The 115,343-nt window shown below is 53.1% G+C and carries 91 protein-coding genes, 1 tRNA gene and 2 pseudogenes (1 of these 94 running past the window's edge); 51 read left to right on the forward strand and 43 right to left on the reverse strand.

The genetic code is table 11. The features are described 5' to 3' along the window. From DXU84_RS11950 to DXU84_RS11970, 5 genes are all read left to right on the forward strand, one after another. A partial coding sequence (locus DXU84_RS11950; RefSeq protein ID WP_194286516.1) for a YadA C-terminal domain-containing protein occupies nt 1–594 on the forward strand: 594 nt, incomplete at its 5' end. Between the two features lie 49 nt (nt 595–643). After that, a complete protein-coding gene (locus DXU84_RS11955; protein WP_013575299.1) occupies nt 644–1,060 on the forward strand; it encodes a hypothetical protein in 417 nt (138 codons plus the stop codon). Next, complete coding sequence (locus tag DXU84_RS11960; protein WP_013575298.1) at nt 1,057–1,281, forward strand: hypothetical protein; 225 nt, start codon at nt 1,057–1,059, stop codon at nt 1,279–1,281. The genes DXU84_RS11955 and DXU84_RS11960 overlap by 4 nt, the downstream gene beginning before the upstream one ends. Before the next feature lie 216 nt (nt 1,282–1,497). Continuing rightward, nucleotides 1,498–1,650: a hypothetical protein gene (locus tag DXU84_RS11965; protein WP_223509326.1), complete on the forward strand. Its 153-nt coding sequence runs from the start codon at nt 1,498–1,500 to the stop codon at nt 1,648–1,650. 301 nt (nt 1,651–1,951) lie between these two features. Continuing rightward, nucleotides 1,952–2,434: an Hcp family type VI secretion system effector gene (locus tag DXU84_RS11970; RefSeq protein WP_013575296.1), complete on the forward strand. Its 483-nt coding sequence runs from the start codon at nt 1,952–1,954 to the stop codon at nt 2,432–2,434. Between the two features lie 25 nt (nt 2,435–2,459). Here the strand turns inward: DXU84_RS11970 and DXU84_RS11975 are convergent, their stop codons facing one another. The 3 genes from DXU84_RS11975 to DXU84_RS25325 form a co-directional block, all read right to left on the reverse strand. Then, a complete protein-coding gene (locus DXU84_RS11975) occupies nt 2,460–2,774 on the reverse strand; it encodes a DUF1493 family protein (protein WP_013575295.1) in 315 nt (104 codons plus the stop codon). Further along, a complete protein-coding gene (locus tag DXU84_RS11980; RefSeq protein ID WP_013575294.1) occupies nt 2,774–3,223 on the reverse strand; it encodes an STM2901 family protein in 450 nt (149 codons plus the stop codon). Before DXU84_RS11980 ends, DXU84_RS11975 begins: the two co-directional genes overlap by 1 nt. Nucleotides 3,224–3,408: 185 nt before the next feature. Then, the gene (locus DXU84_RS25325) at nt 3,409–3,534 is read right to left on the reverse strand and encodes a hypothetical protein (protein WP_255425860.1); all 126 of its coding nucleotides are present in this window, start codon (nt 3,532–3,534) and stop codon (nt 3,409–3,411) included. Between the two features lie 23 nt (nt 3,535–3,557). On the opposite strand from DXU84_RS25325, the pseudogene DXU84_RS25130 reads away from it, so the two are divergent. The 3 genes and pseudogenes from DXU84_RS25130 to wrbA all read left to right on the forward strand — a co-directional run. Then, nucleotides 3,558–3,617: pseudogene (locus DXU84_RS25130) on the forward strand (hypothetical protein); the annotation flags it as partial. A gap of 19 nt (nt 3,618–3,636) precedes the next feature. Further along, a pseudogene (locus DXU84_RS11990) lies at nt 3,637–4,065 on the forward strand (integrase); the annotation flags it as partial. A gap of 216 nt (nt 4,066–4,281) precedes the next feature. Next, nucleotides 4,282–4,881, forward strand: coding sequence for an NAD(P)H:quinone oxidoreductase (wrbA, locus tag DXU84_RS11995; RefSeq protein ID WP_015689874.1), 600 nt, complete (start codon nt 4,282–4,284; stop codon nt 4,879–4,881). 55 nt (nt 4,882–4,936) lie between these two features. Here wrbA and DXU84_RS12000 read toward each other — a convergent pair whose 3' ends face one another. Beyond that, complete coding sequence (locus DXU84_RS12000) at nt 4,937–5,125, reverse strand: plasmid maintenance protein CcdB (RefSeq protein WP_013575291.1); 189 nt, start codon at nt 5,123–5,125, stop codon at nt 4,937–4,939. 98 nt (nt 5,126–5,223) lie between these two features. Then, entirely contained in the window at nt 5,224–7,329 is a 2,106-nt protein-coding gene (gene fusA, locus DXU84_RS12005; RefSeq protein WP_013575289.1) for an elongation factor G, read from the reverse strand. Nucleotides 7,330–7,566: 237 nt separating this feature from the next. On the opposite strand from fusA, the gene DXU84_RS12010 reads away from it, so the two are divergent. Then, on the forward strand, nt 7,567–7,920 hold the full coding sequence (locus tag DXU84_RS12010) for a helix-turn-helix transcriptional regulator (RefSeq protein ID WP_013575288.1): 354 nt from the start codon (nt 7,567–7,569) through the stop codon (nt 7,918–7,920). On the opposite strand, the gene DXU84_RS12015 is transcribed toward DXU84_RS12010, so the two are convergent. Beyond that, the gene (locus DXU84_RS12015) at nt 7,917–8,834 is read right to left on the reverse strand and encodes a LysR family transcriptional regulator (RefSeq protein WP_194286517.1); all 918 of its coding nucleotides are present in this window, start codon (nt 8,832–8,834) and stop codon (nt 7,917–7,919) included. The genes DXU84_RS12010 and DXU84_RS12015 overlap by 4 nt on opposite strands. A gap of 150 nt (nt 8,835–8,984) precedes the next feature. Between DXU84_RS12015 and DXU84_RS12020 the strand changes: the two genes are divergently transcribed. From DXU84_RS12020 to DXU84_RS12030, 3 genes are all read left to right on the forward strand, one after another. Beyond that, nucleotides 8,985–9,542 (forward strand): chromate transporter, encoded by a 558-nt coding sequence (locus DXU84_RS12020; RefSeq protein ID WP_173362069.1) that lies wholly within the window; start codon nt 8,985–8,987, stop codon nt 9,540–9,542. After that, the gene (locus DXU84_RS12025) at nt 9,542–10,060 is read left to right on the forward strand and encodes a chromate transporter (RefSeq protein WP_126124835.1); all 519 of its coding nucleotides are present in this window, start codon (nt 9,542–9,544) and stop codon (nt 10,058–10,060) included. Before DXU84_RS12020 ends, DXU84_RS12025 begins: the two co-directional genes overlap by 1 nt. 94 nt (nt 10,061–10,154) lie before the next feature. Beyond that, nucleotides 10,155–12,116, forward strand: coding sequence for a glycoside hydrolase family 3 protein (locus tag DXU84_RS12030; RefSeq protein ID WP_121019394.1), 1,962 nt, complete (start codon nt 10,155–10,157; stop codon nt 12,114–12,116). Between the two features lie 6 nt (nt 12,117–12,122). Here DXU84_RS12030 and DXU84_RS12035 read toward each other — a convergent pair whose 3' ends face one another. Then, nucleotides 12,123–12,806 carry an O-methyltransferase gene (locus tag DXU84_RS12035; protein WP_112151889.1) on the reverse strand — a complete coding sequence of 228 codons (684 nt, stop codon included), beginning with the start codon at nt 12,804–12,806 and terminating at the stop codon, nt 12,123–12,125. Between the two features lie 351 nt (nt 12,807–13,157). Here DXU84_RS12035 and DXU84_RS12040 point away from each other — a divergent pair, with 351 nt between their 5' ends. After that, complete coding sequence (locus DXU84_RS12040) at nt 13,158–15,269, forward strand: TonB-dependent siderophore receptor (RefSeq protein ID WP_119262236.1); 2,112 nt, start codon at nt 13,158–13,160, stop codon at nt 15,267–15,269. A gap of 61 nt (nt 15,270–15,330) precedes the next feature. Here the strand turns inward: DXU84_RS12040 and DXU84_RS12045 are convergent, their stop codons facing one another. Further along, the gene (locus tag DXU84_RS12045) at nt 15,331–15,918 is read right to left on the reverse strand and encodes a TetR/AcrR family transcriptional regulator (RefSeq protein WP_112151888.1); all 588 of its coding nucleotides are present in this window, start codon (nt 15,916–15,918) and stop codon (nt 15,331–15,333) included. A 37-nt stretch (nt 15,919–15,955) separates the two neighbouring features. Beyond that, nucleotides 15,956–17,080 carry an HlyD family secretion protein gene (locus DXU84_RS12050; protein ID WP_153375834.1) on the reverse strand — a complete coding sequence of 375 codons (1,125 nt, stop codon included), beginning with the start codon at nt 17,078–17,080 and terminating at the stop codon, nt 15,956–15,958. A gap of 81 nt (nt 17,081–17,161) precedes the next feature. Here DXU84_RS12050 and DXU84_RS12055 point away from each other — a divergent pair, with 81 nt between their 5' ends. From DXU84_RS12055 to phoA, 3 genes are all read left to right on the forward strand, one after another. Beyond that, a complete protein-coding gene (locus DXU84_RS12055) occupies nt 17,162–18,715 on the forward strand; it encodes a DHA2 family efflux MFS transporter permease subunit (RefSeq protein ID WP_153375836.1) in 1,554 nt (517 codons plus the stop codon). Nucleotides 18,716–18,976: 261 nt separating this feature from the next. Then, nucleotides 18,977–19,897: a L,D-transpeptidase family protein gene (locus DXU84_RS12060; protein ID WP_015689872.1), complete on the forward strand. Its 921-nt coding sequence runs from the start codon at nt 18,977–18,979 to the stop codon at nt 19,895–19,897. A 791-nt stretch (nt 19,898–20,688) separates the two neighbouring features. After that, a complete protein-coding gene (gene phoA, locus DXU84_RS12065; protein ID WP_153375838.1) occupies nt 20,689–22,119 on the forward strand; it encodes an alkaline phosphatase in 1,431 nt (476 codons plus the stop codon). Between the two features lie 170 nt (nt 22,120–22,289). Here the strand turns inward: phoA and DXU84_RS12070 are convergent, their stop codons facing one another. Next, complete coding sequence (locus DXU84_RS12070; RefSeq protein WP_112151885.1) at nt 22,290–23,201, reverse strand: cation diffusion facilitator family transporter; 912 nt, start codon at nt 23,199–23,201, stop codon at nt 22,290–22,292. A gap of 279 nt (nt 23,202–23,480) precedes the next feature. On the opposite strand from DXU84_RS12070, the gene DXU84_RS12075 reads away from it, so the two are divergent. The 3 genes from DXU84_RS12075 to DXU84_RS12085 are packed head-to-tail and all read left to right on the forward strand — an operon-like array spanning nt 23,481 to nt 27,902. Continuing rightward, the gene (locus DXU84_RS12075; protein WP_153375840.1) at nt 23,481–24,671 is read left to right on the forward strand and encodes an HlyD family secretion protein; all 1,191 of its coding nucleotides are present in this window, start codon (nt 23,481–23,483) and stop codon (nt 24,669–24,671) included. Then, the gene (locus tag DXU84_RS12080; protein WP_153375842.1) at nt 24,668–26,236 is read left to right on the forward strand and encodes a DHA2 family efflux MFS transporter permease subunit; all 1,569 of its coding nucleotides are present in this window, start codon (nt 24,668–24,670) and stop codon (nt 26,234–26,236) included. The genes DXU84_RS12075 and DXU84_RS12080 overlap by 4 nt, the downstream gene beginning before the upstream one ends. Continuing rightward, entirely contained in the window at nt 26,220–27,902 is a 1,683-nt protein-coding gene (locus DXU84_RS12085; RefSeq protein ID WP_121019397.1) for an efflux transporter outer membrane subunit, read from the forward strand. Before DXU84_RS12080 ends, DXU84_RS12085 begins: the two co-directional genes overlap by 17 nt. A 7-nt stretch (nt 27,903–27,909) precedes the next feature. Here the strand turns inward: DXU84_RS12085 and DXU84_RS12090 are convergent, their stop codons facing one another. Next, nucleotides 27,910–28,851: an AraC family transcriptional regulator gene (locus DXU84_RS12090; RefSeq protein ID WP_153375844.1), complete on the reverse strand. Its 942-nt coding sequence runs from the start codon at nt 28,849–28,851 to the stop codon at nt 27,910–27,912. 163 nt (nt 28,852–29,014) lie between these two features. Between DXU84_RS12090 and DXU84_RS12095 the strand changes: the two genes are divergently transcribed. The 7 genes from DXU84_RS12095 (at nt 29,015) to DXU84_RS12125 (ending at nt 37,649) form a co-directional block, all read left to right on the forward strand. Further along, complete coding sequence (locus DXU84_RS12095) at nt 29,015–29,848, forward strand: oxidoreductase (RefSeq protein WP_013575271.1); 834 nt, start codon at nt 29,015–29,017, stop codon at nt 29,846–29,848. 118 nt (nt 29,849–29,966) lie between these two features. Beyond that, nucleotides 29,967–30,974, forward strand: a complete 1,008-nt coding sequence (corA, locus tag DXU84_RS12100) for a magnesium/cobalt transporter CorA (protein ID WP_013575270.1) — start codon at nt 29,967–29,969, stop codon at nt 30,972–30,974. A 177-nt stretch (nt 30,975–31,151) separates the two neighbouring features. Next, a complete protein-coding gene (locus DXU84_RS12105) occupies nt 31,152–31,571 on the forward strand; it encodes a hypothetical protein (RefSeq protein ID WP_015689866.1) in 420 nt (139 codons plus the stop codon). A gap of 102 nt (nt 31,572–31,673) precedes the next feature. Next, nucleotides 31,674–32,009 carry a copper-binding protein gene (locus DXU84_RS12110; RefSeq protein WP_112151882.1) on the forward strand — a complete coding sequence of 112 codons (336 nt, stop codon included), beginning with the start codon at nt 31,674–31,676 and terminating at the stop codon, nt 32,007–32,009. 14 nt (nt 32,010–32,023) lie between these two features. Further along, the gene (locus DXU84_RS12115; protein WP_112151881.1) at nt 32,024–33,277 is read left to right on the forward strand and encodes a TolC family protein; all 1,254 of its coding nucleotides are present in this window, start codon (nt 32,024–32,026) and stop codon (nt 33,275–33,277) included. Next, nucleotides 33,277–34,521 (forward strand): efflux RND transporter periplasmic adaptor subunit, encoded by a 1,245-nt coding sequence (locus tag DXU84_RS12120; RefSeq protein WP_153375846.1) that lies wholly within the window; start codon nt 33,277–33,279, stop codon nt 34,519–34,521. The genes DXU84_RS12115 and DXU84_RS12120 overlap by 1 nt, the downstream gene beginning before the upstream one ends. Beyond that, the gene (locus tag DXU84_RS12125; RefSeq protein WP_126124828.1) at nt 34,518–37,649 is read left to right on the forward strand and encodes an efflux RND transporter permease subunit; all 3,132 of its coding nucleotides are present in this window, start codon (nt 34,518–34,520) and stop codon (nt 37,647–37,649) included. The genes DXU84_RS12120 and DXU84_RS12125 overlap by 4 nt, the downstream gene beginning before the upstream one ends. Nucleotides 37,650–37,861: 212 nt before the next feature. Here DXU84_RS12125 and DXU84_RS12130 read toward each other — a convergent pair whose 3' ends face one another. From DXU84_RS12130 to DXU84_RS12145, 4 genes are all read right to left on the reverse strand, one after another. Continuing rightward, nucleotides 37,862–40,288 (reverse strand): DUF3772 domain-containing protein, encoded by a 2,427-nt coding sequence (locus DXU84_RS12130; RefSeq protein WP_013575264.1) that lies wholly within the window; start codon nt 40,286–40,288, stop codon nt 37,862–37,864. Between the two features lie 232 nt (nt 40,289–40,520). Continuing rightward, nucleotides 40,521–41,336, reverse strand: coding sequence for a hypothetical protein (locus tag DXU84_RS12135; RefSeq protein ID WP_037034743.1), 816 nt, complete (start codon nt 41,334–41,336; stop codon nt 40,521–40,523). Between the two features lie 24 nt (nt 41,337–41,360). Beyond that, nucleotides 41,361–43,022 (reverse strand): multidrug ABC transporter permease/ATP-binding protein, encoded by a 1,662-nt coding sequence (locus tag DXU84_RS12140; protein ID WP_037034745.1) that lies wholly within the window; start codon nt 43,020–43,022, stop codon nt 41,361–41,363. Nucleotides 43,023–43,101: 79 nt separating this feature from the next. Beyond that, entirely contained in the window at nt 43,102–44,490 is a 1,389-nt protein-coding gene (locus DXU84_RS12145; protein WP_153375848.1) for an MFS transporter, read from the reverse strand. A gap of 171 nt (nt 44,491–44,661) precedes the next feature. Between DXU84_RS12145 and DXU84_RS12150 the strand changes: the two genes are divergently transcribed. Beyond that, complete coding sequence (locus tag DXU84_RS12150) at nt 44,662–45,606, forward strand: LysR substrate-binding domain-containing protein (RefSeq protein WP_153375850.1); 945 nt, start codon at nt 44,662–44,664, stop codon at nt 45,604–45,606. After that, complete coding sequence (locus DXU84_RS12155) at nt 45,606–46,892, forward strand: DUF445 domain-containing protein (RefSeq protein ID WP_112197693.1); 1,287 nt, start codon at nt 45,606–45,608, stop codon at nt 46,890–46,892. Before DXU84_RS12150 ends, DXU84_RS12155 begins: the two co-directional genes overlap by 1 nt. A gap of 225 nt (nt 46,893–47,117) precedes the next feature. Here the strand turns inward: DXU84_RS12155 and DXU84_RS12160 are convergent, their stop codons facing one another. Further along, the gene (locus DXU84_RS12160) at nt 47,118–48,215 is read right to left on the reverse strand and encodes a glycerol dehydrogenase (RefSeq protein WP_013575258.1); all 1,098 of its coding nucleotides are present in this window, start codon (nt 48,213–48,215) and stop codon (nt 47,118–47,120) included. Nucleotides 48,216–48,605: 390 nt separating this feature from the next. Here DXU84_RS12160 and DXU84_RS12165 point away from each other — a divergent pair, with 390 nt between their 5' ends. Further along, nucleotides 48,606–48,788 carry a hypothetical protein gene (locus DXU84_RS12165; protein ID WP_013575257.1) on the forward strand — a complete coding sequence of 61 codons (183 nt, stop codon included), beginning with the start codon at nt 48,606–48,608 and terminating at the stop codon, nt 48,786–48,788. A gap of 283 nt (nt 48,789–49,071) precedes the next feature. On the opposite strand, the gene DXU84_RS12170 is transcribed toward DXU84_RS12165, so the two are convergent. Next, nucleotides 49,072–50,730, reverse strand: coding sequence for a glucan biosynthesis protein D (locus tag DXU84_RS12170; protein WP_013575256.1), 1,659 nt, complete (start codon nt 50,728–50,730; stop codon nt 49,072–49,074). Between the two features lie 418 nt (nt 50,731–51,148). Here DXU84_RS12170 and DXU84_RS12175 point away from each other — a divergent pair, with 418 nt between their 5' ends. After that, nucleotides 51,149–52,531 (forward strand): CoA transferase, encoded by a 1,383-nt coding sequence (locus DXU84_RS12175; protein WP_153375852.1) that lies wholly within the window; start codon nt 51,149–51,151, stop codon nt 52,529–52,531. Here the strand turns inward: DXU84_RS12175 and DXU84_RS12180 are convergent. Continuing rightward, complete coding sequence (locus DXU84_RS12180; RefSeq protein ID WP_153375854.1) at nt 52,528–53,379, reverse strand: AraC family transcriptional regulator; 852 nt, start codon at nt 53,377–53,379, stop codon at nt 52,528–52,530. The two genes, DXU84_RS12175 and DXU84_RS12180, sit on opposite strands and share 4 nt — an antisense overlap. A 260-nt stretch (nt 53,380–53,639) precedes the next feature. Here DXU84_RS12180 and DXU84_RS12185 point away from each other — a divergent pair, with 260 nt between their 5' ends. The 5 genes from DXU84_RS12185 to DXU84_RS12205 all read left to right on the forward strand — a co-directional run bounded on the left by DXU84_RS12185 (nt 53,640) and on the right by DXU84_RS12205 (nt 60,937). After that, nucleotides 53,640–55,478: a DUF2264 domain-containing protein gene (locus DXU84_RS12185; RefSeq protein WP_015689858.1), complete on the forward strand. Its 1,839-nt coding sequence runs from the start codon at nt 53,640–53,642 to the stop codon at nt 55,476–55,478. Nucleotides 55,479–55,505: 27 nt separating this feature from the next. Next, the gene (locus tag DXU84_RS12190) at nt 55,506–56,795 is read left to right on the forward strand and encodes an oligosaccharide MFS transporter (protein WP_013575252.1); all 1,290 of its coding nucleotides are present in this window, start codon (nt 55,506–55,508) and stop codon (nt 56,793–56,795) included. Beyond that, nucleotides 56,792–57,982 (forward strand): glycoside hydrolase family 88 protein, encoded by a 1,191-nt coding sequence (locus tag DXU84_RS12195; protein WP_015689857.1) that lies wholly within the window; start codon nt 56,792–56,794, stop codon nt 57,980–57,982. The genes DXU84_RS12190 and DXU84_RS12195 overlap by 4 nt, the downstream gene beginning before the upstream one ends. Nucleotides 57,983–58,371: 389 nt before the next feature. Further along, entirely contained in the window at nt 58,372–58,986 is a 615-nt protein-coding gene (rcsA, locus tag DXU84_RS12200; RefSeq protein ID WP_015689856.1) for a transcriptional regulator RcsA, read from the forward strand. A 250-nt stretch (nt 58,987–59,236) separates the two neighbouring features. Beyond that, nucleotides 59,237–60,937, forward strand: coding sequence for a methyl-accepting chemotaxis protein (locus tag DXU84_RS12205; RefSeq protein WP_112151872.1), 1,701 nt, complete (start codon nt 59,237–59,239; stop codon nt 60,935–60,937). A gap of 103 nt (nt 60,938–61,040) precedes the next feature. On the opposite strand, the gene dsrB is transcribed toward DXU84_RS12205, so the two are convergent. The 6 genes from dsrB to DXU84_RS12235 all read right to left on the reverse strand — a co-directional run bounded on the left by dsrB (nt 61,041) and on the right by DXU84_RS12235 (nt 66,009). Next, on the reverse strand, nt 61,041–61,238 hold the full coding sequence (gene dsrB / locus DXU84_RS12210) for a protein DsrB (protein WP_013575248.1): 198 nt from the start codon (nt 61,236–61,238) through the stop codon (nt 61,041–61,043). 425 nt (nt 61,239–61,663) lie between these two features. Then, nucleotides 61,664–61,873 (reverse strand): transcription antiterminator/RNA stability regulator CspE, encoded by a 210-nt coding sequence (gene cspE, locus DXU84_RS12215; RefSeq protein ID WP_013575246.1) that lies wholly within the window; start codon nt 61,871–61,873, stop codon nt 61,664–61,666. Between the two features lie 298 nt (nt 61,874–62,171). Continuing rightward, entirely contained in the window at nt 62,172–63,095 is a 924-nt protein-coding gene (locus DXU84_RS12220; protein WP_013575245.1) for a potassium channel family protein, read from the reverse strand. 99 nt (nt 63,096–63,194) lie between these two features. Beyond that, on the reverse strand, nt 63,195–63,533 hold the full coding sequence (locus DXU84_RS12225; protein WP_013575244.1) for a hypothetical protein: 339 nt from the start codon (nt 63,531–63,533) through the stop codon (nt 63,195–63,197). A 200-nt stretch (nt 63,534–63,733) separates the two neighbouring features. Further along, on the reverse strand, nt 63,734–64,792 hold the full coding sequence (locus DXU84_RS12230) for an NAD(P)-dependent alcohol dehydrogenase (RefSeq protein ID WP_015689853.1): 1,059 nt from the start codon (nt 64,790–64,792) through the stop codon (nt 63,734–63,736). A gap of 206 nt (nt 64,793–64,998) precedes the next feature. After that, nucleotides 64,999–66,009: an AI-2E family transporter gene (locus DXU84_RS12235; RefSeq protein WP_013575242.1), complete on the reverse strand. Its 1,011-nt coding sequence runs from the start codon at nt 66,007–66,009 to the stop codon at nt 64,999–65,001. 183 nt (nt 66,010–66,192) lie between these two features. Here DXU84_RS12235 and DXU84_RS12240 point away from each other — a divergent pair, with 183 nt between their 5' ends. From DXU84_RS12240 to DXU84_RS12255, 4 genes are all read left to right on the forward strand, one after another. After that, on the forward strand, nt 66,193–66,852 hold the full coding sequence (locus DXU84_RS12240; protein ID WP_112197698.1) for an epoxyqueuosine reductase QueH: 660 nt from the start codon (nt 66,193–66,195) through the stop codon (nt 66,850–66,852). Nucleotides 66,853–67,187: 335 nt separating this feature from the next. Then, nucleotides 67,188–67,877: a DUF969 domain-containing protein gene (locus DXU84_RS12245; protein WP_013575240.1), complete on the forward strand. Its 690-nt coding sequence runs from the start codon at nt 67,188–67,190 to the stop codon at nt 67,875–67,877. Beyond that, on the forward strand, nt 67,877–68,824 hold the full coding sequence (locus tag DXU84_RS12250; protein WP_370461771.1) for a DUF979 domain-containing protein: 948 nt from the start codon (nt 67,877–67,879) through the stop codon (nt 68,822–68,824). The genes DXU84_RS12245 and DXU84_RS12250 overlap by 1 nt, the downstream gene beginning before the upstream one ends. Nucleotides 68,825–68,836: 12 nt before the next feature. Beyond that, entirely contained in the window at nt 68,837–69,859 is a 1,023-nt protein-coding gene (locus DXU84_RS12255) for a DUF2891 domain-containing protein (RefSeq protein ID WP_153375858.1), read from the forward strand. Nucleotides 69,860–69,902: 43 nt separating this feature from the next. On the opposite strand, the gene lpxA is transcribed toward DXU84_RS12255, so the two are convergent. After that, a complete protein-coding gene (gene lpxA / locus DXU84_RS12260) occupies nt 69,903–70,691 on the reverse strand; it encodes an acyl-ACP--UDP-N-acetylglucosamine O-acyltransferase (RefSeq protein WP_041673215.1) in 789 nt (262 codons plus the stop codon). A 361-nt stretch (nt 70,692–71,052) separates the two neighbouring features. On the opposite strand from lpxA, the gene DXU84_RS12265 reads away from it, so the two are divergent. After that, the gene (locus DXU84_RS12265) at nt 71,053–72,687 is read left to right on the forward strand and encodes a phosphoethanolamine transferase (protein WP_121019404.1); all 1,635 of its coding nucleotides are present in this window, start codon (nt 71,053–71,055) and stop codon (nt 72,685–72,687) included. Nucleotides 72,688–72,722: 35 nt separating this feature from the next. Here DXU84_RS12265 and DXU84_RS12270 read toward each other — a convergent pair whose 3' ends face one another. Then, nucleotides 72,723–73,619 (reverse strand): LysR family transcriptional regulator, encoded by an 897-nt coding sequence (locus tag DXU84_RS12270; RefSeq protein WP_112197703.1) that lies wholly within the window; start codon nt 73,617–73,619, stop codon nt 72,723–72,725. A gap of 145 nt (nt 73,620–73,764) precedes the next feature. Here DXU84_RS12270 and DXU84_RS12275 point away from each other — a divergent pair, with 145 nt between their 5' ends. Then, nucleotides 73,765–74,271: a phenolic acid decarboxylase gene (locus DXU84_RS12275; RefSeq protein ID WP_013575234.1), complete on the forward strand. Its 507-nt coding sequence runs from the start codon at nt 73,765–73,767 to the stop codon at nt 74,269–74,271. 84 nt (nt 74,272–74,355) lie between these two features. On the opposite strand, the gene DXU84_RS12280 is transcribed toward DXU84_RS12275, so the two are convergent. The 6 genes from DXU84_RS12280 to DXU84_RS12305 form a co-directional block, all read right to left on the reverse strand. Continuing rightward, a complete protein-coding gene (locus DXU84_RS12280; protein WP_153375860.1) occupies nt 74,356–75,369 on the reverse strand; it encodes an alpha/beta fold hydrolase in 1,014 nt (337 codons plus the stop codon). 93 nt (nt 75,370–75,462) lie between these two features. Beyond that, nucleotides 75,463–76,158, reverse strand: coding sequence for an aquaporin Z (gene aqpZ, locus DXU84_RS12285; RefSeq protein WP_015689848.1), 696 nt, complete (start codon nt 76,156–76,158; stop codon nt 75,463–75,465). Between the two features lie 183 nt (nt 76,159–76,341). Then, nucleotides 76,342–79,347 carry an RHS repeat-associated core domain-containing protein gene (locus DXU84_RS12290; protein ID WP_153375862.1) on the reverse strand — a complete coding sequence of 1,002 codons (3,006 nt, stop codon included), beginning with the start codon at nt 79,345–79,347 and terminating at the stop codon, nt 76,342–76,344. A 419-nt stretch (nt 79,348–79,766) separates the two neighbouring features. Then, nucleotides 79,767–84,161: a SpvB/TcaC N-terminal domain-containing protein gene (locus DXU84_RS12295; RefSeq protein ID WP_153375864.1), complete on the reverse strand. Its 4,395-nt coding sequence runs from the start codon at nt 84,159–84,161 to the stop codon at nt 79,767–79,769. Nucleotides 84,162–84,210: 49 nt separating this feature from the next. Beyond that, nucleotides 84,211–88,668, reverse strand: coding sequence for a neuraminidase-like domain-containing protein (locus DXU84_RS12300; RefSeq protein ID WP_153375866.1), 4,458 nt, complete (start codon nt 88,666–88,668; stop codon nt 84,211–84,213). Between the two features lie 41 nt (nt 88,669–88,709). Beyond that, nucleotides 88,710–92,951, reverse strand: a complete 4,242-nt coding sequence (locus DXU84_RS12305; protein ID WP_153375868.1) for a Tc toxin subunit A — start codon at nt 92,949–92,951, stop codon at nt 88,710–88,712. 404 nt (nt 92,952–93,355) lie between these two features. Here DXU84_RS12305 and DXU84_RS12310 point away from each other — a divergent pair, with 404 nt between their 5' ends. The 3 genes from DXU84_RS12310 to DXU84_RS12320 all read left to right on the forward strand — a co-directional run bounded on the left by DXU84_RS12310 (nt 93,356) and on the right by DXU84_RS12320 (nt 96,122). Next, on the forward strand, nt 93,356–94,879 hold the full coding sequence (locus DXU84_RS12310; protein ID WP_013575232.1) for an EAL domain-containing protein: 1,524 nt from the start codon (nt 93,356–93,358) through the stop codon (nt 94,877–94,879). 247 nt (nt 94,880–95,126) lie between these two features. Then, nucleotides 95,127–95,903 carry a DgsA anti-repressor MtfA gene (gene mtfA, locus DXU84_RS12315; RefSeq protein ID WP_013575231.1) on the forward strand — a complete coding sequence of 259 codons (777 nt, stop codon included), beginning with the start codon at nt 95,127–95,129 and terminating at the stop codon, nt 95,901–95,903. Between the two features lie 143 nt (nt 95,904–96,046). Beyond that, nucleotides 96,047–96,122: transfer RNA gene (locus DXU84_RS12320), tRNA-Asn, on the forward strand. A 329-nt stretch (nt 96,123–96,451) separates the two neighbouring features. On the opposite strand, the gene DXU84_RS12325 is transcribed toward DXU84_RS12320, so the two are convergent. The 4 genes from DXU84_RS12325 to DXU84_RS12340 all read right to left on the reverse strand — a co-directional run bounded on the left by DXU84_RS12325 (nt 96,452) and on the right by DXU84_RS12340 (nt 102,532). Then, nucleotides 96,452–97,192: an SDR family oxidoreductase gene (locus DXU84_RS12325; protein WP_013575230.1), complete on the reverse strand. Its 741-nt coding sequence runs from the start codon at nt 97,190–97,192 to the stop codon at nt 96,452–96,454. A gap of 454 nt (nt 97,193–97,646) precedes the next feature. Next, nucleotides 97,647–100,736 carry an efflux RND transporter permease subunit gene (locus DXU84_RS12330; protein WP_013575229.1) on the reverse strand — a complete coding sequence of 1,030 codons (3,090 nt, stop codon included), beginning with the start codon at nt 100,734–100,736 and terminating at the stop codon, nt 97,647–97,649. After that, complete coding sequence (locus tag DXU84_RS12335) at nt 100,733–101,842, reverse strand: efflux RND transporter periplasmic adaptor subunit (protein WP_013575228.1); 1,110 nt, start codon at nt 101,840–101,842, stop codon at nt 100,733–100,735. The genes DXU84_RS12330 and DXU84_RS12335 overlap by 4 nt, the downstream gene beginning before the upstream one ends. Nucleotides 101,843–101,917: 75 nt before the next feature. Then, nucleotides 101,918–102,532 (reverse strand): TetR/AcrR family transcriptional regulator, encoded by a 615-nt coding sequence (locus DXU84_RS12340; protein ID WP_013575227.1) that lies wholly within the window; start codon nt 102,530–102,532, stop codon nt 101,918–101,920. A gap of 89 nt (nt 102,533–102,621) precedes the next feature. Between DXU84_RS12340 and DXU84_RS12345 the strand changes: the two genes are divergently transcribed. Both DXU84_RS12345 and DXU84_RS12350 read left to right on the forward strand, forming a co-directional pair. After that, a complete protein-coding gene (locus DXU84_RS12345) occupies nt 102,622–104,073 on the forward strand; it encodes an efflux transporter outer membrane subunit (RefSeq protein WP_126124794.1) in 1,452 nt (483 codons plus the stop codon). 93 nt (nt 104,074–104,166) lie between these two features. Beyond that, nucleotides 104,167–104,952, forward strand: coding sequence for an NAD(P)-binding domain-containing protein (locus DXU84_RS12350; RefSeq protein ID WP_013575225.1), 786 nt, complete (start codon nt 104,167–104,169; stop codon nt 104,950–104,952). Nucleotides 104,953–105,150: 198 nt separating this feature from the next. On the opposite strand, the gene DXU84_RS12355 is transcribed toward DXU84_RS12350, so the two are convergent. The 3 genes from DXU84_RS12355 to DXU84_RS12365 form a co-directional block, all read right to left on the reverse strand. Next, nucleotides 105,151–105,969 (reverse strand): oxidoreductase, encoded by an 819-nt coding sequence (locus tag DXU84_RS12355; protein ID WP_153375870.1) that lies wholly within the window; start codon nt 105,967–105,969, stop codon nt 105,151–105,153. A 132-nt stretch (nt 105,970–106,101) separates the two neighbouring features. Continuing rightward, the gene (locus DXU84_RS12360; protein WP_153375872.1) at nt 106,102–106,884 is read right to left on the reverse strand and encodes an SDR family oxidoreductase; all 783 of its coding nucleotides are present in this window, start codon (nt 106,882–106,884) and stop codon (nt 106,102–106,104) included. A 60-nt stretch (nt 106,885–106,944) separates the two neighbouring features. Further along, a complete protein-coding gene (locus DXU84_RS12365) occupies nt 106,945–108,036 on the reverse strand; it encodes an alkene reductase (RefSeq protein ID WP_119261497.1) in 1,092 nt (363 codons plus the stop codon). Nucleotides 108,037–108,169: 133 nt separating this feature from the next. Here DXU84_RS12365 and DXU84_RS12370 point away from each other — a divergent pair, with 133 nt between their 5' ends. Then, nucleotides 108,170–108,733 (forward strand): TetR/AcrR family transcriptional regulator, encoded by a 564-nt coding sequence (locus DXU84_RS12370; RefSeq protein WP_015689776.1) that lies wholly within the window; start codon nt 108,170–108,172, stop codon nt 108,731–108,733. Nucleotides 108,734–108,747: 14 nt separating this feature from the next. On the opposite strand, the gene DXU84_RS12375 is transcribed toward DXU84_RS12370, so the two are convergent. Further along, nucleotides 108,748–109,491, reverse strand: a complete 744-nt coding sequence (locus DXU84_RS12375) for a GntR family transcriptional regulator (RefSeq protein WP_013575220.1) — start codon at nt 109,489–109,491, stop codon at nt 108,748–108,750. A gap of 234 nt (nt 109,492–109,725) precedes the next feature. On the opposite strand from DXU84_RS12375, the gene DXU84_RS12380 reads away from it, so the two are divergent. The 3 genes from DXU84_RS12380 to DXU84_RS12390 are packed head-to-tail and all read left to right on the forward strand — an operon-like array spanning nt 109,726 to nt 112,310. After that, nucleotides 109,726–110,505 (forward strand): ABC transporter substrate-binding protein, encoded by a 780-nt coding sequence (locus DXU84_RS12380; protein ID WP_112151855.1) that lies wholly within the window; start codon nt 109,726–109,728, stop codon nt 110,503–110,505. A 3-nt stretch (nt 110,506–110,508) separates the two neighbouring features. Beyond that, nucleotides 110,509–111,486 (forward strand): SIS domain-containing protein, encoded by a 978-nt coding sequence (locus DXU84_RS12385; protein WP_153375874.1) that lies wholly within the window; start codon nt 110,509–110,511, stop codon nt 111,484–111,486. 11 nt (nt 111,487–111,497) lie between these two features. Beyond that, nucleotides 111,498–112,310, forward strand: coding sequence for a PfkB family carbohydrate kinase (locus DXU84_RS12390; protein WP_013575217.1), 813 nt, complete (start codon nt 111,498–111,500; stop codon nt 112,308–112,310). A gap of 119 nt (nt 112,311–112,429) precedes the next feature. Here the strand turns inward: DXU84_RS12390 and DXU84_RS12395 are convergent, their stop codons facing one another. Then, complete coding sequence (locus DXU84_RS12395; protein ID WP_013575216.1) at nt 112,430–112,969, reverse strand: DUF2058 domain-containing protein; 540 nt, start codon at nt 112,967–112,969, stop codon at nt 112,430–112,432. A 223-nt stretch (nt 112,970–113,192) separates the two neighbouring features. Here DXU84_RS12395 and DXU84_RS12400 point away from each other — a divergent pair, with 223 nt between their 5' ends. Next, nucleotides 113,193–113,381, forward strand: coding sequence for a YjfB family protein (locus tag DXU84_RS12400; RefSeq protein WP_013575215.1), 189 nt, complete (start codon nt 113,193–113,195; stop codon nt 113,379–113,381). Between the two features lie 58 nt (nt 113,382–113,439). Here DXU84_RS12400 and DXU84_RS12405 read toward each other — a convergent pair whose 3' ends face one another. Both DXU84_RS12405 and DXU84_RS12410 read right to left on the reverse strand, forming a co-directional pair. Continuing rightward, entirely contained in the window at nt 113,440–114,444 is a 1,005-nt protein-coding gene (locus DXU84_RS12405; protein ID WP_112198360.1) for an isopenicillin N synthase family oxygenase, read from the reverse strand. Between the two features lie 17 nt (nt 114,445–114,461). Then, nucleotides 114,462–115,343: the 3' portion of an amidohydrolase family protein gene (locus DXU84_RS12410; RefSeq protein WP_131638836.1), read on the reverse strand. It continues 555 nt past the right edge of the window; only the last 882 of its 1,437 coding nucleotides appear in the window; its start codon lies off the right edge, out of view; its stop codon occupies nt 114,462–114,464.

Below are 115,343 nucleotides of genomic sequence, written 5' to 3' on the forward strand. Positions count from 1 at the left end.
CTGATCACTCCGGCCAAAAATGACCCTACCGGGAACCCTGTGCTGATCACTCCGGCCAAAAATGACCCTACCGGGAATCCCGTTAGTGTTAACACGACAGAGCAGCAGAATCCTGTTATTCCCAAAAAACAGGGGATTACATCGCAGCCCGGCTCCTCCCCCTATTCACAAGATATAAGGGTTCGTTCAAGCTATTACGACCAACAGATCACTGCCCTGAATGCCGAAGCTGAACAAAATCACGCCGAAATTCTCTCTGAATCTCACAGCCGTGCTGCCGCAGATGCTCAGGTGTTGCAGAAGTCTCAGGACTACACCAACTCAAAATTCTCCGCGTTAAAATCTGAGGTTGATGACAACAAAAAAGAAGCCGCTGCCGGATCGGCTTCCGCTATGGCGCAGGCCAATATCCCTCAGGTGCAGGAATCCCAACAGTTCGCGGTGGGTGCCGGTGTCGGCGGTTATGATGCGCAAAACGCCCTGTCCGTTGGCGCTTCATTCCATGCCAGCAGATCCACCATTGTCAAAATGTCAGTCTCCGACGACACGCAAAGTAACTTTGGTTATGGCGCTGGCGTGAGCGTTGGCTGGTAAATCGTTCCGGGGGCTCCGTCCCCCGTTCTTCCCTTTCAGGTAAATCTCAATGAAAAAATTTATCGTTTTTGCAGCCATTATCCTGCTTTCCGGTTGCTCTACTCAGGCTTCAAGAATGGCTGACTGCCAGTCACAGGGCGTCTCCAAAGATACCTGTTATATGGCTGAACAAAATCGTCAGACCGCCATTCAGAGTGTTGCCCTTAAGCAGGCAATGGAAAATGCCTCCACGCAATATGCCCAGGCCGCTAAAAAGATCGTGCATGCGCGTATTAAAGGTATCGACGTCAAAATCTTTCCTGCGGATAAACAGGGATATATCGAAGGGACCGCCGCATATCTTGATGAAGATAACGCAGATGCTCAGGTCTATCGCAAAGGCGTTTTCACAGCGATTTATTACAAGCGCACGCACAAGCTGGTTCTGATGCGTGACGGGCAAATTTATGGAAGGACGCCGATATGAAAAAGCACCACACCGATCAGTTCAGACATCTGCCACCGGGGCAGCAATATACCTGCCTGAAAATGTTACAGCGCGTTGAGGAAACCCCGCTGACCGACGGGGTGACCGGCGTCGCTGTATCGGTCATGATGAAAGACGGTCATACCGCCACACTCAGTAAATTCATCGCGCAACCTGATGAAATCTCAATTCTGGTCAGTTGGGAAAAAGAAAGAGAATAATGCACTCTGACTACGTTTTTATATCTCCTGCCCTCCTCTCCCGCCAGTCCCGCACTTCTGTTCTAATATATAGAGGTGCGAAACCCACCTTCTCTGCACCTTTGCCCTAATTAATTGATGAGTCTGTTCAAAAATTTGCGTTTGTAACTCACGCCTTATGCGCGGACGATGGACTCTCTTGCTCATGACTAACGCCTTACAGGCGCAGGAGTAAACGTGGGATTTTTAAGCGGGTTTTTCGCCCGTATTGCAGGTCAGAAACCCGCGCAAGATACGGAAAAAACATCACCTCATGAGGAGTTAAAGATGGCAAAAGTACTGGTTCTCTATCATTCCATGTATGGTCATATTGAAACTGTGATTGGATGATAATAAAAATCGGTAAAGTTCGCCCAAAAGCGCATTAAATAACAGTTGGTTAGAATCAGCCAAAATCGCCAACGACAAACTTATGCGATATTTGACTATTTTTTTTGCCCCACAGGTGCCCCATTGCTCGCCCCCTGCTCATACAGAATCAGAATACCTTTTAAACTACACAGCAGCAGCTCCCAGTTTTTTCTTCATATCACTGCGCTCACATCAGGGCGAACTTAAGTCAAATTAACCGTGCAAATACCGTTCAGGTTGTTTTAACATTGCCCACCCTTTTTATATGGATATTTGAATAATGGCTATACCAGCATATTTATGGTTGAAGGATGACGGCGGCGCGCTGATCAAAGGCGGTGTGGATGTTAACGGTCGGGAATACAGCATCGAGGTTAAGGGATTCCATCACAACCTGATGATCCCTACGGATAACGCGACGGGTAAAGTAACGGGGACCCGCATGCACTCCCCTTTACTGATCGTGAAGGACTTCGACTGTTCAAGCCCCTATATTTATAAAGCGGTGGCAACAGGCCAGAGTCTCGAATCTGCCGAGATTAAATGGTACCGGATTAACGACGCAGGCCAGGAAGTTGAGTATTTCAACATGTTGCTCGAAAAAGTTCGGATAGTGTCCATCTCTCCAGCTATGGCAACTGGTGATAATACTCAGGACAACCATCTTGAAACAGTAGAGTTACGCTACGAGAAAATTACGTGGAAGCATAACGACGGCAACATTATTTTTGCCGACTCCTGGAACGACCGCCAGACGGCTTAATGTGAAAAAAGGGGCGCTATGCCCCTTAATCGTAAAGCCACTTACCAGCCTTTGCAGACTCAATAATCATTTCAACAGTAAGAGTCTTGTACGACTTTTCTTTGTACTCCCGCCGCAGCCTAAACCACCACCACGGTAATTCGGGTTGAAAATAATCATCAATGTTGAAGTTGTCGTGTTTGATGTTATACCGAGTGAATAAATCTAAAAGCATTTCTTCCAGTTCTTCCGGTACAAAGTAAAAATGTTCTCTAAAAGTCCAGTCTTTGCTGACCGGTTTCTTCCGTTCACTGTAATTTTCAGTGATGTATTGAAGAATCTCACTTTCATCAATTGCCATCAGAAGTACGTCCACGCCACACGGTCTTGAGGATACGCAATGAGGTTGTATTTTTTACGAGTATCCCTTGCCACAAGAGCAACCATTACTACTGCCTGAGCGTAACCAAGATAAGGAACTGCGCGGCCGACGACAGCACCGACTTTGTTCGTATGGCGTACCTCGCCCAGTACCAATGATTCAATACGCATTCCGTCAGGGAATCTTGCATTATTAAAAATGCGTCTTGCCATCTTCGACGCTATGCTGGTTTTGTTGCCTTTAGCCCCCAGTACCTTGCGCTTAGGTAAAATTGGCTGACCTGCAATAATGGTTGCGGCAGTTTCAACAGCCATTCCACTATGGTCTGCGAAAGATTCGATGAAGATAAGCCAGAACAGCTCTTCTTTCGTTACGTTGGCATGACCGTGATAGAAGTATGTTCCGTTTAGCGTTTCAGTTGTATCCATTCTCAATATCCTTTTGATTTGAAGGGTTTTAGAATAAACCCTGCGTCTTCAGCAGGCAATTAAATCAAATACACGGAATATCATCAAACTCATCGGTCGTCGCATCATTGATGATATGCGTAACGACGCCGAAAATTATCGTCGCCTCTCCTTCAAGATCCCCCCCCACAATAAGCGTTTCTATTTCAGGCTGATCGAGGGATGCCGGATAGAACCCATTGCTCTTTGATGTATTTCGGAGCGGCAAGCATTTCTTCGCCCGCTTCCGTTTTTTTACCTTCAGCCCTATTCTGCTGGCCGGTCATCTTCATAAAGATCATTGGAGCTGTTTGAAATGAGCACACACAACATCATTCAGTTAGAGCCTAATGACTGGGTAACAGAAGATTTATTGATCGCGCTAACCAGGTTGAAGTCAGGCACGATTAACCAGGGGGACAAAGCAGCATCGAATAGATGTTCAATTGCGGGAATATGGCCGTTCAGTATCCCATGCCTGTACTTTCGTTTTCAGCCCAAGAGTAATGCGCCACAATGAAAACTCCGGCTATCATTATGCAGTGGGTTCCCTCAGCGCAATCTGGGAAACGGCACTGAAACGCGCAGGTTTAAAATATCGCAAGGCCTATCAGTCTCGTTACACCTATGCGTGCTGGTCGCTTTCTGCGGGTGCAAATCCGTCATTCATCGCATCACAGATGGGACATTCGAGCGCCCAGATGGTGTTTAACGTTTATGGCAGTTGGATGCCGGAAAGCAGCGCTGATCAGGTGACGATGCTAAACCAGAAGCTAAGCAGTTATGTCCCATGCATGCCCCATGGAGTAAAAGGGGCTGTATAAAATAAGCTTAATTGCCCTAATTAATTGATGAGTCTGTTCACAAATTTGCGTTTGTAACTCACGCCTTATGCGCGGACGATGGACTCTCATGCTCATGACTAACGCCTTACAGGCGCAGGAGTAAACGTGGGATTTTTAAGCGAATTTTTCGCCCGTATTACCGGCTCCAAAACCCGGCAGGATACGGTAAAAACATCACCTCAACAGGAGTTAAAGATGGCAAAAGTACTGGTTCTCTATCATTCCATGTATGGTCATATTGAAACGATGGCGCAGAGTGTTGCAGAAGGCGCACGCAGCGTTCCAGGTGTTGAAGTCACAATAAAACGCGTCCCTGAAACCATGCCGGAAGAAGCCTTTAAGGCTGCCGGTGGTAAAACCGGTCAGACGGCAGAAGTCGCTTCCCCCGCAGAACTCGGCGATTACGATGCCATCATCTTCGGCACACCGACCCGATTCGGTAACATGACTGGCCAGATGCGCACTTTCCTTGATCAGACCGGCGGCCTGTGGGCCAAAGGCGCACTGGCAGGCAAAGTCGCCAGTGTATTCAGCTCAACCGGCACCGGCGGCGGTCAGGAAATGACCATTACGTCAACCTGGACCACCCTCGCCCACCACGGCATGATTATCGTTCCAATCGGTTACACCACACCTGAACTGTTCGATATTTCTCAGGTTCGCGGCGGTACACCTTATGGTGCCACCACCATCGCCGGTGGCGACGGCTCGCGCCAGCCGAGCGCAGAAGAACTACGGATTGCCGTACATCAGGGCAAACATGTGGCGACCATCGTCAGTAAACTGGTCAGCTAAATAACCGCGTAAAATAAGGCGCAGAATTCTGCGCCTTAAATTCCTTACAGGCCTGTTAAAGCACGCCACGCCCCTCTGAAAACAGCCCTGCTCTACTTGTAAATTCATTACATGTATCAATAGCTTCTGCGTTTTCTGATTGTTCCCAGGAATCAGTTTGGAGACTTTGGTTTGTTTCTAAACTGTTAGCGTCTTTTACAAAAATCGCCGGGTTTTCTTTAATTCCTTTTACTAAGCACGTCATCACAAGTTCCTTTAGTAATTTCAGCTGTCTTTTCTACGACCAAAAAAAACGGCCCTTGCGGACCGTTTTGTCTCTGACGGAGATTACGCCGGTTTTGCTTATTTACCACGCGACGCAATAATGTTTTCGGCCACATTGCGCGGTGCCTCGGCATAGTGATTGAACTCCATGCTGTAGGTTGCACGACCTTGCGACATCGACCGCAAAACGGTGGAATAACCGAACATTTCAGACAGCGGCACTTCGGCTTTGATAATTTTACCGCCACCGCCCGCGATTTCTTCCATGCCCTGCACCGTACCGCGACGCGACGATAAATCGCCCATCACGCCACCGGCATACTCTTCCGGCGTTTCCACTTCCACTTTCATCATCGGTTCCAGAATCACCGGATCGGCACGTTTCGCCGCTTCTTTGAAACCAAAGATCGCCGCCATTTTGAACGCCATTTCCGAGGAATCGACCTCGTGATAGGAACCAAAGGTCAGCGTCACTTTCACATCGACCACCGGATAACCGGCCAGAATGCCGTTGTTCAGCGCTTCCGTGACCCCTTTTTCAACCGCAGGGATATAGTCGCGCGGCACCACGCCACCTTTGGTCGCATCCACAAACTCAAAACCTGTGCCTGCCGGCAATGGTTCGAGCGTGAAGACCACGTGGCCGTACTGACCTTTACCACCGGACTGACGCACAAATTTCCCTTCGACATCAGTCACCGTTTTGCGCACCGTTTCACGGTACGTTACCTGCGGTTTACCGATGTTGGCTTCCACGCCGAACTCCCGTTTCATACGGTCGACGATGATTTCCAGATGCAATTCGCCCATACCGGAAATGATCGTCTGGCCGGATTCCTCATCGGTGCGGATACGGAACGACGGGTCTTCTGACGCCAGCCGTGACAGCGCGATGCCCATTTTCTCCTGATCGGCTTTAGTCTTCGGCTCGATGGCCTGCGAAATCACCGGATCCGGGAACTCCATGCGCACCAGCGTAATGATGTCCGAAGGATCACACAGTGTTTCACCGGTCGTCACATCTTTCAGCCCCACACAGGCGGCGATATCACCAGCACGAATTTCGTCAATCTCGATACGGTCATTGGCATGCATCTGCACGATACGGCCAATACGTTCCTTCTTGCCGCGCACCGGGTTATACACGCTGTCGCCTTTTTTCAGCACGCCGGAATAAACACGGACAAACGTCAGCTGGCCGACATACGGGTCAGTCATCAGTTTGAATGCCAGCGCCGAAAACTTCTCGTTGTCATCAGAGTGACGGAAAACGTCGTTACCGTCTTCGTCTGTGCCCGCCACCGGTGGAATATCCAGCGGAGAAGGCATCAGTTCGATCACGGCATCGAGCATACGCTGCACGCCTTTATTCTTGAACGCACTGCCGCACAGCATCGGCTGGATTTCACCGGCGATAGTGCGCAGACGCAAACCTTCGGTAATTTCATCCTCAGTCAGCGTGCCTTCTTCGAGATATTTATCCATCAGCGCGTCATTAGCTTCGGCGGCTGCCGACACCATTTTCTCGCGCCATTCTTCTGCCAGAGCCTGCAATTCTGCCGGGATCGCTTCATAGGTAAAGGTCATACCTTGTGTCGCGTCATCCCATAAAATGGCGCGCATTTTGCGCAAATCCACCACGCCGGTGAAATGCTCTTCTTTACCGATCGGAATGACAATCGGCACCGGATTGGCTTTCAGCCGGTCCACCATCATCTGGCGGACACGGAAGAAATCTGCGCCCTGACGGTCCATTTTGTTGACGAACGCCAGACGCGGCACTTTGTATTTATTGGCCTGACGCCAGACGGTTTCAGACTGTGGCTGCACGCCGCCCACGGCGTCGTACACCATCACCGCACCGTCGAGAACGCGCATGGAACGCTCCACCTCAATGGTGAAATCCACGTGCCCCGGGGTGTCGATAATGTTAATGCGGTGCTCATCGAAGGAGTGATCCATCCCGCGCCAGAAACAGGTCACGGCGGCTGACGTAATGGTAATGCCGCGTTCCTGTTCCTGAGCCATCCAGTCTGTGGTCGCACCGCCGTCATGCACTTCTCCCAGCTTATGATTCATGCCGGTATAGAAAAGAATACGCTCGGTGGTGGTGGTTTTACCTGCGTCGATGTGTGCTGAGATACCGATATTGCGGTAGCGCTCGATTGGCGTTTTGCGAGCCATATAACGTCCTTACTGGTTGATGGCTAAGTTGGCGGAGAGTGGTTTTCACATCCCGTCACAAAGTAATGAGTACTAAACTTCTTAATGCGGAGAGCATACTACAATTGTACGTGTATATTCGTACAATAAGTTTATTCTATCGATGAAATTGGTCAGAGGCCGTCGCGTTGTACAGCAGCAGAGGGATAGGCTATATTGCGCGGCCGCCGATGAGCGTCGTTAAAGTAAAGGAACAATATGATAGCCAACCATCCTGAGCGCGAGCAGATCCGCCTCGAAAATGTTCTGACTGCGCTGGGTAATCCGTTACGTCTGGCCGTGGTGCGCACCCTGGCAAAAGGTGGCGAGCATCCTTGCGGAACCTTATTACAGGGCCTGTCAAAATCGACGCTGACGCACCACTGGCGCGTATTGCGTGACAGCGGCGTTATCTGGCAGCGCCCTGACGGTCGTGCCAATTTGCTTTCGCTGCGCCGCGAAGATCTGGATGCCCGCTTCCCCGGCCTGCTCGATTCCCTGCTCAGCGCCATCGAATCCGACGGCATTACACTGGAATCCACCCAGAAACACATTTCCGAGCAGCACCTTTAATGAGCCGTCAGTTGCGATTTTACAAGATCGCAAAACGTATTGATTATAGCCGATGAATGGCTGTCTTCGCGCCGCGCGAGATATAACGGTGCGCTGAGTTGTGTCGCGGCGTCCAGCGGCAAAAATATCACCCCGTCCCCGCCCAGCCGGGTCATGGATTCCGGCACAATAGAAATCCCCAGTCCGGCGCCGACCAGGCTCAGACAAGAGGTTAAACGTGGCGCTTCCTGCACGATATGCGGACTGAAACCGGCACGCACATACGCCGCCAGTATGGCATCGTACAATCCCTGACCGGCGCGACGGCGGTATAATACAAAAGGCTCGTTATTCAGATCTTCGAGTCTGAGTGGCTGACTGGCTGGTTGCGACGCCAGTTTGTGTCCGGCCGGAACCGCCACCCACATCGGTTCCTCCAGCACCTTTTCCATCTCTAATTCCGGCATATCTTTGACCCGCATGCGCACAAAGGCGACATCCAGCTCGCCCGCCACCACGGCGGCCAGCAATTCGCCACTGCCACTTTCCTCAAGCTGAGTGCTGACGGCCGGATAAATTTCCCGATAACGGCGCAACAGCGCGGGCACAAAAGTATGCAGCGCGGCCGAGCTGGTGAAACCGATGCGGATCCGACCCTGTTCGCCCTGCGCGGCACGGTGCATGGCAGCGCTGAGCTGAGCGGCACGTGCCAGCACGGCACGGGCTTCCTGCACTAACACTTCACCCGCTTCGGTCGGGATCACCCCGCGCGGCAAGCGTTGTAATAAAGGGATGCCAAATTCCTGCTCCAGTCCCTGTAACAGGCGCGTCAGCGGCGGCTGTTGAATAAACAGCAATTCTGCGGCGCGGGTAATGCTGCCCGCTTCCACCACGGTAACAAACGCATTCAGACGTTTCAGTTCAATCATAACCATACCTTCAGGGTATCTTTAGCCATTAATAAATGCATTAGACATCATGGCACATCCACGCGCATGATCCTTAACAGAATTTACGCCTCTGGCGGCTTTGGATTACTTTTGAGGGAGAGTGTGAAAATGTCAGCGCAAACGCAGGAAAAATTAATGCCTGAGACAGAAGAAAATACCGCGCCACAACCCGATTGCAGGCAACTGTTTATGGGCTTTTTCGTCCTTGGCCTGACCGGTTTCGGTGGCGTGCTGCCGATGGCGCGACACATGCTGGTGGATAAACGCCACTGGCTGACCGCCGCTCAGTTCACCGAGTTGCTCGGGTTGTGCCAGTTTTTACCCGGCGGCAACATCATTAACCTGTCGGTCGCGCTGGGGATGGAGTTCCGCGGATTACGCGGCGCATTATCGGCGCTACTCGGACTTATTCTCGCGCCGACGATTTGTGTGGTGCTGCTCGGCCTGGTGTATGCACGTTATCAGAATGAACCGCTGGTGGAACATCTGTTCGCCGGGATGGCGGCGGCGGCGGCCGGTTTACTGCTCTCGACCGGCATCAAAATGCTCGCTCCTTTGCGGGGGAAATGGCTGCAACTTTTGCTGGTTGCCGTCGGCGTAATGGCAATTGCCGTGTTCCGGATCCCGATGCTGCCGGTCATGCTGGTGCTGGCCCCGGTCAGTATTTTCATCTGTGCGAGGAGTAAATTCTGATGCCAGTTTTACTTTCTCTTGCCCTGTTATTTACCGAACTTTCCGTGCTGGCATTTGGTGGCGGAAATACCGTTCTGCCCGAGATGCAACGTGCAGTGGTGCAGGTGCATCACTGGATGAGTGCGCAGGAGTTCAGTGCGCTGTTCGCCCTGGCACAGGCCGCTCCCGGCCCGAATATGATGATCGTGCCGCTGATTGGCTGGCAGGTTGCCGGATGGTCAGGATTGCTGGTGTCTTCTCTGGCAAAATTTGGTCCGTCGTCAATCATTACACTTGTCGTGATGGGCGGCTGGAAACGTTACAAAGACCGTCCGTGGCGGCAGATAGTGCAACGCGGGCTGGTGCCGGTGACTGTCGGGCTGGTGGTGTCGAGCGGATTACTGATCGCCAAAGCCTCAGCCACCACGCTGACGCTTGCGGGGGTGATCGCCTTGTGTACCCTGCTGGCGCTCAGTAAGCGTATCCACCCGTTATGGGTACTGGCCGTTGGCGCGGTGCTCGGACTGGCATTCGGCTGACATCATTGCGAAGCAGATCGCAACATTCAGCTGGCAAATAGGTTATTGATTGGGAATTGAGTTCTTCTATAGTTATCAACCATTAAGGACGATGATGAAAATCAAACCTCTGAGCCTTGCTGTCGCTGCCCTGCTGCTTTCCTCACCTTCTGTTTTTGCCGCCGATAATCAACCGGAACTTAGCCAGCGCGAAGTGACGCTGCTGACTGTCGACGGCTTACAGTTCAAAGATCTCGATCATTCCGGGAAACTGGAACCTTATGAAGACTGGCGACTGACGCCGGAAGAACGAGCAGCGGATCTGGTGAAACGCATGACGCTGGAGGAAAAAGCCGGGGTGATGATGCATGGCTCGGCACCGACGGCCAACAGCCCGATCGGCGCAGGCACGCATTATGACATGGCAGCGGCGGAAAAGATGATTGCCGGCGCGAAGGTCAACAGCCTGATCACCCGGCTTTCGGCGAACGACCCCGCCATGATGGCGGAAGAAAACAATAAACTGCAGCAGATTGCCGAAAAGACGCGCCTGGGTATTCCGGTCACCGTCAGCAGCGACCCGCGTAACTCATTCGAGTATCTGGTCGGTGCGAGTACCTCTTCCGGTAAATTCACCCAGTGGCCGGAAACCTTAGGACTGGCGGCGATTGGCAATGAGAAACTCACCCGCCGTTACGCCGATATCGTCCGTCAGGAATATCTGGCCGTCGGTATCCGTGAGGCACTTTCACCGCAAGCCGATCTGGCAACAGAGCCGCGCTGGGCGCGTATCAGTGGCACCTTCGGCGAAGATCCGACACGGGTGCATAACATGGTGCGGGGTTATATCGAAGGGATGCAAAACGGTCCTGACGGACTAAATCAGGGCAGCGTGATTTCCGTGGTCAAACACTGGGTCGGCTATGGCGCGGCTGAGAACGGTTTTGACAGCCATAACGTCTACGGCAAAAACGCCGTCTTCCCCGGCAATAATCTCAAAGAACACATCTATCCGTTTACCGGCGCGTTTGAAGCCAAGGTCGCCAGCGTCATGCCGACATATTCAATCCTGAAAAATGTTTCCGTGGACGGCAAACCGCTCGAACAGGTCGGTGCCGGATTCAGTCATCAGTTGCTGACCGACATTCTGCGCGGACAATACGGTTTCAAAGGCGTCATTCTCAGCGACTGGCTGATCACCAGCAATTGCGAAAACGAATGCCTGAACGGTTCGCCGGAAGGTAAAGAACCGGTGCCCGGTGGCATGTCGTGGGGTGTCGAGAATCTGACGCCGCAGCAGCGTTTCGTGAAGGCGGTGCTGGCGGGTGTCGATCAGTTTGGCGGCGTGACCGACTCACAGTTGCTGGTCAGCGCAGTGCATGAAAAGCAACTGACTGAACAGCGCCTGGATGAATCTGTTGTGCGTATTCTTGAGCAAAAATTCCAGACCGGACTGTTTGAAAATCCGTATGTCGATGTGCAGAAAGCCACCCAAACCGTCGGGCGCGCTGACTGGCAAAAAGAAGCCAATTCGGCGCAGGGACATTCACTGGTATTGCTGCAAAACACCGATGATGTGTTACCGCTGAAAAAAGGCAAAAAGATCTGGCTGTACGGCATAGCACCGCAGGCCGCGACGGCAGCCGGTTTTACCGTGGTGGATGCGCCGGAGAAAGCCGATATTGCGCTGATCCGCGCCCATGCCCCGTACGAGCAACCGCATAAAGCCTGGTTCTTTGGCAAGCGCCATCACGAAGGCTCGCTGGCCTTTACCGGTGACAACGCGGATTATCAGGCGATCGTGAAAGCCAGCAAAGCAGTGCCGACAATCGTCACCGTTTATCTCGACCGTCCGGCGATCCTGACCAACGTGAAGGACAAAGCGAAAGTGATTATCGGCAATTTCGGTGTCAGCGATACCGTTTTGTTTACGCGCCTGACCAGCACCGAAGCCTATACCGGTAAGCTGCCGTTTGAACTGCCATCGTCTGAAGAAGCCGTGCTCAGACAACAGTCCGATATGCCACATGACAGCGAAAATCCGCTGTTTGATATTGGCTTTGGTCTGGCGCGTTAAGCCCTGTTAACCGGTGACCCGCGCCAGCACAAAACCGTCCCAGCCTTTGCTGCCGACGGTTTGCAGCGCGGTCGCTGATAAACGCGGTTCCTGTTCAATCATCTCAATAAAGCGACGCACACCCTGCACCCGGGCGTCGTCGCTGTGCGGATCCACCACCGCGCCGTCCCGCACCACATTATCGCCAATAATTAATGTCCCCGGTTTCGACAATTTCAGTGCCCATTCCAGATAAAGCGGATTGCTGGGTTTATCGGCATCAATAAAAATCAGGTCAAACGGCGCTTCCGCCGCGAGCGTGGGCAAGGTTTCTGACGCAGGCCCGGTGTGTAAGGTAATTTTATCCTGCAAACCGGCCAGCTCAATGTTGGTTTGTGCGATGCGCGCATGATGCGGATCGGCTTCCAGCGTCACGACTTTTCCGAGCGCCGGTAACGCCCGCGCCAGCCAGATAGTGCTGTAAGCGCCGAGCGTGCCGATTTCTAAGACTTTCTGTGCGCTGATGATTTGGGCGAACAGCGCCAGTAATTTTCCCTGATTGGGTGCTACATCGTGTGCGGGTAAACCGGCCTGATGATTGTTTTTCAGTACCTGATCCAGAACCGGATCGCTGTCCACTAAATGACTCACCAGATAGTTGTCAACCGCTGCCCATTTCCTGCTGTATTCCTCCGGACTCCCCTGACCCATTTTCGCCTCCCGGCCGTGAATTTTACATAGAGAACATGATTAAAAAACTCACTATTAACCCTAATCACTTCCGGCCATTTTGCTCAGATTTTTATTACTGTGATTAAAAAACCCTCGTTTTCATCAGGTTAAAAATGCGTCACTTCACATTTTTGGCGTAAAGTTCCCTTGAATTTGTAAAATAATAATGATAACAATTATCATTAAGTTTAACATCCGTCACGTTTCGGTTAAGTGACTGCCCTTCGCACGTCACGCTTTTGTGCGGAACACATGTTGGCTTTTGGGTTTATTACACACGCATCAATTAATCACTCAATCATTATTGAGTTATTTATAGGGATTATGAATATGTTGTTGGCTTTCCCCCTCAAACGCTCGGTGCTTATGTGCGCGCTGGCAATGCCGGTTGCCTCAATGGCTGCTGAAGACACCGTCATTGTCAAAGCCGCGCCTGCGGATACCGCCGATGCTCCGACGCAGGGTTACAGCGCGAAAACCAGTAAAAGTGCGACCAAAACGGATCAGCCGCTGATCACCACCGGTCAGGCCGTTTCTGTTGTGACCCGTCAGCAAATGACTGACCAGAACGCCACCACGGTTAACGCTGCACTGAACTACACGCCAGGCGTATTCACCAACTTTGCCGGCGGCGCAACGCGTTATGACACCATTTCCCTGCGCGGTTTCCACGGCGGTGACGTCAACAACACCTTCCTCGATGGCCTGCGGATCCTGAGCGATGGCTCGACCTATAACTCCATTCAGGTTGATCCGTGGTTCCTGGAACGTATTGATGTGGTGAAAGGACCGTCTTCTGCGCTTTACGGCCAGAGCATTCCCGGCGGTGTGGTAGTGGAATCCACCAAGCGCCCGCAGTTTGCTGAAGAAGGTCACTTCCAGCTTTCCGGTGGCACGCAAAATACCAAAGGCGGCGCATTCGATTACACCAATGCCATCAACGATCAGCTGGCATTCCGTCTGACCGGGATGACCCGCAGCAGCGATACGCAGTACGATCACCAGCGTGAAGAGCGTTACGCGATTTCGCCACAGTTGCTGTGGACGCCGGATGAAAATACCTCGCTTTTACTGCGCGCGTATCTGCAAAAAGATCCGTCCGGTGGCTACCACGCCGCGGTTCCGGCTGACGGCAGCCTCTACGGACAGAAACTGAGCCGGGGTTTCTTCGATGGCGAAAGCACCCGCAACCAGTTCAAACGCTGGGAGCAAATCTACAGCTACGAATTCCAGCACGCGTTTAACGACGTCTGGTCATTCCGCCAGAATGCCAACTACACGCATTCCAACACCGAGTTGGATCAGGTGTATCAGGCGGGCTGGAATGCGGACCGTACCGAGATGAGTCGTTATTATTCCGGTGAGAAGTCCTCGCTGGATACTTTTGCGATTGATAACCAGCTCGAAGCGGATTTCGCGACCGGCGAACTGGCACATAAAGTGGTGATCGGTTTCGATTACTCCCACTTTATCAATGATGTGAAATCTGACGCTGCTTACGCTGAAAACCTCAACCCGTACACTGGCGTTGGCGGTGATGCACTGGATTATTACAGTCATAAACGCGGTAAAAACCGTTATGAGCAGATGGGTACCTATCTGCAAGATGAGATGAACTGGAACAAATGGTATCTGACCCTGTCAGGCCGTTACGACACGCTAAAAACCTCCAGCCGCAGTTACGAAAGCATCTACGGCACCACCAGCAACAGCGAACGTAAAGACAGTCATTTCAACAGCCGCGCTTCCCTGCTGTACGCCTTTGACAGCGGCATTTCACCGTACGTCAGCTACAGCCAGGCGATGACGCCATCTGCCCTGCCAGGCGCTGACGGCACGCTGCTGAAACCGATGCAGAGTGAGCAATACGAAGCCGGGATCAAATACCAGCCGGTCGGCACTTCCGATATGTACACCGCGGCGCTGTATGATCTGACGCAAAAAGACGTGGGTAACCGCGTGGTGGTCGGCAGCTACTACGAGCCGGCAGGTAAAATCCGCTCACAGGGTCTGGAGCTGGAAGCTAAGAAACAGGTTACCGAACGCTTTAACGTGATGGCCGGTTACACCTACAACAAAGTGCGTATCCGTGATGCGGCTGAGAACAACGGCAACACGCCGTATGTGACGCCAAAACAAATGGCTTCCATCTGGGGTCAGTACAACACGCCGATTGGTGTGGATATGGGTGCAGGTGTGCGTTACATCGGCACACAATGGGCGGATAACGAAAACACCCGCCACATGCCTTCTGCCACGCTGGTTGATGCGTCACTGCGTATGAATCTGGTGCAGTTCAATCCGCAACTGAAAGGCGCGTATGTGCAGCTGAATGCTAACAACCTGTTCGACAAGAAATATGTCGCAGCCTGTTACGGCACCAGCTACTGCTACTGGGGTCAGGAACGTACCGTGGTTGCTACGGTAGGGTATGATTTCTGATAGATTTTTCAGCGCCTCCCCCTGAGAAGGGGGAGGTTTGTGAATCGCCCGAATACGTTTATTATTCTGCAAGATTCAGCCGCGCCTTCAGCGCTTTCTTCGCACTTTCCAGCAACGCATCTGAAACTTCACGATCAGGCTCACAACGTGCCAGCGACAAACTGCCCATCAGTTCCGCACTCACCGATATCGCCTGCGTTTGCGGGTTGTCCACGCCCATCTCTGTCAGCTGGCGGATAATCATCCCACGGATACGTTCGATGCCGCGCGCGAACTCTGCCTGACAGGGCGCGGACAAGCGTGGCGTTTCAGAGGCCAGCGCCGACACCGGACAGCCCTGCGCCCGGTTATCGCGGTGCCCAGGCGACAGGTAGAAATCGATATACCCTGCCAGTTGCTGCTGCGCCGTCAGCCCCTGATTTTCTTTATCCCAGCGGGCCATAACCTGATTAAACATCTGCCCGATGGCGGCCTCAATCAGTGCCTCTTTTGAGGCAAAGTGCGCATAAAACCCACCGTGCGTCAGGCCAGCTTTGCTCATTACACCTGCCACGCTGACCTGCAACGGCCCTTTGGTACGGATGTCTTTCGCCGCCTCCTTCAGGATCCGCTCGCGGATTTTAGGTTTATGTTCACTCTCATAGCGCATAATAACACCCTGATAATCAGAAAATTGCTGTCATAGCTTACCTGACCGCATCGGTTAACGAAACGCGCGCATCCACGGATAATCCGGGGCGCAGCGCCGCTAAATCTGGCTGACCAGCGTCAAGCCGGATCCGCACCGGCACCCGCTGAACAATTTTGGTGAAATTACCCGTGCCCGGCTCAAATGGCAGCAATGCAAACGTCGAACCTGATCCCGGCGCAAGGCTGTCGACTTCACCGCGAAACGTCACGCCCGGCAGCGCATCCACATGCACGTCCGCACGTTGTCCCGGCTGCATTCTGCCGGTCTGTGTTTCTTTGAAGTTGGCCGTCACATAAATGCCCTGTTCCGGTACCAGCGTCATCAGCCGCTGACCGGGTGTAACGTAATCGCCAACCTGTACCTGCCGGTTTCCCGCTATGCCATCGATGGCAGCAACAATAGTGGTGTGATTGAGATCCTGCTGCGCCAGCGCTTGTGCCGCCTGCGCTTTCACCACAGCGGCCTTCGCCAGTGCCAGCGCCGCCTGAATTTCTGCCCGCCGGGCGTGTGTCACCGCCGCCTGATTTTGGGCAACATCCAGCATTGCCGCGGCGTGCGCCGAGGTTTGTTCTGCCGTCACCGCCACCGTTTTATACCGGTCAGCATCATTACGTGATGTGGCACCGCTGACCGCCAGCGACTGATAACGCTGCTGCTCGGCTTCAGCATGTTGCTGTTCCGCACGCGACGAACGGATCGCCGTGCGCGCGACTTCGATTTGGGTGAGTGCCAGTTGTTCCTGCGCCTGCTGGCTCAGTAACGCCGCTTCCTGTTGCGCCACCTGCGCGCGGGCATCTTCAAGTTCTCCCTGCGCAGACGCCAGACGAGCCGTAAACTCTTCGCTATCGATCAGCACCAGTTTATCGCCGGCATGTACCCGCTGGTTATGACGCACCAGCACCGTCGAAACGAAGCCTTTTACTTTTGGCGCAACGCTGGTGGTGTCTGCCGTCAGATAGGCATCATCCGTGGATTCCGACGCGGGCGCAGCCAGTAACCATGCCGCGCCACTCAGGGCTACCATCAGCGCAATACCGCTGACCACAAAGATCCGCTTTGACCGTTTAGTGGCTTTTACTGCCGGGGACGCGCTCCCTTCATCTGCTGTTGCTTCACTCATTTTTAATTTCACTCATTGTATGATGGTCATCATATTAATATGATGACCATCATATAAACAAGTCCCCGGGATCTCATAGCCATGTCTGTCACCCTGACTCCAGCCGCGACGCTTTCGCCTGCGGATTATCCGACATCACGTAAGTTTTTGATTTTCAGCATTATGGCGTTCGGTATGTTTCTGGCGCTGATCGATATTCAGATTGTCGCCGCCTCGTTAAACGATGTGCAGGCCGGGCTTTCCGCCGGACCGGATGAAATCAGCTGGGTGCAAACCTCGTATCTGATCGCCGAACTGGTGATGATCCCGTTCTCGGCTTTTCTGACGCAGGCACTTTCCACCCGCTGGCTGTTCAGCGCATCGGCGGCGCTGTTCACCCTCAGCAGCATCGGGTGCGGATTGTCGTGGAATATCGAGTCGATGATCTTCTTTCGCGCGTTGCAGGGTTTTACCGGCGGCGCGATGGTACCGACAGTATTCGCGACCGGCTTCGCCATGTTTCAGGGCAAACAGCAGGCACTGATTCCGGCGATCCTCGGCATGGTCAGCGTGCTGGCCCCCACACTTGGGCCGACTGTGGGTGGCATAGTCACGCAGTTACTCGACTGGCGCTGGATTTTCTTCATCAACATTCTGCCCGGCGCTCTGGTTGCCACCGGTGCCGTGCTGTTTATTCATGTGGATAAAGCGGATTATCCGATGCTTAAACGTATCGACTGGATACATTTATTGTCGATGGCGATAGCGCTCGGTTGTCTGGAATATGTGCTGGAAGAAGGCCCGCGCAAGAACTGGTTCAGCGATCCGCAAATCCAGATTTCGGCGTGGTTCTCACTGGTGGCCTTTGTGCTGTTTCTCGAACGATCCTTTTATTCGAAAAACCCGATCGTACGCCTGACGCCCTTCCGTGACCCGACATTCACCTTCGCCTGCCTGTTCAATCTGGTGGTTGGATTTGGTCTTTATGCCTCTACATATCTGACGCCGGTTTTCCTCGGCCGCATCCGCGATTTCAACAGCCTGCAAATCGGTACAACGGTGTTTGTGGTGGGTGTCGGGCAATTCTTCAGCACGATTATTGCCGCCAGATTAATCAGCCGCGTTGACCGGCGGATACTGATCACCGTGGGTTTATCCGGTTTCGCACTGAGTTTATGGCTGACGACCGCCGTGACCCCTTACTGGGGAGCAGAACAGTTTTTCTGGCCGCAGGTGGTGCGCGGCCTGTTCATTATGTTGTGCATCGTGCCGAGTGTGAACATGGCGCTGACCGCGTTTCAGGGGCCGGAACTGCGCTACGCCTCCGGGCTGTTTAACCTGATGCGTAATCTCGGGGGCGCGATTGGCATTGCCACGGTGAATACCTGGTTGCAGGACTGGACCCGCGTTCATGCGGCACGTTTCGGCGAATCGCTGGGGCAATACGGGGATCATGCGCAGGAAGTGATGGGATCGCTGGCACAAAAAATCGGCCATCTGACACCTGATACCGCTCAGGCATTGCTGATGGCGAAAGGCGTGTTTGGGGCGAAAGTCGCGGCGCAATCGCTGACGCTGGCGTTCAACGACATCTTTCAGATCATGGCCTGGATGTTTATTGCCGCACTGGTTATGGTGCCGTTTTGCCGTAAATAAGGTCAGGAATGTGAAGGAAATGTGCAGGCTGCCGCAAAAAATGCGGTTGTGGCAGGGAACTTTTCTAACAAGGTGAGAAAGCTTTGGCCTGTTTGAAATAAATCCTTATAATTAGCGGCCCTGAAATGCGATTCGTTACACATACCGGATCCCTTTCAAGTGCTATGTGCAAGTACACTATTCCTCCGGCCGGTTTCTATCGGATCGGGGGGAATCAACATCCTGACAACTGCCAGTGTGGCATTAACGACCAACGAAAATATGAAAATGAGCATTCGCGCAATCCTTACCCTGGTTTTGGCAGTTGCTGCATATAGCCAGGCGTCTTTTGCTGTGGTCTACCCTCTTCCGGCCAATAATGGTCGTCTGGTCGGTGAAAACATCACAGTTACTGTTCCGCAGGGCAGCAGCCTGCCACTGGAACATTTTGCAGCGCAATACCAGATGGGTTTGAGCAACATGCTCGAAGCTAACCCTGGCGTTGACCCGTACCTGCCAACCCCGGGCACCGTGCTGACCATTCCTCAGCAGTTGATCCTGCCGGAAACCCCGCACGAAGGCATCGTGATCAACAGCGCTGAAATGCGTCTGTATTACTACCCGAAAGGCACCAATACTGTGGTCGTGCTGCCGATCGGTATCGGTGAACTGGGCAAAGACACCCCGATGAACTGGGTGACTACCGTTCAGCGTAAAAAAGCCGGTCCGACCTGGACCCCGACGGCGAAAATGCATGAAGAATATGCTTCTCGTGGCGAATTCCTGCCAGCCGTCTTCCCTGCGGGTCCGGACAACCCGATGGGGCTGTACGCGCTGTATGTCGGGCGTCTGTATGCAGTCCACGGCACCAACGCCAATTTCGGTATCGGTTTGCGCGTGAGCCACGGTTGTGTGCGTCTGCGTGATGCTGACATCAAATGGTTGTTCGACAACGTCCCGCAAGGCACCCGCGTTCAGTTCATCAACGAGCCGGTGAAAGCCACCGTGGAACCAGACGGCAAACGTTATATTGAGATCCACAACCCGCTGTCCTCTAACCAGGAAGAGTTTGATTCTCAGCAGCCACTGCCAATCACTCTGGCAGGCAGCGCAAGCAGCGTATCGATGGATCCGGCTGTCAACCAGACTGTTGTTCAGCGCGCTATCGAGATGCGTTCCGGTATGCCGGTACAGATCAACTAATTACGTCTTTGACGTTGTTGTGAAAAAGCCCCGTTCATCGGGGCTTTTTTTTGCATAGTGCCGATGCAAAGGCGGCTTCTCAGTTGCACTGAAAAGCTGACCGAGAAAGTTTCGGTTTCTCAATTGTGGTGATCACTTATCGGGCAGCGCCGAAACCGCCCAAGAGGGAAACGTGCATTTTCCCTCTTGGATCTCCCTTCGCTTTTTCAACAAGCGCTTCCGCTCGCTGACTATGTTTCATCAGCCGCAGTGATAGCCGCAAAATCCCGCCGCTGCGCGGTTCCCTTCGTTCGGGTTACAACCCGCGCAAAAAAGACGCGCGGTTTTCCACCTCTCCTCAGGCGATATTTTGGAACCGGCCTCAGGCTTTTACTTCACAACCTCACTTACTTCATTCTTTAAAAAGTCGCGGGCGATTCAGAAAGCTTGCTGAACGGAGCGGCCTGGAGACCAAAGGCTCCAGGACCGAGTGAAGGAACCGCAAAGCGGCAAGATTTCCAGCCTGTCGCCGTGCTACCTGAAACATAGCCAGCGAGCGGAGCGCGCAGTAAAAGAGCCGGAGATTCTTAAGAGGCGCGGCGATAGGCGCCTCTTAAGGCCAGTTTGGGTGGCAACCCAAGGTCTTGACCTTGAAGTTGAAGTTGAAGTTGAAGTTAAAGTTAAAACCCAGTCTCACGGCCAGTCCGGCGCCTGTCATTAAAATGTCACAACTCTCCCTTAACCTTCCGGTAACAAAAAATATCGATATGTATATTTTTATTTCCGATGGTTTATAAAAAGGAGTTTTGATAATGCAACAATCCGTATCTCTGGTCGCCCGCGCAGTCACTGCCGCCCTGCTGCTTTCCGCTTCTGCCTCCACCCTCGCCGCTGACACCGACACGCTGACCGACCGGGCGGCAAAAGGCGTACTGACGGAACCGGGCGGTGCCCGCCGTCTGAGCGGTGATCAGACAGCAGCGCTGAAAGCCTCGTTGTCAGACAAAACGGTGAAAAACGTGATTTTGCTGATTGGCGACGGCATGGGTGATTCTGAAATCACGTCTGCACGTAACTATGCAGAAGGCGCAGGCGGCTATTTCAAAGGCATTGATGCCCTGCCGCTGACCGGCCAGTACACGCATTATTCTCTGGATAAGAAAACGCAAAAACCAAGTTACGTGACCGATTCCGCCGCTTCAGCCACCGCCTGGGCGACCGGTGTTAAAAGCTATAACGGCGCGATTGGCGTGGATGTAAACGGCAAAGATCACCAGACCATTCTTGAGATCGCCAAAGCCGCAGGCAAGGCCACCGGCAACGTCTCCACCGCAGAATTGCAGGATGCAACGCCGGCCGCACAGATTGCCCATGTGACCTCACGCAAGTGCTACGGCCCGCAAGAAACCGCAGAGAAATGCGCCAGCAACGCGCTGGAAAATGGCGGACGCGGTTCGATCACAGAACAGTTGTTGCAGGCTCGCGCTGATGTCACGCTGGGCGGCGGCAGAAAATCGTTCAGCCAGCTGGCGGAAGCCGGTGAATTTAAGGATAAATCCCTCAAAGAACAGGCGCTGACACAGGGTTATGTCTGGGTGGAAAACGCAGAACAGCTCAGTGCCATCACGCAGGCAGACCAGAAGAAACCGGTTCTTGGCCTGTTCTCCGAAGGCAACATGCCGGTGCGCTGGCAGGGTCCGAAAGCCACTTATCACGGCAACATTGATAAACCGGCTGTCACCTGTGAAGCCAATCCGCAGCGCACCGCTGACATCCCGACGCTTGCCGCCATGACTGAAAAAGCCATCGACTTGCTGAAAGCTAATCAGAACGGTTTCTTCCTGCAGGTTGAAGGCGCATCGATTGATAAACAGGATCACGCCGCTAATCCGTGCGGACAATTCGGTGAAACGGTGGATCTGGATGAGGCCGTGCAAAAAGCGCTGGAGTTCGCCCGTCAGGACGGCAACACGCTGGTTATCGTCACCGCCGACCACGCCCATTCCAGCCAGATTATCGAATCCGATGCCAAAGCCCCCGGTCTGACCCAGACGCTGACCACCAGGGACGGTGCACCGATGACCATCAGCTACGGCAACTCAGAAGATGATTCACAGGGACACACCGGGACGCAACTGCGTATTGCCGCGTTTGGCCCGCATGCGGCGAATGTGGTGGGTCTGACGGATCAGACGGATTTGTTCTATACCATGCGGGATGCCATGGCGATTAAAGCGCAATAGTTTTGAAAATGAGGGTTTCGCTTTGCTCCTCCCCCGGCGAAGGGGGAGGACGGGAGGGAGTTTTAAGGGTAAATACTGACACTAAAAAAATTTAACTCTTTGATTTTTATTTAATACCCCACCCCAACCCTCCCCTTCGCAGAGGAGGGAGCAAACCCACAACCTTGACCTTAGTGCAATAAATTATCCAGTCTGTCGTCATCAATCCCGTCCGGCTCCAGATGAGCCGTCACATCCGCAGACTTAAACAACTTGCTCACCGCCATTTCAGCCGCATCACCGATATCGTGCCCGACATCCACCGTCAGATTGCCATCAACCTCGACGTGAAACTCGACAAATACGCGGTCGCCGCCGTTGCGGGTGCGAATGTCATGTACACCGCGCACGCCTTCAACACTTAATACTGCCGCTTTCACGCGCTTGCGGTCATCTGCACTCAGTTCGCGATCAAGCAACTGGGTCAGTGCATCTGCCGCCATACCGCGCGCATTCCAGATCATATAGAAGGAAATCAACAGCGCGCCGATGGAGTCGGAACGCGTCCAGCCGAAGTAACGCTCGAAAATCAGCGCCAGCAGTACGGCAATATTCACCGCGACGTCCGTAATGTAGTGCGCGCGGTCAGCCGCGATGGCCGTTGATCCGGTACGTTTCACCACATAGGTTTGCATCAGCACCAGTCCGGTGGCGGCCAGCGAACTGCCGATGATCACCCAGATACCAAGACCGAGCTGCGCCAGGGGTTCCGGATTAATGATGCGCCCGATGGATTCACCGCCGAGCACCAGCCCCGCGCCGCCCAGTAACAGCGCCTGTACAAACGCGGCCACAGCTTCGGCTTTGCCGTGGCCGTAACGATGGCCTTTGTCTGCCGGCCGTCCGGCATAACGCACGCCGATCAGCGTCACCATCGAGGCCAGTACATCGACCAGACCGTCGGCGGCAGAGGTCAGCAGCGCAATCGAACCGGTGGCGGCCCATGCCCAGACTTTGACGCAAACCAGGATCAGCGCGACGCACAGCGACACCAGCGAGGCAATACGTGTCAGGCCTTTATAGGAAGGCGCGGGACGGGTCATGGGTTGACCCACAAGAATGGTTGTTGTTGGGAATGTTTCACAAAAATGTCCTGAAGCAGAGAATCAACTTTATTTGAAAAATACAAATACCAGCCCGGCATTATAACCCATTTCCAACTTTTAAGACGTTCCCTATGGTTTGGATCTTTGTGCTTTCCCTAAGGTTAATTGACATGGATTTACTTGCATTTACATCAATACGTTCTAGCTTAAAACAAGATTTCTTTGTTCCGGCGCGTGGCGGCCGATAATCAGAAGAGCACTATTCAGAAGAGCATTATGACAAACGATAACAAGACACAGCCCTCCGCGTCCGGCGACGCAAATACTGAACTCGATTCCAGCCAGGTAAAATCAGGAGGAGGTCACACCCGGGATCCCAAAGACCAGAAAAATCCCGACGACAGTAAACAGGATAACGATGAAAAGCGTAAAGGCCCCGGCAAGAAACCCCTGATCATCCTCGGGATTGTGGTAGTGGTGATGGTGGTCGTGGCACTGGTCTGGTGGCTGATGACCAAAGATCAGGTCAGCACCGATGACGCCTTTACCGAAGGTGATGCCGTCACCATCGCGCCGAAAATTGCCGGTTATGTCACTCATCTTGCGGTGAAAGATAACCAGTTCGTGAAGAAAGGCGACTTACTGGTGGAAATCGATCCGCGTGACGCGACCGCGCAGCGCGATCAGGCACAGGCTCAGCTCGGTCTGGCGGTCGCGCAGTTGCATCAGGCGCAGGCGCAATACGATCTGGCGAAAGTACAATATCCGGCGCAGCTTGCTCAGGCGAAAGCCCAGCAGACGCGGGCGGAAGCCAATTTGCTGAATGCCACTGCCGATTTCCGTCGTCAGCGCGGCGTAGACCCGCGTGCCACCACGCAACAAAATATTGATACGTCCAACGCGCAGGTGCGCTCTGCAGCCGCTGATCTGGAAAATGCCAAAGCGCAGGTGCAGGTTGCCGCGCAGGTACAGCTGAATATCCGTCAGGCTGAAACCAACGTCGAAGCTCGTCAGCAGCAGGTTGAACAGGCGAAAGCCCAGCTGGAAACGGCGACGCTCAACCTCTCCTATGCGCAGGTGCGCGCACCGTTCGACGGCTACGTCACCAAGCGTAATGTGCAGCTCGGTACGCTGGTTCAGGCCGGAACCTCGCTGTTCTCAGTGGTTTCAAAAGATATCTGGATCGCCGCAAACTACAAAGAATCGCAGCTCGAACGCATGCGCCCCGGCAACAAGGTAGAAATTACCGTCGATGCCTTCCCGGACATCAAACTTCACGGCCACGTTGACAGTATTCAACAAGGCACCGGTTCGCGCTTCTCGGCCTTCCCGGCTGAAAACGCCACCGGCAACTACGTGAAAATCGTTCAGCGCGTGCCGGTGAAAATCGTCATCGACAGCGGGCTGGATGAAAATCATCACCTGCCGCTGGGTCTGTCTGTTGAACCGACGGTGACCGTCGAATGAATGAAGATCGCAGCTACTGGAAACCCAAGGCCAATCCGTGGGCAGTTGCCGCCGTCGTGACCATTGCGGTGTTCATGGAAATCCTGGACACCACTATCGTTAACGTGGCGCTGCCGCACGTCGCCGGTTCATTATCTTCCAGTTATGACGAATCGACCTGGGTGCTGACGTCCTATCTGGTGGCGAACGGTATCGTGCTGCCGATTTCGGCGTTTCTCAGCCGCGTGATGGGCCGCAAAACTTACTTCCTGATCTGTATCGGCATGTTCACCGTTTGCTCCTTCCTGTGCGGCATCGCCACCGAACTGTGGCAGATGATCTTATTCCGCATCCTGCAGGGCTTTTTCGGCGGCGGTTTGCAGCCGATCCAGCAATCGGTATTGCTGGATTACTTTAAACCGGAAGATCGCGGCAAAGCGTTTGGCCTTTCATCGATTGCCATTATTGTCGCGCCGGTCGTCGGCCCGACACTTGGCGGTTACATCACGGATAACTTCAGCTGGCGCTGGGTATTCCTGATCAATATTCCGGTCGGGATTATTGCCCTGCTGGCGATTTATCAGCTGCTGGAAGATCCGCCGTGGGAGCGCAAGGCCAAAGGCAAACTCAGTATTGATTACATCGGTATCGGGCTGATTGCACTGGGTCTGGGCTGCTTACAGGTGATGATGGACCGCGGCGAAGACGATGACTGGTTCCAGTCCGGCTTTATTGTCACCTTTGCTGTGCTGGCGGCCACCGGGATTGTCGGCGCGGTTTACTGGTTGCTGTACGCCAAAAAACCGGTGGTCGATCTGCGCTGTCTGAAGGATAAAAACTTTGCTGTCGCCGGTTTACTGATGGCCGGTATGGCGATGATTCTGTATGGCAGTTCGGTGGTCATTCCGCAACTGGCGCAGCAGCAACTGGGTTACACCGCCACACTCTCGGGGCTGGTGATGTCGCCGGGCGCGGTGCTGATCGTGCTGTCGATCCCGCTGGTGCTGAAGCTGATGCCCGTTGTACAAACGCGTTACATCATTGCCTTCGGTTTCTTCCTGCTGGCGGCCTCGTTTATCTATTCGGCAACGCTGACACCTGATGTCGATTTTGAAACGCTGGTGCTGTACCGCAGCGCGCAGTCTATAGGGCTCGGTTTCCTGTTTGTGCCGCTGACCACTATCGCATTTATTACCATCCCGCAAAAAATGAACGCCGACGCTGCCGCGCTGTTTACCATGTTCCGTAACGTCGCGGGGTCGATTGGTATTTCGCTGGCGACAGCCGGTGTCACCGAGCGAACGCAGGCACACAGTGCGCATATGGCGCACAACATGTCGCCGCTCAATGAACAGTTTAATCAGGCGGTGAGCAAAAGCGCTGAGGCGATCCGTGATTTTGCCCACTTGGTCGGCGACCCGATGCAACTGGCGACCGTGCGCATGTATCAGGAGATGATTTCGCAATCGCGCATTCTGGCCTACATCGACGTATTCGGTTATTGCGCCATCGTCGCCGTTATTTTGATCCCGTTTTGTTTCCTGCTTTCGCCAGTTAAGAGCGAAGGTAATGCCGGAGCACATTAAGTTGAACAAGAAAAGCTCTACTCTGAGAAATCAGCCATCCGTGATGCCGTCCTGCTCCCCCCTCTGCGAAGGCCGGGGCCGGAAGGGGGTTTTACATTCAGGCACCCGTTTTCTGACTCTCTCGACATTAACGCTGGTATTAGCAGCGTGCTCCGTTGGCCCGGATTATCAGAAGCCGAATCCGGTGACACCCTCGGCCTATAACGATATGACCCAGCCGAAAGACAAAGACGGCGCATCGATTGCCCTGCCCTCGGAGCCAAATCCGCTGTGGTGGAAAGCCTTTAATGACCCGCAACTCGACAGCCTGATCACCCGTGCGATTGCCGGGAATATTTCCCTGCAACAGGCAGTACTGCGTATCGCCGGTGCCCGCGAGCAGGTGAAACAGGCCGAAGGCGCCTGGCTGCCATCGGTGCAGGGCAGCGCGAAAATGACCCGTCAGCAGCTCGGTCTGAAAGGTATTCTCGATTCCAGCGGCGCCTCGCAACAGCTTGACGATCTCGGACCGGAAGCCTCCGGCGCGATCAGCACGGCTACGCGGCCGGTGAATTTGTATCAGGGCAATTTCGATGCCAGCTGGGAGCTGGATTTGTTCGGCGGCACACGACGTCAGGTCGAAGCCGCCAATGCCCAGACGCAATCGTCCATAGAACAACGCAACGATGCATTAGTTTCGCTGGAAGCTGAGGTCGCCCGTGCCTATCTGCAACTGCGTGGCGCGCAAAGCGTAACGGCGGCGATACAGACGCAAATCGATGTCGCGCAGCAAACCTTAGATCTGACACAAAACCGTCAGCAAAACGGGCTGTCACCGCAGCTTGATGTCGAAAATGCCCGCGCACAGTTGGGTTCCCTGCGCGCCCAGTTGCCGCAATATCAGGCGCAGGAACGTCAGGCAATGAACGGACTGGCCGTGTTGCTCGGTCAGACGCCTGGCTCGCTGGATGCTGAACTTTCTGCCCCTAAACCGATGCCTGCCCTGCCCGCTGCCGTGCCGGTCGGTGTGCCGTCACAGCTGGCACGCCGTCGTCCGGACGTACGCAAAGCCGAGGCTGATCTCCACGCGGCAACCGCCAATATTGGTGTATCCGTCGCGCAGATGTTCCCGAGTATTTCGCTCACCGGCCAGTTCGGCATGCGTAACACAGACGTCAGTTATCTCGATAACTGGAGCAGCCATTTCTACTCCTTTGGCCCGCAGATTTCCCTGCCGATTTTCCAGGGCGGACGTCTGGTCTCCAGCGTGCATCTTTCCCGTGCGCAACAGGCGAATGCGGCGCTGAATTATCGCCAGACCGTGCTGACAGCGTTGCAGGATGTCGATAATGCGCTGGTGAATTACCGCACCGATCAGGATCAGGTCAGCGGTTTAGACCAGACGACCGAAGCGCTACAGACCGCGTTTGATCTGGCGAGCGACAGCTACCGCCAGGGGCTTTCTACCTTTATCAACGTGCTTGATGCCCAGCGCCAGCTGGCACAGGCGCATCAGCAATCCGCTGAAGCGAAAGTGAAAACCAGCACCGATCTGGTCTCGCTGTATAAAGCGTTAGGCGGCGGCTGGGAGCCGTATCAGAACGTCGATTTGCCGACCTACACCGTCTTTGGTCCGGCAGCCACGCCGGATGTGAAGGTACAAACCACGTCTGGCGTGACACCGTAACGCCTTATTAATGTGAAGAGATAAAATCCGACGGCGTGGACGGGGCAGGCAATGAAAAATTCTGCCTCATCCGCGCCACTTCTCTCACCGGCGTCAGCCCGAATAAGCGTTTAAATTCGCGGCTGAACTGCGACACACTTTCATAGCCCACCTGCGCGCTGGCCGCCGAGGCGGTCAGGTTATTGCGCAACATCAGTAATCTGGCCTGATGCAAACGGGTGGACTTGAGATACTGCATCGGCGACGTATCAGTGACGGTTTTAAAGTGACTGTGAAACGTCGGCAGGCTCATTCCCGCTTCTTTTGCCAGCGCATTCACATCCAGATGCGAGTGGTATTCTGCGTGCAGTTTTCGCAGGGCTTTTACCACTTTGCCAAATTGCCCTTGCAGGGTCAGTGCGCTGCGCAGCGTGCCGCCCTGAGCACCGGTCAGCACGCGGTAATACAACTCACGCATCATCGCCCTGCCCAGAATTTTTGCATCCAGCGGAGATGCCATCACCTGCAAAAAACGTAATACGCAAGCCCGCATCGTGTCATCCATCAGGCTCGACACCATACTTTTCGGCGATTCCGGCTGCGGGGCGTCATAAGCATCGAGCTGCAACATCAGTTCTGCCGCCAGACTGAAATCGAGCCGCAGATAAATTGCCAGCATCGGTTCACTGGCGGTGGCGTCAGTTTCCATGGTGAAAGGCACCGGCACCGATACGGTCAGATAATGCTGTGCATCATACAAATAGACATCATTACCTAAGAATCCGCGTTTTCTCCCCTGCACCACAATCACGATCCCCGGCTCATACAAAACCGGCGTGCGCAGCAGCGGACGGTTTGAACGTAAAAAACGCACATCTGCCAGCGTCGTCAGGTTGTAGCCTTCATGGGGCGTAAGCTGGTCCAAAAGCACGATCATTTGCTCAGTCACTGTCAAAGATGGAAACGTCATATGAACCTGAAAATATGCAGCGGAAAGTGAATGAAGTGTCGCACCGGGAATCAGTCGCGTCCAGACGCCTCAGAGGAACAGGCAAACATCAGAGAGGATCGGGGCTACGGATTTTCTGCTGTCCCCCCTATTCTGCAAGTCCGCTTTTTACTGAGGAGTTTGTATGAGTCAGTCAAAATTACTATTCATCACCGGCGTCAGCAGCGGATTTGGCCGTGCGCTGGCAGAAGAAGCCCTGAAAGCAGGACATCGCGTGGTCGGCACGCTGCGTAATGCACAAGCCTGCGCAGAATTTGACGCGCTGGTCCCCGGCCGAAGTTTTGGTCGCATGCTGGATGTCACTGATTTCGAGGCCATCGCCCCGCTTGCGGCTGCCGTGGAACAGGAAATCGGCGCCGTTGACGTGCTGGTCAACAATGCCGGTTACGGGCATGAAGGTATTATGGAAGAGTCGCCGTTAAGCGAGGCGCTGCATCAGTTTGACGTCAATGTTTTTGGCGCGGTTGCGGTCATCAAAGCCTTCCTGCCGTATTTTCGTCAGCGCCGCGGTGGACATATTCTTAACATCACGTCGATGGGAGGCTTTATTACAATGCCGGGCATCAGCTATTACTGCGGCAGTAAATTCGCCTTGCAGGGGATCTCTGAAACACTGACCAAAGAACTCAAACCGTTCAATATTGCCGTCACGGCCATTCAGCCCGGGTCTTTTCGTACCGACTGGGCGGGACGTTCGATGGTGCGCTCACCGCGTGCCATCAGTGATTACGATGCCAGTTTCGACCCCGTGCGGGAAACGCGGGAAAAACGCAGCGGTCATCAGCCGGGCGACCCGCTAAAAGCCGCACAAGCGATGTTGCAGTTGCTCGATGCGCCTGAGCCGCCTGCCTCGCTGTTACTCGGCAGTGACGCCGTTAAATTTGTCAGGGAAAAGATGCAACAAATGCGTGAGGATATCGATATCTGGGAAACGGTCAGCCGGTCTGCCGATGGCTGAAACATTCTTTTAAAGATCCCGTCAGCGCATTTCCCGGAGACTGCGCTATTCTGTTCAGACACTGAAATCGTCCTGCCTGCGGGCAGGATTTTCGTCTGAATAACAATCGGGTAAAACAATGAATTCCATTTCCAACGAAGATAAAAAACCCAGCTGTGATTCAGTGATTAACAGCGTGGCTTACCGCGACGGTAAACGATTGCAGGATGTGACGGTCGAAGACATCAGCGAAGTCCTGAAAGAGCCCGATACCTTTGTCTGGCTCGGACTGTGGCAGCCGGAAGATGCCTATATGCGCAGCATTCAGGAAGAATTCGGTCTGCATGACCTGGCGATTGAAGATGCACTGACCGCCCATCAGCGACCGAAAATTGAGCAGTACGGCGAATCGCTGTTTATCGTTACGCACACTGCGCAGAAAGTGAATGAAACCATCGAGTACGGCGAAACACACCTGTTTCTCGGCAAAAACTTTCTGATCACCGTGCGTCACGGTGCGTCATCCAGCTATAAAGAAATCCGTAAACACGCCGAAGAACGCCCGGAAATGTTGAGTAAAGGGCCAGCTTATGCACTGTATTGCGTACTCGATTCCATCGTGGATAACTATCTGGAAATCCTGCATCAGTACACCGAACAGTTTGATGCCATCGAAAAACTGATGTTCCGCAACACCTTTAATCAGCAGGCGGTGCAGCAGGTTTATAGTCTGCGGCGGGATCTGCTCTCGCTGCGCAACGCCGCGGTACCGATGGAAGATATCTGTAATCAGCTCAGCCATCACTACGAAGAACTGATGCCTAAGAGCCTGCGGGCTTATGTGCGTGATGTGCAGGACCACGCTAATCAGGTGATCCGCACGACGGACGATGTGCGCGAAATGCTGTCGAACGCCATGCATGTGAATCTGGCGCTGGTGTCGGTGCATCAGAACGAAGTGGTACAGCGACTGGCGGGCTGGGGCGCGATTCTGGCGATCCCGACAGTGATTTTCAGTCTGTACGGCATGAACTTCAAAAACATGCCGGAGCTGGATGACTGGTGGGGATATCCGGTAACGCTGGGCGTCACTGTCGCCGGTTGTGTGTGGTTATACTGGAAGCTTAAAAAATCAGGCTGGCTGTAAGTTAATTATCACCTGAAAACACACGTTAATTAACATGCGAATAACAGAAACCGCTGTTATTCGCGTTCTTTAATTATCCTGACAATTTTAATCCTGACTTATTCTGTTTGTCCTTTCCTCTTCGCCTTATTTCCTTATATACTCGGTCGCATCTTCCTTACGGAAATAATATTCATCATGTCAGTTCGTTTCGCGATTTCACAGTTCATGCATTCGCTGCGCTTGCCCGGCAAGCGGGTCAGTGTGTTGCTGTTCGCGTTATGCTGGCTTGTCCTGAATGCCCAACTGGCGCTCGCCAGCCATCAGTGCGATATGCGCCCGCCGGTGGAAAACACCGCCATGGCACATAACATCACCATGCAAATGCCTGATTCTCCAGAGCACATGCAGAGTCAGTCGCTGTTGTGTGAGAAGCACTGTGCCCCTGAAAGAACCCAGTCTGACAGTGGTTCCGTGCCACTGGTGGCATTGCCCGTCGCTCCGGCATTAGCCATGCTCACCGTCGATGCCAGCACAGCGGTCACCACCGCGGACTGGATTGCGCCAACCGTCACTCCGCCTCCCGCTGAAGTTCAGTTCTGCCGATACAGAGAATAGCCCCTGCTGTCCTGAGTGTTTTTCCGCACTCAATATTAAATGAAATTGTTTTGCCAGATTAATGGCCAGTTTTTATCTAATGACAGTATTGGAGTATTTCCCATGCGTGCAATTTTAAATGTATTTACCGCAAGTCTTTTCTTTATTTCAGCTTATTCTTTTGCCGATGCTATGCCAATGAATCACGATGCTATGGCGATGCAGCATAATATGCAGGCCTATGAATCCGAAGGCGTGATCACTCAGTGGCAGTCTGATCGCGTGGGGATTTCCCATCACGCCATTCCTGCGCTGAAATGGCCGGCCATGACCATGAATTTCCGTCTGCCGCCGGAGATCGCCGCCAACTCCCTGCCCGCCGGTACGCCGGTCACCTTTAGCTTTGTCAAAACTGAGTCCGCTTATCAGTTACAGACACTGACACCGCTGAAACGCTGACCGGGAGATTCACCATGTTGACTTTACCGCGCCATCACCGGATGACGTGGCAATGGCTGCTGGCTTTTGTGCCGGTCAGCGCGTTTGCCACACCCGTTACCCTGCCGCAGGCGCTGGTCGCTGCGCAGGATTATTCCGCCGAGCTTTCTGCCAGTCGTCACCAGATCAATGCGCTGGATAACCGTGCCGATTCGGCCATGCAACTGCCGGATCCGAAGCTGAAATTCGGTATCGAAAACCTGCCGGTCAGCGGCGGCAACACCGACCGGTTTACCCGTGAAGGGATGACGATGGAACGTATCGGCATCATGCAGGATTACATCAGCAGCGATAAGCGCCAGCGCAAAGCCGACACGCTGCGTGCAGAATCCCGGGAAGTGGCGGCTACCCGCCAGAGTATCCGGGCACGTTTGCAACGCGATGCGGCGCTGGCCTGGATGGAGCTGGCCATCGGCGGGCAAACCGTCTCGCAATTACAAAAACTGGTGGACGAAAGTCAGCGCCAGATTGGGGTTCAGCGGGGCGGTGTCAGCAGCGGCAGTTCGCTGCCCGCCTCGGTGCTGGACGCGCACCTGACGCTCATCAGCATGCAAGACAAACTGACCGAAGCCGAACGGGATGTTCAACTGGCGCGCACCCGCTTAAGCCAGCTGACCGGCATCGATCAGCCTGAAATTAACGGTGCCATTCCACCTTTCACCGAACTTCCTCCACAGGCGTTACAGGCGACAAGCGTCGAACAACATCCTGAAATTATTCAGGCTCGGCGTGAAGCCGATGTGGCGCAGGCGAAATCCTCGCAGTCAGCCATTGCGGCGCTGCCGGATGTCGGCGTGGAAGTCTATTACGCCCATCGTGCCGACAGTTATGAAGATCTGGCAGGGGTGATGTTTACCGTCGATCTGCCGCTGTTTACCGCTTCGCGTCAGGATAAAGATCACGCCGCCGATCAGTCGATGGCAATGGAAAGCAATGACCGGCTGGCGCAACTGATGCGCGACCATCAGGCGCAGCTGACCAGTTTGCTGGCGCAATATCAGGCCGCCGCCACGTTATGGCAGCGGCAAAAAAACAACGTTATTCCCCTGCAACAGCAACGCATCAGCGTGATTCAGGCACAGTATCGCGCCGGAAAAAGCAGCCTGAATGACGTTCTCGACGCCCGCCGCAACCTGATCGACAGCCAGATTTCCGAACGCAATGCCGGGCTGGAAGTGGCCCGCTATTGGGTCGCCCTGCGTTATCTGGCCCCCCAGGAGATTCATTAATGACTTCCGCTAAAACTTACAGCCTGCTGGCCGTCGCCATCATGGCCGCACTCGCCGCCGGTTACGTGGCTGGCCGTCACAGCCCTGCGGCGCAAACGCAGGCTTCTGCTGCTCCGGCCGAACGCAAAGTGCTGTACTGGTATGACCCGATGACGCCCGGCCAGCGTTTCGATAAACCGGGCAAATCGCCCTTTATGGATATGGATCTGATGCCGCGTTACGCCGATGAAGCCACGGATGACGGCGGTGTGACGGTCAGCGCCCGTCAGCAGCAAAATCTCGGTATGCGCAGTGAAAAGGTACAGCGACGGATGATTTCCGCACCGCTTAATGTGTATGGCACGGTCAGCGCCGATGAACGCAGCCTGCGCACGGTCGCCGCGCGTGCGAATGGTTTAGTCGAAAAACTTTACGTCGCTGCCAGCCAGCAGCCTGTGAAAAAAGGTCAGAAACTGGCCACACTGTGGATCCCCGACTGGACCGCCGCGCAGCAGGAATATCTGGCCGTGCGTCAGCTTGGCGACCGCAGCCTGACTGCCGCCGCCCGTCAGCGGCTGGCTTTGCAGTTTATGCCGGAAGACATTCTGCGCCGCGTCGATAAAACCGGTCAGCCGCAACCCCGCATCGACGTGGTCGCGCCGGAAGACGGTTATATCAGCCTGCTTTCCGTGCGTGAAGGGGCGCAGGTCAGCGCCACACAGCCGCTGTTCGAACTGACCAGTCTGAAACAGGTTTGGATTGTGATGGATTATCCGCCTTCTGCCGCCAGTCAGATCCAGATCGGCGGCAAAATTACGGCCAGTGCCGACAGTCAGCCGGGCGAGGTATTTCACGGTACGGTCAGCGAATTGCTGCCGGATGTGGATGCCGTCAGCCGTACGCTGAAAGCCCGCGTGGTGATTGATAATCCGCAGGAAAAACTGCGTCCCGGCATGTACCTGAATTTATCGCCAGATGTCAGTGCGCAGACGGCGGTTCTGGCCATTGCGCAGGAAGCGCTGATCCAGACCGGCAGCCGCAATACCGTGCTGCTCGACGACGGCAACGGACATTTCACCCCGCAGAAGGTCACCCTCGGCGTGACGCGTGATGGCTGGACGCAGGTACTTTCAGGCCTGGAAGAAGGTCAGTCGGTTGTCACCTCCGGACAGTTCCTGATCGACTCTGAAGCCAGCCTGCGCAGCGCACTGCCTGCCACCGACGCCCCGGCGCCGGACGCGCACCAGCACGGAGGTGATTTATGATTGCCGCTGTGATCCGCTGGTCGCTGAAGAACCGGCTGCTGGTGTTACTCGCCGCGCTGATGATGGCGGGCTGGGGCATCTGGTCATTGCAGAAAGCGCCGCTCGACGCCCTGCCGGATCTCTCCGATGTGCAGGTGATCGTGCGCGTGAGTTATCCGGGCAAGGCACCGCAAATCATCGAAGATCAGGTGACCTATCCGCTGACCACCACCCTGCTGTCAGTGCCCGGCGCGAAAACCGTGCGCGGCTTTTCGATGTTCGGTGATGCCTATGTTTATGTGTTGTTCGATGATGGTACCGATCCTTACTGGGCGCGCTCCCGCGTGCTGGAGTACCTGAGTCAGGTTCAATCCTCACTGCCCGCCGGAGCCAAAGCCTCGCTGGGGCCGGATGCCACCGGCGTCGGCTGGATCTATGAATACGCGCTGATCGACAAAACCGGCAAACACAGCCTCGAACAACTTCGTGCCCTGCAGGACTGGACGCTGCGTTATGACCTGAAAACCGTACCGAATGTCTCTGAGGTCGCCAGCATCGGCGGCATGGTGCGTCAGTATCAGGTGGTGGCCGATCCGCAACGGATGCGCGCCCGGGGCGTGACGCATCAGCAACTGGTGACCGCGCTGCAAAACGCTAATCAGGAAAGCAGTGGCTCGCTGCTGGAAATGGGCGAGGCCGAATACATGGTGCGCACCTCCGGCTATCTGAAAAGTCTGGATGATTTCAACAATGTGGTCGTGACAGTCAACAGCGGTATTCCGGTGCTGCTGGCGGATGTCGCCACCGTCCGCACTGGCCCTGAACTGCGGCGCGGCGTGGCGGAACTTAACGGTGAAGGCGAAGTGGCGGGCGGCGTGATTGTTATGCGCTCGGGTAAAAATGCACTGGAAACCCTGAAGGCGGTGAAAGAGCGGCTACATGCCCTCGCCCGCACGCTGCCTGCGGGGGTTGAAATCGTGCCGGTCTACGATCGCCAGCCGCTGATTGAAAACGCCGTCGAAACGCTGTCGCATAAACTGCTGGAGGAATTCGCGGTAGTCGCGGTGGTCTGCGCGCTGTTTCTGTTCCATTTCCGCTCGGCGCTGGTGGCGATCATCACCCTGCCGCTCGGTATTCTCGGCGCGTTTATCGTCATGCATTATCAGGGGGTCAGCGCCAATATTATGTCGCTCGGCGGTATCGCGATTGCCATCGGCGCCATGGTCGATGCGGCGATTGTGATGATCGAGAATATGCATAAGGTGCTGGAGCAATGGCGGCACGATCATCCCGGCCAGCAGCCTGCGTCGGCGGATTACTGGAAGGTGTCTGAGCGTGCCGCCACGGAAGTGGGTCCGGCGCTGTTTTGCAGTTTGCTGATCATCACCCTGTCGTTTATTCCGGTGTTTTCGCTGGAAGCACAGGAGGGCCGGATGTTCTCCCCGCTGGCATTCACCAAAACCTACGCGATGGCGGTGTCTGCCGGGCTGGGCATCACTCTGGTGCCGGTGCTGATGGGCTATTTTATTCGTGGCAAAATTCCTGATGAAAATGCCAGCCCGATCAACCGCTGGCTGATTGCCGCCTACCAGCCGGTGCTTTCTGCCGTGCTGAAACGTCCGAAAACCACGCTGTTATTCAGCGGCCTGTTCCTGCTGGTGTCTCTGTATCCGCTGGCAAAACTGGGCAGTGAATTTATGCCGCCGCTCGATGAAGGCGACCTGCTGTATATGCCGTCGACGCTGCCGGGGATTTCAGCCCGCGAAGCCGCACGGTTGTTGCAGCAGACGGATCGGTTAATCAAAACTGTGCCCGAAGTCGCCAGTGTATTTGGCAAGGCCGGACGCGCCGACAGCGCCACCGACCCGGCGCCGCTGACCATGATCGAAACGACCATCCGCTTTAAACCGAGGGACCAGTGGCGACCGGGCATGACGCCGGACAAACTGGTGACTGAACTCGACAACGCGGTGAAATTGCCCGGCATCGCCAACGTCTGGGTACCGCCGATCCGCAACCGTCTCGACATGCTGGCCACCGGCATCAAAAGCCCGGTGGGGATCAAGGTGAACGGCAATAACGTTGCACAAATCGAGCAGATCGCCCAGCAGATCGAGCATATCGTGAAACAGGTGCCGGGCGTGACCTCGGCACTGGCCGAAAGGCTGGAAGGTGGCCGTTACGTCGATATTGATATTAACCGGCGCGAAGCGGCACGTTACGGTGTCACGGTAGCTGAATTACAGTCGCTGGTCTCAACGCTGGTCGGCGGGGAAAATATCGGCGAAACGCTGGAAGGCCGCGAGCGTTATCCCATCAACCTGCGTTATCCGCGTGAGCTGCGCGACAACGTGCAGGCGCTGCGGGATTTACCGGTGCTGACCGCCTCCGGCGCACAGGTGCCGCTGTCGGCGCTGGCATCCGTCAACGTCACCGATGGCCCGCCGATGCTGAAAAGTGAGAATGCCCGTCTTTCAGACTGGATCTATGTGGATTTGCGCGGACGAGATTTGAAATCTGCCGTCGAAGACATGCAACAGGCGGTCAGCCAGCAGGTAACATTGCCGGAAGGGGTGACGGTCAGTTGGTCGGGGCAATTCGAGTATCTTGAACGCGCCACGGCAAAACTGAAAATCGTGCTACCGGTGACACTTTTGATCATCTTCGTCCTGTTATACGTGACGTTCAGCAGCGTGCGCGACGCCCTGCTGATCATGGCGACACTGCCGTTTGCCCTGACCGGTGGCGTCTGGCTGTTGTACCTGCTGAGTTTCAATCTGTCGGTCGCCGCCGCCGTCGGGTTTATCGCCCTGGCCGGGGTTGCCGCCGAGTTCGGGGTGATCATGGTGCTGTATCTGAATCAGGCAGTGCAACGTCAGCAAAAAGCCGGCGGGGATATGAGTGAGGCAGAACTGTGCGACGCCATTCACCACGGTGCGGTGTTGCGCGTCCGGCCAAAAGCCATGACTGTTGCCACTATCATGGCGGGTTTACTGCCGATCATGTGGGGCGGCGGAACCGGTTCAGAAGTGATGCAGCGTATTGCCGCGCCGATGATCGGCGGCATGGTGAGTGCCCCGTTGTTGTCGATGCTGGTGATTCCGGCGGTGTATTTGCTGATGCATCGGAGGCGGAATAAAAAAGTTTAAGGGAAAGCCCCTCCTCTTCGCAGCGGGGAGCCGAACGGATCATTCTTAGGGTTTTGTCCTGGCTCCTCCCCCTGCGAAGGGGGAGGTCGGGAGGGGGTTTTAAGGGCTAACATCTTGTCAAGGTATACTTCAACTTCTTGATTTTTCTTTAATACCCTACCCCAACCCTCCCCTTCGCAGGGGAGGGAGTCGACCGGATCATGCTTTGGACTTTACTCCTCAACCGGAACGATCCTCTCTGCCGGTTTCTCCAGAATCATCGTCTGCGTCTGACTCAGACTGATCCCTGCGGCCCGCAGCATTTTCAGGATTTCGTAAAGCAAATCACTGCGCGTACCGCTGACCATGCGCGGGCTGTTCACAAAACCTGTCACACTCAGCACAATCCCGGTCGGTCCCAGTTCTTTAAAGCTGACCGAAGCCGGTGGGTTTTCCAGAATGGATTCGTGCAAGTTGTAGGCTTCCAGCAGCAATGTCTTAACCTGTTCCGGGTCGATATCCAGCGGGAAGGTCAACGTGATAGTCGCCACGCCCTGCGCGTTACCCATGGTGGCGTTACGCACGTTCTGTGAAATCAATTGTGAGTTCGGCACAATCACGGTGGATTTATCGCTTAGCTGAATTTCAGTTGCACGGACATTGATACGGCGGATATCCCCTTCCACACCGCTGATACTGATCAAATCCCCCACTTTCACCGGCCGTTCGGTCAGCAGGATCAGACCGGAGATGAAGTTCTTCACAATCTCCTGCAAACCAAAACCGATACCGACCGACAAGGCACTGACGATCCACGCCAGTTTGTTCCATTCGATGCCCAGCGAAGACAGCGTCAGCAGGATGATCAGCACGTAGCCGACGTTGGTGAACAGCGTCACCAGCGAGGCACGCATGCCGCGATCCATCATGGTTTTTGGCAGGAAATCGTTATCCAGCCACCTGCGTGCGGAACGCAGAATATACCAGCCGACCACCAGACACAGCACCGCGTTGACCGCGTGCGCCGGAATGATGTTCATGCTTTCGAGACCTTTACCGCCCCAGATATCGACGATTTTTGCCAGCAGCTCCAGCGGCGTCGTCGTGCCGAAAGTACCGTTAAGCAGCGCGACGGCGGCCATCAGCAGCAGTCCGGTTTTACCGATTGCCGAGAATAACGTGGCAGCCAGTGACAGGTGACGGTCATTGACGCTCAGCGTACTTTTGAGGATTTTGCCGCTGTGCGTGGTCGGCGCAAACAGACTCTCACACAGGTCCACGACAAAGTGGATCAGCAGATACAGGCAACTGACTACCAGCCCGATCCACAGCAGTTCGAAGGTCACAAAACGCGCCAGCGGAATATAACCAATCAGCAGCGCCATCAGGATGACAAACGCCGTCAGGCTTATCACCAGATGGATAAGCCCGGCCAGCGTGGAACGTGCTTCGGTCTGTTCCCCTTCGGCCTTCATCTTGCGACGCATACGGTTGATACGCACTGGCGCGATCAGGCAGTTGAGCGCCACGAGTAACGCCGCCAGTCCGTTGCCAAATAACGTTGCTGAGACGCTGGCACCGACCAGGTTATTCAGCTGTTCGATGATACCGAACAGGAAAATAAAGCCCGCCAGCAGCACCGGGAATGATGCCAGTGTTTTTGCCAGCGGATCGGCTATGCCCGGCAGACGCCACGACGGATGGTTATTGGAAAGTAATGCAATCCCCAGACCGGCGATCACGGCAGAGAAATAGGTCAGTTCAACCAGTTGTCCGGCAAATTCCGTCACCCACGGCGAGGTATCCGGCAGACGGGTGAAAATATACCCGAGCAACTGAACACTGATGCCAAGCGTCAGGGTGGTGCTCAGCGTAGTGAAACAGGCCAGAAAACTGCGACGGAAACGCCCCTGCGGCAACCAGCGCGGCAGGATCCAGTTCATCGGTCTGTCCAGCACGCGGCGACCGGCCAGGCCAATCACCAGCGCCAGTAACAGATAAATCGCGGTGCCGATGCGCCATTCCTCGCTCCACGCCTGCATCCACGCGTCTTTAACCTGCGAACCGAAGTCATCAAAACGCGCCGCATCATCATCGTTTGGCGTAATAAGCGGTGCCCAGAAATTCCCTCCGAGAATGCTGCCGGTATTGAGCGCAATCTGGGTTTTCAGTGCATCACGACGTAATCCGGCGATTTGCGAAGACAGGTTTTGCGCGCCAAGGGAGATGGCTTTGGTCTGCTCGATTTGCGTGGTCAGCAGCGTTTTGCTGTTGTTGAGCTTATTACGCTGGCTGATCACTTGCGGCGTTTCCGTGATCGTGCCCGGTGCAGGCGCCGGACCCAACACGTCGAGCTGTGCCTGCACCTGCGCCAGATCCGGCGTCAGCGCACCCGTCAGCTTGTCGGCATCTTCGGCCAGTTTCTGCGCAGCATCAGTCAGGCCGGTAAATTTCTTGTCGGTTTTCGCCGAAGAGACCTGCTGTTTCAGCTGATCCAGACGCTTTTGTAATGCCGGTAACGCGGTCGTGACGTTCACTTTAACCGGTTGTTCCGCCGTGGCAGGCTGGCCTGTACTTTCGTCAGCCTGACTCAGCACCGGCGTTATCAGCAGACATGACAACAATGCCAGCAACAACGGCACTCTTAACATTTTTTGCATAGAAGGATGATTCCGGGAGTTCGGGAAATTATTGTTTGAAAAATCCGGCTAAGGATACGCTTTCTCGTGCCAAAAGGAGTAGGGATTTTCTGCTTCTCAGGCTGCGGTGCATAACCCTAAATCATTCGGGGTGCATCAGGGCAGCGACTGAGCAAATCCCCGGCAGCATACATAAGTATATGACCGGGGTTTGCGAACGAAGCTAACGCAGAGGCAGCCTGAGGGATGACGGTTAGTGCTGACCGAGCATCTGGCGAAGTATAGCCGCAGACTCCGCAGGCTGAAGCGCCAGAATGCCGGAGTACAGGCTGATGGAAATTTCGCACACTTTTTCGCGATCGACATCCGGTTTGGTCAGGTCATTAAACATCTGCAACTGTTCTCCGTACATACTGGCCAGGGCTTCACGCACCGGCACCATCATCTGCACCACTTTTTCCGTGCTCACAGGGGCAGGCATAACCGTTTGCCCGCTGCCGGTCGCCAGCAGTAAATCATTCATGGTGTCGAGATCTTTGCGGAACAGTTCCGGTGGCAGCACCTGTGCGGTATTCACGCCGCCGCTGACCTGCGGATAAAGGAATTTAAAGCAACTGCCGTCTTTGCGTGCCTGCAGCGTCTGCATTTCTTCCAGATTTACCTGCATCGCCTGGTTCACATTGGCGTCGGGTGCGTGGCTGATGCGTTGCGAGAGTAACAGTGACACCATTGGTTTGACGGTATCAATGGCTTCCTGCTGCGGTTTACCCTCTTTCTTCATATTCAGGATATTGCTGCGGATCTGCGCATACAGTGCCGGTTCCTGCATTCTGATGGTGTTGTACAGCGGCAATTCGGCCAGCGCCTGATCGATTTTCTGCTCTTCACTGTTACCGGCAAGACGCGGTTTGATGACGCCCCCCCACAGCAGGTTACCGCCGATGATCAACACCAGAAATAAGATCACCGCAGGTACCCGGCCAATTTTGCCTTTTTTGTGTAATGCTCCGATCAGCGAGCCAATGACCGCACCGCTGATGCCCCACACCATCACTTCATTCCAGTTCATTTTCCTTTGCCTTCAGTAAACAATTTAGTGACTTCCAATCTGTGCGACCGCATCGCGGCTGGCGTCAATACGCGCCTGCCCGTGCAGTTCGTGCAATTTGCCCTGTCGCATTTCCAGCAGACGATCGGCGTGTTCAAAATAGTGATCATCATGGCTGATTGCCAGCACGGTTTTACCCATATCACGCAATTGTGGCAACAGCTCGCGGTAGAAGGTACGGCGGAACTGGGGATCCTGATCGGCCGCCCATTCGTCGAGCAGCAGGAAATCACGCCCTTCGGCAGCGGCCAGCAACAGCGCCACCCGTTTACGCTGTCCGGCAGACAGTTGCAGATTGGTCACTTCATTGCCGTTGAACTGGAGTTTTTCTTTCATTTTCAGGCGTTGCAGCCAGTCTTCCACCAGCAGCGGGTCCGGCATCTCGCCTTGCGGACCCATGAGCTGACCGAACAGGTGGAAGTCAGTGAATACCGCCGAGAAAATCTGCCGGTATTGTTCGGCGTTTTCGGCGGTGACCGGCACGCCGTCGAGCAGGATTTGCCCGGAACGCGGCTGATACAGGCCGGTCAGCAACATCGCCATTGTCGATTTTCCGCTGCCATTGCCGCCAATCAAAAATACCAGCTCGCCACGGGTGATCGTCAGGTTCAGCGGACCGACGCCAAAACCAGCGCCCTCTTCTTTGCCTGCGTAACTGAAGGTCAGGTCGCGCAGTTCAAGGGTTTGCCACTTTTTCGCGACAATGGCGGGGGTAAAGGCTGCGTTATATTCCGCCAGTTTCAATGCTTTCAGTTTGCCAAAAGCCACCTGCGCGCTGAGCAGCGTCGGCAGCGCACCCACAGCCTGTAACATGGGCGTGCGCAGGAACAACAGCGTCAGGGAATAAGTAGCGGCAACATCGGTATCCGACCAGCCAAGCGTATTCGCCATGAAGAACACCAGGCCAATCGCGCCCAGCATCATGATATTCGACCAGTTCACGGCGCTCAGGTGGAAGGTGTCGGCGCGGATGATGTGGTGACGATATTCTTCGGCATCTTTACGGTATACATCATCAAACAGATGGCGCGCACGCTCGCGGTTCAGCGCCAGCTCTTTACGCCCTTCGATCACTTTCTGATAATCGGTTTGCAGTTTGTCTTCCGCATCACGCACTTTCGCCAGATGACGGTAAACATGCGACACCAGTTTGAAACCGCCGAAAATAGTGATCAACAGCCAGATGACCGTCACCAGCAGCATTTCCGGTGACAGCCAGGCCAGATATCCCGCACAGCCAAGGGTCAGGATAATCCCCTGCACCAGTTCCGGCAGGCGCACAAACGCCAGTGTGATGTTACGGATGTCGCTGCCCAGGCTGGCAAGCAGTTGCGCATTACCGATTTGCTCGATGCGTTCGATATCGGTATCGAGAATACGTTTAATGAACTGGCCACGCAGACGGTAAATGAAGTGATGACCGAGCACGGTCAGCGCCAGCTGAGAGCCTAACGTGACCGCCATCAGCAACAGAAGTAATCCGAGGAATTGCGGAAGAACCATCAGCGAGCCTTGGGTGGTTTCAATCAGTTTCAGATTGATAAACGCGATCAGCCCGATGCCCAGAACGGCGCTGAGCAGGCTCAGCGCCATCACCCCTAAAAACGGCCAGCGGTATTGCTTAAAGACAACACGTAACAACTCCATGAATTTTTCTCATTCTGAATGCAGGAAAATGATGCTGCACGCAGTTTAATGACACGCATTGTCATATCAAGAACAATTCTCATTTTACCCGCGTATCCTGGCGGATCACCATGCGCTCGAACTTACCGGCGACCACCAGATAGCCAAACATGCCGAGCAAACCGTGTGCGCCGACAAACCACAGCGCGAGGTTAAAGGAGCCGGTTGCCGCGACGATATAACCGATCACTACGGGCGTAATAATCCCCGCAACGTTACCCAGACAGTTAAACACCCCGCCGCTCAGGCCGATCATTTTCTCCGGCGCGGTATCTGACATCACTGCCCAGCCGATGGCCGATAAACCTTTGCCAAAAAATGCCAGCGTCATCAATGCAATCACCGCCGCATCAGTGGAAACAAAGTTCGCCATGGCCAGCATCGCGGCGAAAAACATACCCAGCACAAACGGTGTTTTACGCGCTTTTGACGGACTGACGCCGCGGCGGATCATGTAATCGGACATCACGCCACCGAGCACACCGCCTGTAAAACCGCAGATGGCCGGTAACGCCACCACCCATCCGGCTTCCATGACCGTCATCCCCCGCCCTTTGATCAGGTAAATCGGGAACCAGGTCATAAAGAAGTAACTCATCGAGGTAATGCAGTATTGCCCGATATAGATGCCCCACAGCGTGCGGCTCTGGAACAGTTGCATCACTTCACGCAGGGTGAATTTCTGGCGTGACGCGCGGCGGTTGAGTTCGAGATCCACCAGCGCACCGTTGGCGCGGATATGTTCGAGTTCAGCAGGTTTAATGTGCGGGCTGCTGTGCGGTTCTTTATAAAAGGCGAACCATAAAATCCCGGCGATCAGCCCGACCGCGCCCATCCACAGGAATACATGTTCCCAGCCGAGGGCATGAGTCAGCCACGCCATAATTGGCGTAAACACGCCAATCGCCATGTATTGTGCGGAATTAAACAGTGAAGTGGCCGTGCCGCGTTCATGGGTCGGGAACCAGCAGGCGACGATGCGCGCATTGGCGGGAAATGCCGGAGACTCCACCAGACCGAGCATAAAGCGCAGCAAGAACAGCATGATAGCCGCCGAAATCCCGCTGACGCCAAACCAGCCGACCGTGCCCTGCAGCATGGTGAAAACCGACCACAGCACCAGACTGCAACCATAGACCCGCCGTGCGCCGAATTTATCCAGCAACCAGCCACCGGGGATTTGCCCGATCATATACGCCCAGGCAAACGCCGAAAAAACCATCCCGAGCATCACCGGATCCAGGCTCAGCACCCGCGAGACTTCGGTACCGGCAATCGACAGCGTGGCACGGTCGGCGTAGTTAATCACCGTGATGGCAAAAATCATCCCGAGAACCACGTAACGAAAATGCCCCGGTTTCGCCGCCTCTGCCGCCGCTTCGCGGATAACCGGTTTTGCGTTATCTGACACATCTGTAGGGGACGTCATGTTTTCTCTCCAGACTGATGACTGCTTTCCCTGCTTTTTGTGACCGGATGCACAGTTTTTCGTGTTTCGGCCACGCTTTTTAGATCTAAAAAATTCAAATTAATTAACAGAGTAGAAACATTTGACGATACGGTCTAAGTTAAAAAGACAATGGAACAAGTCAGAAATTGAATGATTGAATTAAACCAGTTGCGTTGTTTTGTGGCGGTCGCGGAGGAATTACATTTCGGCCGCGCGGCGAAAAGATTGTTTATGACGCAGCCACCACTGAGCCGTCAGATCCAGTTGCTCGAGCATGCGTTGGGCGCGCGTTTGCTCGAACGGACCAACCGGCATGTCAGCCTGACCGCCTCCGGCAAAACTTTTTTACGTGATGCAAAACTGATCCTCGAATTTACCGGACAGGCGCAGGAGACAGTAAAGCGGGTCGAGAAAGGCGAAATTGGCCGGCTGATGCTGGGATTCACGGCGGTCAGCGGTTACTGGCAAATCCCGCAGATTATCGCGCTGGCAGCTCAGGAATTGCCGGAAATCACGCTGGTAATGAAGGAAATGGTGTCGTCAGCCCAGCTTCAGGCACTGGCGGCGCGCACGCTGGATATCGGCTTTGTGCGCCAGCCGGTGACGTTATTTCCGCTGGCCTATCATTGCGTACTGCGTGAGCCTTTATGCGTTGCGTTGCCTGCTTCATCCGCGCTGACCGCCAAACCCCGCCTCCGTCTGCGGGACTTTGCCGGACAACCTTTCATCATGTATTCCGCCAGCGAAGGAAAATACTTTTACGACTGTATCGCCGGGCTGTTTGCACAGGCCAACGTCGTGCCGCATTACGTGCAACATTGCAGCCAGACTCACACTATTCTCGGGCTGGTGCGCGCCGGTGTCGGGCTGGCGATTGTACCCGACAGTGCCCGCCAGCTGGTCTTTCCCGACATAGAATTCCGCCCGCTCAGCCATCCCGACGCCGTTGCTGAAATCCATATGGCATGGCGTCAGGACGGAGAAACACCCGCGCTGGCGGCGTTCCGGCAACTGGTTATCGCGCACTGCACGGCAAGTGGCGCAATCGCAAGAAAAAAGCTGACAGTCCGCCGCTCGCTTCCTAAACTGAGGTAATGGATAAAGAACAAGAACTTCGCCGAAGTAAACGTAACGCGCTGGGGTTGCTGCTGGTTGCCGCCGCCCTGTTTGTCATCACCCTTTTCCTGCCGCCCAACTTCTGGGTGTCCGGTCTGAAAGCCATTTCCGAGGCCGCGATGGTCGGGGCAATGGCTGACTGGTTTGCCGTCGTGGCACTGTTCCGCCGCGTGCCGGTGCCGTTTGTCGCCTCGCATACGGCGATCATCCCTAAAAACAAAGACAAGATTGCCGATAATCTGGCGGTGTTCGTGCAGGAGAAATTCCTCGCGCCCGCCACACTTATCACACTGATCCGCCAGCATGACCCGGCGCGGATGCTGACAGACTGGCTGAACGCGCCCGACAACGCACAACGGTTTGCCAAATATGCCGTGAAGATGATCCGCGGTTTTCTGGACGTCACTGACGATCAGCGCATCGCCCAGCTTATCCGCCGTGCGCTGTACCGGGTGATCGACAAAATCGACCTGTCGGCGTCGATTGCCACCTTGCTGGAAAGCCTGACCAAAAACGGCCGCCATCAGGAACTGCTGGATCAGGCGATGGATCAGCTGGAAATCCTGCTGGCAAAAGACAGCACGCGGCAGTTTATCTCCGCGCAGATTGTCGGCTGGATGAAACGCGAACATCCGCTGACCGCCAAATTACTGCCCACCGGCTGGCTGGGGCGCAACGGCGCGGATATGGTCTCCAATGCCGTGAATTCCGTGCTCGACGATATGGGCAACGATAAAACCCACGCTTTCCGCAAAGGCTTCGATCGCTCGGTACAAAGCTTTATCTGGAAGCTGCAAAATGACCCGGCGACCGCGCAGAAAGCTGAAGAGATCAAACAGTATCTGAAAGATGACGAAAAGCTGAATACGTATGTTTTGCAGCTGTGGGGCGATATGCGTAACTGGCTGAAAGAAGATTTAGAAAGCGAGGATTCGCGGGTGTTCGCCAAAGTCACCGAATCCGGGCAATGGCTGGGTAATGCGCTGGCGCAGGACGAAAAGCTGCGCCTCTCGCTGAATCAGCAGATGGAAAGTATTGCAGAGAAAGTCGCGCCGGAATTCGCCGAATTCCTGACCCGCCACATCAGCGACACAGTGAAAGGCTGGGACGCGCGCGATATGTCGCGGCAAATAGAACTGAATATCGGTAAGGATTTGCAGTTTATCCGCATCAACGGCACGCTGGTCGGTGCCTTTATCGGCCTGGTGCTTTACCTGCTGTCACAACTGCCGGTGGCGATTCCCTGGGTGATGGCGCGGATTTAAGGCGCCTGAACAACCTGTATTTTACCCCGGTTCTGGTCCTTAAAACCTCTTCTCAGACTCCCCCTCTGCAGGGGGAGTAGCAAAAAGCCAGGCCGGGAATAGCCCGACCGGCGCCCTCTCCTGCGAAGGGGAGGGTTGGGGTATTAAAGACAAATGAATGAGTTAACGTGTGCATTCGCCTTACCACCCGCATGCCTCACTTTTCCCAAAGGCACAAGCCGATAATTACTTCACAGTTTTACTGAACGCATCCACCGCCAGAATGGCATTCGCCACATCTTCGGCGGACAGGTTGTGGTTCAGATTGCCCAGCGTATCGCCCTCGCCGCCTGCCAGCGCACCCACTTTCACCAGATTGGCGAAAGATTCGTTTTCCAGATGCATTTCTTTCAGCGTGGTTGGCATTTTGATGGCGCGGTAGAAGCGCACGTATTTCGCGATTTCTTCGTCCGGACGTTGTTCCAGCACCATCTGCGTCAATGTACCGTATGCCACTTTTTCACCGTGCGTCAGGTGGTGAATATCACCAGAGATCGCAGTAAAACCATTATGGATGGCATGCGCCCCCGCCAGACCGGCATTTTCAAAGCCCAGACCGGACAGCAATGTGTTGGCTTCCACCACGGCTTCAACCGCTGGCGTCACCAGTTTCTGCTCAACTGCGGTGTAAGCACTGTAGCCGTAAGTCAGCAGCGTTTTTTCGCAGGCTTCGGCAATGGCCATCCCGGCGATAGTCGGGTCGCCGCCTACCATAGACTGGGAATGGGAACGCAATACCGCCTGCGCTTCAACAAAGGTCGCCAGGCCGTCAGCGATACCGGAGGCGAACAGGCGTACCGGTGCCTGTGCGCAAACATGAGTATCCACCAGCACCAGATCCGGGTTTTTATTGTAGAAACGGTAGGATTCGAAAACGCCTTCATCGGTGTAGATAACCGACAGCGCACTGCACGGCGCATCGGTAGAGGCCACGGTCGGCACAATCACTACGTTTTGTTTCAGTTCATCTGCAATGGCTTTAACCGTGTCGAGCGTCTTACCGCCACCGAGCCCAACCACTACCTGTGTTCCCGCATCACGGGCGATACCTGCCAGACGGGTGATTTCGCTGGCAGAGGCTTCACCGTTAAAGCGCTCGTAGTGGAATTCTACGCCCGCTTTTTTCAATGATTTCTGTACGCGGTCACCGATAATTCCCCAAACAACATCATCAGCAATCAGGAATGATTTTCCCCCCAGGTCGGGCAGATAATCCCCTAACTCATCCAGTACACCGCTGCCCTGAACGTATTTTCTTGGCGAAGAGAAGATAAATTTACTCATGATAAAAACCTCTTTTCGTTGATAATGTGAAAGTGAATAACTCTCCGAGGGTAACGCAGCATGACAGGAAGCCCAACCCTTTTAATTCACATTAACAGCATGACTCGCAAAGAATTTCTTCAATTAATGCGGAAGTTTAAAATAATAAGACAATTCATATTTGAACGATTTAATACCTCTTAATGATTATTAAAATCCGCATGATTCATCGCTGATAGATAAAGCGCAGTCTGTTAGCTTTTAACTATTGAATGCATCAATAAAAGCGACTTTCCCTTATCAGTAAACCCCGTAGAATTCATCTCATTGGCAGCACGTCGTAAGCAGTGGTCATTAGCCAGCTCGCTGTTAGCCATTCCATTAATATTTCTGAGATTAATAAGGAACAGCATGTACAACTTTCAGCGCTATAACGCCAAAGAACTGGCGCTTGCCTATATGAGCAGCAAACCACACGACTTTTCGCCGAACGAATTTTTACAACAGTTGAAAGAGATCGAGAAATCTTTCGACATGGCGCTGCGAAATCCGCAGCAGCAGCCACAGAACGGAATGTTGGTGAAGGCGTTTTGATTGCCATCTTGCCCTTCATCAGCTAAGTGCCGTGCGTTACCCTTGCTTTACCCGTGGAAGTATTTTGCACGTGCCTGTATTGGGTTCATCTGCAAAAATAAAATAGAAAAAAAGCAAAAGCCCCGAATATTCGGGGCTTTTTGTATTTATTAATGACAACTCCCCTAAATCATTCAAGTTGCAGGAAGGCGGCAAACGAACGAATCCCGATGAGCTGACTAAAGTCAGTGATTCGGGTGAGCGAATGCAGCCAACGCACCTGCGGTTTGAAGGATGACGGGGACTACTTCGTCATCTGACGGTCATCAATGTACTTGCGTTTATCCGGCGCTGGCGGGAAATACTGATACAGCCAGGTTTCAGACAGCGCAGTCTGGCCGTTGCGCAGGAACATACGCAGCTCGACCGGCGCGACTGAATCGCTGTCCGGATACCAGTCAAACAGGATGCGGTAACCGTCGAACGGCTGCACATACAAAATTTCGATGTTTTTGATTTTACCCGCCGAGACGTTGATCACCGGCTCGATCCCTTTATCAGCAAAGGCTTTCAGCTCGCCACCAATGAAATCGATAGCAAAACGACGCGCCCAGACTTGCGGATAGTTCTCACCCGGCGCCCACCCTTCCGGGAAACCGCCCATACCGGTACGTGTCGCCAGCACATTCGCCAGCGGGCTGCGGTGAGGAGGTACGGAACTCCAGTACAGCTTATAGCTGAAACTAAATTCAGCACCGGATTTCACCGGTGTTTCCGGTTGCCAGAAGCACACCACGTTATCCAGGGTTTCACCCGTAGTCGGGATTTCCATCAGATTGACGGCGCCCTTCCCCCAGTCCCCGACCGGTTCTACCCACAGGCTCGGACGCTTGTTGTACCAGCCAATCACGTCCTGATAATTATTGAATTCATGGTCGAGTTGCAACAGACCAAAACCTTTCGGGCTGTTGTCGCTGAAGGCGTTGAACTGCAATCGCTGCGGGTTGTTCAACGGGCGACAAATCCACTCACCGGTACCGGTCCACATTTCCAGGCGATCAGAGTCGTGGATTTGCGGGTGGATGGTGTCGCAACGGCCACGTTCACTGGTGCCACAACTGAACATGCTGGTCATCGGAGAAATGCCCAGTTGTTTGATATCTTCGCGGGCATGCAGATGGTTTTCAATTTCCATCACCACACGGGTCGGTTCGCAGTGGATCACGAATTTATACGCGCCGGTAATGCTCATGCCGTCCAGCAAGGCGTAAACCGTAAAAGTCGTGTCGCCAGGTTTTGGCGTATCAAACCAGAATGCGGTGAAATCAGGGAATTCTTCCGGCTGATCGGTAAAGGTATCGACCGCCACACCACGGGCTGACAGGCCATATTGGTAGGTATCATCTACTGCACGAAAATAGCTGGCACCGAGGAAGGAAACCACGTCGCGGCGCGTCAGTTCAGGGGCTTTATTGACTTTAAAACCGGCGAAACCAAGATTTGAGAAGCCTTCCAGTTGTTTGGTATCCACACCGGCATCGTGATAGTTAAACAATTCAGGGCGGAAATGGATTTCGCGCGCCATGTGTTTCACCGGATCTACAGAATACATGCGCACGCGGCGTTTGAAGCCCATGCCGACGTGAAACAGTTCCACATCAAGCTGACGGTCAGGCAGACCATTCCACAGCGAATGTGCATGATCATACTGAATCGCGTTGTAGGCCTGTGGCGTGAGTTCAGCCAGCGTCTTCGGCAACGGCTGCGGCGCGCCACCGTAGGGCTTGTCCGCCAAATCTTTCGCCATTTTTTTCAGCGCGTTGAAATCAAACGGCAATTCGCCGCCGTCTGCCACATTCGCCTCTGCCGCTTCTGCGGAACGGGTGAACAGTGTGGACATAGCCGGCACACCACACCAGGCGGCGAATGCCATAGATGCTTTAATAAATGCTCTTCGTTCCATGCCAGAATCGTTTCCTGTACTGGGCAAAAAAATCCGGGGGCTTCGTCACAAAAACGCAGTCCCCGCGTATTCAGAATTTTCGACCCTAAGGCTAACGTAAAATTCACAAGCCGAGTACAAGAAATTGAATGCATTCAGCTAATATTTTGCTTGAAAAAGTTAGCGCTTATGACAGTGCTCATCCCCCGTATGACAGGGGATGAGCCGGTTTTCAGAAACGCCGGTTTTAGCCGTAATTCCTGCCCTGTTGAGGTGCACAACCCCCCGGTGACTTTAGGAACATTCTGTTACCGGAAGGTTACTATCACTCATGATTCAGCGTGTTATCCGCGCCGGGTTAGCACGCCTTTGTGCCCGCCCTGCTATGCTGAAATCTCATCGCTTTGTGATTTTTTGTTTTACTGCATGAGGTTTCAGCATGTCCGATGAACTGATTCAGGAGAAAGCCCGTGCGCTATACGCGCAGTTAACCGGCAAAATTTCACTCCCCTGCACGCTCCATGTCAGCGGTGCCGGAAATCTTCCCTCTTATTATCCGGTAACCCCGCTGATTGCCGCCTCTGTCGCGCTGGCAGGAATCGCAGTGTCGCAACTGGTCGCCCTCAGAAACGGCAAACACGATGCCGTAACCGTGGATCGCCGTCTGGCCTCGCTGTGGTGTAAAACCAGTATCCGGCCTGACGGCTGGGAAATACCACCAGCCTGGGACAGTCTGGCGGGTGATTACGCCACGGCAGACGGCTGGATCCGTTTGCATACCAATGCCCCCGCGCACCGTAAGGTGGTTGAAACACTGCTCGGCAAAGCGGAAAACCGCGAGGCGCTGGCGCTGCGGGTGGTGATGTGGAAAAAAGCAGCACTGGAACACGCCGTGGTGCGGGCGGGTGGATGTGCCGCGCAGATGCTCAGCCCGGAAGAATGGCAGCAGCATGTTCAGGGAAAATCGCTGATAGCGGAACCTCTTTTTCAGCATGCGTTGTCCGTTAAAGTGGCACCGCCGCATTGGGAATTATCCCCGCAACAGCCGCTGGCGGGCGTGAAAGTACTCGATCTGACACGGATTATCGCCGGGCCGGTGGCGACGCGTTTTCTCGCAGGACTGGGCGCGGATGTATTACGCATTGATCCCTTTGGCTGGGATGAACCCAGTCAGGAAGCGGATGTCACGCAGGGTAAACACTGTGCGCGGCTGAACCTGCATAACCCGCAGGACCGGCACCGTTTCGAAGAATTACTGCGGGACGCGGATGTGATTGTGCATGGCTATCGCGCAGGCGCGCTGCACAAACTGGGTTACGGCAGTGAACAACGTCGCGCGATTGCGCCAGGGCTGGTGGATGTGTGCCTGAATGCCTATGGCTGGAGCGGGCCGTGGCGCGAACGGCGCGGGTTTGACAGTCTGGTGCAAATGAGCTGCGGGATCGCTGAACAGGGAATGCAGCGTTCCGGTCGTCACAAGCCTGTTCCGCTGCCGGTTCAGGCGCTGGATCACACTACCGGCTATCTGATGGCTGCGGCAGTGCTGCAGGGTTTGGCGCAACGTATGGAAACCAGTCAGGGCAGCGAATGCCGCCTTTCACTGGCACGTACCGCCCGCGAACTGATGGAAAATGGCACCTTAGCAGAAAGCGGCGAACCACTGATTGAATCCGCGGATCCGGCCGACTTTTTGCCCGAACAGGAACGTACGGTCTGGGGCAATGCCCGGCGTTTGCTTCCTCCTGTTCGTCTGGAAAATACGACATTACACTGGCGCTTCCCGGCTTCACCGCTCGGCTCTGCCCCCGCCAGCTGGCGTTAAGTCGTCAGAGAAAATGCCGCCTTGCGATACTGCAACGGCGTTTTGCCGATCATCTTTTTAAAACGGGTAATAAAATACGGCGCGTCAGTAAATCCGCATTGCAGTCCGATTTCTTCGACCGAACGGTCGGTGGAACGCAGTAATTCACATGCCCTTTTAACCCGCCGGGTGGCAAGGTAATCCTGAATGGATCCCCCGGTTTCCTGCCCGAAAACCCGCGAGATATAACTTTCTGACAACCCGATGGCCGCTGAGAGCTGCGCCAGAGAAAACTTCTGCACGTAATTTTCTTCAATCCACTGCATCACTTTAGAGGCCGTTGTCCGGCTGATGGTTTTCGGCATTGCGTCCTCTGCGGGCATAAAGGCCATCAGTTGCAAAATCAGCAGGGTAATTTCTTCCCACTGATCGGCCTGCGCTTCAGACAACTGATTGAACTGCTCGAGAATGACTTCTATATGGCTGGCATGTTCGCTGAGATCATAAATGTGTGCCGCGCGGTCGGCATCCCACAAACTTGCGAACCGTGCCCGGCGTTGCGGGAACGATTGCAGGCAGCCATCCAGCAACTGGTGGTTCAGATGAATGGTAGTGCGCAAATACAGGTTCTTTTCACCGGATTCGACAAACACTTTGTGCAGTTTAAAAGGCGGAAAGACAAACAACCGTCCCGGGCGCAACGTGTATTGCTGATTATCCACAATGACAATGCCGTAACCCTGACTGACTAAAAGTAACTCCAGACACTGATGCCAGTGGAAATAATTAGCACTCCCACGGTTCATCCGGTTAAAAGAAACCTGACGTTCATTAAGGGCAATGCGTTCCAGATAATCAGATACCGGCATTCCTGTTTTCCTCAGTTCATTTTTACGCCATTAACGGCAAGGACAACAAAACACAATTTTCAGTCAGTTTTTTATAATTTAAGCCGTTTTAATCGTGGTTTGGTAATCACAATTTCAAAAATCACGCCATTCTGTGAAGCACGTAACAATCAGCGATTTTCAGTTCTCTATATTTCACTCGCAGCACAAAGAATTGAAATAATATTTCAAATTAATAAACCCTTATTTTCTGCTTCCCTCACGTCACCGGGAGAGTTTTTATGACGCCGAAAAAAGTGAACATCAATAATCCGTTACAGACCCGCGATGATGTGCAGCATCTCTTGAAAGAATTGCTCGCGGCGGTGTCGCCTTATACGGAAGAAGGCAAAAGCGGAATCAGTCTGGGCAATTCCACCACCCATTACGGCAAAGAGATTGCCAAAATGGAAGCGCTGTCACGCATGTTGTGGGGAATATTCCCGCTGCTGGCGGGTGGCGGTGAATGTGAAGATTTGCCTTTTTATCTGAATGCCATTCGTTTCGGTACCGATCCGCAGCATCCGCAATACTGGGGAAAAATCCGTGATTTTGATCAGCGCTGTGTGGAAATGGCGGCGTTTGGCGTCGGGCTGACGCTGCTGAACAAGCAATTGTTGCAGCATTTCAGCGCGCAGGAGCAACAGAATCTGGCTGACTGGCTGAATCAGGGACGTGATGCCACCATCCCGAATAATAACTGGAATTTCTTCCCGGTCATGGTGCAGATGGGTTTTAAAGTCTCCGGATTACCCTGGGATCAGGAAGCCGTGGCGGCCCGATTTGCGCTGATGGAAGAATATTATCTGGGCGATGGCTGGTATTCCGACGGTCCCGGCAGGCCGCGTGATTACTACATTTCGATGGCGTTTCATTATTACGGGCTGCTGTATGCACAGAATATGGCCGATGTGGATGCGCCGCGTGCGGCCATGTTACGTGAACGCGCACAACGTTTCGCACAGGATTTCATTACGATGTTTTCAGCAGGCGGCGCGGCGGTGCCTTTCGGACGTAGCCTGGCTTATCGTTTTGCCGAAGCGGCGTTCTGGAGTGCGGCGGCGTACAGCAAACTGGAGGTGTTCAGCCCGGGTATTATCAAGGGGCTGATTTTGCGTCATTTGCGTCACTGGCTAAAAGAGCCGATTTTCGACCGCGACGGCGTGCTCAGCATTGGTTACCACACACCGAATCTGGTGATGGCTGAAGACTATAACGCGCCGGGTTCACCTTACTGGGCATGCAAACTGTTCCTGGTGCTGGCATTGCCGCCGGACGATGCCTTCTGGCAGGCAGAAGAAGCCCCGCTTCCCGCACTGCCCGCGGCTTACTGTATTCCTCATGCCAGTCAGATCCTGACCCGCGATACCGAAGGCCAGCATGTCGTGATGCTGACATCCGGGCAGCTTGAGCTGAATAACTTTGTGAATACCGAAGCCAAATACACCAAATTCGCCTATTCCAGCCAGTTCGGATTCACTTTAGATCGTGGCCGGTACGGGCTGAATCATGCCGGTTGCGATTCAATGCTGATGTTCTCGGAAAGTGACGGTTATTTCCGCGGACGCCGGGACTGTGCAGAGACCCGGATCACCGGCGAGATGATTTACTCCCGCTGGCTGCCGTGGCACGACGTTGCCGTGCGTACCTGGCTGATCCCCTGCGGCGACTGGCATCTGCGCGTTCATCACATCGAGAATCAGCGTCCGCTGGAGACGGCCGAAGGCGGTTTCGCGGTAATGCAGGAACCTTCAACGCAAACACAGCTGTCGGCAGAAAAACATGGTGTGACAGTCACGGCACGCAACGGCGTCAGCCGGATTGTCGCACTTGAAGAAAGCGAACCACGTGAAGCCTCCGCCGTTATCACCCCGCCCAACAGCAGCATTATGTTCGCCGAAACCGCCGCCATTCCGGTGCTGAAATCGTCACTGCCTGCCGGTTCTCACTGGCTGATATGCGCCGTATGTGCGTCTGCTACCCGTGATATCAGCGCGCTGGCCGGGCCGGAAGTCAGTCGTCAGGGGCAACAATTGCGCTGGCAATATCAGGGTAACAGCGGGCACATCACGTTAGGTTAATCCTCAGGATCCGTTTCAGGAGTCACTATGAAAGCCATAAAAACAGCCAGTAAAACGGCTTACTACAAAATGAGCAGCTTTATATTCCTGTATTTCTTCACCTGGTCTTCAAGCTTCGGGCTATATGCCTTGTGGCTGGGGCAAAAAGCCGGACTCGACAGTGTCAGTATCGGTACCGTGTTTGCCGTTAACGGCGTGTTCGCGGTGATCATGAAGCCGGTTTACGGCTATATCATGGACAAAATCGGCATGAGCAAATCTCTGCTGTACTTTGTCGTGCTGGTTTCCGCCCTCATGGCACCGTTCTTTATTTTCGTTTATCAGCCCCTGCTGGACAGCCATCTGATGCTCGGGATTATCGTCGGTGCGCTGTATCTGAGCCTCGGCTGGTACGCCGGTGTCGCAGCATCCGAATCTTACGCCGACCGCTTCAGCCGCCTGTATCACATGGAGTTCGGGCAGGTCCGCATGTGGGGTTCGCTGGGCTGGGCGCTGGCCGCGTCGTTCTCCGGCGTGCTGTTTAATCTCTCCCCGGCCTGGAACTTCGGGCTGAGCAGCGCCACCTCGCTGGTCATGCTGGCGGTGCTGTTGTCGCTGAAAATCGGTGATGAAGAACTCAAAGATAACGACGTGATTTCACAACAAAAGATCGTGTTCAGCGATGTGATTTTACTGCTCAAAAACCGCAAGTTCTGGATGTTCTCGCTCTATGTCGCCGGTGTGGCGTGGATGATGTTTGTCGCCGAACAGCAATTTTCACGTTATTTCGTCACCTTCTTCGACACTAAAGAGCAAGGCAACGCCTGGTACGGTTATCTGAGCACCGTGCAGTCCGGCCTCGAATTCCTGATGATGATGGTGATCCCTTTCCTGGTGAATTATTTCGGCGCCAAGAAAAGCCTGCTGCTGGTCGGTGCACTGGTGGGATTACGCCTGATTGCCTCCGGGCTGACCAACGATCCGCTGCTGATTTCCATTATCAAGCCGTTCTACGGGCTGGAAATCGCGCTGCTGCTGGTGTCAGTGTTTAAGTACATCGCCGAGCATTTCAGCAAACGCGTCAACGCCACCATGTATCTGCTGGGCTATCAGGCCATGATTTATGTCGGCTCGATTGTGGTCGCCCCTCCTGCTGGTTACTTCTACGACCGCATCGGTTTTGAACACACTTATCTGATTATGGGCGGTATCGCACTGTGCTTTACGCTGATTTCCGCCTTCACGTTATCGGCCTGCCACAGCCTGCGCTCAGGCACACCCGTACCGGCTGAACAGGTTGAAGTTGAAACTATTGGAATGGAAAGGGAGAAGGTATGACTATCACCATCGCGAAAGAGACGTTGTTACCCGTGGAACTGAATCAGCTGGATAAGATCGCCTTTGCACAAAAAATGCAGCGCGCGCGCCAGACGGTGCTCAGCAAAATTTCCCGCAATCTGGAGAAGTTCGGCAATAAGTTCCCGGCGGAAACCTGCGAAAACGGCCATTACCCGCTGACAGAGAATGTGGAGTGGACCACCAGTTTCTGGACCGGTCAGCTATGGCTGGCATGGGAAATGACCGGCGATGATCGTTACCGGCTGGCGGCAGAAAAACAGGTCACGTCGTTTGGTAACCGTATCGCCAACCGCATTGATACCGCGACGCATGACCTCGGTTTTCTCTACAGCCTCTCATGCGTCAGCGCGTATAAACTGACCGGCAACCGGCAGGCGCGCGGTTTTGCACTCCTCGCAGCTGAAGCGCTGATGGAGCGTTTTAATACCCAGGCGAAAATCATTCAGGCGTGGGGCGATTTAAATGACCCGGAACAGGCTGGCCGCATGATTATCGACTGCAATATGAATCTGCCTTTATTGTACTGGGCGAGTGAGCAAACCGGTGAACCGCGTTTCGCCGAGGCTGCCCGCGCCCATGCAGAACAGGCGGCGAAATATATTGTCCGCCCGGACGCCTCGACCTATCACACCTATTACATGGATACCGTGACCGGCGAGCCGCGTTTTGGTAATACGCATCAGGGATATGCTGATGACTCCTGCTGGTCACGGGGTCAGGCCTGGGGCATCTACGGTTTTCTGCTCAGCTATCGTTATACCGGCGATGCAGATCAGGTTGAGCTGTCACGGCGTCTTGCGCATTATTTCCTTAACCGCTTACCGGAAGACGATGTCTGCCACTGGGATCTTGCACTGCTTGGCACCAATGCCGTTCGCGACAGTTCGGCTGCGGCTATTGCGGTCTGCGGCCTGCTGAGTCTGGCCACCGCGCTGCCAGCCACCGATGATAAACGTGCGTGCTATGAAGAAATGGCGCTGCGCATGATGGACTCACTGACTGAGAATTATCTTACCGGTGATCAGGAGGATTGTGACGGTTTGCTTAAGCATTCTGTCTATCACATGGCGAGCGGTAAAGGCGTAGATGAGTGTTGCAGCTGGGGGGACTATTTTTATGTCGAAGCGCTGACACGCGTGACGCAATGCTGGCAGTCCTACTGGTAATCTCTGTGACGCAGTGTTTACGCACTGCGTCCGCTTTTCCTGCCATTTTCATTCGTGAATTGTTTTTAAGCATACGCAGGGTTATCAGCATATTGTTATGTCTTCAAGAGTGTTACTGTAACATCATAATCAATTAGCTTTTCTTCTATGTCCTTACATCCATTAAGAATAGTCTTAATTCGAGTCATTTTTTTGTTCAGTCACAAAATAAATTGTGACATAAACCAAATTTACCAAACCCCTTCCTACCTCTTACGGGGTAAAAAAATCACTTCCAACCGGACAGATTTCATGCAAAAAGTAGAGTCAGCATGCAGTTTGTGCCTTTTGTGCTGACACCAAAGAATCCAATCATTATGCAGAACAGGGATGTCCTATGGGGACTTACTATGCAAACGATAATCTTGGATCCATGCCGGTATACGCGTCTCGGATTGCAACAATTTCTCGCCAGTGAACAAGACATCAGTTACGTCAGCCATTTTGAGCAGCTTCTCAATGGTTGCAGCAAACTGAATCCTTCCCTTGTTTTTATTAACGAGGATTGCATATCGCCTCATTCAGGTAATAAAGAGCGTCTGGGAGAACTGATCACCGAATACCCTGATACGCTGTTTTTTATTTTTATGTCCCGTACGCGTATTCATTTTGAAGAGTATATTTTTGTGCGTAAGAACGTGATTATCACGTCGAAATCCATTAAGGCCGATACCCTTAAGCAGTTAATCAATCATCCGTTATTGCCGCAGTCGCAGGATCCTGCCAGCAGCGGAATGCTCGATACCCGGCCCGTGATGCTCAGCCGTTCTGAATCAGCGATGCTCAAGATGTGGATGTCCGGCAACGGTACCATTGAAATATCCGATAAATTACAAATTAAAACCAAAACGGTGTCTTCCTATAAGGGAAATATTAAAAGGAAAATAAAATCACCGAATAAACATATTATTTATCACGTCGTCCGTTTATGTGATCAGCTTACCAACGGCATCTACGTCAATTAACCCCCCGCCCCTCTCTTTCGGCCTCCTGCTACAGGCTACGCAACGGTGTGGCCTGTAGAAATCGTCGTTAATCTCTGAAAATGAGATCTCCGCCACAAATATAAACTGAATCCCTGCGCCGGAATGCCGATGACACCCTATGGCGTTTTTTTCGTCAAGGCCGGACTTGCCCGCTGGCAATGCCTTTATCGCTGTCACTGACCGCCCGGAACAGGCGGTATACAGGATCAATTGAGCGGAACAAAATAAAATGGATACTCCTACACAGTTAACGACCAGAACCTCCTTTATCAGCAATATTCGCCTTGTTACCCTGATTAGCCTGATTCTTACCGGGATCCTTTTCCTTTTTGCTGTGTCCATCGGCACCTCCGGTTTCTTTCTGAAGCAAAGTAATGCCGCGCTGGCAAACGCCACCCAGGAGCTGCAAATCCGTCTGGCGCTTTCCAACAGTTCAAACCATCTGCGTACCGCACGTTTGCTGTTGATTCAGGCCGCTGCAGCCGCGCGTATTGGCGATCAGGATGTGTTTAGCCAAAACCTGAAGGACGCTGCCAGCCGCATTAAACAGTCACAAACCTCGTTTGATATGTATATCAACCGGCCAAATAAAACCGATAAAGATCGGGCGCTCGATGAACCGCTGAAAAAAGCCTACGACGCCTATCTGACTCAGGGCATGGCGCCGATGCTGGAATCGGCCAAACAGGCACATTTCGAAGAAGTGATTTCTCAGGAAGCAGAAACAGTACGTGGCCTGGATCTCGCCAATAACGTCCCGCTGCTGGCGGCGATTGCCTATCGCACCCAAACCGCTAACACCATCAATGATAAAGCGCAGCGCAATGCCGTGCTCGGTTATACCCTGATGGGCGGCGGGTTCCTGCTGGCGCTGGTCCTGACCTTCATCACTTATCTGGTCATGCGCAAAGTGATTATTCATCCGCTGAACCGGATGGTGATGCGCATTCAGAAAATTGCCGAGGGAGATCTGACGCAGCCCACCCGGGCACATGGCCGGAATGAAATCGGCGTACTGAGTAACAACGTAGATCAAATGCAACGCTCGCTGGCGTCAACGGTGCTGACCGTACGTGAAGGCGCGGTGTCTATTTATCAGGGGTCGACAGAAATTGCTTCGGGCAATACCGATTTATCATCGCGAACTGAACAACAGGCGGCGGCACTGGAAGAAACGGCTGCCAGCATGGAACAGCTGACGGCGACGGTGAAACAGAACTCCGAAAACGCCCACCACGCCAGCAAACTGGCCGCCGACGCCTCCAATAAAGCGCAAAAAGGCGGGAATATTGTGGCGGAGGTTGTCAGTACCATGGATAAGATTTCCCGCAGTTCGACCAAAATTGCTGAAATCACCAATGTGATCAACAGCATCGCTTTCCAGACAAACATTCTGGCGCTCAATGCCGCCGTGGAAGCGGCACGCGCCGGTGAACAGGGGCGCGGATTTGCGGTGGTGGCCAGCGAAGTGCGCAGCCTGGCACAACGAAGTGCACAGGCAGCGAAAGAAATCGAAGCGCTGATTGAAGAATCCGTCGATTACGTCGGCGAAGGCAGCATTCTGGTGGGCGATGCAGGTGACACGATGTCAGAAATTGTCACCGCGGTCAGCCATGTGACGGACATCATGGGCGAAATCGCTTCCGCATCGGATGAACAAAGTCGTGGGATCAGTCAGGTCAGCCAGGCGGTGTCGGAAATGGATGGTGTCACACAGCAAAACGCCTCACTGGTGCAGGAAGCCTCAGCGGCGGCCGCGTCACTGGAAGAACAGGCCGCGCGCCTGACACAGGCTGTCGCGGTGTTCCGTCTGGATGGCAACACACGCAGTGCGCAGCCACAGTCCCCGGCATCATCCCGCGCCCTGCCCGGCCCGGCTTCCCGTTCGTCAAAAGGGGTGAACGATGAGCCGAACTGGGAAACGTTCTGATAGTCGCGTCAGCGTTATTCCTGACGGGCAATAAATAAAAAAATACCGGTGGCAAACCTTCTGCCCCGGTATTTTTTTATTCGTAGCGGATGTAGCGTAAACGTTATTCAGAACCTTCACGTGGTTCGACAAACGTGCCGTCTTTGGTGTCGCCTTCATTGAAGAACCAGATGCCCGCCGGATATTCCTCCAGCGAAACCAGATACATGACGCCTTCGTAAAATTCCTCTACGGCTAATACTTTACCTTCGCGGCGCGGCCCGCCGTCGGTTTTCACTGTCACAAGATCATTAACTTTCATCAGGTTATCCCATGGTTTTCAATTATGATTATTGTAGTACAGACCACCGCACAAAGGCATGGCATGAAAGGAAAGATAATGCGAAACGGTAAAATACCCCTGCGGGACTCCTTTTCATTTTCTTAACGAATTGAAGCAAGAATCCTGACTTTCATTTTCTCTATACTGGCGGTGTGCTTACCCCCCGAGGAAGTACATAATGAATGTCATAAGAAATATTTTGCCCGCCGTTATGCGGGCTTTTTTTTATCTTTTTGCCAGAGACCGCCGGATAAAACAGCAGACGCTCGCAGAAATGACAAACGGCGTATCAACGATACGGTTAACTGATAAGCGGTTAATGACAAACAACAGACGTAAAAAAACCCGCGCATGCGGGTTTTTGTCATCTGTACTTTTATCGCTGAAACAGCGGTAAAGTAAGATTAGATAGCGGTAACGTTAGCCGCAGACGGACCTTTAGCACCGTTCTCGATAGTGAACTGTACGTTCTGGCCTTCAGCCAGGGTCTTGAAACCTTGATCCTGGATAGCGGAGAAGTGTACGAACACATCTTTGCTGCCGTCAGCAGGAGTGATGAAGCCAAAGCCTTTAGACTCGTTAAACCACTTAACCTGACCTTTCATCATTGACATAAGAATTACCTTTTAAAAATAAATTTCGCCACCATGGGCATGTTATAGCCGGATTTCAGTCGTTACTTATGGAGGCACTAAGAAGGAAATTCGTCAGAGCAGGGTTATCATGGATAACGCTTTAAATTGGAACAACTTTACTCAGGATGTCGTGCATAAATAGGTCTGTACCACAGGCCGGTATGTATTTACTCATGACTGCCCTTTAATAGCAACTCTTTTTAATGCAATGCTGCGGTAAAGCGCGAAATTAGTCTAATTTTGTACCGAACAGTTCAATAGATGTACAGTTATCAGGCTATTTTTCAACAGGTTGTGGTTTATCGGCCGCTAAGACCGCTCCGCAATGTGCGCAAAATTTTGCATCTATTTCATGGCCAGAATGCAGACAAGTCTGACAAGAACGGGCAGCACGCCCTTTTTCCAATTCCTGCGACATATAAGCCGTTAAAATCCCGGTCGGCACGGCAATGATCGAATACCCCAGCAGGATCAGCACCGACGCAAGCATTCTTCCCAGTGCAGTATGCGGTGTAATGTCCCCGTATCCGACCGTCGTCAGCGTCACCACGGCCCAGTAAACAGACGCGCCCAGCGACGTAAATCCGCCGTTGCCGCCTTCGGCAGCAAACATCAGCCCGCCGAAAAGACAAAGAATAATGGCGACAAAGCCAAAGAAGATGCAGAGCTTACGTTTCGCACGCATCAGGCTGCGCCATAAAACCCCGGCGTCGCTCATGTAGCGCAATAATTTCAGTACCCGCAGCACACGTAAAATTCTCAGCAGGCGGATGAGGATCTCCAGATTCCCCGCCCCCGCGAAGGAAGGCAGCATCCACAGGATGTACATGGGCAGAATGGTGCAGAGATCGATAATGCCGAAAAAACTCACCGGATAACGGGTTTTGCGCGGCGAACAGACCACCCGTAAGACGTATTCCACCGTAAAAAGCGCGGTAAACCCCATTTCGACCAGGCCGAACAACGGGATGATATTGGGTGTCGCCGGAAACAAGTCATATGCACTGGATTCGATAAACAGCAGCAGAACGCTGAGCAGTGACGCCAGGATCCAGAATATTTCCATCCGGCGGCCGCTGCGGGTGCGGTGTTCAAATAAAAGGGCATAACAGCGGCGTCGGGCTGACGCAAAAAAGCGGTAATCCTGAGACATAACCGGCACCAGCAAAAAGGAATTATGGCAAGAATAGACGCTTTTCATCGCCCGCGCCTGCGGACAAAAAGTCCAAAAAAAACGCCGGTCGCACAAGGTATTGGTGAAATACACTGTGCGACCGGCGTTGACTGACGGCACGGAGAATTAATCCATTAATTCAGACACCGCGTGACGAACATATGCCGTGATTTGCGCGACGTCGTCTGCGTCTGCACTGCCGCCGCCAATCGACCGCACGGTATTCTCCAGATGGCCGATATCCTGTTCAACTTTCTTGGCAATCTGCACTTTAACAATAGTGTCGACTGAAGAGATAAAAGCCCGCATGACGGCTTTCAGCGCGAAAATCTCACCGAAAGAATCGTACGCAGGTTTGTCAGAGGCCGCTGGTTGAGCAACCCGTGGTGGCAAGTTTTTCAGCCTGTCCACATGTTCAATCATCAGATCCATGTCTCTGATGAGTTCGTCAAAACTCTTAGCCACTGGTTTTCCTTCGCCCGGCGAAAGGCAGCAGGATACCACCGCGCTTTCAAGCCGAGAAGTCACAGAAACGTGTAAAGAGTAAATTTCGCCACAATGCGCCCGCCCTGCCGTGTTCTTCAACAGAGAGAGTCGTAAGCCGGACAGGCACATCAGGTCGCTATTTAGCTGCTTATTTAATCAACGCAGCGCAATACGGCCTTTCAGGCGTTTTTCAATGACGCCATATCAACAACAAAGCGGTATTTCACGTCGCTTTTCAGCATGCGTTCGTACGCGCCGTTGATGTCCTGCATGTCAATCATTTCCACATCACAGGAAATGTCATGCTCAGCACAGAAATCCAGCATTTCCTGGGTTTCAGCGATACCACCGATCAGGGAACCGGCGACGGTTTTGCGGCCCATAACCAGTTTGCCGCTGTGCAGCGCAGGCTCGACTGGCTCAATCAAACCGACCAGAATATGGGTACCGTCACGTTTGAGCGTGTCCAGATACGGGTTCAGATCATGTGGATTAGGCACGGTGTCCAGGATGAAATCGAAGTGGCTTTTTACCGCGGCCATTTGTTTTTCATCAGTAGACAGCACCACGTGGTCCGCGCCCAGACGGTAAGCTTCCTGCTCTTTGCCTTTGGAACGGGTGAACAGCGTCACGTCTGCGCCCAGTGCTTTGGCAAATTTCAGGCCCATGTGACCCAGACCGCCCAGGCCCACCACAGCCACTTTGTGACCTTTACCGATTTTCCAGTGTTTCAGCGGAGAATACGTGGTGATACCGGCACACAGCAGCGGTGCAGCAGATTTGATGTCCAGTTTTTCAGAAACACGCAGAACGAATTTTTCTGAAACCACGATTTGTTCGGAATAACCGCCGTAGGTCATCATATTGTCATGACGATCATGGCTGTTATAGGTCATGGTAGCGCCTTCTTCACAGTACTGTTCCAGGCTTTCCGCGCAGGATTCACAATGCTGACAAGAATCGACCATACAACCGACACCGACGGTATCGCCCACTTTGAAGCCAGAGACTTTCGCGCCAACCTGTTTCACACGTCCGATAATTTCATGCCCCGGAACCATCGGATAAATGCTTTGATGCCATTCATTACGCGCCTGGTGGATGTCAGAGTGGCAAACACCGCAGTACAGAATGTCGATCACAACGTCGGTATCACGCGGGTCACGGCGAACAAAATTATGAGGCGCAAGAGGCGCATCCGCTGAAAGTGCAGCGAAACCACGAACGTTAAGCGTCATTTTTATCTCCTGATTGGATTACGGAATACTTCATGCCCGCAGAAAAGGCAGGCACCGCAAAATTATGACGCTTTAAGATGACTTACTGATATAACGATCCTCGCCATTACTTGCCTGAATCTGTTTATTTCAGGATTTTCAGGCGGGATTGTGCAGAGACTAAACAGTGGCACTTTGCCCGCAAAGCGCCACGTTTTAAGAAAGGATTAAATCAGACCCGCTTCTTTCAGTTCGCTTTTCAGATAAGCGTAATAGATAGGTGCAGCGACCACGCCGGGTATGCCAAACGCCGCCTCGAAGATCAGCATCGCCAGTAAAACCTCCCAGGATTTCGCCTTGATGCGACTGCCAACAATGCGGGCATTCAGGAAGTATTCCACTTTGTGGATGATGATCAGATACGCCAGCACCAGCGCGCCGACCCACAGCGACAGCGACAGGCCGACGATGAAAATCAGCGTATTCGAAATCAGATTACCGATAACCGGCAGCAACCCGCAGACGAAGGTCACGACAACCAGCGTTTTTGCCAGCGGCAGATGAATGCCGAACAGCGGTAAAATGCCAAACAGGAAAATACCTGACAGCACGGTATTGATCAGGGAAATCTGGAACTGCGCAAAGACCACGTTACGGAAGGCTTCGCCCAGCAAATGCATCCGCTGCAACAGCTCCTTTTTCAGCGGGGCGTTCAGTTCGCCCTTGCGCGGCTGCTGAAGCGAGATAATCGCGCCGAGGATCATACCGATAATCATGGTCAGGAAAACGTGGGCAGCATTCTTGCCAACGGCCTGAATCATCACGATATGTTCACGCAGCCATTGCAGGAAACTGCGCTGCAACTCTTCAATATTCGCCGGTAAATAATGCAGTAATACCGGCGATAAACGGCTTTGTGCGTCAGTCAGCAGATGCGAGACCATGGCGTTAAACGCCACCGGATTACGCATATCCTCCATCAGAAAATCCGCAATGCCCGCAATCGCCAGCGTCAGACAACTGATCACCAGGGTCGCGATAATGGCCACCACCACCCAGCGGGCACGTTCGCCACTGATGATTTTTTGAAAGTACGGGGTAAGCGCATTGATGAGTTCAAACACTAAAAAACCGGCAATAAAGCATGCCAGTAAATGAAGAGGAAGAATCAGTAACAGCCCGCCCATCACAATCAACACACTGAGCCAGCGAATTTGATTCGATCTCATAATCTGCATTGCCTGTATCCTTAAATCTCTGTTCACCGGGCTTCGCCCTGACGTGGTCACATCATAGCACTGAACGCCGGCGCACAATCCTCCGGTAAGTTAAACAGTTAAGAAAATTTTGACTGGCGGGGAGGTTCTTTTATTATCCCCCTGAAAAAGTCGTAAAGAAAATCTGAGAGTCTGGAGAAAAGTATGTCTGAATTAATCCGCGATAAACTGAGCCTGCCTGCAGGGCACGATAAATTATTACTGCATTCCTGCTGCGCACCCTGCTCGGGCGAAGTGATGGAAGCCATTCAGGCATCGGGGATCGACTATACAATTTTCTTCTACAACCCGAATATTCACCCGCAGAAAGAATATCTTCTGCGCAAAGAAGAAAACATGCGATTTGCCGAACAGCATGGCATTCCTTTTATTGATGCAGATTACGACACCGATAATTGGTTTGCGCGGGCGAAGGGCATGGAAAATGAACCTGAGCGCGGCGTGCGCTGCACCATGTGTTTTGACATGCGTTTTGAACGTACGGCGTTATACGCCTTTGAACATGGTTTCAGCGCCATCACCAGTTGTCTGGGGATTTCCCGCTGGAAAGACATGAAGCAAATTACCGGCAGTGGCGAACGCGCGGCGGCGCCTTATCCGGGCATGGTTTACTGGGATTATAACTGGCGTAAAAAAGGCGGCTCTGCGCGCATGATTGAAATCAGCAAACGCGAACGCTTTTACCAGCAGGAATATTGCGGCTGTGTTTATTCCCTGCGCGACAGCAACTTACACCGTAAATCTCAGGGCCGGGACTTAATCAAACTCGGTGTGAAATATTACGGCGACGAAGACGGCGAATAACCCCGCCCCAGCCCCTCTCTTTTTGTTATACCCGTCCATCAGGCCGGGTTATTTATTCTGTTATTTCGCCCGCGCCCTGTCAGATACGCCAGTCACTATTTCCATACCAGTTATTTATTTCGTCAGAATGCTAAACATCAGATTCATAGAATAATTTCCTATGACCTCCCCTGCCTTTGCATCTTGCGTTCACCGTTAACGCTTGTTACTTTCCGCCTCACGCTTTTTATATACGCATTAATTCTAAGTAATAACACGCAGTTATTACCCGCGTATAGCGCTGTTCAGATCCATTAAAAATATAAAACAAACACAACATTATTGAGGGACAAAATATGTGGGTTTTAATTGGTATTCCGATCGTCGTGCTGGGTTTTGCACTGCGGTTTAATCCTTTATTAGTGGTGACCGTGGCCGGTATTTCTACCGGTCTGGCGGGCGGCATGCATACCATCGACATCATCAGCGCCTTCGGCAAAGCGTTCACCGATAACCGCTATATGGGATTGATCTGGCTGACACTGCCGGTGATCGCGATCCTCGAACGCAGCGGCCTGAAAGAACAGGCCCGTCATCTGATTTCCAAAGTGCATGCCGCCACTACCGGCCGTGTGCTGATGCTGTACTTCTTCCTGCGTCAGATGACCGCCGCACTGGGGCTTAACTCGCTGGGCGGTCATGCACAGATGGTACGTCCGCTGATAGCGCCGATGGCTGAAGCTGCGGCCACCACCAAATACGGCGATTTGCCTAATGATGTGCGACAGAAAATCCGTGCTCACGCGGCAGCCGCCGATAACGTGGCGGTGTTCTTCGGTGAAGACATTTTCATTGCCGTGCAATCTATCCTGCTGATCAAAGGTTTTCTGGAACAGTACGGCATTAACGTTGAACCGCTGCACCTGTCTGTCTGGGCGATCCCTACCGCCATTGCTGCGCTGATTATCCACTTTATACGGTTATGGCTGCTTGACCGCTCGCTGGCTAAACGCTTCGACGTTCATCACGGGAGTGCAGCGAAATGATTAACCTGCAGACTGTTTATATTCTTGCGGGCCTGATGTTCTGCGCCTATGCGTTCTTCAACGTGCGCGATAAAAGCCATTCCCGCCGTTATGTCAACGCGCTGTTCTGGGGCATTTACGGTGTCACTTTCCTGTTTGGCGCTGAATTGCCGCACTTCGTGACCGGCTGTATGGCGATTTTACTGGCGGTCATCGCCGGTAGCGGGAAACTGGGTAAAGGCAAATCAGACAGTGAGCAGCCCGGACAGGTCGAAAAACGCGAAGCAGGCGCCAAACGTTTTGGCAACAAACTGTTTATTCCTGCCCTGCTGATCCCGATTGTGACCCTGATCGGCACCCTGACGCTGAAATACACGCCGCTGGTGGAAGCCAAAAACGTGACGCTGATTTCGCTGGTACTCGGCACGCTGGTGGCCTTTATTGTGGCGCTGATTATGCTGCGTGATTCGCCGGTCAAAGCCGTGAAAGCGGGAGGACAGACGATGGATACCGTCGGCTGGGCGGCTATTCTGCCGCAGATGCTGGCCGCACTCGGCGCGCTGTTTGCGCTGGCGGGGGTCGGTGGCGTGGTATCTGAACTGGTCAAAAACATCATTCCGCTCGGCTCACCGCTGGCGATTGTGATTGCCTATACCTTCGGCATGGCACTTTTCACCATGATCATGGGCAACGGTTTTGCCGCCTTCCCGGTGATGACCGCGGGGATCGGGCTGCCACTCATCGTCAACCAGTTGGGTGGAAATCCGGCGATTATGGGCGCGATCGGCATGTTGTCCGGTTTCTGCGGCACCTTAATGACGCCGATGGCGGCCAATTTCAATATCGTGCCTGCGGCGTTGCTCGAATTGCAGGACAAGAATGGCGTGATTAAAGCGCAGTGGAAAACCGGTGTATTGCTGTTGCTGGTGAATACCGCGTTTATGTATTTCTTTGTGTTCCGTTTCTGATAAGGAAAGACGATGACGACGCAACAAAGTACCGCCCTGACGCCAGAGATGGCGTCCCGTTTTGCCTCACTGGCGCTGAATCATTTAACCCGTGAATTCCCGAACAAACTCATGCATGCCATGAGCAGCGCGGCAGATGCGCAAACGCCACGCCAGTTACATCCGGTCTTTTACGGCAGCTATGACTGGCATTCCTGCGTGCACGGATACTGGTTATTGCTGCGCCTGCTGGATCGTTTTCCGCAATTACCGGAAGCTGAAAAAATCATTGCGGTGATCGGCCAGCATTTCACGCCAGAAAACGTCGCCGGTGAAATGGCCTATCTGCAACAACCGCAACATGCCGGATTTGAAAGACCGTATGGCTGGGCGTGGTTTCTGGCGCTGAGCCAGCAATTGCATGAGATGGCATTGCCGCAGGCTGCTGAATGGGCAAAAACGCTGGCGCCGATGAGCCGGTTCTTCGAAAAGAGTTTTAGTGAGTTTTTGCCCAAAGCCACCTATCCCCTGCGGGTCGGCAGCCATTTTAACACCGCGTTTGCACTGGCATTAACGCTTGATTATGCGCGCTGCGTTAAGCATCACAAACTGGCAGAACTGATCGAAGAAACGGCGCTGTGCTGGCATCTGGAAGATGTGCATTGTCAGGCGTGGGAACCAGGCGGTGATGAATTCCTGTCACCCTCCCTGATGGAGGCTGAACTGATGCGGCGCGTTCTGCCGGGCGAAGCATTTGTGACCTGGTTTGGCCGTTTCCTGCCGGATCTGGCTCACAGTCAGCCTGCCACGCTTTTCACCCCCGCCACGGTCACTGACCGCAGTGACGGTAAAATTGGCCATCTGGACGGACTGAATCTCAGCCGCGCCTGGTGTCAGCGTTCGCTGGCCTCTGCGCTGCCAGCGGACGATCCGCGTGCGGCCTTGCTGCGCCAGACGGCAGAAGCCCATCTGCACAGCGCGCTGAACCATCTTGACAGCACCTACATGGGCGAACACTGGCTGGCGACCTTTGCCCTGTTGGCACTCGAAGCCTGACAGTCCTCTTCCTCTGTTCAGCCGCAGGGTTATCGTGAAATCGTTAGCGAATAATCCCGCGCGCTGAATCAAGGAAAAATGCATTGAAGTGGCACAGTAACGGATATTCCGCGCTGAGCTGCTCAATTTCCCCCTTCACCCGTTCCACCGATTCCGGCTGGTGATAAAGCAAATCGTACAGATAGCGGATGACATTTTGCTGCGCTTTGCCGGCCCGGCAAAATTCCGTTGCCTGCTCGTTTATCCCTTTCGGCACCGCGCGATTTCCCCCCGCTATCACAAAAGGCGGCACGTCCTGCACCACACAGGTATTAGCAAGGAGATGGACGCCCGTGCCAATAATACAAAACTGATGCACCGCGCTCAGGGCATCAATCCGGGCATCACTGCCTAATGAAACATGCCCCGCCAGAGCACTGTGTTCGCCGATAAACGTGGCATTTCCTATCTGACAGTCATGGCCGACATGCACGCCCCCTTCAAACACATTCAGGTGCCCGATCCGGGTCATACCACCGCCCTGCACGGTGCCGCGATGCAGTGTCACGTGGCGGCCAATGCGGTTTCCATTGCCGATTTCCAGCCCGGTGGGTTCTCCGGCGTATTTCAAATCCTGGCTGATCTCGCCAATGGATGAGCCCATGCCAATCTGGTTATCCGTGCCAATTTTGGTATTGCCGTTGATAACGACATGAGAAGAAATGTGTGTTCCTTCGCCGATTTGCACACCGGCGGAAATAAAGCAGAAAGGCCCGATAACCACTCGCGGGCCGATAATGACACCTGGCTCTATGATACTGCTGGCCGCAATTGTGGCCGAAGATGAAATCAACACGAACATCCTTCTGACAGCCAGCAGGCAGTCAGTAGTGAATTAAACCGGACAGGCATAATCAGGGAAAGATCAAAATGAGCGGAGGGAAACGCACTCAGAGAGGTTTAAACAAGGGGAGTGTTTCGTTGAACATCCGCATCGCTACACGGCACAGCATAAGGCTTCAGGATCGAAAAGGCGGTCTCTTATATTTTTTTTATTTTCTGAACCTTTTCGGAAACGCTGCATAATGAAAATTATATGACAGGTAGATTAAGGCTTTCTTAAGCTTGGATGAATATTCTATTGGATATTCATTTCTATACGTTATGTTTCCTTCACATCAACGCTGCTACCACCACCCTGTTGGGAGTTTTCATTGCGCTCTATATTTCCGAAGATTAGCTACTTTACGCTGACTTTACTGCTGACCCTGTATTTTACCTTTATCGTTAATCTGCCGATTTTGCTGCATTTTTATCACATCTTACATGCACTGCCCGCGTACAACCTGGCTTTTGCCCTGAGCATTCCGGTTGCGCTGTTTGCCGCACTGAACTTTGTGTTCACCCCTTTCAGCTTTCGTCCATTGCTTAAGCCGTTCTTTATTATCGTGCTGCCGGTCAGTGCCCTCGCCAGTTTTGCGATGATGACCTTCCAGGTCGTATTTGATCGCGGCATGATCGAAAATATTCTCGAGACGCAATCGGCTGAAGCGTCGTCTTACCTGAATCTGAAAGTGATACTGTGGTTTGTCTTCACCGGCGTTTTGCCCGCTATTTTGCTTTTCCTGACACCGGTCAGCTATGAAAAAACGCCGTTACGCCGTCTCGGTGTCCGTCTGGTGTCGATGGTGATTTCATTGCTGGTGGTTGCCTCCATTGCCGGGATTTTTTACAAAGATTACGCCTCTGTGGGCCGTAACAACCGCACCCTGAATCTGGAAATTGTGCCGACAAACTACCTCTACAGCGCGTTCCAGTACATCAATCACCGTTACTTCACGCCGAAAATGCCGTTCCAGACTATTGGCAACGATGCAAAACTGGTGCAGCAACCGGGGCAGAAACCAAATCTGGTGTTCCTGGTGATTGGGGAAACCGCGCGGGCGCAAAATCAGTCATCTGAGGGTTACGCCAAACCGACTAATCAGTACACACAGGCTATTCCTGACGTGGTGTTCTTTAATAAAATGACGTCATGCGGCACGGCAACGGCGATTTCTGTGCCGTGCATGTTCTCGAATATGAAGCGCACCCGCTACGACGCCAACCGCGCCCGTAACAGTGAAGGCTTGCTGGATATCCTGCATAAAGCCGGTGTTTCGGTGTTCTGGAAAGACAATGATGAAGGCTGCAAAGGCGTATGCGACCGTGTGCCGAATATCACCATCGATACAAAAAAAGACGGTAAATACTGTGATGGCGATACCTGCTACGACATGGCGCTGATGCAGAATATCGATGACGACATCAAACCTGACGGCAAAAATACGCTGATTGGCTTACATCTGATCGGCAGCCACGGCCCGACGTACTACAAACGCTATCCGCAGGAATTCCGTAAGTTTATGCCTGACTGCCCGCGCAGCGATATTGAAAACTGTTCTCAGGAACAACTGGTGAATACCTACGATAATACCCTGCTTTACACGGATTACACGGTGTCGCAGGTGATTGAGAAGGCGAAGCAGTATCAGGATAAGTACAACGTGGCCGTGATTTATCTTTCTGACCATGGCGAATCGCTGGGTGAAAATGGCCTGTATTTGCACGGCACGCCTTACAGCGTGGCACCGGCGCAACAGACACACGTGCCGATGCTGTTCTGGTTATCCAGCGGTTATGTGAAAGCGCAGGGAATTGATCTGCAATGCCTGAAATCGTATGCCGTGAACAAAGACGTTTCACAGGATAACCTGTTCCACACCGTGCTGAGCGCGATGGACGTGCAAACCTCGGAACGTGATCCGCAACTGGATATTCTGGCAGCCTGTCGTACATCACAAAGGTAATCACGCCCCTGTTGAAACGGTTTGCTGCCAGAACGTTATGGCAGCAAACCGCACTCCGTCAGAATGCTTTTTGCCAGCGTGCTGACCGTTTTATCAAACCGCTCAGATTCATTATCCATCACCATATACAAAGCCGTTTGCCGCACCGTTCTGGCTGATAATTCCAGTCGGCGGAGCAAACCGCTCTCCAGCGCTTTTTCCACACTTTCCAGCGGCAGCCAGCCGTACCCCACGCCCACCGCAATGGCTTCCATCGCGGCCCCGACGGTGGTGAATGTCCAGCTGGCAACAGGGCCGGATGACACATTTTCTGCACGCGGCGCGTGCCGGTCGGCCACGCTAATCAGCGGAAAACGCGCCAGATCCTGCGCAGTCAGCGGAACGGTGAGGCTCATCAGCGGATGATCGCTTTTGGCCACCGGCACAAAATCCACGTCGAGCAGGAAGCGCCCCTGTATCGCATTTTCCGGTGCCAGTGTGGTGATGTATAAATCCGCTGATCGTTCATTTAATTGCTTAAGGCTTTCGCCGCGCAGAATTTCTGTCAGATGAACACGGGTATCGGGAAACTGCTGCTGAAAATTTTTGAGTGCGCGAAACAGACGGTATTTGGGAAAGACACTGTCGACAACCAGGCTCAGTTCGGTGCGCGTCCCGTCTTTCAGCCCGGCGGCACGGTGCTCAAGTTGCAAAAAGGCGGAAATCAGCGGCGTGGCCTGCATCAGCAACGCCCGCCCCTGTTCCGTCAGCGTCGCTTTACGGCCATGAATCTCCAGCAACGGCAGACCGAGACGTTCCTGTAACCCACTCAGGGCATAACTGACGGAAGACTGACTGCGGTTCAGTACCTCTGCGGCCTGCGCGTAACTTCCTTGTTCAATCACCGTTTGTAATACCACCCACTGCTCAAGTGTGGTGCGTGGAAGTGCCATATTTTTACTCCCTTTAGGTAAAACACATCTAAATTTTAGATTATTTCCATCTGAAATCAGCGTTTTTTTATCAATTTTTTAGCGCGTAATATTCTCCTCATCGAAACAAAACATTTCACCTGTTACTGCATTAAGGAGAATTACCATGAGCAACTTTGATAAACATGACCTGAGCAATTTCATCGGCAAACACGTTGTTTACACTTACGACAACGGCTGGAATTATGAAATCTATGTGAAAAATGCCGAAACGCTGGATTACCGCATCCATAGCGGGCTGGTCGGTAACCGCTGGGTGAAAGACCAGAAAGCCTATATCGTGCGTGTGGCTTCTGATGTGTACAAAATTTCCTGGACAGAACCGACCGGTACAGATGTCAGCCTGATTGTAAATCTGGGCGACAACGTGTTCCACGGCACCATTTTCTTCCCACGCTGGATCATGAACAATCCGGAAAAAACCGTGTGCTTCCAGAACGAACATATTCCATTGATGAATGCTTACCGCGATGCCGGACCCGCTTATCCGACTGAAGTCATCGACGAATTCGCCACCATTACCTTCGTCCGTGACTGCGGCGCTGACAATGACACTGTGATCGACTGCGCTGCCAGCGAGTTACCGGCTAACTTCCCGGACAATCTGCGTTAATCGTTAACCCGCAGACATAAAAAAACCGCAGTCCGTCATGACTGCGGTTTTTTTCATGAATACCGTTTCAGGGGGACAGGAACATCAGCGCGCCAGCGTTTTCAGCAGCGTCGCATTGAATCTTTCCGGTTCTTCCATCTGCGGTGCGTGGCCCAGACCTTTAAACTCAATCAGTTTCGCGTGCGGAATAAGCTTCGCAACCTGTTTACCCAGCACGTTGTAATGACCGATTTTTGCTTTTACCGCAGGCGGCGCAATATCGCTGCCGATGGCTGTGGTGTCAGCCGTGCCGATCATCAGCGTGGTCGGTACACGCAGGTTTTTGAATTCGTAAAAGACCGGCTGCGTGAAAATCATGTCGTATATCAGTGCCGAGTTCCAGGCCACCAGTTTATGCCCCGGCCCGTTGTTCAGCCCTGCCAGCATATCGACCCAGCGGTCGTATTCCGGTTTCCACTTATTCACGTAATAGGTTTTGAGTTCGTACTGCCTGATGCTGTCCGCCGAGGTTTTCAGCTCACGGTCGTACCACTGATCGACGGTACGATACGGCACGCCCTTAGCTTTCCAGTCTTCCAGACCAATCGGGTTCACCAGCACCAGTTTCGACACTTCCGGCGCATACATCAGGCTGTAGCGCGTCGCCAGCATACCGCCGGTCGAATGCCCGACAATCACCGCTTTGGTAATCTTCAGACTTCTAAGCAAATCATGCGTGTTGGTTGCCAGTTGCTGGAAACTGTACTGGTAATGCGAAGGTTTGGTCGACGAACAGAACCCGACCTGATCGGGCGCGATAACCCGGTAGCCTTTACTGACCAGCGCCGAAATAGTGTCACCCCAGGTCGCGGCACAGAAATTCTTGCCATGCATCAGCACCACGGTCTGACCATTTTTATGCCCGGTGGGCGGCACATCCAGATACCCCATTTGCAGCGGGGCACCCTGAGAATTAAAAGAGAATTGTTTCAGCGGGAACGGATAATCAAATCCCTGCAATTGCGGACCGTAAGAAGGCGCATCGGCAGCCATTGACGCGCCGGAGAAGGAGAACGATAAAACAGCAGCACAAAAGAGCAATTTAAAACGGGGAAGCATGGGGTTGTCCTGGTGGTGTTCACGGAACAGACGGCGTAAAGCCTTATGCTACAAACTTTACGCCGTCAGGAAAACCACTTAACGCAGGCTGATTCAGTCTTTCGATTGCAGAATGTAACGGTAAATCAAACCGCCCACCACGCCACCGGCCAGCGGCATCAGCCAGAACATCCACAGTTGCTGAACCGCCCAGGTGCCCTGGAATAATGCCACCGCCGTGCTGCGCGCCGGGTTAACCGAGGTGTTGGTCACCGGAATACTGATGAGATGGATAAGGGTGAGTGCCAGACCAATCGCAACCGGAGCAAACCCCGCAGGCGCACGTTTGTCGGTTGCGCCGTGAATAACAATCAGGAACACGGCGGTCAGCACACCTTCACACACCATCGCTGCGGCCAGGCTGTAGCCGCCCGGTGAGTGCTCACCATAGCCGTTAGAGGCAAAACCACTGCCTGTTGCATCAAAGCCCGCATGGCCGCTGGCAATGACATACAACACAGCCGCTGCGGCGATCCCGCCAAGAACCTGTGAAATGATATAAGGCACGACATCCGTAGCCGGAATACGACCACCCGCGAATAAACCTAATGTCACCGCCGGATTAAAATGACCGCCAGAAATATGGCCGACCGCAAAGGCCATCGTTAATACGGTCAGACCAAATGCCAGTGCGACACCGGCAAACCCGATACCCAGACCAGGAAAGCCCGCAGCGATAACCGCGCTGCCACAGCCTCCGAAGACCAGAACGAAAGTGCCGATAAACTCGGCAGATAATCTCCTGAACATAACAGCCCCTTGCATTATCAACTTAAAATTTAACTTTCAACCACTTGAAATGGCCGCCATAAAAAGAAAAACAGGATAATACACCGACTACTTTTAATTAAAACTAGAAATAGTTAAGCACTGAAATATTCATAATGCGAATCAAAAGTACAGTAATCTGCGATGTGTATTTGGCGTCACAGGTTAACCCACATGACCTGCCGACCGGCTCATCGCACGCTGATGTTGTGGCGTTAATACAAATCCAGGCCTTGTATTTCTCAGGCCCGTATTAAGACCGGGGATATTTTCCGGGAAAGCGCTCCAGTGTTGCGGTTGCGACGTTTTTCGTGAACGAAAATAGTCACGCCACTCTGCTTCTGTATCTGCGACAGTCCAGTCACCCCCGTCAACGATGGCAACCGGGAAAGGACCGGGTCTGGCAACAACGCCTAAGTAACCCTGACTTTTTTCAACGTGTTGTCGCTCTTCCTGCCACATATAAGGCACAAAATTATTTTGTGCGCCGTGCCGGACAGCATTCATATGAGTTGCTTCGGCAGGACGGGAAGGATCTACTGCTGCAATATTTTTATTGATTGCATGACGAATGCCAATTTCATCCTCGCTTCCTACTGCCGGAGCCACGCCGCTGTTTTTTAATACAATATCGTGCATGTCATAATCCCCGGTATAAGGAACAATACGTTTTGCTTTAATATTATCCCTGAACCGAGTCAGATCTTCCTGGCGGGATAAGTCCAACGTAAATACCTCATCTCTTGCTTTTTCAAGATTATGAACCCAAATCCCCGAGACCGTACCTGCTGCGCCTCCCCAATGCCCGACCAGACCTATCAGCCCTGCATTTTTTGCATTTTCCAGCATCTGGGCCGAATCCTCTCCGTAAACTGCATTTACAGACTTATCTTTTATCGTTTTCTCGAGGATATTATGCCCCTTAGCCGCCGCACCGTTATTCAGGGCATCTATGGTATAGGTACCGGATTCCCTGAAACTCAATATCGCATTGTTCTCCCGGGCGGCTGATTCTATCGGTGCCATATGCGCCTCGGTGACAAACTCACGCATAACACGTTGCCGTGCCTCTGCGCCGGTGGTTATCAGACCACCGGTATCGCATTGAGTAATGGGATTGTTTTGCACCATTCTGAAAAGGTTGAGTCCGTCGATTTCCCTGGCCGGATCCGATGCCGTCCAGCGGCATAGCCACGGCGCATAATAACGGTGTCCGTAGTAATACAACCCCGTGCTGTCACGCTCTTTACCGGAATAACGCACCGTTTTATAAGCCGCTTCAGTCTCATTGCGGGTCGCCCATACCGCCGTGCCACCGAACGGATAATATTCCTCCCGGCTGATGATCTGGCCGGTTTCATCTAATTCCAGCTGTAAGGAACCGATGTTGTCATCCACGCTGTAGCGAACCCGGTTGTTTCCGAGCCCCGTCGGCAGCCCCTTCACCCAATGCAGCGCTTGTATCTGGCTGCGCCCTGCCTGAGTGATCACCACCTCGAGTTGCTCACGGTATGCTGGCTGACTGCTGACACCGTTAATCAGCGTCTCCTGCCAGATGTTGCGCAACTCCAACCCCGGCAGGTAGCGCACCTCACTGACTGTCCATAACCCGCTGCCCGCATTCGTCAGAGTGCGGGTCTGTTTACGTACCCTTATCCCGTCGCGGTACTGGTATATCTCGCGGTCATTCTGTTCGATATCCGTGCTGCTGCGGCTTAACAGCGTCACCGTCTGCAACTGATTATTCGCGTCCCACATCAGCGGGTCGATAGCGTTGGTGTAACCGCTGGCGGGCTTCCCCCCCTCCGTTTGCAATGTTTTCAGTTGCCCGCCTGGCATAAACCAGTTATCCCAGTTTATTGTCGCTGGCGTCAGGGTATTGCTACTGTCCTGGCGGATGCTGCGGTTTGATGTCAGACCGGTGACCATATTCATCGTGCTGTTCACCGCCCCAGCGTGTTTCAGGGTGTTCAGGTTTCCGCTGTCGTCATACGTGTAGTTGCGCGTGTAAGACACATGCTGGTCATCAACCGCAGGCAGATGACTGTCCTGCGCACCGTGCGAAGCGTTTTCACGCCCGGTTGCACTGACAAGCTGATACAAGGCGTCATAGGCAAATTCCCGGACTCCGTCTGTGCTCTGGTTACTGAACCAGGCTGTACTGACGGTGGAATCATTCACTTGAGTAATGTTTCCTGCCGGGTCGTAAATGTACTTCAGCGACTGTAAGCGAGAGGCATCACTGTCCCGTGTGGTGGTGATTTCACTCAGGCGCAAGGTCGCCGCATCATAACTGCAGGTGGTCGTCACCCCGTTACCGGTATGGCTGGTCAACACCTGTCCTGCAGCGCTTATTGTCATCCCTGTCAGCAGCGGTACGGGGGACTGTCCTTTCAGTTGCAAAGTCTGTGTCAGTATTGCACCACTGACATCACAGGTGACACTGACGGCATGTCCGCAGGCGTCGGTCTGTTTGACAGACACTCCCAGCGCATCCGCTTGCAGCGTGGTGGTATAGACCGTTTCTTCCAGCAGAGCCAGCCGTCCGGCATTATCGTCCGGCCAGTCCGGCAAAACGTCAGCCTCCCTGAGTAAAGTCTGAGAAGATGAAAGGGTCGCGCCGCTGAGTGCGATGCTGCTGAGGGTGAGCAGACCGCCTGCATCGTACCGCCTGACACACACACCGCGCAGGTTTCTGCTCTGCGGATCCGGCGTTTGCGGATCACTGTCGCCATACACCATTACGGCGGAGGTGGTGATCGCCGTGGAACCACCGCGTTGCTGTTTAACCGACTGCGTCCGACCCGATTCATCATATGCCCACTGCAGGGTGTTACCTGCTGCATCACGGGACCAAACCGGGCGACCTTCAGCATCAAACATCATGGCATTCTGGCCACTGTCAGCACTGTCGCGTCGCAAAGGCTGGCCATTTAGCGAAATGAAGGTGGTAAGATTCGGCGCAGCAGCAGACTCAGCCTGCCAGGCAATAAACAGACGCGGGTCCCGCGCACAGGCGGTGAGTGAATCATTTGCCACCAGACAGTGGGTAACCAGCAGACTGGCAGCATCGCCCGTGCGCGAGCGGTTCCAGTTGAGGGTTCGTATCGTGATGCCACGGTTATCATTAATATTGATGACCGGTGTTTCGGAAAAAATACTATCAGCCATGAAATTACTCCTTAGAAATTTAAGGCAGAAATCCTCAGTTGGTTCCCCTAAACATTATTTCAAAAACTGCCCCTCTGTTCCGGGAAATTTTCTTTACAAAAAACATTAACAAAATTCAAATAACATGATTTTTATAAAACTTATTTCCCGGTGCTTACACGACCCTATTTTTAATGACTAATAAAACTGAATAACCTTCTAAAAACACCGCTAACAAAAGAAGTAAAACGATTCCACAAACCTTTATTATTCGGAGCTGGAGCTGACCATGGTATGAATGGCGCAAAACCTGCAGTATTTTTGCCCCTGATGCGTGTCCGGTCGGTCGCACAGTAGCAATGCCTGTCAGCGCCACACTATCTAAACGTATTATTTGAGCCAGGCATTAGCAGCCTCCTTTGACGTGTCACTAAACTTGCTCATAGTGTATCCAGCGTATCGTTCTCATCCTCACTCACGGTAAACCACGGAAAATATTGCTGGCGGATCTGGTAACCCGATCCCGCTCTGACCACTTTAATTTCACGTCCCGGTGCGTCATAAAAATGAGTATCCGCATAACCCGCAGTACGCATGGCGGAATCGACAACGTATTGCCAGTCGTTAATAAAATAGGGCTGATATGCCCGCACCGGCAGTCCTTTATTGTTGTATTCCACCCGGCCACTGACCGCCCAGCGCGGATTGGCAGGCACTGTCACCGGCTCCCCTCCCGCACTGATCACCAGTTCCCCCTCGGTATCCCGCACCCACGCCTCGCCAGGCGCAACTTTGCCGCTTTGTTGCAATGTCCGGCCAAAACCATCAAAGAAGGCCACGCTGATACGGACCTGCTGTTGATCATCATCGGGATAGCGGTCTGCTGTCAGGGTGGCAAGGTGGACAGGTGTCGTCATCGCGTCAGCAAGAAGCCGGCGCACAGAGGCGTCAAGGCCGCTAATTACCGTCGCCGAGTTTGCCCAGCGTCGCCCGGCAGCACGAATATAGCCCGCAAACGTAATAAATTGCTGTTCCAGAAGAATATTCCAGGCGCTGCCACACTGTTGTTTCGTCACCTTGCCCATCCAGCTGAAGGGATCTTCAACAATGAGGGTCGCCAGATGCTGCGGGCTGGTTCCCGCCTGACTAATGGCCTGTTCGACCGTCAGTGTCACCGGAACAGGGTATTCCGTCACCGAATCAAATCCGGTCATCACGCCCTGTTCCGTTCCGTAAAAGGTGGTCGCTATCTGCCTGCCGAGTGAATCCAGCTGAACTTCAGCAGTATTATCATTAATATCAATGATTTTGGTGGGTTTCAGGAAGCGATAGTCATACGTGGCAGAGGTGGTATTACCGGCCGGATCCCGCGAGCTGATGAGACAACATCCGTAGACATCGTAAGTGAGTGTGGTCACACCGGTTAACAGCGTTTGCCGCTGTGTCTCAGGCAAATAAAAACGGCTGGCAGGTAAGTAAGTCGTATAAGCACTGGCAATACAATAGACCGCCGCATCACTGGCACCGGCTACTGGCAACAACGCAGGCACATGCACATAACCGGCCTCTGCCAGGAGCGGAATAAGTTCGTCGCGGCTGAGTATGCCGTCATACGCCGCCAGACTGACCTCATCCAGCTCTGCCGTTTCGACATGGTCAACCCTCGCCCCCAAATCCGGCACCGCAGGTTGATAAAATATCTGGCTTTGGCCGGCATAAATACGCGGGCGACTGTTGCCCAGTAACCCGTCAGGTTCGCTTAACATTTCAAACGTAATGCCGTTCGCCGGTAACGTATAGTTCTCATAAGTCAGGACATTGGTACGCTGACAATCACTGATCCCCGGACGCCACGCCTGCGGGTCAGTCAAATCAATATAAGATGCCCGGCCCTCGGTTATTCTCAGCACCTGCTGCTGACTGTCATACGAGCTTGCCCATGCCGTATCCGGCAAGGTGGCCGGATACGGATCGACAGCGGGTTTGGTCAGACGAGGATAATTTATATTCACCTGCCACACCGTGGCCCCGTAGCGGTCTTTTTGCATGACGACCTGTTGGCCGATCACCGGGTCGGTTGCAATCTGCTCCCAGTTATAGCTGACCGACTCAAGCAAGCCCGGCATCGCCACGGCGGCAATTTTACCTCTGGCGGGTTGTACCAGACGCACCTGATAACGTTGGGTGGTCTGGGTATAAGGAATCGGGTTATTCACCCCATACACTTCACTGCAAAGTAGTGATCCTTTCAGCGCGCGATAGAGCCAGGCGCGGCTCTCACGACTCACATCCGACAGCACAATGTCTTTGCCGTTTATGGCATCAAACTCACTTAACCGGGTAGGGTTTACCACCACCGAAAAACGTCCCACATAAGGTGCTCCGTAAAGGTTATTTTCATCCTCTTCGTGCCCGGTATGAAACCAGCTTTTACTGATCAGCGGTTCAGTATCCTCACTGGTTTGCCCGCCACCGATAGCATCGGTTTGCTCCAGATAACCAAAACCATAGAATTCACGCATAATGCCGTCATACACACCCTTACGGTAACGGCAGCGTTTTGTCAGTACACTGCCGCTGATCTCGTCGGTATTGACCGTTTGCGAAACGATATGGATCGGGAAAGGTAGTGCCGAAACAGCGCCGGGAAACAACTGTTTTTCATCAAGCCACTCTTGCGCCGAACTGCGGTAAATGATCTGGTTGTGGCGGCCCTGATTGTTGTTCACCGACTCCAGCAGATAGGGCTTTATGCTGGTTAAATCACAATGCCAGTGTTGTGGCGTCATATAGGGCACCGACAGGATCAGACTTGCTACGCCCAGCCCCTGCGAATCGGCAACGTTTAACTGACATAAATTGTCGTAACGGATTCCGGCAGGCAACGGAATCTGTACCGGTGCTGCCAGCCCGTTACCCGACAGGTTGGCGAAAATTTCAATGTAATCGCTGTGCATATACAACAAATCGGCGCCCCCAGCCCCGTCCAGATCGGCCAGAATGATGCGGCTGGGATCAAAGCTCTGGCGATCAAAGTTCAGCGAACTGAGAACAAAAGGTTCACCAAATTTGCCCTGCCCCAGATTTGGCCAGACAGTGATGCCGTCATGACGAATGCGGATCAAGTGTTGCTGGCCCGATCCCAGCATATCGCTGAACGCCACCAGCTCAGTGGCATCCCGGGCAAAGACCGGGAGAGTATATTGCTGCTCAATCTCTGCCGGAGGGGTAAAGCCCATCCGCTTATTGGCATAAAGACGCACACTTTTCGGTCCGATTAACGCGATATCCGTCAGCCCCGAGCCGGTCAGGTCAGCCCATTGTGCAGAAGGATGGCTGAATTCCGTCGGAAAAGCGGAAAACGGCGTAAAGGATGACCATTCACCCGACGGGTTTAGCGTGAAGAAACCATTGATGCCTGGCGCGGTCACCAGCCAGTCGAGGCGCCCGTCCCCATTGACGTCCATCAACGCCATGGAGGAAGGCTGCATGGCAGGCACCTGAGGTAAAAGCTGCCAGTCACCATAGGTGACGCTGTTCTCACCGTCACTGCCTCTTACCGGCGCACGATAGAACCAGCCAGTGGACTGACGAAACAGTACGCCGGGAATGCCTTCGCCGTATAAATCCACCAACTGATACTGTTGCCCGTCATCCAGTCCCGCCAGCGCAGGAAAAGGCTGCCACAGGTCTGGTGATGCCGTGACAGAGAACGGGCTGTAACTCAAATCAAGCGGCGGACGACTCTGCACCGTGCCATCGGTTTCATAAGCCAGTATCTGCGCACCGCTTATCTGACTCAGCATGGCGGAACTCTGATACTCAAGCAGCAACCGATGGGTCAGTGTCTCCGGTGTATGAAGTTCAGACGGAAAACGATGAAACATCAGCACCTGGTGACAGAGCCGGTGACAGCGAACCTCAAAACCAACGTCATAGCTGGAAAAAGGATCGGGTCTCACCAGCCAGTCATTGACGGGGGCATAAGCTACCGGTACGGCCGGATCCAGACTCCGCTGACCATAATCGAACACCAGGCTGAACAACCATTGGCTGTCATCCGGGATCGCCCCCGTCCAGGCATAAAGCGCGTCCTGTGCCGTTCGGTTGCCATAATCAACCTGCATCAGATAGATAAATGCACGATGCTCCCGTTGCTGTTCATTCCCGCTCAGGCTGACACCGGCGGCATCTTCTTTTTTATAGCGATAGCAAATATGTTCGCCAGCAGGATTGACCGACTCTTGCAGCATCCAGGCTGCAATGCGGCCGGGGTCATCGGGATCAGTCAGTTGTGCCGCAGGTGATTTCCCCAGGCAATGAAGCTGGCCGTCGGCGGTATGAACCAGCCAGAAATCGCCGCTTTGCACGCCCTGCCAGCGCTCAATAAGGTCACTCCCGGCAGTGATTTGCGCAAAATAAGATGTGACACGCCAGGTTTGATCCAGCGTCACCTTTGCGTAGCGTGATACGTTACGGCTGACGATCTGTCCGTCATCGCTGTATTGCGGGATAAGCACCTCTCCGCCCGGCCCGATAAACACGTCTTCGCCCGTATAAAGTGGCACCCCCTTGCTGGTCCGCCTCCTGATGCTGGCGGTCCCGCATCCCCACCCCATACCAAATTCACTGTTTCCCGCGCCACTGCTGTAACTCAGTGTCAGGGCTGGCACATAACCCCGTCCGGGTGAAATGGGCAGGGGCAGAGACAGAGTGGCCATGCCGTTCGGCCCAATGTTTCCGAGCGACTCGCCCATGCCCTGGATGGCGCCTCCGCCCTTTGGCAGAGTGAGACCGTTAACCGGCAACGTTGAAGATTTTTCTGTTTGCTGCATACCGCCTCCTGAGAATGAATGTCACGACTTTTACTGACTTCCTGTTCAATCACACCAGTGTGGCTTGCACATCCTCTTCAAAAGCGGTGCCGCCGTACAGCGCGGTGTAATTCACCTGAATAATCACGTCATTCAACGCATCCAGCAGGGCTTTTTGCCCGGTATGAGCAGGGTTCGGGAACGTAAGTTGCCAGCCAGATATTGCACCGGTGCCTTCAAACGGCAGGTAGCGTTCGTCACCAAATGAGAGTTCAAACAGACCGCTGTCGGTCAGGCCCCGTGAAATCGCCACTTGCTGACTGGCGCGCAGATTCGCAATAACATTGCTGTTATTTCCCGTGGTGGGATCCTGCAAATATTGCACGCCAAGAATATCTGGCTTCAGTAAGGTACTGCTGCCAGTCTGTGTCAGTAAGGCGCGGACGTCCTGCCATGGGCCAATCAGGGTAGGCAGCGAAACAGAAACATATTTTATCTGGCGTAAATACTGGCCGGGATAATCGTTATCGAACAGGGTTTCGTTGAGCGTAAAGCTGAATGCGCCCGTTTGACGCTGCACATCAAACTGACTGCCCAGCAACTGACGCAGCGAGATCGTTTTGGTCATCTCCAAACGGCGGGTATTACGGCTTAGCCAGGCTGCTTCCATCTGCTGAACGTTAAGTTGCAGATTTTCACCGACCAGCAGACCGCGATAACTATTATTCCAGGCCGAGGTATTAATGAATATCGTGGTGAAATCACCAATTTCGTATTGCCAGGCCGATTGCGCATTCAGCGCCTGTGAAATCACAGCGTCATAGGCCTGGTAATACAGAGCCGCCATTTGCCCCGCCAGCCAGTTATACAGAGAAGACTGACTAAAGCGTGCGTTAAGGAACGTCAGTGTCGATTGCAGGTTTTGTTGCTGTTTTTTAGCCTGTTCAAGGGATGTTTGCGCAGACTGCTGGCGGATACTCAGGGTGTCGAGCTGCTTATCGATAGCCTTCAGTTCGCCCTCCGCTTGCTGATACTGAATTTTCCATTCAGCGCGACGGCGGCGCCATTCTTCTGATATTTGGATCCGCTGCGAGGCGGTTTGCGTCACCATCGCAACAGTGTGAAGCGAGTCGAAACTTGCATTGAGCAATCCACCCCATTTGGCTCCCCCGACGGCAAGACCAAAGATATTCGGCACCATATCGAGTGCAGCCCCGGCAACGGACATCGCCGGAGCGACCGCCATCAGCGCTGCGGAGGCTGACAAACTGTTCAGTACGGACTCTTCCTGATCGGTTAAATTATCCTCATATAACGTGCGGTAGTGCGAGAATCGCTGCGCGGTGACTTCACGGCTGGCGAACATGGCATCACGCTCCGCCTGCAGTTCGTTAATCGCCTCCTCCTGTAAGGCGATAGCAAATTCGGAGAGATCTACCGCCTGTTGTTGGTCCAGCTCCTGCAGCGCGGCACTTTCCCCACGCTCATAGAAACTCAGCAAGCTGCTACCAAACTGCGTCAGCGTTGAAATCGCGTTATACAAGCCGGGTAATAACACCCGGAAACGATAAGCCGGAATATTGATCGCCGCCCCTCCCGCCACCTGCAATAAGCTTCCACCCTGCGCCCGCTGCTGCATCAGTTGGGTCGGGTTCGCCGGAGGCGCATAGAGGGAAAGGCTCATCGGTTGCCCGTTAATGCTCAGATAATGACGCAGATTAAACAGCCGGGCGTTGAGCGTTTCCCAGAACGCCAGTAGCTGCACATTAAGAGGGGCAATAAAGTTCTCGTTATCCTGCACGGCCAGGGCCTGATTAAGTCCCCCGCTTAACAGCGGCAACGCCGTGGTGCGGGTGAATTGCTGCTCAAAATTACGCAATACAAGATTAGGGCTGGCGCTCACCTCTGCCAGCGTCTTAGGCTGCCACTGATTGACAATCTTTAATGCGGGATCCGGTCCGAGTAAATTGCTGACCTGCGCATAACCCAGCCTTGCGCAGCCCAGCGCATCCGGCGTCAGCTGGCGATAAAAGTTATCCGCCTGATCAAGGATATTACGCACATACACCATGAACAGATTTTTACGGTAATGAACCGGCTCGCTCATCGCCACACTGTCTGGATCCAGGGGGTTGATCAGGGAATCCGCCAGCAAATCGGTGACATCCGGTGTGATAATCGGCCGGGAATTCCAGTAATCAGGCTGCGGATATAGCGGATTGCTGCTGACCCGCCCTCGCGCAGAGGGATCAAAAAGATAGTGGTACCAGTTACGCGCTTGTGCATACTGCTGCTCCTGGTTCAGCCGCCAGGCAACCAGATACGGCATATAAAAGAACAGCTCCCAGAAATAGATGCCGTTGGCCCCGTTAAAATCCATGGGTAACGCGGTGCCACCGGAAGTTAATGCAGGCTCTTGCGTGAGCTGAGTATCCCAGGCAAGCAGCGCATCAATGCTGATATTGGCCTTCGCGACCAGTTCTTTCGCGAAAAGCGTGTTGAGGCGGATGGGTGAAATAGACGATGTGAATCGGCTGAAATCAAGAAACTGGGCTGTTCCCAGAGAGTTATCCGTGATTGAACCTAACGTCGGGGAGTCAGCCAGCCCTTCTTTCACTTTAAAACTGATTTGAATGACCGAATCACCATAACTTACGCCATTCAGGGTTTGGCTGATGCCATAAGAAATCGTTATCACCTGGTTCACTGCAGGAATCGTGTAAGGAATATTAAGTGAATATCTTTTCAGGCTGTTTTCCGAAGCGTATTCATGTGTTGCCAGCCGCGTACTACTTTTCCAGTTTCCCAAATAGCCACTCAATACCGTCTTGGTATGCGTAAAATCAAAACTACCAGAGGGAGAAGATATATAATCCCATGCACCCTTTTGAATAGGGGGAACTTGCAATTGTAACGAGGCCGACGCGGCGGAAATTAGAATATTTAATTTCAGATCATCCACAGAATTTGAAACTGAAAATGATAACATATTGCTTGAATCGAAATCTGCCCGCCCAATGTATGGAGAATAACCGACAGAGGTTACAGGGTCATAATATTGGAGGCTAATGTTTGCGAAATTGCCAACATAATTTTTTTCGGGATCATAATTCCCTTGCACATAGACATCCTTCCCTGCCATCTGAATCGACGCAGTCATTATCCCTTTATCATTACCCGACGTAATACCATTAATATCCGTCTTAGCATAATGATAATTGTTAAATTCAGCCAGCACATCAAAGTTTATTGAAATAACATCAGAGGGGCTTTTTGTTATTTTTATGTCGCCTGCATCAATCTGTTGAACACTATTCAAAATATGGACGCCATCAGATATGGTTTTTTTTGTAAAGGCAGCAATGTAATACTGGAATGATCCGGCTGTTTTTGGTTGGATTCGGTATTGGTATGCATCAGTGCAAAGGTAAGGGAAATAAGTTGAGATATCATAACTACTGTCATTAATAATAGGATTGAACCATTCATCAATGCGAAATTGCAGATAGTCCGTAAGATTTACTGACACCAGGCTAACGCTCAGGCTTTTCTTTTTTCCACTGGCAGAAGGATCATCCTGTACCGATACGGTATAGAGATCGGCTTTATCGGACGTATAAAGCCAGGAACTTTCCTCTCCTGACTGGCGGCCAACAATCTGTGGTGCACTCCAGCTATTATCATATTTTCTATAGGCTACATATGCAGTGATGGTGGCACTGTATTTGATTTGCTCATTACTGCTGGTTGCCTGATCGCCTGTAATACTCCGCTCCCACCAGCTAAGATATAGACGGTTATTGAACATTACCGGACGAACGGTGCTAATCAACGTTTCATCTGCAAGATTAACATCCACTTTTAACCATTCTGACCAGGCACTGGCGGGGAGAATGCCATTTTCGCGCATACCCATATTTAGCGAACGCCAGTACCATACTGCGGGAGTATCTTTACTGCGGCCAATAAAATAATAAATATCCTGTTCTTCATCAAAGCCATCCAGATAACCGCTGACCACATCCAGATTAGCGATCTGTTCAAATTCATTAAGATAATTCAACACTGCTGCCTGAGCATTATCACTGTTAATTTGATTCTGGTTTAGGGTGGTTTCGAGATTTTTGAAAAAAGTCGTTTTTGAATTGCGTAGTGACGGGTCAATATAATTTTCCGGATAGGTATCCAGCTCCATTGCACCTGCCCAGATACTGTATTGATTCGCCCCTTGCTTCCAGGCGCTAAGTGTATCGGGGTCAATAATATCGCTGTCAAAACCCGGCTCCATATTCAGCGCCAGACTGTTCAGGTATTGCTGAATACTGGTCATGGCTGCCGAGGCTTTGGATGTCGTCACCTGTTCGGTGACTAACGGGTCAATCAACAAATACTCATAAACATCATTCGTATCGCGGATATATTCCTGTAGCGTTCCGGCCTGATAATTTGGCAGGTACTGCCCCATATAATAGGCCAGTAATGCATCACGATAACCTTCATTCAATTTTGCTACGGCTGACGTTGTCATAATAATGATTCCTGTATTTTGCCGATGGGATTATCGCGGACTTATTCTGTCAGCATCGTGGAAATTAAGGATTCCCCGGCCTGCAGCCATTGTTCGTAGGCGCTGCCGGTGTTCAGCATGGCGGTAGACAGTAAAAACGTCACTGACAGCCCGGTTTGCCGACTTAAGCGTTGTAAGTCCATCACCCTTGCTATCTCACTCAGATTGACAGCCCGCCTTGGCGTTGACGCGCTGCAAACATAATCGACGGCGCCCGTCGTTTCACTTGTTTCCCAGCCGAGTAATGCCGCCAGCGCCTGATTTGCGGCTTCCGGTAGTATGGCTTTACCACTGTTCACCCAATTGAGATAAGCAAGGAGCTCATCTTCACTGAGGGGAGTTTGCAGACTCAGGCTGTCATAGCGACTAAACGCATAAAGCTGCGGTAACGTCAGGCTGCTATCCGGTGTACCAAACCAGTCAGGATGGCTGAGATAAGTGCTCACTGCCGCAGCAGATAAATGAAAAATCCGCGTCAGTGCTGCCCGGCGGCCAACATCAAACAGCAGTGCCGTCCACGACGTCACCCCGTTATCATGCGCATCCGTGACATCACGTAATCCCCAACACTGGCTGAGGAAGTCATGACTGCCGGAATTCGCCCATGTCAGCAGGAAAGGAGAGAGAGACTGGTCGATACTTAGCGCTTTGGCAATGGCACTGTTAGCAATACCGTCCTGGGTTAGTTTCGTCTGGTAAATAAGATTAGCGAGTTGTGCGATAATTTGTTGACGGGTCAATGTCCCCTCAATGTCAAGAGTCGCAATATCAACCGTCACCATACGGGTTATGGCATCAAGCTCAGTCTCATCTTGCTGGCAAATAACAGGTAAAATAATGCCGTTGCCATCAATTAAATCATTCAGAAAATAGAGATATGAGGAATAACTTTCAGGATAAATCTTATATTTTGCATCAGTGGCCGGTAGATTCTCCTGTACAATAGTTCTGATTTCCTCAAGAGAAAGCACACGGTCCCATACTGCAATATCACTGTAACCACAATGACTCACGGAAGAAGCAGCAAAAGGAGTTAAGTTTCCATATCGTCCCATTACCACATGATTGCCAGGCGTAAACAGCCCCCCGCTGAGTGTTTCACCATGACTCATATTTAGTGCATCGGCAAAGCTACAGTAAAGTTGTAATTTTTTGGTATTCGCATTGAAAGCATAATTTATATATAACCACTCATCCTCAACATAACCGTTAAAACCAGATGATTGTCTATTTGAAGCACCATCCCTATAGAACAAACTGAAGTTCATCAATTCACTTGAAATAAACTCAATAGTGAACCCCGGACTTAGTTGTGAAGAGCAATTCGTCATTACAACAGTAGTATTAACACCACTATCGCCTGAGGGAATATATAGCCAGAAACCAATACTATAATCTTTCTCGCCGTTAAGTCCGGCCATCACTTCATCTGTAAAATAAATATACTCTTTGTCTTCGGTATTTATTAAATAACTGGGCTCGAACTTACTGTCATCCTGGCTCATATAGGTGAATACTGAACCTTTCCCTATAGTTGCGGGCAATAAAAATTCAGACTCTGGCACGCCACTCATTTGTATTACGGCATCCGTCAGCAATGCGGTGCTTAAATGCTGATTAGTATCACTGATTAAGTTCATCTGCCCGGTGGTCGCACTCTCCTGAGGTTGTGCAGCGCCTTCAATATCCAGTAAAACCAGTGAGGTGGCAGCAGAGAGACCCGATGTTTTCAGCCACTGAACCGCAGAAGAGAGCGCCATCAGCACATCCAGAATATCTTCACTGCTGGCATTGACTGCTTTAATCGCAGGAACACCCGCCAGTTTTTCAACCACCCGTTGACCGCCCATTAACTGCATCAGCGACAGCCCTTCGGGCAGGCTCAGGCCAAAGAGCTTCGGCAGGGTCACCAGCCGGTACAATGCAGAGACCACCGGGAGTGAACACGGTAATGTACGATTTACCAGGCTTCCCTGCTGCGCCGCGACAAGCTCAGCCAGAACCGAAAACTGTACTTCGCTGATGCCTAACCCGGCACAAAGCTGCTTAATAATACGGCCACTTTGTTCGCTAAAATAGTCATAGGAAAAATTGGCATTTGTCAGTGTGAACGGTGTTTCAAACAGTGAAGGGGAATTAAATATTTGGTCAAAAAATGGCACTTCAGGGGAAATCGCATAAGGGGTTATTTCGTCGATCAGCGCAGAAAATTGCCAGGCATTGACAGCATAATATTGCTGATAGTGGCGGAACACGCCCAGCATACGCAGCGTATTGTTATTCATGGTAAGCGCAGTGTTGTTTTCGGCATGCATGGTGGCACTTACCAATAAATCGACCTGATCAAAAGGTAAGCCCAACCAACGCTGTAAACGGATCTGCCGGTTGATTCTTTCCAGTCTGTCGTGATTTAAATTTTTTAATAAATTAATATCAAAAGGTGCAAAACTTGTTAATGGGAAGTGTTCGGTGAAATCAGTCCTCCCTCCCGCGGGCAGTGGCGACTGTATAATATTTGCGACATTTTCATCACTTAGGTACTTATCCCAGATACAAATATCATCATAAGAAAATTCTGAACGACGAGCATCCTGACTAATATAGTATTTATCTCCTTTATTTCCATTAAACCCCAGAAAAGCGCTCGCCTTTGTGGAGGATAAGGTACTGAATACAGAATCATACTGTATGGGGGTACCATTAATTACACCTATTGTAGTTGTTAGTATTTTTTGCGTGGCATTTTGACGAATGCAGATATACACCCACTGGTCAAACAAGATATTCCCTGACTGAGCAACTTCGATTCTTTTTACGCCATCGGAGATATTTGTATAGATATAGGGCAAACCACTGGCGTTAATCCTCAGGAAAACCGTAATACCAGGTGAAATATCAGCTGGATTTTCCACTTTATTTGAGAAAATCATCGCCCAATCTTTTGCCCCGGAAGATATCCTACACCAAAAGCCTAAAGTGAAATCGGTGAGGGTATTATTGACATAACTGATATCCTTAGGGATGTAGGCGAGTTGGTAATCCACAGCATCTAAAATTAAACCCTCACCAATTGGAGCAGAGGTTGTATATTCCGGACTCCCTTCGGTAAAAATTTGATTAGAAGTTTGCTTGTCTATTTTAACCGGGACACCCTCTCCTTTATTAATAAACTTCGAGCCGTAATATTGTTGCCCTGCGATGTAAGGTGTATTCGGTGAGGAAATAACCTTTCCCCCACCGCTATTACCGCTAATCAATGACTCCAGTTGCGCGTCATCTAATGAGGTCTTGTGCAAAAAGGTGTCTATAACACTCATCTCATCCACAGCATTGGCAGCACTGGCAATGCCGTAATTCGCCTGATACCAGGCATCACTGCTGGCATTAACGGCTTCAGAAACTATTTGTTGCTGTTCAGGTGCCAGGTTACTGCCCAGTGATTTTGCGGTATCGGCGGCAGCACTGCTAAAAGTGTCGTTGGTGAAAAGCGGCCATGATTGATCTGCCTGCTGAAGGATATCCTGCAAAGAGAGCGGCTTATCTTCTAACGCGGTCAGAACCTGTTGATGCGGATAATGGTAGGGCAATGTATTGGGGTAGCGGGTGGTGGATAATGTTTTATCAACCGTTGTCGTCTGCGGAACGGACGGCGCGATGGCGGCTTCCAGCACATCATTGACAATATCCAGTGTCGGTATGACCTGATTAATCGCGTCCTCATCCAGTAAAAGATCCGGTAAATCAGGACGTCTCTGGCTTAAATGAAAGATGTTGTTAACGGCTGAGCCAGCAGCGCTTTCCCAGTCCATCGCCTGCTGATAAAGGAAGTTGAGGTAGGATACCGGTGAATCCAGCGCTTCGGGGGCGTTAGTCAGGCAGTATTGCGTCCAGGTCTCGTTAAATAGCGCAGCATAAGTAGGAATATTTTGCTCCAGGGCACCCAGCTGTGTTGTCTGTAAACCCTGTGTATTTTGCGTGCCTCTTAACAGAGCGGGTGAAGCAGCGGCTTCTGTGGTGTTTGCGAAACTATTTTTTTTAAACAGACGGCTGAGTTGCGTCGCATAACCAACAGCCAGATCATAGACTTTTTCCGTATTCTGGCCAAAATCCAATTGATGACGGGTAATAAAAACATTACGTGGCACACGTATAATATCAAATACGGAATGATAGCCATTTTCTTCAAGTTGGTTATTCATATCCAATATTCCGGATAATTGTGATATGGCGTTATTCTCAGACATATTTCACACCTTATGATTGACCCATCACTTAACGTTAATAAAGGTCTTTCGTCAGTGTGAAGCAAAGATATTTTTTCATTTCTGACTTAAGACACCTGTTGAGATAATTATTCATAAGGACAGGGAATATTCCATCTTTCTTAACATAATAAATATCACATATCCCCCGGCGGGATATAAACACAAACATAATGATATAAAAAACCCATCATTAAATTAAAAAACTATTTTTATATATTGTCAGGGTAGAAATATCGGTTCAGATAGGTATTTTTGAGCAAAACGTCACCTTTAAATCAGTGCCATACCGAATCTTCTTCGCAAAGCTCCACACCGCAGAGCGGGATTATGAGGTATATTAACGGGACAAAATGCCGCTCTCTGACTCTCACTGGGGGATACCCTTGGCCCTAAACTGGTTAACCCGACGCTCTGTCCGAATATGCCTTTCACTACTCGCATTCCTTGTTGTTGCTGCTCTCGGCATACTGGCGATCTCGTGGCAAACTTCTCAGGGATTACGCCGTGATACCGCCGCAAACCTGCAACAGTCAGTGAGGCTGGTGGATATGACGCTGGATAATGCCGCCATTGCCACCAGCGCCGTTGAGAATCTGATTGGCGTCCCCTGCGATGCCAACACCGTGCAGGCGCTACGCTGGCAGGTAGCCAAAGTGCCCAATGTCCGCACGGTCAACCTCTACCGCCAGAATACGATTTACTGCGCCTCCTTATTCGGCCCGCGTGCTGACAATATCTCGACCGACAAATATATCGACGGACGGTTAATGCTGATGCGTGGCAACAGCATCACGCCCGATCATCCTCTTATTGCCTATCGTCATGACGTTAACGGCAGCGGCGTGCTGGTTGGTGTGGATGGCTATTTTCTGCACAACATCCTGTCGTTGCTCAGCACTCACGCTTATCTGGTATTGCAGGTAGGCGACCAGTGGATGGACAGCAATGGCAGCATTCACACCGGTGAAGGCTGGCCGGACGGTGAACGTATGGAGCTTGCTTCTCAGAACTACCCCTACGCGATTCGCTTAGTGATCCGACCCAGTGACCACTGGGGTTATGTTTTTGATTACGCCACCGTCAGCCTGATATTGTTCCCGCTGCTCAGCTTATTTATCGCTTTCATGACCTACAGTCTGCTCGGTCGTGTCGGCAGCCCGACGGCGGCGCTGAGAGAAGCGCTGGAGAAAAAACAGTTCATTCCTTATTTACAGCCGGTGGTGGATGGCACCACGCATGAGGTGACCGGCGCTGAAGTGCTGATGCGCTGGCAGCATCCGCAATCAGGGCTGATCCCGCCTTATCAGTTTATCCCGCTGGCAGAAGAGAGCGGCCTGATTGTGCCCATGACGCGCCTCATCATGACGCAGGTACGTGAACAGTTCGGTCCGCTGGCAGCACAGTTGCCTAAAAATTTCCATTTCGGTTTCAATATCTGCGCCAGCCATTTCAAAGACCTCTCACTGGCTGAAGACTGCAAAGCGTTTATTGATGCCTTCAGGGAGAACCCGATCAATCTGGTGCTTGAGCTGACTGAACGTGAATTAATCGAGCCGGGTGAAATCACCTCCAGCCTGTTTCACACACTTCGCCAGATGGGCGTGCTGATCGCGCTGGACGACTTTGGCACCGGGCATTCCAGCCTGGCGTACTTGCAAAAATTCCACATTGATATTCTGAAGATTGACCAGAGTTTCATAGGCCGGATTGGTACAGACGCGCTGGCCGGGCACATTGTTGATAACGTGATTGACCTGGCTAAACGTCTGCAAATGATCATCGTGGCCGAAGGCATTGAAACCCAGACACAGGTAAATTATCTTGCCCCGTACCGGCTGGAATTCCTGCAAGGTTACTTTTTCGGAAAGCCTGTACCGCCCGCCGATTTTATCCGGAAATGGCTCTGATTTTCATGCAGCCTGTGGCGGGCGCTATCTCTTCATACTGCGGGCACATTCGTGACTCAGTGACTAGACTAATAACGTGAGCTGCGTCTTATAAGATGTCTGTGCTTTTTGCTAAAAAACTGCCGGTGTGTAACATCCATACAGGATGAGCCCGATAACTAAGCTAACTTGTTGAAGTTACTTGTATTGGAGTACTCTGGCGGAGAACCCTGCTGACAATCAGAATGATCACTTTGCGAGCAAGATGATGATTAAGTGGCCGTGGAAAGCGAATGAACTGAAAATTGAGAAATCAGACGCCTGGAATGACGCGCTGAATATCCCACTTTTATCTTGCCTCAACGAAGATGAGAAACTGCGTCTGATTCAGGTCGCCAGCCAGTTGCTGCAACAAAAAAGGCTGGTTCCTCTGCAAGGCGTTGAGCTGACTGAACTGATGCAGGCCCGTATCGCGCTGCTTTTTGCGCTGCCGGTGATGGAACTGGGCGCTTCCTGGCTCGATGGCTTTCACGAAATCCTGCTCTACCCTTCCCCGTTCGTGGTTGATGCTCCCTGGCAGGATGAAAACGGGCTGGTGCATGCCGGTTCACAAATTCATGCCGGACAAAGCTGGGATCAGGGCCCGATTGTACTCAACTGGCAGGACATCGAGGACTCATTCGACAATTCTGGTTTTAACCTGATCATCCACGAAGCGGCGCATAAACTGGATATGCGCAACGGCGGCGAAGTCACGGGTATTCCGCCTATTCCGCTGCGTGAGGTGGTGTCATGGGAACACGATTTACACGCCGCGATGCAAAATCTGCAGGATGAAATCGACACTGTCGGCGAAGAGGCTGCCAGCATGGACGCCTACGCGGCGACCGATGCGGCCGAATGTTTTGCGGTACTGTCAGAGTATTTCTTTAGTGCACCAGAATTACTTTCAGAGCGTTTTCCGCTGGTATACGGCCATTTCAGCCGTTTTTATCAACAGGACCCGCTGGCAAGGCAACTTCGCGGTCAGCGCTGCGATTGTTAAATTCCGTTTTGACGGACATTTTTCCGCAGTAAAGTGCCCTTTTATGACGACATTGATTAGTTGCTGAGCAGTCGGACGTTTTTGACGAATTTAGCGTTGACACTCCGCAGCCCTCTGGATATTATGCGCCCCGTTCAAACGATTCCTCTGTAGTTCAGTCGGTAGAACGGCGGACTGTTAATCCGTATGTCACTGGTTCGAGTCCAGTCAGAGGAGCCAAATTAGAAAGGCCCGCTTAAGGAAACTTAAGCGGGCCTTTTGCTTTTTATACGCCGGAGCCCCTGCCTGTATGGCGTTGAGGCGATCAGTGAACGTGAAAACCTTCCCGCTGCATTTTCAGTTTCCCCTCCGCATCGGGAGAATTTGGTGGTCAGATTTGGGGTCATGTTGGTTCGATGACGGAGTGACCCCCAAATATCTCTTAACGACACAAAAATCCGCAAATTAAACCATCCGCAAAAACCTTTAAACACGTTGCCCCGGCATCCGTAATTTCTATAAACCAATGAGTGAAAATACGGTTAATAAGCCGCTGAGGCAGATTGAACTCACAAGTGAACCAGTCCGCCATCCACAGCGTACTGGCTTCCGGTTACGTAAGACGCATCATCTGAGAGCAGAAAAAGTGCGACGGCAGCCGCTTCATCAGCTGTACCGGCTCGTCTGAGAGGCACCTGGCTTACTACAAAATCTTCAAACTGTTGCCGCGACTCCTCGGGCATGAAGTGTCTAAAATTAGTCTCGACAGGCCCTGGCACCAGCGTGTTGGCGCGAATGTTGCGCGCAGCCAGCGAGGCGGCCCAGCTTTTTACCATGGCGACAACGGCACCTTTTGTTGCAGCATATAAGCTCGTCATTGGCGCACCTTCATAGACTGAAGACGATGCAGTGACCAACACTGATGCACCTGGGTTCAAAATGTTGGAAAGTGATGCAAGCTGGAGCATAGGCCCGCGAACATTGGCATTCATCATGCGATTAAAGGCGTCGGCCGTAACGGATTCCGGTGCACCAACCTCTGCGTAACCCGCATTCAGCCACAATCCGTCGAGATGCCCCCAGCCGCTGACTGCCGTTGCGAGCGCATCAATGTCTGCCTCACTTGCTGCATCACTTTTCAGGATCAGTGCAGTGTCCGGCAACAGCTTACGGGCCCGGGCCAGACGTTCTTCACTCAGCCCTGTGATGGCAACTTGTCCACCCTCTTTCACAATTCGCAGCGCTCCTGCCAGCCCCATACCGCTGGTGCCCCCCGTTATAAGTACACGTTTACCGTGAAATCTTCCCATAATGACTCCCCTTTAATCGTTATAACCGCCATTTACCTTACGAAAGAACTCCATTACTGCCCATCCCTTCTGAGGGCTTCACAACTACCGGCAGTTAAAGCCGGAGAAGTACTGTTTCCTTTGCTTAATGATCTGAAAGACTGAATTCCAAATACCCGGGCGATCCGCAAACCAGCAACATAACAATAACAGATGCGGACACCCGCAATCTGATTTCAGCTCCGCTCACTGCACTCGCAGAAATGAGCACGACAGGAATGAGGTCGAGGCCTTTCTCGGTCAGCGTGCAGAAATCTTTGCGCCTGTCGTCGGGGCCGGGCACTCTCGCAAGAATGCCCTGCTGCTCAAGAAAAGCCAGCCGGGACGGGAAAAACCACAGACCCTTGCCCTGTGACAAGGATCTGTGGTGAGACTGCACGACAAAAATACGCTTCAGCCATTCGTCCGGGACTGCTTACGCTAATTCCGTCCGTGCGTTCTGCTGCTGTTCATCAGGCCGTATCCTGAACCAGATGGCATACATTGCCGGCAGGAAGACCAGCGTGATGATAGTGCCGCCAAACGTCCCGCCAATCAGCGTATAAGCCAGCGTTCCCCAGAACACCGAGTGGGTCAGCGGGATAAACGCCAGAATGGCCGCCATCGCCGTCAGCAACACCGGTCTGGCCCGCTGCACTGTTGCCTCCACCACCGCATGGAATGGCGGCAGCCCTTCCTGTTCGTTGTGATGGATCTGCCCTATCAGGATCAGGGTGTTACGCATCAGGATGCCCGACAGCGCAATCAGTCCGACCAGCGCATTGATGCCAAACGGCTGGTTAAAGAGCAGCAGCGTGGGCACCACCCCAATCAGCCCCAGCGGTGCAGTGAGGAAGACCATCACCATCGCCGACATCGACCGCACCTGCAGGATAATGATCAACAGCGTCATGGCAATCATGATCGGGAACAGCGGTGCCATCGCCTCGGTGGCTTTTCCGGATTCTTCAATAGAACCCGCCTGCTCGATACGGTATCCGGCCGGGAGCGTATCAATGACCGGCTGTAACGCTTTGATCATTGCCGTGGAGACATCCGGCGGCTGCAGGTTTTCGGCAATGTCCCCCCGCACGGTAATGGTTGGCGTACGATCGCGACGGCGCAGAACAGGATCTTCCATTTGCACCTCAACCTCCCCGATCTGCGACAGCGGAATGCGCTGGCCGGAAGAACCCACTAAGGTAAAACCGGCGATTTTTTCCGGATCAAGCCGGATATCTCCTGCCGCCCGCCCCATCACCTGCACCGAACGGATATCTTCACGCACCGAGGTGATCGGAACCCCTGAAAGCAGGAACTGAAGCTGCTGCGCGACCGCATTCGATGTCAGCCCCACCGCCTGAAGACGGTCCTGATTGAGCGTGAAATGCAGCGCCGGTACACGCGGCCCCCAGTCGGTGTTGACGGTCCTCATCATCGGGCTGGCCTGCATCACCTTTTCGACCTTGTCTGCAATTTCGCGCAGTTTATCAGGATCCGGCCCCATCACCCGGTAGGCCACCGGATAAGGAGAATACGGACCGAACACCAGTTGGGTTACACGCACGCGCGCCTCAGGTGCCAGGCCGCTGGCCGCCGCTTCACGTAGCCTGAACTTGAGCGCCTCGCGCGCTTCCTGACTGTCCGTCAGCACGACAATTTTCGCAAACGACGGGTCAGGCAGCTCAGGTGCCATGGCCAGATAAAAACGCGGTGAACCCTGCCCGATGTAGGACGTGACGATTTTTGCCTCTTTCTGCTTTCTCAGCCAGGCTTCGATTTTCGCCGTGGTGGCGCTGGTCTGCTCAATAGAAGTGCCATAAGGCATCTGCACTTCAACCAGTACTTCCGGGCGGTCAGAGGTCGGGAAAAATTGTTTTTTCACCAGCCCCATGCCAAGTATAGCGACCGTAAAGACGGCAATAACGGTACCGGCGACTATCCACTTGCGCGCGATGACGCGGGTCAGCACCCGGCGAAAACGGTTGTAATGACGGGTGTCGTAAATCGCCGCATGCCCGCCCTCCACCGTTTTGATTTTCGGCAACATTTTCACGCCCAGATAAGGCGTAAACACCACCGCCACAATCCAGGAAGCAATCAGGGCGATACCGACAATCCAGAACATGTTGCTGGTGTATTCACCGGCAGTGGACTGGGCAAAACCGTTGGGCATGAATCCGACGGCGGTGACCAGCGTGCCTGCCAGCATCGGGGCTGCCGTGTGACTCCAGGCATAGGCCGAGGCTTTGATGCGGTCGTAGCCCTCTTCCATTTTCACCACCATCATTTCGATGGCGATGATGGCATCATCGACCAGCAACCCGAGCGCCAGGATCAGCGAGCCCAGGGTAATACGGTCAAAGTTTTTGCCGGAAGCCTCCATCACCACAAAGACAATCGCCAGCGTCAGCGGCACCGCGGCGGCAACCACCACGCCCACGCGCCAGCCCATACTGACGAAGCACACCACCATCACCACCAGCAGCGCGACAAAGAATTTGATCATGAACTCGTCAACGGCGGAGCTGATGTTGACTGACTGATCGGTGACCTTGGTCAGGGTCATGCCCAGCGGCATGCCCTCATTGATTTTGGCCGTTTCCGCATCCAGCGCCTTACCCAAATCCAGACCGTTCCAGCCGTCGCGCATAACGATGCCCAGCAGCAGCGCCGGTTCACCCTGATTGCGGATCAGGAAGGTCGCAGGATCTTCGTAGCCTCGTTCAACGGTTGCCACGTCAGAAAGCTGCAAGGTTCTGCCCTGTACGACGATGGGCGTTTCGCGGATTTTCTCCAGTTTGTCGAAGGCGCCATCCAGGCGGATAAAGACCTGCGGCCCTTTGGTATCAATCGAACCGGCGGGCGTCAGGACGTTCTGGCTGTTGAGGGCGGAGAAAATATCCTGAGGCGAAATACCCAGCGTGGCCAGCCGGTCATGCGAGAACGACACAAAGATGCGTTCGGCCTGTTCGCCGATGATATTGACCTTCTTGACCCCCGGCACATGCAGAATTTGCTGGCGCAACGATTCCGCATCGCGCACCAGCAGTCGCTGTGGCTCACCTTTGGCCTTCAGCGCAAAAAGCGCAAAGGTCACGTCAGAGAATTCATCATTGACCATTGGCCCGATGACGCCTGCTGGCAGGTTTTTGGTCTCATCCCCCAGCTTCTTACGTGCCTGATAAAACTCTTCCTGCACCTGTGAAGGCGGTGTGCTGTCCTTCAGCGAAAGCATGGTAAAAGCCAGACCGGGACGCGTGTACGTCTCGCTGCGGTCATACCACTTCAGCTCCTGCATACGCTTTTCCAGCGGTTCAGCCACCTGATCCTGCATTTCCTGCGCGGTGGCACCCGGCCAGGCAGAAATAATGGTCATCTGCTTGACCGTAAACGGCGGATCTTCAGCCCGTCCCAGTTCAAAAAACGAAAGAATACCGGCCACGGTAATCAGGATAATCAGGAACAGCGTGATTGAGCGCTCACGCACGGCGAGCGCAGAAAGATTGAATCGCCCCGCGCTCATGGCTGGCTCCCGGCGACGCTGGCATCGCTTTGTTCGGCCAGGCGTACGGCCTCACCGTCATGCAGCAGATGCGCCCCGAGAGCGACCACCTGCTCTCCCGGCTTAAGGGAACCGGTCACCCTCGCCGCATCGTCACCCAATCCCTGCACCTGCACGGGCCGCCATGACACTTTGGCGGGCTTACCTGAAATCTCCCAGACCCCCGGCCCTTTGCCCGGATCATAGATGGCCGCTAAAGGCACCTGCATCACCTGGCCCGGTAATTTATCGTCTGCAATATGCAGCGTCACGGTGGATCCCAGCGGGGCATTCGCCAGTGCTCCCTCAAGTACATATCTCGCCTCGAAGGTACGGGTTAGCGGATCTGCCGCATCGGAAAGAAGCCGCAGTTTCGCAGGGACAGCCTGTTTACCGGTACCGTACAACGTTGCTTCGGCCTCGCTTCCGGCAACCGGGCGTAACGTCTCAGGCAACTGCACGATGGCCTCGCGTTGCCCTGCCCTGGCCAGCCGGACCACCGGCTGCCCGGCACTGACAACCTGACCGGGTTCAGCCAGCGTATCCATGACCACGCCGTCGGCGTCAGCCAGCAGCACGGCGTAGCCCGTGGCGTTTTGCGCCACATTGGCCTGGGCCTGAGCCGCACTGAGTTCCGCTTTGGCCGTATCCGCGGCGGCCTTTATCTGATCGTAGGCCGATGCCGACACTGCGCCTGCAGCGACCAGACCGCGATAGCGCACCTCGTCATCAGTCGCTTGTCTTGCACGAGCCCGTGCCGCCGCGACGGTCTGTTGCTGAGCCTGTGCCTGCAGACTCAGGTCAACCGGATCCAGACGCATCAATGGCTGACCGCGTTTAACGGTCTGGCCGGTATCGACCAGGCGTTCAAGGATTTTGCCCTGCACTCTGAAACCGAGGTCGCTTTGAATCCGGGCGACAACAACGCCGGTAAATGCGCGGGAGGCATCGGCAGCACTCACCACGGTCGCAGATCTGACCAGAGGAGGCTGAGTACGGGGATCGTCGGTACCGGAAGAGTCGCCGCAGGCCACAAGGGCAAGCGGCAACAGGCAAACAGCAAAGGTGGCAGGATTAAGCCTGAGCATGGGTTCCCTTAATTGAATTAGCAGGACAGTAACCGCATTCTCAGACTAGTGACCAATAATGTCAATAGTCACCACTCAGGGTGACAGACTTCTCAGTATCAGTGAGGACAGGAGTGCCGCAGCCGCCGGTGCCGTTTCCAGATTGTATTGCAACTGTACCGGACTGATGTAAGGCCGCATGACCAGATATATCGCGTGCGCCGCCTCATCCAGCGGCGTTTTTCGTTCAAACTCGCCCGCCTGCCGCCCTTCAACAATGATTTGCTCAATCAGTGTTCTCAGACGCTCTTCATGAGCCTCTGCCGACGGCCACTTATCCCGCGCCGCCACGGCAGCAATGTCATAAAGCTTGCGATCGTGAAAAAACAAATCACTGCCGGCTTCAGTCAGTGCCCTGAATAAACGCCGCAATTTTTCGGAGGCCGACGGGGCATCTGCAATCGCTGAATTGACAATCGCCATGATCATCGCCAGCCGGTTAGTGCAGATCACCTCGCCGATCGCCTGCTTGGAATCGAAAAATTTATAGATGTAGGATTTTGAAAACCCTATTGATTTAGCCAGTTCTGACACTGTGGTTTTCTCGTAACCAAAATGCCCGAAATGCTCTGTGGCAGCGTCAACGACCTGATCACGCACACTGTGATCTGATGGCCCCCTTGGGGGATGTACATTTATGTGTTTAGTCATTTTTCCAGCTTAGCTCAATGAGCCCTGATTGACAACGAGTGACCATTTGGTAATGTAGTCACACTTCAAAACTGACTCAAGGAATATCAATGTTCCCCCTCCGTACTCTTGCACTGGTGGTGAGCAGCGCCTTACTGGCGGGTTGCGCCGTCGGGCCGGATTATCATCGCCCGGATGCCCCCCTTCCTGAACGCTATCAGGCACAGTCTGCCGTCCAGCAGAGAAGCGCCTCCAGACCCGCCAGTTTTGCCGTCTGGTGGGACGGCTTCGGCGATCCCCTGTTAAGTCAGTACGTTACCGACGCCCTCGCGCAGAATCTCGATCTCGCACAGGCCACCGCCCGCATGGCCCAGTCACGCGCCGGACTGGGCGCGGCCACAGCAGCGCTGTTACCTTCAGGGAACGTCAGCGGGCAAGCGGCACGCGCGTATCAGTCGGCCGAAACCCCGCTGGGTCAGGTTCTCAGCGCAACGCCGGATTATAATCGCTACGGCAATAGCTATGAAACCGATCTCAACGCAAGCTGGGAGATTGACGTATTTGGGGGGCTGCGACGCGGGCGTCAGGCTGCACTGGCTGACTATCAGGCTTCCGAAGCGGGCGTCGCCGCCACCCGTCTTGCCGTCGCGGCTCAGACTGCCGATACCTATATCACCCTGCGCGGATTACAAACCCGGCTGTCCATCGCGGAGAAACAGGTCAGTACGCAGCAGGAGCTGCTGGAAAAGGTACAACTCCTGAACGCTAAAGGACTGGCTCCGGCGTATCAGGTTCGCCAGACCGAAGGGGAACTGGCGCAGGTTCAGGCAACCGTACCGGTTCTCCGTACCGGGCTTGATGCGGCGATGAATGCATTAGATGTCATGCTCGGCACGCCTCCCGGCACCCATCGCAGTCAGTTAGCGTTGCCGGGTGCCATACCGCAGGCTCCGCAGATAACCTCAACGGGCACACCTGCCGACCTGTTGCGCCGCAGACCCGATATTATCGTGGCGGAGCGCCATCTCGCGGCGTCGAGTGCACGTATCGGCGTGGCGGTCAGTGAGTATTATCCGAAGTTTTCACTCAGTGCCCTGCTCGGCAGCGCGACGGCTGTGTCGGGCGACAACCTGTTCTCCGGCGGTGCCAGCCAGTCGGCAGCCGTGCTGGGACTGCGCTGGCGGCTCTTCGATTTTGGTCGCATCAACGCCCAGATAGATCAGGCGAAAGGCCAGGAAGCCGAAGCGCTCGCGGCCTATCGCCTGTCGGTATTACGCGCCACCGAAGACGTCGAAAATGCTTTCTCTGCTCTGGTCAATCGTGAAACACAGGCCGCCACGCTGACCCGCGGTGAAACCGCCCTGGCCAGCGCCCGCCAGTCATCTTTTATCGCTTACCGGCAGGGAACGGCCAGCCTGATGGACGTCCTGCACAACGATGAAACCCTGTTACAGGCTTCCGACGCCAGGGCGCAGGCGCAGACAGAATCTGCGCGCGCGGCTGTTGCAACGTTCAGGGCGCTCGGCGGAGGCTGGCAGCCACCGGAAACGGCCACACCATAAGATGCCGCAGATCTTCCCTTACTTGTGTCACAGACGAGACGACCTTTTTACCGTTGATAACACGACAGAGCCGTACTGATAACCGGGGGACTGATGAAAAGGATAGGTATTCTGGAGGTAGACGCGTTAACTGAAAAACTGGTACGAGGATTGTTTCTTGCCGCGCCTGATGCACAGGTATTTCTGGTTTCGGGAAACAACGAACGCGCGCGCAAGCTGGGAAGAGAGTTCCCCTGCTGGACGCTGGACAGTTACCAGGATGTCATCAATGAGACTGATGTCATTATTACCGGCGTAGATCGCCATGCTCTGAATGAAATGGCCAATCAGGTGCAGTTGCGAAGCGCGCAAACGCTGGTTTCACTGGTGCCGGGGCTGCCATCACAGAGTCTGCGAAAGCTATTCAGACACACTGATTGTGTCAGACTGATGTTTTCCTTCGCCGCTGAAATCAATAAATCGAGCGTGATCCTGACTGGTGCTGATCAAGAGGTTCAGCGTTTATTTTCCCTGCTGGGCCCCCTGACCGTATTGCCTGACGAGCCGGACTTTGACTTAGCCACGGTCAGTCTTTGTATGAGTCATGGCTTTTATTTTCTGGCGGAGGGCTTAGCGTGCTGGCTGACCGGGAAAGGTATGGCGGATGACACTGCCCGCCAGCTTGTCCTTAACGGTCTGAAAGACTGTGCTGAATATGCGGGTTATCACCCGTCCATCAACCTCGGGGAACTGGGGCAGGATATGTCATCTGCTGCACCCGGTATGTCGCAGGGGGTTGAGGTTCTTGCACGAATGGCGGCGCTTACCCCCTGGCATGTGGCTTCTGATACGGTTTTATCGGAAATTCAGGAAAACCCCGCTGCGCAAATAACCCGCTGAAATGAAATACTCTTTTTTCCAATGTCGAATGACACTCCGAACTCAGAGTGTCGTTTTTGACCGCTAAAATCCTCAGGATTAACCGACGTATCCGCCTGCGCCAAACAAGCGTCAGTGTCAAAGATATCTGATTAGTGTACGGCTCAGGGATTTACCGTAGCGTTTAAACGTAAATGCTTTCATCGTCTTATTCTTCATTTATTTTTTCGCATCAAGCTGAAGACTTTTGCGCACCACCTTATCCAGGAATGACACAGGGGCGAATCTGAGAATAAAATTCAACTGACCAGCCAGCTTTCCCGCCGTATAGCGAATCTTTGGACGTGAAGTCTGAGCCGCTTTAACCACCACGTCAGCCACCACCTCCGGACTTTCCGCCTCAGCCATTGCCTTGCTCACCACTTTCGTCAGCTTAGCCCGGATCTGGTCATACTCTTCCAGCCTGGCATCCGGCTCGATATTATTGGCTTCAAACTGTGTTTTCATGTAAGCAGGTTCGATGACCGAAACTCTGATGCCCTGCGTGCGCAGTTCATGATCCAGTGCACCCGAATACCCTTCCACCGCATGCTTACTGGCCGCATAAAGTGCCACATACGGCAACGGAACGATGCCGAGTATCGAACCGATATTGATGATGCGTCCGCTGCCCTGACGGCGCATATAAGGGATCACTGCCCGGCTCAACCTGACGATGCCCAGAAAGTTGGTGTCGAAAATGTGTTTGGCCTGATCGACAGAACTTTCTTCCGCCGCCGCCGGAGCGACCCCAAAGCCCGCATTGTTCACCAGAACATCGATCTGCCCCTCCAGACGCAGCAACTCCTCAATGGCGGCTCCGACAGAAGCGTCGTCGGTCACATCCAGCGTCAGTAACGGAAACGGATGTTTTCCCGCCTGTGAACCACGCCGGCTCGTGCCATATACAGTAAATCCAGCGGCTAAAAGTTTACGGGCAGACGCTTCGCCAATACCTGAGGACGCACCGGTAACCAGTGCTACACGTTTTTTTGTCATGCTGAATAAGGCCTTCATGATGTGTTTAAGGTTTCTCATCGCTGATGAGAGGACAGGCTGTAAGGGATTTATGTCGGATTTACCGCTGTGCAGAACAGCCGGAAGACCGTTCTGCACAGTGCACCTCATTGATTACCGTGTTTTATATCGTTCAGCGGCTTCATCTTGTTTGATGTCTGAGAGCAGCGCCTGACGTGAAGCATCGAGGGTGTCCCAGCGGGCAGCATTATGTAAAGGCGGGATGGTGACCAGTTCACGGCGGTCAAAGCCCACCAGTGCGGCATCCACTAACTCGCCCACTTCCATGAATTTTGCCGAGTTACTGATGTCGATACCCGCACGGTCCCAGATTTCCGTATAAGTGCCCGCAGGGAGCACCGCCTGGATATAAATGCCTTTAGATGACAGCTCGACATTCATTCCCTGAGACAGGAAAAGCACAAAGGCTTTGGTTGCACCGTAAACCGTCATGGCAAATTCCGGGGCGAGTCCGACGATGGAACTGATGTTGACGATCGATCCTCCCCCCGCTTGCACAAAGCGTGGTGCCACGGCGCTGGTCAGTCTGGTCAGGGCGGTGACGTTAAGCGCGATAAGGCTTTCTATCGAATCAGGCGTCTGCTCGGTAAAACTGCCGGACTGCGCGATACCCGCATTATTGATAAGGATGCCAATCCGTGTGTCTTCACGCAGACGGGCTTCGACCGCGGCTAAATCACGCGTTTGCGTGAGGTCGGCAGGCAGAACGTCGACAGAAATGCCATTTTCCTGTCGCAGACGCGCGGCCAGTGTTTCTAACTTCGCTTTGTCGCGCGCGACCAGAACCAGGTCGTGGCCCCGGCGGGCAAACCGTTCCGCGTAAACAGCACCAATACCCGTGGATGCGCCGGTGATGAGAACTGAAGCTTTAGTCATAAGTTGATCTTCTTTCTTAATGTGTAAACAAAATCCGCAATGTGCGATGTAGGTAGGGCTTTACTTGCTGGTCTCCGTCAGCGACGGGTAATCGGTATATCCCGCTGCGCCACCGCCATAAAGAGTTTCAGGATTGAGCGAGGCCAGAGGCGCGCCCGTCTTCAGCCTTTCAACCAGATCCGGGTTGGAGATGAACGGACGACCGAACGCGAACAGATCGGCTTTGCCTTGCGCAAGCTGAGCGGACGCCAGTTCCAGGTCATAGCCATTGTTACCGATGTAGGTGTTTTTAAAACGGCGGCGCAGGGAGTCGTAATCGAACGGTGATACATCACGCGGGCCGCCCGTCGCGCCTTCAACCACATGGAGATACACGATGCCCAATGCATCGAGTTGTTCAGCGAGGTAATCATATTGTGGCTGCGGATCACTGCATGAAATCGCATTAGCAGGTGACACCGGTGAAATGCGTACGCCAGTGCGTTCTGCGCCGATCTCATCTTTTACGGCCGCCGTGACTTCCAGCAGCAGGCGCGCACGATTCCCGACAGAGCCGCCGTACTCATCGGTACGCTGGTTTGCGCCGTCTTTCAGGAACTGTTCCAGCAGATATCCATTCGCGCCGTGGATCTCCACGCCGTCAAATCCGGCGGCAATGGCATTGGCCGATGCCTTTCTGAAATCGTCGATAATCCCCGGTATTTCCTGCAACGCCAGCGCACGTGGTTCAGAGACATCAGCAAAACCGTTATTCACAAAGGTCTTGGTCTCAGCACGGATGGCGGACGGCGCAACCGGCGCAGCGCCACCGGGCTGTAAATCGACATGCGAAATTCGTCCCACGTGCCATAACTGTACAAATATGCGCCCGCCTTTGGCATGCACGGCGTCAGTCACTTTGCGCCAGCCATCGATCTGAGCTTGTGTATAGATCCCCGGTGTATCCTGATAACCCTGCGCCTGTGCGGAGATCTGCGTCGCTTCGGTAATCAGCAATCCTGCGGTGGCACGCTGGGCGTAGTAGGTCGCCGCCAGTTCGCCCGGCACCAGCCCCGCTCCGGCCCGGTTACGTGTCAGCGGTGCCATCACGATGTGGTTGGCCAGTGTTATTGAGCCAAGATCATAGGGTTGAAATAGTGGTCGGTTGGTCATGTTCATTCGCCTGCTAAGTGGTGGGTCAAAGGTTAATGTAATGATGATGGTCATCATCTATAAAGTCAACCGGTTTGATTATGGTCATCATCAATGTATACTTAAACCCTATTTTTGAGAGGGGCAGGAAAGCATGAAAGTGTCAAAAGAGCAGGTTCGGGAAAACCGGATGCGCATTGTAGAAACGGCCTCAGAACTTTTTCGTGAGCGCGGTTACGATGGCGTGGGCGTCGCGGAACTGATGTCTGCGGCAGGCTTAACCCACGGCGGATTCTACAAACACTTTGGTTCCAAGGCTGATCTGATGTCGGAGGCGATGAGCTGCGGTTTCAGGCGATCCGCAGAAAGCACGGCAGGTGTGGACCGGGAAAAATTTATTGAATACTACCTCTCCCGACAACATCGGGCTGATATGGGAAAAGGTTGTGTGATGTCGGCACTGGGCGCCGATACAGCCCGTCAGTCTGCGTCAATCAGGGCGGCATTTGCCGCCGGAATTGAACGTCAGCTGGCAGTTTTAGGAAACGAAAAAGAGGTGGAAGGCAGCACGCGTGCCGACCTGATTGACACGATTGCCCATCTTGTCGGTGCGCTGGTGTTATCCCGCGCCTGCCCTGATGATTCGTCTCTTGCGGATGAGATTCTGGAGGTTTGCCGCAGCCGGATTTTGAGCACCGGAATGTCTGGTGATTCATGAGCCTGAACTGAAACCTATTTACCGTGGCTTATGCGAAATGTCACCCGCTGGGGATGGTTTACTGACACTAAATATTCAACCGGTTGATTCAAGCGGTCAGTAATCACCCCCCGATACACCAGAGCAGGACTATGGGGTTGTGCATTTAATAACGTCTGTTCTTCTTCATTCATTAGGGTCACGCGGAGCGTGCCTTCGTCTGAAACGCCTAAAACACCGTAGTTTTCTGCCAGAAGACGATACAGCGAACCGCTCTGCTCAAGCATCTCAGCGGTCAGGTCCGGAATAATCGCCCTTGGCAGGTAGCTGGTTTCCAGACAAAAAGGCTCACCGTCAGCGAGACGCAGGCGTTTAATCATCACCAAAGGGTCGCCAGCCTGAATTTTTAGTAATGCGGCAATACGCGGGCTGGCTTGGGCCTCCTGAAAATAAATCAACCGGCTGCCCGCTACCGCACCATTTAACTCCGTGATTTTGCTGATGCCGTGCTCGATTGTCTGCGTCAGTGGCCGCTGTATCGTGGTCTCAGTCAGCCATGTCCCCTGGTTTCCCCGCCTTTCCAGCATTCCGCTGCTCACAAGCTCATCTGTAATTTTTCGTAATGTCATCCTGCTGATACCCAACAGGCCCGACAGATCACGTTCTGCCGGAATTTGATCACCTTCGTTGAATTCCGTGTTTAACAAATTCAGCAGCACCTGCCTGGCCGCCAGATAGGCTTTCCGCGGGCGGCGTTTACTTTCACTTAACTCAGTCATGGTCTGTTTTATAGCCCAATAAAATTAAAAAACAGGGGTTATTCTAGCCAATGAGTCGTTGATCTGTCACCGGAAATATCCTTCACAGAACGGTAATCACCGATAAAAAAACAGACCATAACATCATAACTTATTATTATACCTGATTAAAATCATTAAATTGATTGCGTATTCTTACCTGCTGGCGTATATCTTTCATGGTACATTTTACGGTATATTTAACGGGAGTGAATGATGAAAAAAACGCTTGCCCTATTTTCCCTTGGCCTTGCGATGATCGGGCTTTCCGGTCACGCATCAGCGCAGCAACAAATCCGGTTTGGTACTGACGCGACATTTCCGCCCTTTGAGTTTAAAGCTGCCGATGGCAGCCTGCAGGGGTTTGATATTGATCTGGGTAATGCGATTTGCGCTCAGCTCAAGGCGAAATGTGTTTGGGTTGAAAACGGATTTGATGGTCTGATCCCCGCGCTTCAGGCGCGTAAATTCGATGCCATTATTTCTTCGTTGTCGATTACAGATGAGCGTAAAAAAGCGATCAACTTCTCCGATAAATTATTCAACACACCGGCGTATCTGGTGGCTTCAAAAGACAGCGGCCTCAAACCTCTGGCCGAATCTCTGCGTGGTAAGCGTGTGGGCGTGCAGCAAGGCTCAGTGTTCGAAGCCTACGCGAAGAAACACTGGCAATCACAAGGCGTCGAACTGGTTTCCTATCCCGCAGCAGAGGCAGTTTACGCCGATTTAGTCGTCGGCCGTCTGGACGCGACGCTGGACGATGCGACGGTGGTGACCACCGCGTTGCTGGACAAACCCCAGGGAAAGAATTTCAGCCTGATTGAACCGCAGGTAAAAGATGATGCCATTTTTGGCCCGGGTACCGGTATTGGCATTTCGAAGCAAAATAGCGAACTGCTGGAACAACTCAACGGGGCGATTAAGGCGATACGCAATGACGGTACTTATGACCGGCTGGCTAAAAAATATTTCAATTTCAATGTGTACGGTGACTGATTTATGAATACTTCAGCAATTATCTCCTCTCTTATCGAACAGCGCTTCCTTCCGCAGGGGGGACTGAGCCAGGTGTTTCTTGTGGCCTGCGGCGGGTCGCTGGTGGATATGTATCCGGCAAATTATTTTCTTAACAGTGAGTCGACGGCTTTACACAGTTACATGATGACCGCAAACGAGTTTGTTCATGCCGCGCCAAAGACATTAGGCCCTCAATCCCTGACGATTGTTTGCTCACATGGCGGGAATACCGCAGAGTCTGTCGCAGCGGCCAAACTGGCCCAAAGCCGGGGCAGCGTTACGGTGACACTGACGCACAATGAAAATGCAGACCTTATCGGCTTTTCTGACAGTAATTTGCTTTATGCCTGGGGAGATGACAGCCAGGTGATTAATAACCCGATGGCAATCATTTTGAGTCTTTGCGTCGAAGCCTTGCAACAGACCGGGGGTTATGCCGGATATGCCGATTTCCAGGCAGGCATGGCGCAAATTGATGGGATTATATTCCGGGCCAGACAGCAGGTTCAGGCGCGCTGCGCCGCCTTTGCTGAGCGCTACAGCCGGGAATCACTTTTCTACATTCTGTCCAGCGGGGCTTCCTACGGACATGCTTATGGTTTTGCCATATGTTCATTAATGGAGATGCAGTGGCTGAATGCGGCATCAATTCATAGCGGCGAATTCTTCCATGGTCCGTTTGAAGTGACAGATATGAATACCCCCTGGATCCTGATGATGAACGAAGGCCGCACCAGGGCACTTGATGAAAGAGTGCGCGATTTCCTTCGGCAGTACGGAAATAAGGTGGAAATTGTGGATGCAAAAGAGCTGGGGCTTGGCGTCATACCCGCCAGCGTGGTGGAGTATTTTAACCCCGTCCTCTTCTACAGTGTTATGTGCGAATATCGCGCGGCATTAGCGAAGATACGTCAACATCCGCTGGAAACACGACGATACATGGGACAGGTCGCTTATTAGGAGATGACAACATGAGAGTACTTGGCCTGGGCGATAACGTGATTGACCGGTATACCCACACAGGTATCGGTTATCCGGGAGGAAACGCGCTTAACTTCAGTGTGTACGCCCGCTTATTATCCGCAAATGCGGCGTATCTGGGCGTTTTCGGCGACGACAGCGCGGCAGAACATATTCGCCGCGTCCTGGCAGCAAGGGAGATTGATACCTCTCATTGCCGGGTCGTACCGGGTGAAAATGGTTATGCCAGTCTGACCGTTGATCAGGGGGAGCGACGGTTTATTGACTCCAACGCCGGGGGGATCCGGCAGACGACGTCGATGGATTTTGTGTTAACCGATATGCCCTGGCTAGGTCAGTTTTCGCTGATACATACCAGCGCTTATAGCTATGTTGATGCGCTATTGCCCGAATTAAGTATGCTACCCGGCAGCTTATCCTATGATTTTTCTGATGATTTTGATGCCGGAAAGATAGGCCCGTTATGTCGTCAGTTAGACTACGGGTTTTTCTCATGCGCTGAACGCAGCATGGAAGAAACCCGCGAGATACTGGAAACGGCATGGCATGCGGGATGTCGCCTGCCTGTTGCAACGCGCGGGTCTGAGGGGGCGTTACTGTTCAATGGCAGTATCTGGATCAGTCAGCCATCGGAAAATATCACGCCGGCAGACACGCTTGGGGCAGGAGATGCTTTTATCACGGCTTTTTTGCTGGCGCATGTTAAAGGCGATACGCTGTCCCAAAGCTTGCGTCAGGGCGCCCTTTTCGCAGCAGAGATTTGTTTAACTGACGGCGCTTTTGGTGAGGGCATCCCCTACTGATCGTCTCAGGTTAACACCGGATCCGCGCGGCGGCAGAAAAGTGGCTGTATTCAGACGCCCCGGCAGATGCCCGTAACTGAGTGTCATTATCCGTCACGGGCAGCGCCGGGCAAGCGGAACTACCACATCAAATCATCCGGCACTTTGAAATCAGCATACGGATCTTCTTCATCCTGCTCTTCCTGACTCAGCGCGCTGTTTAATACAATACTGTTGGCATCGCGCTGGGCAATTTTATCCGCAACGCTTGCGGGGATAATGGCATATTGCGTCTCGCCGCTGTGATCAGCAACCAGACGCGCGATGGCAAGACGACCACTAATCAGCTGAGACTGGGTGGTCTTATCTACCACCATTTTTTTAATCAGATTATTATCGGTGAAGTTAAAATCAATATTGCCTGTTGAAATGACGATTTTGTTCATTTCAATCAGTTGCTTCACCTGCGCTTTATACTCTTTAGATAAGGCAGCTTGTTTTTGTTGTTCGCTCAGTTGCTTATCACGCTCCATCTGCGCTTTTTTATTTTCTTCCACCGCCTCTCTGGCCTCGCGCGCCTGAACGCGTGATTTTTTCGCCGTTCTCTGCACTTTGTCCATTTTTTTGCTGGTGACTAATCCTGCTTTCAGCAGTTGCTCTTGTAAGGAGAGTTTTGTCATTTTCGTTTCTAAATCCGTTGAATAATTTGTGCGATTATAACCGTAATTCCTGAGGCGATACAGGCTACAGAGCCTTTTCCACTTGCGTGCGGAATCGGAGCGTCTTTAAGCGGCTGCTCCGTCAGCAGTATTTATCGCTACAGTTATTACGGAAACTGCCGATAACCTTTCAGTTTCACGCCCGCATCAGTTCCTTTTATGTTGTACCGAACAGGAGAACAAAATGGATGTTTCGCAAATTGCATCGCTGGCGACCGGCCTTAATAGTCTGGATACCAGCACTCAGGTCAACAATATCCTGCTGAAAAAGTCGCTGGATAGTCAGCAGACGGCAGTGACCAGCATGATTGACGCGATCCCCGCGTTACCTGCTAATCCGGCAATCGGTCGCAATATCAATACCACCGCCTGACAGAGACAAAAAAGCCCGCGTGAGTAAACTCAGCGGGCTTTTTGTTTTTTATGACCGCTTACCCTTTAGCGAAATTCGCCTGAATGCGCTGTTGCAGATAAGCTTCCGCGCTGATGGCCGGATATTTCGCCTGTGGCCCCAAAATCTCGACGTCTTTATTGGCCTGACAGAAAAACGCCAGACTGTAGCGCGCGCCCTGATATTCGCCGGGCAGCGGACTTCTCACCCGATGGAAGTTTGATGGCAACTGATCGTCGCTCCAGCGCATCAGCATGTCGCCGATATTACAGGTGATCACGTCTTCGCGCGGTTCGATACTGGTCCACTGCTGGCTTTCGCGATCCTTGCCCGGACAAACCTGCAAGCCGCCCTGACCGGGACGCTGGAACAGCAGCGTCAGACAGTCAAAATCCGTGTGCGCACCGGCACGCCACATCCCTTGTTCCGATTGTTCAGTGGCATAGTAGTGCAACATACGCAGCGTACTCTGATAGGTTTGCTGATCAGGATTGTGTGCCTGCTCGAAAAAGTGTTCGGGGAAACCCAGTCTGAGCGCAAAACAGGAAAGCAATTTCATGCCCAGTTGCCAGCATTGCGATTCAAAACTCAGCATGGTGTCTTTAAAGGCTGGCAGTTCCTGTTCGCCCGGCCACAGCGACTCCATCAGCGGACGGGTGATCTGGTAGGACTCTTTCTGATCCGGCGTTCGGGTCGACGGACGTACCTGAGACTTATTTTCCCAACCGGCGTTACGCGCCAGCGGATACTGCGCTTTGACTTCGTCGGGCAGCGAGAAGAAATCTTCTGTCATGCTGAATGCCTGACGGATATCGGCCAGCGCAATGCCGTGATTGCTCACCTGAAAGAAGCCGATTTCCACCGCTGCACGCCAGAGTTCGTCGGCGATCTCACTTTTACGGTTTTCGAAATCTGAAAGATCGATGCAACGCACTTCGCGGGTAAATGTCTCTTCGCCCATCGCGCCCATTCCCGCTTCTTTCTCCAGTTCCTGTAATGCATAGCCTTGTGTTTGAGCTGATGATGTGTGAGTGGATTGTGTCATTTTTTTATCCTTCAGAATCAATTAGGTTGGCCCGCAGCGCGCTGTTGCAGGGTACGAACGGCAGACATTGCCTCATGGCGCATGGCGTCCAGATCGAGACCGGGAATGACGTCGTTTTCGACGATGACGCGGCCATTGACCATCAGCGCCTTCAGTGAGGCGCGGCCGCCGCAGGCCACCGGACCGATTGCCATGTCGTGCAAACCGAAGTAACGCGGGTCGTCCAGCCGGTAAATGGCGATATCCGCCAGCATGCCCACCTGCACGGTGCCACTCTGTTGCAGGCCGAGGATCTGCGCCCCGCCCGCGCTGCCCCAGCGCACCACGTCTTCGATGGATGCCGCATCGCCGCCGCCCTCAAAGGTGCCGCCGTCATAGCGCGGCTTCGCCAGCATGCCTTTTCGGGCGCGCTGCAACAGCCAGGCGGCATGCGCTTCACTTTGCATATCCGCGGCTTCGTTGGATGCCGCGCCGTCAACACCCAGCGAAACCGGTACGCCAGCCTGTTCCAGCGCCAGCAAATCAGCGATGCCGCTGCCCAGACGCCCGTTACTTTGCGGGCAGTGCGCGATACCGGTACGGGTTTGCCCCAGCATCGCAATCTCCTGCGGCAGTAACTTAACCAGATGCGCAAACCACACGTCGTCCCCCAGCCAGTCGTGTTCCGCACAAAACTGCACCGGCGTCATGTCGAATTTAGCGCGCGCCGCATCGAGATAATCCACGGTTTCTGACAAATGGCTGTGCAGCCGGATACCTAAACTGCGCGCCAGTTTCGCCATTTCACGCAACTGCGCACCGGGCGCAGAATGCAGCAGCGTCGTCGGTGCCATCACCACCCGGCGCAGAGACGCCGGTTTTGGATCGTGATAGCGGCCAACCAGCCGTTCCATGTCCGC

Source organism: Rahnella sp. RcJ3 (assembly GCF_009498575.1).
GTDB classification, from domain to species: Bacteria; Pseudomonadota; Gammaproteobacteria; order Enterobacterales; family Enterobacteriaceae; genus Rahnella; species Rahnella aceris.

Coding starts and splice junctions, on each gene's coding strand:
- DXU84_RS12000 (WP_013575291.1), bottom strand. CDS start 5,125: ATGACGTGCTTAGTAAAAGGAATTAAAGAAAACCCGGCGATTTTTGTA.
- DXU84_RS12380 (WP_112151855.1), top strand. CDS start 109,726: ATGAAAAAAACGCTTGCCCTATTTTCCCTTGGCCTTGCGATGATCGGG.
- DXU84_RS12335 (WP_013575228.1), bottom strand. CDS start 101,842: ATGCTCAGGCTTAATCCTGCCACCTTTGCTGTTTGCCTGTTGCCGCTT.
- DXU84_RS11975 (WP_013575295.1), bottom strand. CDS start 2,774: ATGGCAATTGATGAAAGTGAGATTCTTCAATACATCACTGAAAATTAC.
- DXU84_RS11970 (WP_013575296.1), top strand. CDS start 1,952: ATGGCTATACCAGCATATTTATGGTTGAAGGATGACGGCGGCGCGCTG.
- DXU84_RS12130 (WP_013575264.1), bottom strand. CDS start 40,288: ATGCAAAAAATGTTAAGAGTGCCGTTGTTGCTGGCATTGTTGTCATGT.
- DXU84_RS12345 (WP_126124794.1), top strand. CDS start 102,622: ATGTTCCCCCTCCGTACTCTTGCACTGGTGGTGAGCAGCGCCTTACTG.
- DXU84_RS12070 (WP_112151885.1), bottom strand. CDS start 23,201: ATGACCCGTCCCGCGCCTTCCTATAAAGGCCTGACACGTATTGCCTCG.
- DXU84_RS11960 (WP_013575298.1), top strand. CDS start 1,057: ATGAAAAAGCACCACACCGATCAGTTCAGACATCTGCCACCGGGGCAG.
- DXU84_RS12090 (WP_153375844.1), bottom strand. CDS start 28,851: ATGACGTTTCCATCTTTGACAGTGACTGAGCAAATGATCGTGCTTTTG.
- DXU84_RS12180 (WP_153375854.1), bottom strand. CDS start 53,379: ATGCCGGTATCTGATTATCTGGAACGCATTGCCCTTAATGAACGTCAG.
- DXU84_RS12080 (WP_153375842.1), top strand. CDS start 24,668: ATGAATGAAGATCGCAGCTACTGGAAACCCAAGGCCAATCCGTGGGCA.
- DXU84_RS12235 (WP_013575242.1), bottom strand. CDS start 66,009: ATGCAGATTATGAGATCGAATCAAATTCGCTGGCTCAGTGTGTTGATT.
- DXU84_RS12050 (WP_153375834.1), bottom strand. CDS start 17,080: ATGAGTGAAGCAACAGCAGATGAAGGGAGCGCGTCCCCGGCAGTAAAA.
- phoA (WP_153375838.1), top strand. CDS start 20,689: ATGCAACAATCCGTATCTCTGGTCGCCCGCGCAGTCACTGCCGCCCTG.
- DXU84_RS12300 (WP_153375866.1), bottom strand. CDS start 88,668: ATGACAACGTCAGCCGTAGCAAAATTGAATGAAGGTTATCGTGATGCA.
- DXU84_RS12105 (WP_015689866.1), top strand. CDS start 31,152: ATGTCAGTTCGTTTCGCGATTTCACAGTTCATGCATTCGCTGCGCTTG.
- DXU84_RS12015 (WP_194286517.1), bottom strand. CDS start 8,834: ATGGTTATGATTGAACTGAAACGTCTGAATGCGTTTGTTACCGTGGTG.
- DXU84_RS12110 (WP_112151882.1), top strand. CDS start 31,674: ATGCGTGCAATTTTAAATGTATTTACCGCAAGTCTTTTCTTTATTTCA.
- DXU84_RS12360 (WP_153375872.1), bottom strand. CDS start 106,884: ATGACTAAAGCTTCAGTTCTCATCACCGGCGCATCCACGGGTATTGGT.
- DXU84_RS12055 (WP_153375836.1), top strand. CDS start 17,162: ATGTCTGTCACCCTGACTCCAGCCGCGACGCTTTCGCCTGCGGATTAT.
- rcsA (WP_015689856.1), top strand. CDS start 58,372: ATGCAAACGATAATCTTGGATCCATGCCGGTATACGCGTCTCGGATTG.
- DXU84_RS12025 (WP_126124835.1), top strand. CDS start 9,542: ATGCCAGTTTTACTTTCTCTTGCCCTGTTATTTACCGAACTTTCCGTG.
- DXU84_RS12030 (WP_121019394.1), top strand. CDS start 10,155: ATGAAAATCAAACCTCTGAGCCTTGCTGTCGCTGCCCTGCTGCTTTCC.
- DXU84_RS12150 (WP_153375850.1), top strand. CDS start 44,662: ATGATTGAATTAAACCAGTTGCGTTGTTTTGTGGCGGTCGCGGAGGAA.
- DXU84_RS12125 (WP_126124828.1), top strand. CDS start 34,518: ATGATTGCCGCTGTGATCCGCTGGTCGCTGAAGAACCGGCTGCTGGTG.
- DXU84_RS12035 (WP_112151889.1), bottom strand. CDS start 12,806: ATGGGTCAGGGGAGTCCGGAGGAATACAGCAGGAAATGGGCAGCGGTT.
- DXU84_RS12075 (WP_153375840.1), top strand. CDS start 23,481: ATGACAAACGATAACAAGACACAGCCCTCCGCGTCCGGCGACGCAAAT.
- DXU84_RS12045 (WP_112151888.1), bottom strand. CDS start 15,918: ATGCGCTATGAGAGTGAACATAAACCTAAAATCCGCGAGCGGATCCTG.
- DXU84_RS12160 (WP_013575258.1), bottom strand. CDS start 48,215: ATGAGTAAATTTATCTTCTCTTCGCCAAGAAAATACGTTCAGGGCAGC.
- DXU84_RS12270 (WP_112197703.1), bottom strand. CDS start 73,619: ATGGCACTTCCACGCACCACACTTGAGCAGTGGGTGGTATTACAAACG.
- aqpZ (WP_015689848.1), bottom strand. CDS start 76,158: ATGTTCAGGAGATTATCTGCCGAGTTTATCGGCACTTTCGTTCTGGTC.
- DXU84_RS12010 (WP_013575288.1), top strand. CDS start 7,567: ATGATAGCCAACCATCCTGAGCGCGAGCAGATCCGCCTCGAAAATGTT.
- DXU84_RS12275 (WP_013575234.1), top strand. CDS start 73,765: ATGAGCAACTTTGATAAACATGACCTGAGCAATTTCATCGGCAAACAC.
- DXU84_RS11955 (WP_013575299.1), top strand. CDS start 644: ATGAAAAAATTTATCGTTTTTGCAGCCATTATCCTGCTTTCCGGTTGC.
- DXU84_RS12295 (WP_153375864.1), bottom strand. CDS start 84,161: ATGCAGCAAACAGAAAAATCTTCAACGTTGCCGGTTAACGGTCTCACT.
- DXU84_RS12195 (WP_015689857.1), top strand. CDS start 56,792: ATGACTATCACCATCGCGAAAGAGACGTTGTTACCCGTGGAACTGAAT.
- DXU84_RS12330 (WP_013575229.1), bottom strand. CDS start 100,736: ATGAGCGCGGGGCGATTCAATCTTTCTGCGCTCGCCGTGCGTGAGCGC.
- DXU84_RS11980 (WP_013575294.1), bottom strand. CDS start 3,223: ATGGATACAACTGAAACGCTAAACGGAACATACTTCTATCACGGTCAT.
- DXU84_RS12305 (WP_153375868.1), bottom strand. CDS start 92,951: ATGTCTGAGAATAACGCCATATCACAATTATCCGGAATATTGGATATG.
- DXU84_RS25325 (WP_255425860.1), bottom strand. CDS start 3,534: ATGAAGATGACCGGCCAGCAGAATAGGGCTGAAGGTAAAAAAACGGAA.
- DXU84_RS12390 (WP_013575217.1), top strand. CDS start 111,498: ATGAGAGTACTTGGCCTGGGCGATAACGTGATTGACCGGTATACCCAC.
- DXU84_RS12085 (WP_121019397.1), top strand. CDS start 26,220: ATGCCGGAGCACATTAAGTTGAACAAGAAAAGCTCTACTCTGAGAAAT.
- dsrB (WP_013575248.1), bottom strand. CDS start 61,238: ATGAAAGTTAATGATCTTGTGACAGTGAAAACCGACGGCGGGCCGCGC.
- DXU84_RS12115 (WP_112151881.1), top strand. CDS start 32,024: ATGTTGACTTTACCGCGCCATCACCGGATGACGTGGCAATGGCTGCTG.
- DXU84_RS12350 (WP_013575225.1), top strand. CDS start 104,167: ATGAAAAGGATAGGTATTCTGGAGGTAGACGCGTTAACTGAAAAACTG.
- DXU84_RS12255 (WP_153375858.1), top strand. CDS start 68,837: ATGACGACGCAACAAAGTACCGCCCTGACGCCAGAGATGGCGTCCCGT.
- DXU84_RS12355 (WP_153375870.1), bottom strand. CDS start 105,969: ATGACAAAAAAACGTGTAGCACTGGTTACCGGTGCGTCCTCAGGTATT.
- DXU84_RS12385 (WP_153375874.1), top strand. CDS start 110,509: ATGAATACTTCAGCAATTATCTCCTCTCTTATCGAACAGCGCTTCCTT.
- DXU84_RS12120 (WP_153375846.1), top strand. CDS start 33,277: ATGACTTCCGCTAAAACTTACAGCCTGCTGGCCGTCGCCATCATGGCC.
- DXU84_RS12220 (WP_013575245.1), bottom strand. CDS start 63,095: ATGAAAAGCGTCTATTCTTGCCATAATTCCTTTTTGCTGGTGCCGGTT.
- DXU84_RS12375 (WP_013575220.1), bottom strand. CDS start 109,491: ATGACTGAGTTAAGTGAAAGTAAACGCCGCCCGCGGAAAGCCTATCTG.
- wrbA (WP_015689874.1), top strand. CDS start 4,282: ATGGCAAAAGTACTGGTTCTCTATCATTCCATGTATGGTCATATTGAA.
- DXU84_RS12325 (WP_013575230.1), bottom strand. CDS start 97,192: ATGGGAAGATTTCACGGTAAACGTGTACTTATAACGGGGGGCACCAGC.
- fusA (WP_013575289.1), bottom strand. CDS start 7,329: ATGGCTCGCAAAACGCCAATCGAGCGCTACCGCAATATCGGTATCTCA.
- DXU84_RS12395 (WP_013575216.1), bottom strand. CDS start 112,969: ATGACAAAACTCTCCTTACAAGAGCAACTGCTGAAAGCAGGATTAGTC.
- mtfA (WP_013575231.1), top strand. CDS start 95,127: ATGATTAAGTGGCCGTGGAAAGCGAATGAACTGAAAATTGAGAAATCA.
- DXU84_RS12340 (WP_013575227.1), bottom strand. CDS start 102,532: ATGACTAAACACATAAATGTACATCCCCCAAGGGGGCCATCAGATCAC.
- corA (WP_013575270.1), top strand. CDS start 29,967: ATGAATTCCATTTCCAACGAAGATAAAAAACCCAGCTGTGATTCAGTG.
- DXU84_RS12245 (WP_013575240.1), top strand. CDS start 67,188: ATGTGGGTTTTAATTGGTATTCCGATCGTCGTGCTGGGTTTTGCACTG.
- DXU84_RS12145 (WP_153375848.1), bottom strand. CDS start 44,490: ATGACGTCCCCTACAGATGTGTCAGATAACGCAAAACCGGTTATCCGC.
- DXU84_RS12370 (WP_015689776.1), top strand. CDS start 108,170: ATGAAAGTGTCAAAAGAGCAGGTTCGGGAAAACCGGATGCGCATTGTA.
- DXU84_RS12175 (WP_153375852.1), top strand. CDS start 51,149: ATGTCCGATGAACTGATTCAGGAGAAAGCCCGTGCGCTATACGCGCAG.
- DXU84_RS12155 (WP_112197693.1), top strand. CDS start 45,606: ATGGATAAAGAACAAGAACTTCGCCGAAGTAAACGTAACGCGCTGGGG.
- DXU84_RS12290 (WP_153375862.1), bottom strand. CDS start 79,347: ATGGCTGATAGTATTTTTTCCGAAACACCGGTCATCAATATTAATGAT.
- DXU84_RS12365 (WP_119261497.1), bottom strand. CDS start 108,036: ATGACCAACCGACCACTATTTCAACCCTATGATCTTGGCTCAATAACA.
- DXU84_RS12060 (WP_015689872.1), top strand. CDS start 18,977: ATGAAAATGAGCATTCGCGCAATCCTTACCCTGGTTTTGGCAGTTGCT.
- DXU84_RS12040 (WP_119262236.1), top strand. CDS start 13,158: ATGTTGTTGGCTTTCCCCCTCAAACGCTCGGTGCTTATGTGCGCGCTG.
- DXU84_RS12400 (WP_013575215.1), top strand. CDS start 113,193: ATGGATGTTTCGCAAATTGCATCGCTGGCGACCGGCCTTAATAGTCTG.
- DXU84_RS12405 (WP_112198360.1), bottom strand. CDS start 114,444: ATGACACAATCCACTCACACATCATCAGCTCAAACACAAGGCTATGCA.
- DXU84_RS12185 (WP_015689858.1), top strand. CDS start 53,640: ATGACGCCGAAAAAAGTGAACATCAATAATCCGTTACAGACCCGCGAT.
- DXU84_RS12240 (WP_112197698.1), top strand. CDS start 66,193: ATGTCTGAATTAATCCGCGATAAACTGAGCCTGCCTGCAGGGCACGAT.
- DXU84_RS12280 (WP_153375860.1), bottom strand. CDS start 75,369: ATGCTTCCCCGTTTTAAATTGCTCTTTTGTGCTGCTGTTTTATCGTTC.
- DXU84_RS12135 (WP_037034743.1), bottom strand. CDS start 41,336: ATGAACTGGAATGAAGTGATGGTGTGGGGCATCAGCGGTGCGGTCATT.
- DXU84_RS12140 (WP_037034745.1), bottom strand. CDS start 43,022: ATGGAGTTGTTACGTGTTGTCTTTAAGCAATACCGCTGGCCGTTTTTA.
- cspE (WP_013575246.1), bottom strand. CDS start 61,873: ATGTCAATGATGAAAGGTCAGGTTAAGTGGTTTAACGAGTCTAAAGGC.
- DXU84_RS12230 (WP_015689853.1), bottom strand. CDS start 64,792: ATGACGCTTAACGTTCGTGGTTTCGCTGCACTTTCAGCGGATGCGCCT.
- DXU84_RS12205 (WP_112151872.1), top strand. CDS start 59,237: ATGGATACTCCTACACAGTTAACGACCAGAACCTCCTTTATCAGCAAT.
- DXU84_RS12095 (WP_013575271.1), top strand. CDS start 29,015: ATGAGTCAGTCAAAATTACTATTCATCACCGGCGTCAGCAGCGGATTT.
- DXU84_RS12190 (WP_013575252.1), top strand. CDS start 55,506: ATGAAAGCCATAAAAACAGCCAGTAAAACGGCTTACTACAAAATGAGC.
- DXU84_RS12165 (WP_013575257.1), top strand. CDS start 48,606: ATGTACAACTTTCAGCGCTATAACGCCAAAGAACTGGCGCTTGCCTAT.
- DXU84_RS12020 (WP_173362069.1), top strand. CDS start 8,985: ATGCCTGAGACAGAAGAAAATACCGCGCCACAACCCGATTGCAGGCAA.
- DXU84_RS12170 (WP_013575256.1), bottom strand. CDS start 50,730: ATGGAACGAAGAGCATTTATTAAAGCATCTATGGCATTCGCCGCCTGG.